This window comes from Brucella anthropi ATCC 49188 (genome assembly GCF_000017405.1).
In the GTDB taxonomy this organism is placed as follows: Bacteria; Pseudomonadota; Alphaproteobacteria; order Rhizobiales; family Rhizobiaceae; genus Brucella; species Brucella anthropi.
Map to the genome: position 1 here is coordinate 1,429,959 of NC_009668.1, position 115,343 is coordinate 1,545,301.

Below are 115,343 nucleotides of genomic sequence, written 5' to 3' on the forward strand. Positions count from 1 at the left end.
AAACTCGGTCAGTTTCTTGATGCCCGCAAAAAGCATCGGATGACATTCACCCGGGAATTCGCTGCGAATGCGCTTGATAAGCCCGTCAAGTGCCGGATGATCGGACCGTTCGGGCAGAGGGTCGAGCCGCTTTGCGGGCGTTGCCGCAAGCTTGTCATTCGCGCCGCCAAGCGTGCGCTGATAGGCAGCCTCAAAAGCTCTCAGACTTGCCTCGATGCCCTTGCCGCCAGACTTGATAGTCGTTTCAAAGGCGGCCTTGTCGAAAGGCAAAGCGCCGGAAGCCGCAAGCGCGCCGAACAAAGCCGAAGACACCACGCTGCCGCTTTTTGTCGCCAGCGCTTCCATGTCGAAAGCGATGGTCTTGCGCGCAGCAAAAGCTGTCGCGTCCTCGACGACCACCGGATTGCCGATGCCGTCACCCGGCTTTTCCTTTTCGCCCACCGCGAAGGAGCGATGGGTGGAAGTGATGAGCAATGTCTTGTCGGGCGTCACGAGGCCGCGCAGCACCGAGCGCCCCGCTTCCATCAATTCAGCCGCGATGACGATATCGACGTCGCCGGGCGTGGGCATCAGCGACAGGATCGGATGCGCCCCTTCGCGGGCCCGCAACAGTTCGAGATAATAGATCGTCGCGCCGGTTCTCTGCGCCACGCCGGGCACGGAGGTGGTCTGCGCAACCCAGCCATTGTTTTCCGCCAGTGCCACAACCCAGTCGGCCAGAACGCCACCGCCCTGCCCGCCCATGGCGAGGATGGCAATCGATAGCGGTTTGTCCTGCGAAAGAAGGGCGGACGGCGATGCATTCAATGTAGACATGGCCTGTTCCTCAATCCGCAAAGACAATGCGAGACGCGCGGCGGCGCTTTTGCAGCCAGCCGATGACGCCGGAGCGCAGGCGATGCACGAACTTGTCCCAACCCGTCGGGTTGTGGATGACATCGGCGCGATAGAAGGACGGGCACAGAACTGCAGCTTCCGAAACCTCACCGCAATTGCCGCAACCGACGCAGGAATTGTCGATGGCCGCAACCGGATCGTCCTTCAGCGGATCGTCGGTGTGCTTCACCGAAAGCGACGGACAACCCGACAGACGGATGCAGGCGTGATCACCGGTACACACATCCTCATCGACACCGAAACGCTGCTTGACCATCCGCTTGCCGTCCTTGACGGCCTTGGCGAATTGCGGCTTCACGCGGCGCTGCTTGTTGAGCATGCATTCCGACGACGCCACGATGATCTTTGGGCCTTTCTCTTCCGTCGTCAGCGCTTCCTTCAGCGTGTCGCGCATCTTTGCAACGTCATAGGTGTGGTCGATCTGGCGGACCCAGCCCGCACCAATTCCCTTGACCGCATCGACGATGGAATTGTTGGTCTTGCGGCGCGGATTGATCGCTCTGGAGGACATCACGTCCTGACCGCCCGTCGCCGACGAATAGTAATTGTCGACCACGAGGATGACGCCGTCCTGCTTGTTGAAGACGGCATTGCCGACCGAAGTGGCAAGACCGTTGTGCCAGAAACCGCCGTCACCCATCACGGAAATGGAGCGTTTGCCCGCAGGCACGTTGAAAGCGGAGGCCGAGGCCGGACCAAGGCCGTAACCCATGGTCGTGCCGCCGAGATTGAACGGCGGCAGAATGGAAAAGAGGTGGCAGCCGATATCCGCTGACACGTGATGCTCGCCGAGCTCCTTTTCCACCAGCTTCATGGCGGCGAAGATCGGGCGTTCCGGGCAACCGGTGCAGAAACCTGCGGGGCGCGGCGGCACCACTTCGGCCAGCGCCTTGACGCGCTCATCGGCCAGAACCGGCGACGGATCGGGCAGCGGCGGACGGTTGCCGAGCAATTGCGGCGCATGCGCATCGAAGAACGCCGTCAAGCCCTTCAAAAGCACAGGCGTTGTGTATTCGCCGCCGAGCGGCAGCACGTCCTTGCCGGACAGTTTTGTCTGGATATCGCGGCGGCGCAGCAGCGTATGCAGCGCCTGCTCGATATATTCGGGCGCACCTTCCTCCAGCATCACCACGGCTTTTTTGCCGGCAACGAAGTCGATGACCTCGTCGTCTATCATCGGATAGGCGACATTCATCACATAGAGCGGAACCCGGCTTTCGCCGTAAACATCGGCCAGCCCCATTTGCTGCAAGGCGCGCATGGCGCTGTTGTAAAGCCCGCCTTGCAGGATGATGCCGACATCGCCCTCTTTCGGGCCGAAATATTCGTTGAGACGATTGGCTTTGACGAACTCGACGGCTGCGGGCCAGCGCTTTTCGAGCTTTTCCTTCTCATGCAGGAAAGATGCAGGCGGCAGGACGATGCGGTTGACGTCGCGCCTTGGATTTTCCAGTGCTTCGGCCAGCGTGTGGGCAGGCCGCTTGTTATCCTTCGCCACAAACTGACCATGCACGTGGCAGCTGCGAATGCCGACCTGCAACATGACCGGCGTGTTGGAGGCTTCCGACAGTTCAAAGCCTTTTTCAACGGCTTCCACAATCGAAGGCAGGTTGGGCCGTGGCGTCAAAAGCCACATTTGCGATTTCATCGCATAGGCATGGCTGCGCTCCTGCATGATGGAGGAGCCTTCGCCATAATCTTCGCCGATGATGACAAGCGCGCCGCCAGTCACACCGCCAGAGGCAAGGTTGGACAGGGCATCGGAGGCGACATTGGTGCCAGCCGTCGATTTCCACGTTACCGCGCCGCGCACCGGATACATCACGGAGGCGGAAAGCATGGCTGCGGCTGCGGCTTCCGACGCGGACGATTCGAAATGGACGCCCAGGTCTTCCATCACGTCCTTCGCATCCGCGAGAACATCCATCAGATGCGAAATCGGCGAACCCTGATAGCCGCCGACATAGGACACGCCCGACTGCAACAGCGCCTTGGTGATGGCGAGAATGCCTTCACCACTGAAAATTTCGCCTGAGCCGAGTTTCAGATCCTCGACCTCGCGGGCGAATGACCGCTCCGCCATGATAGTTCCCCTTTTCCGTTTGCCGGAATATCAATTCATTTGCATCAGCATATTTTCCAATTCTAAACTGTGTCAATAGCGGTTTTTGGTGTGATTATAATTATTGCATTTGCATATTTTAGTTCACAGCCATTTCCCCTGTGTCGCAGGCGATATGAAAAAGATGGCGATTTTTTCACTTGACGCGTCGAAGTCGCCAATTATATTTTAAACTTAAAATAATTAACCGGCGCCGTTTGGCAGCATATCGGAAAGGGAACTCAACATGCGTATCGTGTGTATTGGAGGAGGTCCGGCCGGCCTTTATTTCGGCCTTCTGATGAAAAAACTTCATCCGGAACATGACATTACGGTCGTGGAGCGGAACCGCCCTTACGACACGTTCGGCTGGGGTGTGGTGTTTTCCGACGCGACCATGGAATCCATGAAGGTCTGGGACCCGGAAAGTGCGGCCGAAATTCAGGACGCCTTCAATCACTGGGATGATATCGAGGTGCTGTTCAAGGGCACGCGCCAGCGCACCAGCGGTCACGGCTTTGTCGGCATCGGGCGCAAGCGCCTGCTCAACATTCTTCAGCTGCGCTGCGAAGCGCTGGGCGTGAAGCTTCAGTTTGAAACCGACGTGGAAAGCGATCTCGATTTCCCGGACGCCGATCTCATCATCGCTTCGGACGGCCTGAACTCCCGCATTCGCAATCGCTATGAGGATGTGTTCGAGCCCGACCTGATCGTGCGGCCCAATCGCTATATCTGGCTCGGCACGGAAAAGCTGTTCGACGCCTTTACCTTCGACTTCCGCAAGACCGATCATGGCTGGTTCCAGGCGCATATCTACAAGTTCGACGACAAAACCTCGACCTTCATCATCGAAACCACCGAGGAAGCCTATCTGGCGCATGGCCTGGACCAGATGGACCAGACAGCATCCATCGATTTCTGCGAAAAGCTGTTTGCGGAAACGCTGGAAGGCGTGCCGCTGATGACCAATGCGCGCCATATGCGCGGCTCGGCCTGGCTGAACTTCAACCGTCTGATTTGCGGAAAATGGAGCCACTTCAACGGCAATTCCCATGTGGTGCTGATGGGTGACGCAGCCCATACCGCGCATTTCGCCATCGGATCGGGCACCAAACTTGCCATCGACGACGCGATTGAACTGGCCAACCAGTTCCAGAAACTCGGTCACGGCAAGGAAGGCATTCCTGAAGTCCTGCATGCCTATGAGGAAATCCGCCGCGTCGATGTCGCACGCATTCAAAACGCTGCGCGCAATGCCATGGAATGGTTCGAGGTCGTAGGCCAGCGTTATGCCGACACGCTGGAGCCGGAACAGTTCATGTATTCCATGCTGACGCGCTCGCAGCGCATCAGCCACGAAAATCTGCGCCTGCGCGACAAGAACTGGCTGGAAGGCTATGAGCGCTGGTTTGCCCGCAAACAGGGGTTGAACGTGACGGAAGACGAGCGTTGCCTGCCGCCGATGTTCACGCCCTATACGCTGCGTGGCGTGACGCTGCCAAACCGCATCGTCGTGTCGCCGATGGCGATGTATTCCGCGACCGATGGCCTGATCGACGATTTCCATATGGTGCATCTGGGCAGCCGCGCCATGGGCGGCGCGGGACTGGTCTTTGCCGAAATGACCTGCGTGTCTCCTGATGCGCGGATTACGCCCGGCTGTCTCGGCATCTGGAACGATGCACAGGCCGAAGGCTGGAAGCGCGTTGTGGATTTCGTGCACAACAACAGCAATGCCAAAGTTGCCATGCAGATCGGCCATGCCGGGCGCAAAGGTGCTACCAAGCTTGCATGGGAAGGGATCGACCAGCCGCTGGAAGAGGGTTCATGGCCGCTTCTGTCCGCTTCCGCCCTTCCCTATCTCAAGCACAGCCAGACGCCAAAGGCGATGGACCGCGCCGACATGGATCGGGTGAAAGCGGACTTTGTCGCCGCCACCAAGCGCGCCGCAGAAGCTGGCGTCGATTGGCTCGAACTGCACTGTGCGCATGGCTATCTTCTGTCGAGCTTCCTCTCGCCGCTCACCAACCGGCGCGAGGATGAATATGGCGGCGCTTACGAAAACCGTGCGCGCTATCCGCTGGAAGTCTTCCACGCAATCCGCGAAGTCTGGCCGCAGGACAAGCCGATCTCGGTTCGTCTTTCCTGCCACGACTGGTTCGAAGGCGGCAACACGCCGGAAGATGCAGCCATCTTCGCGGACATGTTCAAGGCCGCAGGTGCCGATCTGATCGACTGTTCGTCGGGTCAGGTCTGGAAGGAAGAAAAGCCGGTTTATGGCCGTCTGTTCCAGACCCCGTTCTCCGACAAGATCCGCAACGAAATCCACATTCCGACCATTGCCGTCGGTGCGATTTCGGAAGCCGATCATGCCAACTCGATCATTGCTGCCGGGCGCGCCGATCTGTGCGCCGTGGCACGCCCACATCTTGCCGATCCGTCATGGGCGCTGCATGAGGCGGCAAAAATCGGCATCAACTCCATCGCATGGCCGAAGCAATATCGCTCCGCCAAATATCAGTATGAAGCCAATCTCGCCCGCGCCGCCACAGCGCCGCAAGGCGCGAAGTAACGGGAGATTGCGATGAACGATGCCGCTGTTGGCCTTGCCCTTTCCGGCAAGCATGCGCTGGTCACCGGCGCCGGTAGCGGCATCGGCGCCGCGATCGCCGTTGGCCTTGCGCGCGCCGGGGCGAATGTGACCCTGGCGGGTCGCCGCCGCGAACCGCTGGAAGCAACCGCCGCCCTTCTGGACTGGCAGCGATGCTTCATTGCCGATGGTTTCGATGTGACCAACCGCGAAGCCATTGCAACCGGGCTGGACAGCGCGCGCGCCGCTTTCGGACCGGTCAGCATTCTTATTAATAATGCAGGGGAAGCGCCGAGCGCACCTTTCGAGAAAACCAGTCTCGATATGTGGAGCCGCGTTCTCGATGTCGATCTGACCGGCGTGTTCAATGTAACGCAGGCCACCCTTGACGACATCAAGGCGGGCGGCAAAGGCGGGCGCATCATCAATATCGCCTCCACGGCGGGCCTGAGCGGTTATTCCTATGTCTCGGCCTATTGCGCCGCAAAGCACGGGGTCGTCGGGTTGACCCGCGCGCTGGCGTTGGAACTCGCCCGCAAGGGCGTGACCGTCAACGCCGTTTGCCCCGGCTTCACCGATACGCCGATCATTTCCCGCTCGATTGCGGCCATTGTCGCCAAGACCGGGCGGTCGGAGGAAGATGTGCTGGCGGAATTTGTCAAGGCGAACCCGCAGGGACGCCTGATACAGCCGGAAGAAGTGGCTGAAACCGTGCTGTGGCTCACATCGCCCAGCGCGCAATCGATAACTGGACAGGCGATTGCAATCGCCGGTGGGGAGGTAATGGCAGGATGAACGACGGCACAATTTCGATGGCGAGCAATCTGAAGCCTTTCAAGGATTATCAGGCGACGCATTTTCTATGGCAGACGAGCGAAGACGGTCGCGTTGCCACGCTGACCCTGAACCGCCCGGACCGGAAAAATCCGCTGACGTTTGAAAGCTATGCCGAGCTGCGCGACCTGTTTCGCAATCTCGTCTATGCCTCCGACGTGCGCACCATCGTCCTGACCGGCGCTGGAGGAAACTTCTCGTCGGGCGGCGATGTTTTCGAGATCATCGAACCGCTGACCCATATGACGATGCCAGATCTTCTGGCTTTCACGCGCATGACCGGCGATGTCGTCAAGGCCATGCGCAAATGTCCGCAGCAGATCATTGCCGCCGTTGACGGCATTTGCGCCGGTGCTGGCGCTATTCTCGCCATGGCATCGGATTTGCGCATCGCCACGCCGGAAGCCAAGACGGCCTTCCTCTTCACCCGCGTCGGCCTTGCTGGCGCCGATATGGGCGCATGCGGCATTCTCCCGCGACTGATCGGTCAGGGCCGCGCGTCGGAACTTCTTTATACCGGACGTTTCATGAGTGCTGACGAAGGCGAGCGCTGGGGCTTCTTCAACGCGCTACATCCGCAAGGCGATCTTTCGGGTAAGGCCGAAGCGCTGGCGCGTAGTATTGCCGACGGTCCATGGTTCGCGCATGGCATGACCAAAACCATGCTCAATCAGGAATGGGCGATGGGCATTGAAGAGCTGGTGGAATCGGAAGCGCAAGCACAGGCGATCTGCATGGCAACGCAGGATTTCCGCCGTGCCTTCGAGGCTTTCGCAGCCAAGCAGAAGCCCGTTTTCGAGGGGAACTGACGATGGATAGTTCCGCAGCAAAACCGCTGACGCGGGAGCATCTCGACTGGCCGTTTTTTGGAAGCGCCCATGCCGACTGGGCCGCAAAACTGGATGCCTTCGCGGCAAGCCCGGCGCTGGCCGGTGTCGACCACAGCGACACGGACAATGCCTGCCGCGCGCTGGTGAAGGCACTCGGCCAAGCCGGGCTGCTGGAAGCAGCAGTCAGCCTGACGGGCGGCGAAGGTATAGATTCCCGCAAGCTTTGCATTGCCCGCGAGACACTGGCCTATCATGACGGTCTCGCTGATTTCGCTTTTGCCATGCAGGGCCTTGGCACCGGTGCGATCAGCCTCACGGCATCGGACGAACTCAAGCAGACCGTGCTGCCGAAAGTGGCAAGCGGCGAATGGATTTCGGCCTTTGCCCTGTCGGAAAAACTGGCGGGGTCCGACGTGGCGGCGATGAGCTGCGCCGCCAGAGCCGACGGCGATGATTATGTGCTCGACGGTGAAAAGACCTGGATTTCCAATGGCGGCATCGCCGATGTCTACACCGTCTTTGCCCGCACGGGCGAGGCACCGGGAACACGGGGCATTTCCGCCTTTGTGGTTTTCGCTACCGATCCCGGCTTTTCCATCGCAGAACGCATTGATGTGATCGCGCCGCATCCGCTCGCCACGATCCGCTTCGACAATTGCCGCATCCAGGCCTCGCGTCGCCTCGGTGCGCCGGGCGAAGGTTTCAAGATCGCCATGCGCACGCTCGATATTTTCCGCGCATCGGTTGCGGCGGCGGCACTTGGCTTTGCGCGCCGTGCAGCCAGCGAGGCGCTGTCCCATGCGCAGTCGCGCCCGATGTTCAGCGGCGCTTTGGCCGACTTGCAGCTGACACAAGCCACGCTCGGCGACATGGCGACCGATATCGACGCCGCAGCACTTCTGACCTATCGCGCCGCATGGCGGCGCGACGTTCAGAAGCTGAACACCACCAAGGAAGCCGCGATGGCCAAGATGGTTGCGACGGAAAACGCCCAGCAAACCATCGACAAGGCCGTGCAGATGTTTGGCGGTCGCGGCGTGAAAAGCGGCGAAATCGCCGAGCGGCTTTATCGCGAGATACGCGCACTTCGCATCTATGAGGGCGCAACGGAAGTGCAGAAACTCATTATCGCGCGCGAACTGCTGAAGGCCAACTAAGCCTTTCCCGCACGTATTTTCTGGAGACACAACATGCATAAGACACTTCAGCCGCAAGGCTGGGCCCGCCCCATCGGATATGCCAATGGCGTTGAAGCGCGTGGGCGCACCGTCTATATCGGCGGCCAGATCGGCTGGAACGAACAGCAACAGTTCGAGACCGACGATTTTGTCGAGCAGACCGAGCAGACATTGAAGAACATTGTCGCCATTCTGGCGGAAGCTGGCGGCAGGCCGGAGCATATCGCCTCCATGACGTGGTACTTCACCGACAAGGCGGAATATAACGCCAATCTGAAAGGCATCGGTCGCGCCTATCGCGATGTGATCGGCAAGCACTTCCCCGCCATGGCGGCGGTGCAGGTGGTCGCGCTGGTCGAAGATCGGGCCAAGATCGAAATACAGGCTTTTGCCGTAATACCGGACTGAGACCACCATGGCCGATAGACGCGAATTCTCCCCCGTTGTGACAGGCATGGTTGTCGATGGCATTCTTGTCGTCACGATCGACAACCCGCCGGTCAATGCCACCTCTGCCGAGGTGCGCAAAGGGCTTGCCGCAGCCATTCACCATGCTTCCGCAACAGCTGCGATCCGGGCGACCGTGCTGAGCGGCGCAGGCAAGATCTTCATCGGTGGGGCGGACATTCGCGAATTCGGCAAACCGCCGGTTGAACCGACATTGCCGGATGTCATCACGATCATCGAAAGCGCCGACAAACCCGTGGTGGCCGCAATCAACGGCCCCGCTTTGGGCGGCGGGCTTGAAGTAGCACTTGCGGCTCACGCCCGCATCGCATCGACCAGCGCCTCCTTTGCCTTGCCGGAAGTCAAGCTTGGGATCGTGCCCGGCGCTGGCGGCACGCAGCGCCTGCCCCGATTGATCGGGCCGCTCGCAGCACTGGACATGATCGCCACGGGACGCCAGATTGCCCCGGACGAAGCGCAGCAACTGGGCCTGATCGACCGGATATCGAGCGGCGATCTTGTGGCCGACGCCGTTGAGCTTGCCAAAGCGCTAGTCGGCACGTCCTTGCGCCGGACCGGCGATCTACCCGTTACCGCACCCGATGCCGCCACCTTTGAACAGGCCAAAGCCAAGATACTGAAGAAAGCGCGCGGCGCGACCGCGCCCATTGAAGCGGCAAGGCTCGTTCAACTCTCGACAACGACCGCGATTGCCGAAGGTCTGGCTGAAGAACGCACAACCTTCATCCGTCTGCGCGACAGCGAAGAGGCAGCCGCCTTGCGGCATCTTTTCTTTGCCGAACGCGCCGCTGGAAAAGTCGAAGGCATGGAGGCAAAACCTCTGGCGCTTTCGACCATCGGCATTGCCGGGACCGGCCTGATGGGATCAGGCATTGCCGTCGCCAGCCTTGCCGCTGGCTACACGGTTATCGGCTATGAAACGACCGCGGAAGCAGCTGCCAAAGGCCATGCGCGGATTACTGATATGATCCAGAAAGCCGTCGATACCGGCAGGCTTTCCACCGAAGCCGCAGACGCGCAACGCTCAAAGCTCTCCGTCAGTGCCGATATGGCTGCGCTTGCCGATGCCGATCTCGTCATCGAAGCCGTCTTCGATGATTTCACCGTCAAGGCATCGCTGTTCCGCGAGCTCGACGCTTTACTGCCTCCGGCAACCATACTGGCAACCAATACCAGCTATCTCAATCCGGATGAACTGGCCGCCGTTACGAACCGCACCGACCGGGTGCTGGGCCTGCATTTCTTCTCGCCAGCCAATATCATGCGGCTCCTGGAAGTGGTGCGGTGCGCGGAAACCTCCGACGAGACGCTTGCAACGGGTATCGCCTTTGCCCGCAAAATCAAGAAGCTGTCCATCGTCACCGGTGTCTGTGAAGGATTCATCGGCAACCGGATGTTTTCGGCCTATCGCACGGAAGCAGAGAAAATGCTGGCTGAAGGCGCCTATCCCGAAGATATTGATCGTGCCATGGAAGCCTATGGCTTTCCGATGGGACTCTTCGCGGTTTACGACATGGCCGGCCTGGAAATTGCCTGGGCGCGGCGCAAGAGAGCGGCGGCAAGCCGCGATCCGAACCTTCCCTATTTCGACGTTGCCGATAAATTATGCGAAGCCGGGCGTTTTGGCCGCAAAGCCGGTCTCGGCTGGTATCGCTATGCGGACGGTGTCCGCACAAACGACCCCGACGTCCACGCGCTGATCGACGATTACCGCGCGCGCAACGCCATTGTTCCTCGCAGTTTCAGCGATGAAGCGATCATGCAGCGCCTGCTCGCCGCCATGGCGCATGAAGGGCAAGCCCTGCTTGAAGAAGGCATTGTGCGCCATTCCGACGACATTGATCTCGTTCTGGTCAATGGCTACGGCTTTCCCTCGATCAAGGGCGGCCCCATGTTCGCGACACGCCAGACTGGAGAAACCCGATGACAGAAGCTTTCATCTGCGACTACATCCGCACCCCCATCGGACGTTTTGGCGGGGCGTTGTCCAGCATCCGCACGGACGATCTTGCCGCTATTCCGCTCAAAGCACTGGTCGAGCGCAATCCGGCACTGGATTGCGAGGCGATTGAGGACGTGATTTTCGGCTGCGCCAATCAGGCAGGGGAAGATAACCGCAATGTTGCGCGCATGGCGGCACTGCTTGCTGGTTATCCCGTTACCGCCACCGGTACGACGATCAACAGGCTTTGCGGTTCCGGGATGGACGCCGTGCTTGCCGCCGCGCGCGCCATTCGTGCAGGCGAAGCAGAACTTATGATTGCGGGTGGTGTGGAAAGCATGAGCCGCGCGCCCTTTGTTTTACCTAAGGCAGACAGCCCGTTCTCCCGCCGCGCAGAAATTCACGATACGACAATTGGCTGGCGTTTCGTCAATCCGGTGATGAAAGCTCAATACGGCATCGACTCCATGCCGGAGACCGGGGATCACGTGGCTGTCGATTACGCGGTCACACGCGCCGATCAGGATGAATTCGCCTCGCGAAGCCAGAAGAAGGCTGCTGCAGCACAAAGCAACGGCCGACTGGCGCAAGAAATAACGCCCGTTTCCATTCCTCAGCGCAAGGGTGATCCCGTGGTCGTCGGTGCTGACGAACATCCGCGCGAAACCACGCTGGACGCACTGGCCAAACTGAAACCAATCAACCGGCTGGAAGGTGCCACGGTTACAGCTGGGAATGCGTCGGGCGTCAACGATGGAGCGGCAGCGCTCATCATTGCTTCGGAAGCCGCTGCCCGCAAGTTCGGCCTCACGCCTGTTGCTCGAGTTCTGGGTGGTGCTACGGCAGGAGTTCCTCCACGCATCATGGGTATCGGCCCAGCGCCAGCCAGCCAGAAATTGATGGCACGGCTGGGAATGAAGCAGGAGCAGTTCGATATAATCGAACTGAATGAAGCCTTCGCCAGCCAGGGATTGGCCACGTTACGTCTTCTTGGAATTGCCGACGACGACATCCGCGTCAATCCGAATGGCGGTGCCATCGCTCTCGGACATCCGCTCGGCATGTCCGGAGCCCGTATCACCGGCACGGCAGCACTGGAATTGAAACTTGGCGGCGGTCGCTTTGCGCTCGCCACTATGTGCATCGGTGTGGGGCAAGGTATCGCCATCGCGCTTGAAAGGGTTTAACGTCCATCGCAACGATCAGCCCTTTAGAGCGCGTCAGTCTGCGATCAAGGCAAGCGTATCTCGATGCCTAACAAAGTTTCTGCAAAAGCCGTTGCGTTGCTTCAATGTCCTGGATCATCAGGCTGCCCGCTTTTTTTGCGTCGCCGGCACGAATGGCATCCAGCATTTCGTAATGATAGGCTGAATAAGGATGGATAATACCCTGGTCCACTTGCTGACGGACATGATTGGAAAGAAGGCGCATATAGGGTCCAAGTCGCAGCCACAGCGTTTCAATCATCTGGGGTAATGTTTCCGATCCCGATAGTTCGTAGATCGTGAAATGAAACTCCTGGTTCTTGCGCAGCATCTCATAGATCTTGCCTTCTTGACCGAGAGCTTCATGCTCCCGCGCGAGCGTCAGACAGCGGTCAATATCGGCAGCCGTCATCCGCGGCGTCGCAAGTTCGGTGGCAAGCCCCTCGAGAGCAACGCGGACCCGACAAATGTCATCCAGCCGTGTCCGCGAAATATCAGGCACACGTGCCGATCCATTGCGGGCGATTTCCAGTCCGTTCTCCGCCGCCAGCCGTCGCAGCGCCTCACGTACGGGCATATGGCTTGTGCCGAACTCCTCGGCAAGTGAAGCGATCGTCACCGCCTGCGACGGCTCGAATGAGCCCCACATCAAAGCCTGGCGAAGCTGTTGGTAGACACCGTCCTGCACAGTTACGCGCGAGGATACCTTCAACAGACGGGTTTCACCGATCATTTGCTTCAAATCCCTTGTCTCCGTGTTCCTCAGTTATAGCATTTTACCACCCGATAGGATCACCGGGTGTCGCATAAATACGGTGAAAACAACAGGTTCGAGCAGAAGTCAGCATGGAACCAAAAGGTTTAATCGAGCGCCAGCCTATCCAGCGCATCACACAAGGCTTCCGTTTCCATCAGGGAGGTCACCGACCCAGGTGAAAACCGCAGAATACGACTGCGACAATCACAGTAAAAATTTTCAACCTTCAATGCGGTTACGATCGCGGCCGCCCTTTCAGCCGAAACCGCTTGCACCATCACACTGCCGCCGCGCTCTTCAGGCCTTTCTGGAGAGACCAACGACAGTGCAGTGTTGGCAGCGACCCGTTCCACAATCTTGCCGGTCAACAGTTCGTTGTGCCGGGCCAGCACGTCGACACCTGTCGCGGAAACAAAATCAAGGCCGGGTTGCGAGGCTATAGCCGCCAGCACGGCAGGCGTGCCATGGTCGAAGCGCCGCGCATCGTCGGCATAGGCAAAAGTATCAAGATCCCAGGAAAACGGATTAGGTTGACTAAACCAGCCACGCAATTCCGGCTTGCAAGTCGTCAATAGTCCCGGACGCACATAGATTGCCCCTGCTCCCGAACTTCCACAAAGCCATTTGAGAGACGATCCCACCACGACATCTATCTCTCCGACGGAAAAGGGGCGGATGCCTACGCCCTGGGTGACATCTGCAACGATGATCGTGCCGTGCTGCCTGCCGTGTTGGGACATCAGGTCCAGGTCGGCGCGCTTCGATGTCGTGGACGACACCCATGTCACCAACGCAATCGCAACATCGCTGCCCCAAGCATCGATGAAATCCTCGTCGCGTACAAAACTCTCGCCCTGTCTCATGGGTACGGTTTCGAGCGTAAATCCGAACCGCGCCTGCAACCCGGCCAGCAAAAAATGCAGACTCGGGAAGCAATCGGCGGCGGCCAGAATTCGGCGGCCGCGCAATAATTCCTCAGGCAGTGCACCGATCAGACTGTAAAGGGCCAGTGTCACATTCTCTACGGTAGTCATGGAGCCTGCGGGGGCGCCAATCAGGTTCTCCCAGCTTCGGATGAAATGCCCGCGCTCCGCCAGCATTGCCGGCCATTGAGAGTCATTTTCTGCCGACCAGATATCCGAATAACGACTAAGTGCCGCTTTCACCTTTTCCGCTTTACCCGGAAAGGTACCGATCGAGTGATAGAGAAAATAACCGCTCATATTATGCCTGCCATTGCTGTTGCCGATATCCGTCGATGAAACCGAAATTGGAACTATCGGACTCTTTCCTTTTTGAACCGCGCCTCAAGAAGCGCGACCAAGCGCACAAGCGGCAGCAGGAGGATGAGATAGATAAGCGCTGCGCCGATCAACGGTGTCGGATTGGCATAAAGCGCCTGCGCGTCCTGCGCTTCCTTCAAAAGCTCGGGCAGAGCCACAGTAGACGCCAATGCGGTGTCCTTGAACATGGAAACACAATTGCTGGTAGTCGGCGGAATGATGATACGGATCGCCTGTGGCAAAACCACTTTCCACAGAGTAACCGGGAATGGAATTCCAAGCGCAGAAGCAGCTTCGAACTGGCCGCGTGGTACACTTTCGATGCCGGACCGGAACACTTCCGCCGAATATGCCGCCATAACCATGGAGAAAGACATGATGGCAGAGGTCCAGGCAGAAAAGCGTATCCCGATGAATGGCAGTGCATAATAGATCAGGATCAGCACGACCAAAACCGGCATGGCGCGGAATACATCGATATAGGCGATCGCGAGATAACGAAGAACCTTCGGTCCGTAGATACGGACAATACTGATCAGCAAGCCCGACAGAACACCAAAGAAAATGCTGGCGATACCGATGAGAAACGTATTGAGCAGGCCACGTCCAAGCGCTGGCAGGCTCGAAACGAGAACATCGGTGTTCAAGAAGGTTTCGACGAATGTCATATTGGCGTCCTTCGCAGGCAAATCCTGGGAGCGCACGACCGGTCAGTCTGAGAAGTAACGGTCGAAGATGGGCCGATCCTGCAAATGCGGCCCATCTGTCACCAACGTCAAAAGATTACGGCTGCGGGATCGGCACGACGGTGACTGTCGAGGAATTGGCGGCAGGGTCCGTACCGAACCACTTTTTGTGAATAGCCGCAGTGGTCCCATCCTGCTTCATGGCGGTAATCGCATCGTTGAGCTTGCCAAGCAACGGATGGTCCTTCGCCATCATCAGACCATATTGCTCCCCGGTCTGAATTCGGTCTTTCACGGCAAACCCCTTCATCTTCAGAAAGAGATGTTCCATGCCGGGTATGTCGGAAATGACGGCATCTATGCGGCCTGCACCGAGATCAAGAAACAGATCCTGTTGCGAGTTATAGCCTTTGATATCGGCGAAGCCTTTGGCCTCTTTGTTTTCCTTGACCCATTTTTCGCCGGTAGAGCCGGAAAGGGCACCAACGGTCTTGCCCTTCAAATCGGCCAGTCCGGTGACAGCGCTATCGGTCTTGGTCGCAACCCCGATATCTGAATCGTAGTAAGGCTGGGTGAAGGACTGTGATTTCAGGCGTTCCGGCGTGATTGTTATGGACGAAACCGCCACGTCGATACGCCGGGAAGTCGTTGCGGCAAACAGGGCCTGAAACCCGTAATCAGCGATTTCCGGCTCCAGTCCGGCCCGTTTGGCTGCCTCGGTCGCGATATCGATTTCGAAGCCTTCGAACGTCCCATCGGCATTTTTCAACTCGAAAGGAGGGTTGCTGGGATAGGCACCGATATTAAGTGCGTCGGCAGCCAGAGATGCAGATGTCATGGCAAAGGAGCTCGCAGCCAGAGCGCTTGCAAGGCCTGCCATAGCCAGAAAATTACGGCGACAGATCATCATGTTGTTATTCCCTCTATGGGTCGTTTCTTTTCGGCAGAAGTCCCTGCTCCTACCTGCGTCGACCTATTTGATTATTTGATCATATGGAATTTTAAGTTTCAACTAAAATCGCATTGGTCTGAGCAACCAGACCGCAGCGAAGATGCTCCAGTCATTCAAAGGGAACCAAAGAACCGCTGAAGGCGATCCATGGCTTCATTGACACGTGCAAGCGATTGCGAACCGAAACAGACACGCAAATGCCCTTCACCGCCCGCTCCGTAAAAACTCCCCGCTTCCAGCACAACGCCCGCCTCTGTCATGATGCGTTCGGCCATGTCCTGCGACTTAAGACCCAATGCAGCGATTTTGGGAAACGCGTAGATCGTGCCTTCCGGCCAGTCGCACGTGACACCAGACATTTGATTTAACCGCGACACGACAATGTCGCGCTTTACTTTGTCTTCCGTCACCAGTTCGGCCAATATCTCCTCCGGCCCTGAGATCGCCGCCAGCGCCCCCGCCTGAATGAATGTGTTCACGTGAGTGACGTCGTTGGTCGTGATCTTCAAGATACCTTCGATCATATGCTGCGGTGCTGTGAGATACCCAAGTCGCCAACCATCCATGGCAAAACTCTTGGTAAAAGCGAACATTGAAATCGTTCGCTCCTTCATGCCGGGCAACGAAGCGATCGAAACATGGCGCGCGCCATCGAACAGTATCTCTTCGTAAACCTCGTCAGAAACCACCACCAGATCGTGACGGCGAGCAATATCCGCCAGAACTTCCAGCTCCTCGCGACTGTAGACCCGTCCCGTCGGGTTACACGGATTGATCAGAACAATCATTTTTGTGCGGGCCGTGATCTTCGGTTCGATCAGTTCCGCCTTGATCGAGAAACGGTCGCTGGCATCCAGCGGCGCCAGAACAGGTTTGGCTCCGGCGAGTTCTATCTTGCCGATATGCTGAGGATAATAAGGTTCCAAGAGGATTGCCTCGTCGCCCGGGTCAAGCAGCGCCATGAAAGCGGCAAAGGACGCATGGGTCAGCCCGTTAGTGACAACGATATCGGAGGCTGAAACATCCATGTCATTCTTCTCACGCAGACGGGCGGCCAGGGCTTCGCGCAATTTTGGGATTCCCTGAAAATGCGAATAATGGACATCGCCTGCCATCAATGCATTGACCGTCGCCTGCTTGATATGCAGTGGCGTATCGGCATGGGGGCTGCCAAGCTCCATGTGGATGAGGTCACCGGCATCCGCTCCGAGTGCCGCTGCCCGGGCATACATGCCAAAAGATTTGCTGGAACTTTCGGTGATGCGTCTGGCAAGGCGGATCATGAATCTATCTCTCCTGTTGTTTTCCGTCTCAGCCCCGCCCCTCAGCGAGTGTAAAAGCCGGCCTTCCGGGAGCCTGGTCAGCTTGGCGTAATCAAACCAGCACCGTCCTGTCCCTTTGTTTTCACATCTTCGTCGTGAGCACACTGCATGAACGCAGCTTCAACCTGGATTGGCTTCCCAACATGCGCGCATCTAAAGATCATTTGATCAAATAAGCAAGTGAAATATTTCCTGATAATTTCTGCAAGTGCAGGAATTATATCATTCCTCATATCCAATTGTTATTGTTGTGTTTTTTATCGTATCTCAACGCGAAGGCAGAGAGTAGATCAGTCATCCATATCGAATGGCGGAGCTGGGAATGCTATTCCTCATTGTCATCCATGAGGTGATTGCCGGCCGATTTTTTGAGACGCTTCATATCTCTCAGCAACGAAGCGATGGTGTCGCGATCGACCTCGGCCATCAGATCACGTAACCAGCTTTCATGGACCCGCGCCATTTCTGCGAACACCGTCTGCCCAGAATCAGTCAATCGCGCGACGGTAACGCGTCTGTCGGCACCGGGTGTTTCACGACGCACAAGACCGTCGGCTTCCAATCGCTCAATCAAGCCGGTGATGTTGCCATTCGTCACCATGGTCCGGCGCGAGAGTTCCCCGAGCCGTAACCCGTTCGGTTCCCGGTAAAGTTGGGCAAGAATGTCGAATTGTGGCAGCGTGACACCAAATTCTTTGCGCAGACGGCGGCGGATTTCCTGTGAAACCAGTCTGGTTGTTGCAAGCATACGCAGCCAGAGGCGCAACTCCTGCTTTTCGCTCTCATCGACTTCGGTGACTATAAATTCGAGATCCATTATCCGCCCGGTGCATATCGTTGCGCTGCAATCAATGAGAATTGCGCCAGACAGCCGATATTTCAAGCCTAAATTAACCTGACCGCTACACCCCTGCCCTTTATTGGTCGGCAGATCACACAAAAACCTTCCCTTAAAGCAATCGAACTGTGAAGAATGCCGTCGACATGCGAGCCCAGTTTTTACAGATGACCGATATTATACTTGAATGCATATAACTGCATTACCTTGCACGAGGTTTCACTACCAGTCACGACAGGACGCACGGACAAAAAAGTCCAGAAAATTCGGTTTATTGGCGAACGCTCTTCTGCCGCGAGAAAATTCCTGGAAGATTCTGTAAAAGAGATACTTGCAAGAGCATATTCCCTGCCATAGGCTTCGAGTGAACGTCCGAAAGAGACCGGTTCATCAAGGACCGCACAATAATGCCGGCGCCGGCTCAGGGCGAAATGGGGATTTCATGAACGATACATCTGCTCTTTCCAGCCTTGCGTCCGGACTGCTGTCTGGCACCGTCAAGGTCGTTGACATCACCGCGCCACTCGGTCCGGATACGCCCGTCCTTTACCTTCCCCCACAATTCGGCAAAAACACACCGAACGTTAAAGTTCACACTATCAGCCAGTACGATCAGGACGGTCCGTTCTGGGCCTGGAACTGGATAGAGCTTGGCGAGCACACCGGCACCCATTTCGATGCCCCGTGTCACTGGATCACCGGCAAGGATCACTCCAACAACACCACCGATACGATCCCGCCACAGAACTTCGTTGCTCCCGTAAACGTAATCGACCGTTCCGCACAAGCCGCCGCCGACGCTGATTATCTGCTGACGGTTGATAGCATCAGGGAATGGGAAGCAGAGCATGGCGAAATTGAAGCCGGGTCATGGGTTTTGATGCGCACCGACTGGTACAAGCGCAATGGTTCAGCCGATACATTTCTGAATGCCGATGAAAACGGTCCACATTCTCCGGGACCAACGGTTGAAGCAATCGAGTATCTGCTTTCCAAAGGCATTATCGGTTGGGGTCAGGAAACAGTCGGTACGGATGCAGGATCCGCAGGAGCCATGACCCCTCCATTTCCGGCACACAACCTCATGCACAAGGCAAACCGATACGGACTGGCAAGCCTGAGCAACCTTGATCAGCTACCAGCCAAGGGGGCGATCCTGATCGCAGCACCCTTGAAATTCGTGAAAGGAACCGGCTCGCCGGTCCGTGCACTCGCACTCGTCGTCGGAGAAAAAACGACCGGACAGTAGCATCTGCGACAAGGAAGTCCTGCACCGAGCCAAGAAAGGCTACGTCACATACTATAAAGTATGTTGCGTTTCACTGTCTCCAGCGATTGGAGGCAGTGAAAGCGCGCTTTGATTGAACTGATTTCGAACGGTCGGTGATTGAACCACTTCTTCCGACCACAGTGCGCGGCAAACCTCATGTCGATGAACAGCACATTTCGAACGGTATTCTCTGGCATCTGAGAACAGGTGCACCCGCATTCCAGTTCGGTACGATCCTCTTCTTGGAGGCTTGCTTTAGGAGTTTTTGCCTCTTTCGTCATTGCGCAGGCGGTGCGGGCGGAAAATCGCCTTGCAACTGTGGCGACGGCGACGGCGACGGCGAAGATAGCTGCGGCTCCGGTTCAGGTGCCAGAGGCGACGGACTGTCGATCATATTGCCGCTGTCCGGCTCCGCATTGAGCAGAGACGTATCGGGTTTGTCACCGAAGATGCCGAGACGCGCTTCCACAGCCTTACGACCCGCTTCGTCATAGGCACCACCCGGAACAGCCTTCGCCCAGCCATTGGCAACCAGCCATGCGGCTGCATCTTCATTGCCCAGCATGCATTCGGTCGCGACCGCAGCACCGCTGTCATTTTGCGGCAGGCGGCACATAACGGCACGGGAACGCAACCATTGCCGGAAGGCAGTGCGCGCCTGCATGCCGCACGGCCAGCTTTCACCGGAAGCGGTCTGGCAGGTCTGTTCTAAGGGTACGATTTCGATGCCCTGCAATTCAATCATACGGCCCTGACTTTCAAGCCGTCCGGCCGCCACAGCGACAGGTCGCTGCAAAAGCTGCATCTGTTCGCCCGCATCGACAGGCGTGGCCGGTGCCGGTGGCTCTGGCGGTTTGGGCGTGGATGCAAGACCGAGATCGCTCAGCGGTGGACGCGGTGCCTCGCGTTCAATGCCGTTGTCATTCACCTGGTCGTTGACCTTGCCGTTCTCTTTCCACGCAGGCGGCTGCCCTTCAACGGGGGCGGCTTGGCCCGGTTGCGGCGACGTCTCCTCTGAGGCATTGCCCGTTTCAGGCGATGTCCCCGGCTCGTTATAGTCGAACTGTTCGACGACGATGCCGCTTCCCGTACCGGATTCTGTCTTCGTATCACCGGAGTTGATGACGACCACCGGGCGATCCAGTGCACCATAGAACGGCGCCACGAAGGCTGCGATCAGAACTGCGCCTGTTATGCCAGCCAGACCGCCGAAAACGGCGCGTGCATGGCTTCTATCCTGCGATTGCGCCATTACTGGCTCGCCCATAAAATGCGGGCGACCCATTCGATATCCTTGGACTCGAAAATGCGGTTCGGATGTTCGGGATTGAGCGAATGGAGCTCAATGGTTCGTGGCGTCTGGCGATGCAGGATCTTGGCCATCACTTCTCCGTCTTTCGTCCGCACCACCACGCGATCGCCCCGGCGAATGGCGGTATTGGGTGCTACGATCAGCGTATCGCCATCACGGTAAAGGGGCAACATTGAGTCGCCCGAAACCTCCAGCGCGTACACACCTTCTCCCGATCCGGCTGGGAATTCCACAATGTCCCAGCCTTGTCCAGCCGGAAACCCGGCATCATCGAAATAGCCGCCAGCGCCCGCTTCGGCCATGCCGAGCAATGGAATGGACTGCATGTCCTGCGTATATTCGCCGAATTGCGGCGTGCGGTTTCCGCCACGGATGAGCCGCGTGAATTCATCGAACGTCGAGCCGGTTGCTTCCATCACCTTGGCCAGCGATTCCGTCGAAGGCCAGCGCGCACGCCCATCGGAAGCATAGCGCTTGGATTTGTTAAAGGTCGTAGGGTCGAGCCCTGCACGACGCGCCAGCCCGGACGCGCTCAGGGAATGACGTTCAGCCAGGGCATCAATGGCCGCCCACACGCTCTCGTGAGAAAACATAGTAATGATCCGCCACCTAGGTTCCGACATATCTTCCTGAATAATCCCCATCAGGAAAGATATGTTTCAAAGGATTTTAAACCTATTATTCCGTCCCATCTTCGGCTTCAACCTACCGAAAAAGCAGTAGTTGCGCAAGACGGCTGAATTAGCAGGGAAAATTTTCTTACCCGGGAATGGTGCAGTTCAGCTATGGCAAGGAGCACAAACAAAAAGCGCGGCATGAAACATGCCGCGCCTGATAATCTTGCGAAGGATTAAGCTTACGCTGCCTTCTTTGCTTCCGTCTTGTACGGGTTGAAACGCTGGTAGAAGCTTTCACCGTTTTCGGCCATGTCGAGCAGAAGTTTCGGCGCCTTGAACTGCTGGCCGTACTTCTTCTGCAACTCCTTGGCAAGCTTGACGAATTTCTTCGCACCCATGCCATCGATATAGGACAGCGTACCGCCGGTATAAGGCGCGAAACCAAAGGCAAGAATGGAGCCGACATCGGCTTCACGCGGATCGGTGACAATGCCTTCTTCCATCACGCGGGCCGCTTCCAGAGCGATGGTGACGAGGAAGCGCTCTTTAAGCTCCTTCACATCGATCTTGTCCGGATTCTGCTGTGGATAGAGATCCTTGAGGCCCGGCCACAGATGCTTCTTGGCAGGCTTCGCCGGATAATCGTAGAAGCCCTTGCCGTTCTTGCGGCCCTTGCGGTCGAACTCGTTGACGAGACGATCCACCAGTTCTACATGGCGCGGATCGACCGCCTTTTCACCGAGATCGGCAAGGGTTGCCTTGAGGATCTTCTGTGACAGGTCGATAGCGGTTTCGTCGTTGAGCGCAAGCGGACCAACCGGCATACCGGCCATACGGGCGGCATTTTCGATCATGGCCGCCGGAACACCTTCAACCAGCATGTTGTAGGCTTCCGACATATAGCGCAGCACGCAACGATTGACGTAGAAGCCACGCGTGTCGTTGACGACAATCGGCGTCTTCTTGATCGCACGAACGTAATCAAGGGCTACGGCCAGTGCCTTGTCGGACGTCTTCTTGCCGAGGATCACTTCCACCAGCATCATCTTGTCGACAGGCGAGAAGAAGTGGATGCCGATGAAGTTCTTCGGACGCTTAGAGACTTTCGCAAGACCAGTGATCGGCAGGGTCGAGGTGTTGGAAGCAAAGACTGCGGAAGTCTTGAGCACTTCCTCGGCCTTCTCAGTCGCAACACGCTTGACTTCGCGGTCCTCGAACACGGCTTCGATCACCAGATCGGCACCTTCGAGAAGCGCATAATCAGGCGTTGCGGTGATGAGCGACAGGAGCTTTTCCTTGTCTGCTTCCGTCGCGCGGCCCTTCTGCATTTCCTTGGCGATGAGGTCAGCCGTATGCGCCTTGCCCTTGTCGGCAGACTCCTGATCGCGGTCGATCAGCACAACCGGGATGCCTGCCTTGGCCGTCACATAGGCGATGCCTGCACCCATGAAGCCAGCGCCGATAACGCCGATCTTCTTGAGCTTGGTCGGCTTTTCATCGACCGGACGGCGTGCGCCCTTGTTCAATTCCTGCAGCGACACGAAGAGCGAACGGATCATCATGCCCGCTTCGGTCGTCTGGAGAATTTCGGTGAAATAGCGCTGCTCGATCTTGAGGCCGGTATCGAACGGCACCAGCAGGCCTTCATAAACCGACTTCAGAATGGCAAGCGCTGCCGGATAATTGCCGGATGTTTCGCGACGCAGGATTGCCGTTGCGGCAGGCCAGAGATTCGCACCGGCAGCCGAATAGATCGCGCCACCCGGCAGTTTGAAGCCTTTTTCATCCCATGGCTGAACCGGCTTGAGACCGCCCTTGATGAGCTTCTTTGCGGTTTCGACCAGCTTCTTGGCCGGAGCAATCTCGGTGACGAGACCCATTGCCTTGGCGCGCTGCGCGGTCAGGCTGGAGCCGGTCGTCATCATCTGGAGCGCATCCTGCTGATTGGCAAGGCGCGGAACGCGCTGCGTGCCGCCAGCGCCCGGAAACAGACCGACTTTCACTTCCGGCAGAGCCATCTTCACGCCCGGTGCATCCGACACCACCCGTGCATGGCAAGCGAGCGACATTTCAAATGCGCCGCCCATGCAGGTGCCGTTGATAGCCGAAACCCAAGGCTTGCCGCAAGTTTCAAGCTTGCGGAAAAGACCGCTCATCTTGCCGACATTGTCGAACAGGGTCTGGACCGCGCCCTGCGGGTCTTTGGCCTTCTGCTTCTGGAATTCCTTGAACATGCCTTCCAGCATGGTCAGGTCCGCGCCGCCAGAGAAGCTGTCCTTACCTGACGTAATAACAACGCCCTTGATCTTATCATCGGCAGTCACCGCGTCGATGATGGAATTCAGTTCCTGCATCGCCTCGACGGTGAAGACATTCATCGACTTTTCAGGCATGTCCCAGGTGACGAGAGCAATGCCATCGGCGTCGGTTTCAACTTTGAAATTTACATAAGCCATTCGTAAAACCTCCCTCGCCTTAAACGCGCTCGATGATTGTCGCCGTGCCCATGCCGGCACCGATGCACAAGGTCACCAGTGCGGTGTTGAGATCGCGGCGTTCCAGTTCATCCAGCACCGTACCGAGGATCATAGCGCCGGTTGCACCGAGCGGATGGCCCATGGCAATGGCACCGCCATTGACGTTCATCTTGTCGTGCGGAATGTCGAAGGCCTGCATGTAGCGCAGAACAACGGCCGCGAAGGCTTCGTTCAGCTCAAACAGGTCGATGTCCGAGATTTTCATCTTCGCCTGCTTGAGAAGCTTCTCCGTCACATCGACCGGACCGGTCAGCATGAGCGCCGGTTCGGAACCGATGTTGGCAAAAGCACGAATGCGCGCACGCGGCTTGATGTCGAAGGCCTTGCCAGCCTTCCTGGAGCCAACCAGAACGCCAGCCGCACCATCGACGATGCCCGACGAGTTACCGGCATGGTGGACGTGATTGACGGTTTCGATTTCCGGGTGGGCCTGAATGCCGACCGCATTGAAGCCGCCCATTTCGCCCGGCATCACAAAGGACGGATTGAGCTGGCCCAGAGCCTGCATATCGGTCGTCGGGCGCATATGCTCGTCATGATCGAGAATGGTCAGGCCATTCTGGTCCTTGATCGAAATGACCGAGTTCTTGAAATAGCCCTTTTCCCACGACTTGGCGGCACGCTTCTGGCTTTCGACGGCATAGGCATCGACGTCATCGCGGCTGAAGCCATATTTCGTGGCGATCAAGTCGGCGGAAACACCCTGCGGCATGAAATAGCCGGGGAAGCCGACCGATGGGTCCATGTACCAGGCACCGCCCGACATGCCCATGCCGACACGCGACATGCTTTCCACGCCGCCTGCAATCACCAGATCGTCGGAACCGAAGGCGACCTTGGCTGCTGCCAGATTGACCGCATCGAGGCCCGAGGCGCAGAAACGCGAAATCTGGATGCCCGGCGCCTTGAAGTCGTAACCGGCTTCAAAAGCTGACGACCGCGGGATGACCGCACCAGCTTCACCGACCGGGTCGACGCAGCCGAAAATAATGTCATCGACCTTTGCCGTGTCGATACCGTTGCGGTCGCGCAGGGATTCCAGAACTTTCGCACCCAGACGAACGGCAGGCACTTCGTGCAGGCTGCCATCCTTCTTGCCACGTCCGCGCGGTGTGCGCACGTGATCGTAAATATAAGCCTCAGCCATGTTGACTCCTTCCCGCTAAATTCGAAATTTAGCTCAATCCCTAACTCAGAATGTGTCCGCGTTGAGCGCCATCATCGAATCCGCGCCCGACTGGATGCGTGCGAGATGTGCTGCGCTTTCCGGCATGATCCGCTCGAAATAATAGCGCGCGGTAACAAGCTTAGCTTCAAGGAACGCCTTGTTGCCTTCGCCACTGCCAAGCTTTTCTTCCGCGATCTTGGCCATGCGTGCCCACATGAAGCCGAGCGCCACCAGTCCGAAGAGATGCATATAGTCGTTGGAGGCAGCACCGGCATTATCAGGCTTGGCCATCGCATTCTGCATCAGCCACATGGTGGCGGCCTGAAGATCGTTGAGACCCTTCTTCAGATGCTTGGTGAAGAAGGAAAGCTTCTCGTTCTCGCGATTGGCTTCGCAGAAATCGCCCACTTCCTTGAAGAAGGCGGTGATTGCGCGGCCACCGTTAAGCGCCAGCTTGCGACCGACGAGATCAAGCGCCTGAATGCCGTTTGCACCTTCATAGATCATCGCGATGCGCGCATCGCGCACATACTGGCTCATGCCGTGTTCTTCGATATAGCCATGGCCACCGAAGACCTGCTGCGCCATGACGGCGTGTTCAAAACCCTTGTCGGTCAGAACGCCTTTCAGAACCGGCGTCAAAAGACCAACGAGATCATCTGCTGCCTGACGTTCCGCCTCATCGCCTGCACGATGGGCGATATCGGAGTTGAGCGCCGTCCATAGGATAAGCGCACGACCAGCTTCATTGAAAGCACGGATATTCATGAGGTTGCGGCGGATATCCGGATGCACGATGATCGGATCGGCCTTCTTGTCCGGTGCCGCGGCACCCGAAAGCGCACGACCCTGAATACGTTCGCGCGCATAGATGGCGGCATTCTGGTATGCGGTTTCGGCAATCGAAAGGCCCTGCAAAGCCACACCAAGACGCGCTTCATTCATCATGGTGAACATGGCGCGCAAGCCCTTATGGGCTTCGCCGATCAAAAAACCCTTTGCCTCGTCATAATTCATGACGCAGGTGGAATTGCCGTGGATACCCATCTTTTCTTCGATGGAACCGCAGGACACGCCATTACGCTCGCCGGGATTACCGTTTTCATCAAGAATGAACTTCGGCACGATGAACAGCGAAATGCCCTTCACGCCCTCCGGCGCGCCGTCGATACGAGCCAGCACCAGATGGATGATGTTTTCGGACATGTCGTGTTCGCCAGCCGAGATGAAAATCTTCTGGCCGGAAATCTTGTAGGAACCGTCTTTTTGCGGCGCGGCGCTGGTGCGCAGCAAGCCCAGATCCGTACCGCAATGCGGCTCGGTCAGGTTCATCGTGCCGGTCCAGGTGCCTTCCACCATCTTCGGCAGATAGGTGTCCTTCTGCTCATCGGTGCCGTGGGTCAGGATTGCGGCAATCGCACCCTGCGTCAGGCCCGGATACATGGTGAGCGCCATATTGGCTGACGACATATATTCGCCGACAGCCGTGTGCAGGAGATAAGGAAGCCCCTGCCCGCCATATTGCTCCGGCACGGCAAGGCCGAGCCAGCCGCCTTCGCGATAAAGGTCGTAAGCCTGCTTGTAGCCTTTCGGCGTCGTCACCGAACCATCCGAATGACGCTTGCAGCCTTCGCGATCAGCGGTCTGGTTGACCGGAAACAGGGTGCCCTCGGCGAGCTTCGCACCTTCAGACAGGATTGCCTCGACGACATCGGGCGACGCGTCGGCAAAGCCCGGCAGATTGTTGTAGCGCTGATAATTCAGAACGTCATTGAGAACGAAATTCGTATCCTCAACTGGCGCGCGATAGCTCGGCATAGAAATCCTCCAAATTCACCACCTGAGCCGTTCCGCGATGGCTGGAACGAGCCCGTAACCGCGTTTCATGCCTGCATGCCACATTATAGCAAAACGTTGTGACAGCGCGCATGTTGCAACAAAAAGGGATGATTTTCTGCGAAAACAGCCATTTTTGCCGCTTTTTTGACTGACCACATCACGGAATTCGCGCTCGTCCAGTCAATTTCGGCTCGAAGCTAACCTACTTTGACGTTTCCGTAAACGTCAAAAATTACACAAGTTCGTGCGGGACGGGGAAATGTTCATGTAAAGACGCTTTTCATCCTGATAGTGGTCGAAGGGAAAGTGTGATAAGCGCCCGCAAGCAACAACAGGAGTATAATGGTGAGCGAACCTACTGTAGCGGAAGCGACAGACCGAATTTATGAATCGCTTCAGGCGGATAATGTCGACATCGATTTACATATCGCCGCCCTGAAAGCAGCGCTTGAGCGCGCGGGCCTAAAAGAGGCTGTGTTCGATCCGGCCAAGCTGGTGCAGAACAATCGCTCCGGCAGGAAGCTCATGCAGGCATATTTTCGCCAGCATGGTGTTATGGTCAAGTTTGCGGCTTCGTGAACGGTCATTTTTGACCGGTAACGCGAGCTGAACGGTGAAAATCACGCCGATTGCGTAGACCGGATGACCACATGTGAGACATGAGAAAGGCGGCAATTCTGCCGCCCTTCTACTATTCATCGCCCCTTGAAGGCTTACTTGACCCATACAACGCGGCGGGTCTGCGTATCGATCAGAGCCGGACGATCTTCCACATAAACATAGGAATAAGTCGGCTGCTCCGGAACAGCCACCAGCGGCACATCCTCGGGGATGACCATGCCTTCGGCTATATCTCCTTCGATGATGACCGGATCAACCGGATTGGTTTCGATGTAGGTCACGACTTCATTCGGCACCAGCGGACCAGCATTCGGCCCTTCGGTATAATAGACGACCTGACGGTTCTGCATGGAAAGGATCACCGGTTCACCATTGACATAGATGTAACCGAAACCCGGATTGTCGGGGATCGGATGAACCGCGATTGCATCGGGGAGAACATAACCGTCACTGATTTCGCCCTCAATGACGACCGGGTCCGAAGGATTTTCGATGACATAATCGCGTGCTGTCTGAGGCACTTCGATAAGCACTCGATCCTGCGCCAGCGCAAAACCGGAGCTGGTGAGAAACGTCGCTACGGTCAGAACAAGAGCTTTTTTCATTGTCAGCCTCACTTTCGCATCAGAGCGAATTCGATCTGATTGGATCAGACCGGCGCTCCATCTGTTCGTTCTGGGCACATCTTGGATGCGCCATCAGTCGCAAGGCTGGAATAACCCCGTCGATGCGTCGAGGTTCCCACTCCACGGCACACTTCATGCAACAGGCTGAAACATTCGGACCTGCCAGGCGGAGTTCGCTCCGACTTCGATCTGGCCGAGGCCGCACATTCGTGGATGCACACATATACCCAAATTAAAAAGATGACGGCGAATAATTGTGAACCGTAGTTTCATCGTCCAAAGCCGCCCCAGAGCGCACTTGGCGAGACACAAGTCGATACAAGTTTTCAGGAATCCCAGAACGAAGCCTTCCGGAAGCTTCCTTGCGGATAATTCAGTTATCCGAAAATTACATTTCAATTTTTAGCGCTAGTTAAATTAGACAATGGAGATTGAGAAATCTTACCCAGCAAGTTGCTATTTTAAGATCGATCTAAATCCAGTTAAGATGGCTTTGTTTTCAACGAACAGGAGGTTTTAAAACTCTTTCTTATTGCTAAACGCGACCCGTTCTCGCTCTGCAAGCAACATCTGTGTTGGTGGATTAGACCAAACACAGCATGCGGAGCAAAAACGGAGGATGCAAAATGGCTTGTATATTACCGATACAGGATAGGCTATTCCGTCATTCCCCGTATGGCGTCAAGGTCTAGATTGCATTCTAAAGGCGTTGATTTTTATATATATTTTTTATTACGAGCAAATAGGCTGCCCTTATCTGTCCTGCCAATCAGATAGGGGCAGCCACATTTTCAAACTTCATACACCCGCAATCAAAACGACTGTCGCCCCATTCGTGCGAGGATGGTTCGCAGCTCTTCAACCGACCGATCCACCTCGTCCTTCTTCTTCTCAAGCTCGATCAGTTTTTTCTTGAAACGCTTGCGTAGCTTCTCCACTTCGACAGCGTCGCGGGTCTCATTTTCCCACACGCTGATCAACTGTCCCATCTCGCTCAGTGTGAAGCCGATGCGCCGCCCAAACAGGATAAGACGCAAGCGTGTATGGTCGTTGTAATCATAAAGCCGCGTCACGCCCGCGCGGCGTGGATTGAGCAATCCCTTGTCTTCGTAGAAGCGCAAGGCGCGCAACGTCAGGTCGAACTCCTCCGCTAGATCGCCGATCCGGTATAGTTGACCGCCTGACTGACCTTCCTTTCGCATATTCCCGCTTGCGCCGGTTAGCAAATCCGCAATTGCTAAATCTGCGACCAGCCCTGGTGCGTTAGCCTGTTTACTCATGTCCTACCCTGTTTCCGCCCCCGGAAACGCCCGGTCACCGCGCGATTGCGCGATGGAACCACTGTTGATGACAGCTCACATTGACATTGCTGTCAGTGCCGTAGCTTCGATTTACATTTTGCCGCCGCGGTTCACGCATCTTTCGTATTCGATAGATCCGCTTTTCATGCCGGGTCGCGTTTGACACGCTGAATTCAGCCCGCTCAACCATGGGATGCTATTCGGCATCCACGAAAGCACTCACTTAGCCGCATATATTAACGAGTTATTTACCACGTTTGTACAAATGTAAGCAGAGCAAATTCTTGCCTGTTGCGCTGGTGAAATTTGCTCCCGGCGGCCTCTATCATTAGAAAAAGTGAATTTATCATGGCAAATCCAGATATGGCGTCAGGTTCACGATCAATTATTGACGATTTGAATGCCCGCCGCGAGCGCCGAGCGTCATCACCTGCCATGGAAGAACTTAACCGCACGCTGGCGAGCCTTGAGAAACGCCTGATGGATCTGGAGCACGACAGCGCCCCGGACGTGCGTGATATTCTGCGTTCCGAACGTCACCCAGTTCGCCATCCGGACGAGACTGTAACCGGCCTCGCCGAGATTGCCGAAAATCTCCGTCGGATGCGCGGTAGCCATGAAGAGCCGCAGCCACATTATGCCTCAAGCGCCGAGGTCAGCCGTGCCAGCCGCGAGATGACCCGCCTTCAGCGCGCCGCAAGCGAAGAAGGCTTTTCACAGCAGATGAGCGATGATTTCGAGCGTATCAACGACAGTGTACGCCTTCTCGCCGAACGCAGCAGTGAGGCAAACGCGCAGGCGCTCCGCCGCCAGCTCGAAGAGCTCAATCGCACCGTCCAGAGCCTCGCGCGCGAAGAAACACTGCATCGTCTCAACAATCGTTGGGATCGCTTCGACGCGCGTTTCGAGGCCTTCGAACAGCGCCACAACGCCGTCGATCCGGCGTTGGATGCGATAGGCTCGCGACTTGAGCAGGTGCGCGACGCCATCGGTACGTTGCCCCAGTCGAACCGCCTGAGCGCAATCGAGGATCGCATCGGCCAGCTCGCGAATTCCATCGAGGAATCGCTCAGCCCACAACACGCGTCGTCGCTCGATCAGAGCCGTCTGCAGCAGATCGATGAGCGGCTGGACGAAATCAGCCGCGCTATCATCGCCACCAGCCGCGCCCAGCGCCCGGATCAGGACAGTGCGCGCCGACTGGAGCGTATCGAAAGCCGTTTGGCAGAGCTCGCAGAACAGCTCGCCACTTCGGCAACGCAGCAGAATTCCGACACGCTCTATCGCAAGCTCGGCGAACTTTCCTCTCGCATCGACGGTCTTTCAAGCGGCTCAGCGCTACCGGAAGGCGTCATCGACCAGCTCGCACACCAGATTAACCTGCTTGCCAATCAGGTTGGCAAGGTCATGGAGAATCTGAACCAGTCCGACTATCACGTTGTAGAGGCACGTCTTGAAGCCATCGGCGAGAAGCTCGAAGCTGCCGAGCGCCGGGTAGAGGAGCCGCATCCTTCCGTTCTGGACAAAATCGACCGCCGCTTTGCAGAACTGACCGAGCGTCTCGACGCGCAATATGCCACGCAGCATGTCGACAACAGCGCGATCCACACTCTGGAAGGCCGCCTCGACGATCTTTCGCAGCAGATTTCACTGGGTCTGCTTCAGGCGCCGACCTATGACGGCCCTGGACTGGATGTGAAGGCAATCCGCAGCCTCGAAGATCAGATTGCAAATATCGCCCATCATCTTGCGCAGCCCGTTGCCGAGATCGCAGAATTGAAGCCGCGTCTCGATTCCATCGAGCGCTCCATCGCCTCCAATCGCGAAACAGTGCTGGATGCAGCGCGCGAAGCTGCCGAAAGTGCTGTCGCGCGCGTTCTGCAGCATGGATCACATGGCGACAGCGTGATCGCCCGGCAACTCGCCGAAGACATGAAATCGCTCGAGGCCCTAGCGCGCAATTCCGACGAGCGCAACGGCAAGACATTCGAGACCGTCCACGACACATTGGTCAAGATCGTTGATCGTCTGGCCAGGCTTGAGCAGGACGTGGCAGGCAAATCAGACACGTCGGACACTGAAAAACCGGCCTTCACCAGCCCCAACGCTGGATCGCCGCGTCCGTCGGCACCGCGTTCCCCGGCTGCAGCGGCAGCGGAAGCAGCTTTTGCAACCGTCCAGAGCGAAGCCGGTCCCGCCGATATGCAGGCAGGTGACTTGACCGGGAAGTCATCGCTCTTCGGAGGTTTCGCGAAAGCTATACGCGGTCGCCGCGCCGACAAATCCGTCGGAAAGAACGACGAAACACTCGAAGCCAGCGCTTTTGACGCGACGCTTGATGCGCCAGCCTTCGAAAGCGATCTTGCGGCCATCGAGCCGATCACACGCGAAGAACCGGAGCTGGAAACGACTCCATCCCCTCGCCCTCAGGGCGAAGGCATGCCGGACCTCAATTCGATTATGAAGCGGGTGCGCGAAGAACGCCGTCAGCGCGAAGACGCTGCCGATCTGGCCCTTGCCGCCAACGGCAAGGTGGACTTCATCACGGCAGCGCGGCGCGCCGCCCAGCTTGCGGCCGCAGAATCCGAACAGCTTCAGAAGGGCGCGACCAAGCGCACCGGTAAGAAAAAGTCATCAGTCGGCGACATGATCCAGCGCCAGCGCAAGCCGATCCTGATGGCAATCGGTGCTGTGATGATCGCGATGGCTGGCCTGCAGATCGGCTCAGCTTTCCTCAACCGCGACGAGCCGGTGGAAACGGCAATCGATACAGTACCGCCGCAGATCGACACCACTGCCACCGACAACACGCCTGCGCCAGCCGACGAAATCGCTGCAAAAATCGCGTCGGAAACGGCACCTGCGCTCGAGCCGTCCGCCCCCGCAACAGTGCCTCCGGTTACGGAGCCGCGCTCGGAGAAAGTTGCGCAGGAAGAAATCCCGGAACCAGCAAACGAGCAGCAGGCAGCGGTGGAAATACCGACAGAGGTTGAACAGCCTGCCGCAACAATCGCCAATCCGGTGAAGCCTGTTGAAACGGCGGCATCGGCCGAACCTGCCGCAAAGCCTCAGGCGGCCATTCCGCCTGTACCGGAAGAAGCCGGTCCGGCAGCGCTTCGCGAGGCTGCGGCCAAGGGCGATGCTCGTGCGCTCTTCGAGGTCGGCAATCGCTATATGGAAGGTCGCGGCGTTGCCGCCGACTTTGCCAAGGCGGCGAAATGGTATGAGATTTCTGCAGGTCAAGGCTTTGCCCCGGCGCAATATCGTCTCGGCAACTTCAACGAGAAGGGCCTTGGCATGGCCCGCGATCTCGAAAAGGCCAAGACCTGGTACCAGCTTTCAGCGCAGCAGGGTAACGCCAGCGCGATGCACAACCTCGCCGTCCTTTTCGCAACCGGCGCCAATGGCAACCCTGACAATGCTTCCGCCGTGCGCTGGTTCACCGATGCCGCCGAACTCGGCGTGAAGGACAGCCAGTTCAATCTCGGAATCCTTGCGGCCAAGGGACTGGGCATGCCAGTCAATCTGGAAGAAAGCTACAAGTGGTTCTCGCTTGCCGCCAATGCTGGTGACAAGGATGCTGCCGACAAGCGCGACCAGATTGCCAAGGCATTGAAACCGGAACAGCTTGAACGCGCCAAGGATTTGGTCAAGCTCTGGAAGGCCAAGCCGCTCGATCAGGCAACCAACTCCATCGACGTCCCGGATGCTTGGACCGAGAGCAAACCGCTCACCACCGGCTCGGTGGATATGAAGAAGGCTGTTCGTAACATCCAGCTTATTCTCCAGAAGAACGGCTACGACGTCGGCACTGCCGATGGCTTGATGGGCGGCAAGACCCGCGCTGCAATTGCCGCCTTCCAGAAGGCGAATGGCCAGACGCCGACCGGCGACGTTGACCAGCAACTGGTCCAGCTTCTTCTCGAGAAGAACAAGTAACACATTGAAGTAAATCGGATTTTTCGAGGGCAGCAGAAGCTGCCCTTTCTCGTTTCAATCACAAGCGTCTGAAAGAAGTGACAGGTTGAATCGACTCGTTGAGCCTTATTATCTAAGCCCTATCAACGAGGGGATAGACGATGCTCTTGCACGTAAACAACGACATGGAAAACGGGATCATCGCGAAGATTCCCCTCGCGCTCGACAAGGACATCAAAAGCTTCCAGGGAGATGCGATCGACTTTGAGATTTCTTCCGGCGACAAGCAACTTATCCCTGCCGAGGATATTCATCCGTACAAATCCATTTTCAAAGTCCTATCCGGCAGTTTCGAGCTGAAGAACATCTTCATAGGCGTGTCGTTCAATGCGAATTTCACCACACCAGACGGCAAAAAGACCTGTCTCACACGGTCCAGCCCTATGGAAGAATGGAATGTCATGAATGGCAACTACTATGCCGAAAGCATGAACTGCTTTGGCTTCAAGTCCAGCAGCCGCTTTGCTGGAAACTTCAGCGTAAACCTGACCAATCCCTATCTTTATATCATAAAGAACGGCAGCCTGACCGACAGTAAAATGTCCGACAACATTTCGATCCGTGCACAGTTTTACCCATCGTCTGGTCATTCCGTCATCACGCCGAAAGAAGATATCAATATCGTCATCAGCAACCGACAGAACGCTACCGACTGATCGACAGTGCATCGTGGCCAGATTGCGCTCATGTATTTCCTATATATTCTATGGGATTATACCAACAATGACTGTTTTAAGCTCTCTTCAAGGCTCTTTTTGTTGTTCTTAAACAACACCTAGCATTTTTCCTCGAATAGAGTTTCGCGAGATAACTTTATCAGCAATCGGCGTTTGACTTCGCGATGGCGACAGAGCAAGACATTATGAGAAGTGGCCGGGCTGAAACTCACGTGTGGAGTTAAGCCTAACTACTTGTTTTCATGCATTTCCGCACGCAGAACAGTTTCATAATTTTGCCGGAGATGTTTTAGTAGAGTGAAACATCTTGCGGAGAAGCGCGACCGCAAGCAGCTGTGTGTCATGCGTTCGTGAAAGCCGGGTTCGGAATTGGGTATTTATCTTCCCATTGCGGAATTATCGGTCAACATGCTGGTTCTTCTCGGCATGGGCGCCGCCGTGGGTTTTCTCTCCGGACTGTTCGGCGTCGGCGGCGGCTTTCTGATCACGCCGCTTCTGATCTTTTATAACATTCCACCTGCAATCGCGGTCGCCACCGGTGCCAATCAGGTCATCGCCTCGTCGGTTTCCGGCGCACTGGCGCATTTCAAACGTCGCACGCTCGATATCAAGCTCGGCCTGTTTCTCGTGGCGGGTGGTGTATTGGGTTCCCTCGTCGGTATCTTCGTGTTCTCGTGGCTGCGCGATCTCGGCCAGTTGGACCTCATCGTTTCCATCCTCTACGTCTTTTTTCTCGGCACTGTCGGCGGTCTGATGCTGGTGGAAAGCCTGCGCGCCATGCGCCGCGTAAAAAAGGGACAAGCAGGTGCTGTGCGGCGGTCCGGCCAGCATACGTGGATACACCGCCTGCCATTCAAGATGCGGTTTCGCGCCTCCACCATCTATGTCAGCATCATTCCGGTTCTCGGCATCGGCTTCTTCATCGGCCTTCTGTCATCGGTGATGGGTGTCGGCGGCGGTTTCATTATGGTTCCGGCGCTCATCTATCTGCTGCATGTTCCGACCAATGTGGTTGTCGGAACCTCGCTGTTTCAGATCACCTTTGTGACCGCAGTCACGACCGTCCTGCAGGCAACGACCAACCAGTCCATCGATATCGTACTTGCTTTCCTGCTGATGGTTGGCGGCGTTATCGGCGCGCAATACGGCGCACGCGCGGGCCAAAAATTGCGCGGCGAACAGTTGCGCCTTTTGCTGGCGCTTCTCGTGCTTGCCGTTGGCCTGCGCCTCGCCTTTGGCCTGTTCGTGCGGCCCGACAATCTGTTTTCCATTTCGATTGCGGATATCTGACATGCGGAGCCTTACGCTTTCCTCCGCATTGATGTTCCTTCTAATGACGGGAAGCGCATTGGCGCAGGTCGATTCGAGCGGCAACGGCAACACGGTTCCGCAATTGCAAAACCCTGCGGATGAAACCATCGAAATCGGACTTTCAACCGAAACCATCGCCATCACATCGAATTTCGGCGGCACTGACCTCACCATATTCGGCGCGCTCGACAATGCCGATCCGATGATCCAACGACAAGGCCGTTACGATATCATCGTCGTGCTACAAGGCCCCTCGCGCGATCTCGTGGTGCGCAAGAAGGACCGTTATCTCGGTGTCTGGGTGAATTCGGATTCGGAAACCTTCATGGGCGTGCCGCTCTCCTACTCGCTGGCCTCTACCCGCAATCTGCAGGACATTACCGAAGAGAAAATCTACCGACAACTTTCGGTGGGCGTGCGCAACTTCTATCTCGTCCCGGAAGATCCGGGTAGCCTGTCGGGCAATATCCCGACATTCGGCAACGAACTGCGGGAAATGAAAATCCGCCAGGGCCTCTATACGCAGCGCATCGGGGGCGTGGAGTTCATTTCCCGCACCTTGTTTCGCGCCACATTGAACCTGCCCGCCAATGTGCCGGTCGGGCGCCACAAGGCTCGGGCGCTTCTGTTCCGCAACGGTGTTTTTTTGCGTGAAGCCAATGCCAGTCTCGAAATCGTCAAGGCTGGTTTTGAACAGAGCATCTACAACGCCGCCCACCAGAACAGCTTTCTCTACGGCCTTTTTGCCGTTTTCCTTGCCGTCTTCACCGGCTGGTTCGGACGCATTCTGTTCCGCAGGGATTAACCCCCATAAAGCGCACCGCGCGCAATAGGGTAAACCTTCCCCTGTCCCAGCATATAGGCGCGCAGGGTCTCGTCAGCGAACAGCCCTCGGAAAGCGCGATCCAGAATATTCAGCGCACCCGTATAGGCTCCAAAAGCAGGCATGATGAGCCTTTCGCCGTCGCTTACAAAACAAGGGCGACGCACCGACCGACCACGTCGCACAATGCGGGCCGCCGGATGAAGGTGACCTGCAATCTCGCCCTGCCCGGCCTTGCGCGATGGTTCATGCCGGAGAACAAGCGGCCCGACTGCCAGTTCCTCCACACAATCGCCCGGTAGGTCTACCGGGCGATCCGGATCGTGATTGCCGGTGATCCAGAACCAGTCCCGATGCTCCATAAGCGACTTCAGCCGGATGGCATAAAGCGACGGCAGGCGCTCGCTGGCCGTGGCATCATGAAAACTGTCGCCAAGGCTGATGACGGTTCGCGGCTGATAGCGTGCGATGGCCAGCGCCAGCATGTCGAGCGTCGCTGCTGTGTCATAAGGTGGGATGAGCTGGCCGCGCCGGGCAAAGGATGAACCTTTTTCCAGATGCAGATCGGAAACGATCAGCATATGCAGGTCGGGCAGGAACAGTGCACCGGATGGATCGCACACAGCTGCAACGCCACGCACTTCCGCATGGGCCAGACTGTAGGCCTCTCCATTGCCCCACACGGCAGTCTTCATTGCATCGCCTCTCTGACCAGATCGTCCGCAGCCTCTTCAAGCAGCATTTCATCGCCCTCACCTGCCACACGCTCACGCCCGATTTCGAGCATCACAGGCAGCGCCAGCGGTGAAATCCTGTCGAGCGGTTTGTGCAGCAGATTACCTTTCACGCGCGCCAGCATGTCGCCAAGGCGCTTGATATCAAGCAGCCCTGTCGCAGCATCCGCGCGCGTCGCCTGCAACAATATATGGTCAGGCTCATGGGTCCGCAGCACGTCATAGATCAGGTCGGTGGAAACCGTAACCTGACGGCCTGTTTTCTCCTGTCCCGGATGACGGCGCTCGATAAGCCCCGAAATCACGGCACAATTGCGGAAAGTGCGTTTCAAAAGATAGCTTTCATCAAGCCAGGCTTCGAGATCGTCCCCCAGCATATCCTCGTCAAACAGACGGGTGAGATTGAGCTTTCCCGTGCCGATCAGCGCGCCCATATCCTTGAGGCCCCAAAGCCCCAGCGAATAATCGGTAGCGACAAAGCCAAGCGGATGCGCGCCCATGCGTTCCAGACGGCGCGTCAGCAACATGCCGAGCGTTTGATGCGCCAGCCTGCCCTCGAACGGATAGGCGACCATGTAGAAGCGATTGCCGCGCGGAAAGGTTTCGATCAGCAGCTCATCCGTTGCAGGCAGCACGGATTTCCATTGCTGCACTTCAAGCCATTCCCGCACCTGTTCCGGCAAAAACTGCCAGCGCGTGCGGTCGGCAAGCATGGCGCGCACCTGCGCGGCAAGATAGGTGGAAAGCGGAAACTTGCCGCCTGCATAGACAGGAATTTTGGCATCCTGCCCGGCAGCATTGGAGGCGATGCACTCGTTTTCACGGATGCCTTCAAACCGCAGCACCTTTCCGGCAAACAGGAACGTGTCGCCAGCCGTCAACGTCTCAAGGAAGTATTCTTCGATGCGACCAAGAACACGTCCGCCACGCGCGTTTCCACCCTTGCCGCCACGAGTAAGCCGCACATTCAGCTCTGGCGCTTCGACAATCGTGCCAATATTGAGCCGATATTGCTGCGCGATGCGCGGATTGGACACCCGCCACGTGCCGTCCACGGTCTTGCGGATTTTCGCGAACCGCTCATAGGTCTTGAGCGCGTAGCCGCCAGTCGCCACGAAATCCAGAATACGGTCGAACGTGTCTCGCGGAAGGTTCGAATAAGGTGCAGCACTCTGCACTTCACGATAAAGCTGATCGGCGTTGAAAGGCTCGGCACAGGCCATGCCAAGCACGTGTTGCGCCAGCACATCCAGCGCCCCGTCGATCAGGGGTGGCGTATCCTGCGCGCCCAGATAATTGGCGTCGAGTGCGGCGCGGCACTCCATCACCTCGAAGCGATTGGCGGGCACAAGAATGGCACGGCTTGGCTCGTCCATGCGGTGATTGGCACGGCCAATGCGCTGCGCAAGGCGGCTCGCCCCTTTCGGTGCGCCGACATGAATGACCAGATCGACATCACCCCAGTCGATCCCCAGATCAAGCGTCGAGGTCGCGACCACAGCCCGCAATGTGTTGGCAGCCATGGCTTGCTCGACCTTGCGGCGCTGGCTGGCATCGAGCGAACCATGATGCAGCGCTATCGGCAGCGTGTCCTCATTGACCCGCCAGAGCTCCTGAAACAGCATTTCCGCCTGACTGCGCGTATTGACGAACAGAAGCGTCGTGCGATGCTGGCGGATCGCCTCATAAATATCGGGAATCGCATAGCGCGAGGAGTGGCCAGACCATGGCACCCGCTCATCGGAATCGAGAATCGTGATTTCCGGCTTGGCACCGCCATCCACCGTCACAAGACCGGCCATCGGCCCAGTGCCGTCCTGTTCCACCAACCAGCGGCGCAGTTCATCGGGCTCCGCCACCGTTGCGGAAAGGCCGATCGTCTGCAATTGCGGTTGCAGACGGCGCAGCCGCGCCAGCCCGAGCGCCAGCAAATGCCCGCGCTTGGAAATCACGAGCGAATGCAATTCGTCCAGCACCACGTAGCGCAAACCCTTGAAGAATTGTTCCGCGCCTTTGGAAGCGATCAACAGTGCAAGCTGCTCTGGCGTCGTCAGTAGAATATCCGGTGGCGCCAGCTTCTGCCGCTGGCGTTTGTGCGCAGGCGTATCGCCGGTCCGGGTCTCGATTGAGATGTCGAGACCCATTTCCTCGACCGGCACCGTCAGATTGCGATGAATATCGACGGCCAGAGCCTTCAAGGGTGAAATGTAAAGTGTATGAACACCTCTTTTGGATTTTGACGCAATTCCGGACTGAAAACCGGTTCCCACTTTTCCTGGAATTGCTTTGCTTTGTCGCTTTTCCAGATCCACCAATGCAGGCAGAAACCCGGCCAGCGTTTTACCTGCCCCGGTGGGCGCGATCAGAAGCGTAGACTGTCCCTGTTCGGCACGGGCCAGAAGCTCAAGCTGATGCGCGCGCGGCGACCAGCCCTTGGCCGCAAACCATTCGAGAAAACGGTCCGGCAAGGGAAAAGCGGTAGATGCGGCAGCGGGTTTCAGGTTCAGTGTCACGCCGTCAATCTAATGGCAGCGAGGCAAGCCGCCAAGGTGTTTGTTCACTTTTGTTCTCATTTTGTCAGCAGACGCAAGCTCCCTCTCTTTTCGGGGCGAACTTCGTGACCTATCTTGAAACCATGCGTTTCAACCAGCTTCTCTGCTCCTCTCCCAAAGGCCTTTATTGCCCGCCCGGCGATTTCTACATCGACCCCGTGCGTCCAGTGGAACGCGCGCTCATAACCCACGGGCATTCCGATCACGCTCGCTCGGGCCACACCCATGTGCTGGCAACGCCCGAAACGCTCGACATCATGGCGCTACGCTACGGCGCGAACTTCGCCGAAACCACACAACCGATTGGCCTCGGTGAAACCCTGACGATCAACGGTGTTCGGGTCCGTTTTCATGGCGCGGGCCATGTGCTCGGCTCGGCCCAGATCGCGGTGGAAAAAGATGGAACCCGCATTGTCGCTTCGGGCGATTACAAGCGCGCAGTCGATCCAACCTGCGCGCCTTTTGAGCCGGTCGCCTGTGATGTCTTCATCACCGAAGCAACCTTTGCGCTGCCGGTGTTCCGTCACCCTGATGCGTCACACGAGATCGCGACGCTTCTCAAATCAATCCGGCAATTTCCTGAACGCGCACATCTTGTCGGCGCCTATTCACTGGGAAAGGCACAGCGGGTTATCAAACTCATACGCAATGCAGGCTACTCGAAACCGATCTATATTCACGGTGCACTGGAAAAGATCTGCGATTATTACCAGGCACAAGGTATCGATCTCGGTCCGCTCGAACCGGCAACCGTGGAGCGTGACGAGGCGCAGCCGGATTTTACAGGCAAGATCATCGTCGGTCCTCCATCGGCTTTTTCCGACCGTTGGGCGCGGCGTTTTCCCGATCCCATTTCAGCCTTCGCCTCCGGCTGGATGCGCATCCGCCAGCGCGCCAAACAACAGGGCGTGGAACTGCCACTCATCATTTCCGACCATTGCGACTGGGATGAACTGACGGCGACAATTACGGAAATTGCACCCGCCGAAGTATGGGTCACACATGGGCGCGAGGAAGCGCTCGTTCGCTGGTGCGAACTGCAGAACATACCAGCCAAGCCGCTGCATCTCGTCGGCTATGAAGATGAGGGCGATTGATGCGCGCTTTCGCTGAACTTCTTGACCGGCTGGTTCTGACACCGCAGCGCAACGGCAAGCTTCGTCTGCTTATTGACTATTTCCGTGCTACTCCCGACCCGGATCGCGGTCTGGCATTGGCGGCAATCACGCGCGATCTCGAACTGCAAAGCGTGAAGCCCGCCATGCTGCGTGCACTGATAGCCGAACGCACAGATCCCGCACTCTTTGCCTATTCCTATGATTATGTGGGAGACCTCGCCGAAACGATTTCGCTCATCTGGCCCGGCCCTAGTGAAACCGCGCCCGGCGCAAATCTGCCACTTGGCATCGTTGTCCACGAATTGCAGAATGCTTCGCGCCGCGAAGGCCCGATGCTTGTGGCCGGATGGCTCGATCTGCTCGGCATTTCGGAACGTTATGCACTGTTGAAGCTGGTCACCGGCGGTTTACGCATCGGGGTTTCGGCCCGCCTCGCCAAACAGGCTCTTGCTGATTTCGGCGGCGTCAACGTTGTCGAAATCGAGGAACTCTGGCACGGCCAGTCACCGCCCTATGAGGTGCTTTTCGCCTGGCTGGAAGGCCGTGGCGAAAAACCTGCTGCCACCGCAGCCGCACCGTTTCGCCCCGTCATGCTGGCGACAGCGCTTAATGAAACTGAAATCCCCTCGCTCGACGCATCCGCCTACAGTGCCGAGTGGAAGTGGGACGGCATTCGGGTGCAGGCCGTTGCGGAAAACGGCGTGCGCCGCCTCTATTCACGCACCGGTGACGATATTTCCGGCGCATTCCCGGATATTCTGGAGGTGATGGATTTCGAAGGGGCAATCGATGGCGAATTGCTCGTCGGGCATCACGGCGAAACCGGCATAGAAACGGCTACGTTTTCCGACCTCCAGCAAAGACTGAACCGCAAGACCGTGAGTGCAAAACAGTTACACGACTATCCGGCTTTCGTGCGGGCCTATGATCTGTTGCAGGAAGGGAACCAGCAGACCGGCACCGATTTGCGCGCCCTGCCCTTTTCCGAACGCCGTGCCCGCCTGCAAAAATTCCTCGGCAAGCTCGACCCCCGCCGGTTCGATCTTTCGCCACTACTGCCTTTCGCTGACTTTCAGGAACTGGCGCAGTTTCGCGCCAATCCACCCCATCCCGTCATCGAAGGCGTGATGCTGAAGCGTCACGACAGCACCTATCTGCCCGGGCGCCCCAAGGGGCCATGGTTCAAATGGAAGCGCGATCCTTTCACCGTCGATGCCGTGATCGTCTATGCCCAGCGTGGGCACGGCAAGCGCTCCAGCTATTATTCAGATTTCACCTTTGCCGTCTGGACGGGACCGGAAGACGAGCCAGTGCTGGTGCCGGTCGGCAAGGCTTATTTCGGCTTTACGGACGAAGAATTGAAGCTGCTGGACAAGTTTGTGCGCGAGAACACCACCGAGCGCTTCGGCCCGGTGCGATCTGTCCGCGCCGAGCCCAATCATGGGTTGGTGGTGGAGGTGGCTTTCGAGGGTCTCAACCGCTCCACGCGCCATAAATCCGGCGTTGCCATGCGCTTTCCGCGTTTTTCGCGGCTTCGCTGGGACAAGCCGCCCCGCGAAGCGGACCGGCTTGAAACGCTGGAAAAGCTACTGAGCTGACTATTCAGCCGCCGTTGAAACGCGGATTTCGTAGATATTGACCGGCTTGCCGGAACCGCTCAAATCCGAGTTGACCGTGATCGTGCCGGCGCGACCTGCCTTCTGGCCGGACGAAATATCCATATCGAAAAGGAAGTCGCTCACGGAATCGCGAACGTCGTAGCGCCTGCGCCCGCAATCGCCAAGACCGCCGAAATCACAATTGACTGACATCTGGGTCGTCTTGCCATCATCCGCTCGCGCAACAATGTCGAAGGTCGCCTTCTTGCCTTCCAGCTGGTTCAAAATGCCTTCGCCCACATCGAATGTGACCGTATCTTCGGCACCGGAAGATTGTACACGTGCGAAACTGCGTGTGCCTTCCTGCCTGATTTCCGCCGTCGCACGTCCCTTGACGGACATTCGTGTTGCCTCAGACGGCTGGAAAATCGTGATCCATTTCAATCCGCCGGGCTCTTCGCCTTCTTTCAAAGGCGCAATACTGCCATCGCTATGCAGCGGATTGTTCGCCGGTCCACGGCTCAAATCGATAAAGCTGTTATAGAGCGAATAACCGATGAAAGCGGCAACAGCGAGCACAAGCGCCGGAATACCATAGCTATAGAAAGGTGAATGACGTTTCTTTTTCCTGCGGTCCTTACGCGAAACGCCGCCCTCATAACCGAGATCGGCATTGCTGCGCTTCTTCTGCCGCGAGGTCGCACGGATGTCGCTGGTATCGAGCGCAGGCGATGCCTCTTCCGCCTTACCGCCAAGGATCGGATCTTCCCTGTGCGGAGCATCAAGTGACGGGTCGTGACGCTCAGTCTTGTCACCACCGGTCTTGAATTCCTGTTCAATGTGCGAGATCGCGTCCTTTAGCTTTTGGCGGCGCTGTTCCTTCTGCACATCGCTGAGCGCGGTATTTGCCGCAAGAGCGCGCTCATGCGCACCCCAAGCGGATTCATAGATTCGCTGGCGGGTCGCCGGATTATGCGCATCCGCCTTGGCAAATGCATTCCTGATCGCGCGCTCAATACTTTCCAAAGGCTGCTCTTCCCTTGTTCGTTCTTCCCGCCGTTTCGTCACGCCCTCAACAGGAGCAAGCGGTCTCCGATGCAGACGATTTCATAAGCCTCAGCGAAATTAACGTCTGAATCAAGGCATTTAGCTGTTCATCACCCGCTTTGACTAGCCAATAAGCATGTCGGAGACACCAAATATTAACTCTGACTGCGGTTTTCCCCCATCCGTATGGTTTTACAGCGCCGAACTGCCCCATGCGAATGAACGAGACATCCCGAAGTAGGCTGGCGATTCCCTCCCCTCCGGGCAATTCTGCTAACCATGGAGTGTCCATGCATCAAGAATGTCCCAATCAGTTGGTTTCCGTCACTCCCTGTCAAGATTCTCGGAAAACCGCGGGCGACCTGTATTGATAGATCGGCTCGCGCGCTTTTGATATTGCCGTTGAGCGAGGAGATGCTAAAACTATTACGTTTACGGAAACGTCAATCATGGAGGACGATTGAAGATGGCCTTGCCGGATATCCTGAAAAGCAGACTGCGCATCCCGGTGGTTGGTGCTCCCCTATTCATCATTTCGCATCCGGCTCTGGTCATGGCGCAGTGCAAGGCAGGCGTCGTCGGTTCCTTTCCCGCACTCAATGCCCGTCCTGAAGCACAACTGGACGAGTGGCTGGCAGAGATCACAGAAGGACTTGCCGCTTACGACAAGGCCAATCCGGATCGGCCATCCGCGCCCTTCGCGGTCAACCAGATCGTGCACCGTTCCAACAACCGCCTTGAGCACGATCTCGGCCTTTGTGTGAAATACAAGGTGCCGATCGTCATTTCCTCGCTCGGCGCTGTGCCGGAAGTGAATGCGGCAATCCATTCCTATGGCGGTATCGTCCTTCATGACGTCATCAACAACCGCCATGCCAATTCAGCAATCCGCAAGGGCGCGGACGGCCTCATCGCGGTCGCTGCCGGTGCTGGCGGCCACGCCGGTGCGCTGTCGCCCTTCGCGCTTGTGCAGGAAATCCGTTCTTGGTTCGACGGCCCCTTGCTCCTTTCGGGCGCCATCGCCAATGGCGGATCGATCCTCGCCGCTCAGGCCATGGGCGCCGACCTCGCCTATATCGGCTCGCCCTTCATCGCCACGACCGAAGCGCGCGCGACAGATGCCTACAAGCAGATGATCGTAGACTCGAATTCATCCGACATCGTCTATTCCAACTACTTCACCGGCATCGGAGGCAATTATCTGAAGCCGTCGATCGCCAATTCAGGTCTCGATCCGGAAAACCTGCCGGAAGCCGATCCATCCAAGATGGATTTCGACAAGGCTCAGCAGGAAGGCGCCAAGGCCTGGAAGGATATATGGGGCTGCGGTCAGGGTATCGCCGCCATCCACGAAGTGGCACCTGCCGGGCAACTGGTCGACCGGCTGGAGCGTGAATATAACGACGCCCGCCAGCGTCTTTGCGCAGGCGTTTGATTCTTTGATGGTCACGGAACCGCGCCAGCTTAAAGGCTGGTGTGGTTCCAGCGTTTCACACTCAACGGGTCATTGTCGCATGCCTGCTGTAAAAACCGGTTGATTTCCGCCCTGCCTGACGCTGGCGGTATACATGTTGTGAAAGCTTTTGAACAAACAACGAGATTGTTTGATTTGGGCCTTGCTTTCCTTCATGCTTTTGGTTATCAGCGCACCGTTCAACCGGAAACGGTTGGCTTCCTTCGGGAAATTGGAATGTAATGTTCCGGGCCGCTTTAGCTCAGTTGGTAGAGCACATCATTCGTAATGATGGGGTCAGGTGTTCGAGTCACCTAAGCGGCACCATAAAATCAATGATTTAGCCAGTTTTCGTTTTCACCACATTGACGCTAGCAATCAAATAGCAATCATCGTCGTGTAGCGCGCAAAATCGAATGACAACAGTTTTACGATTTCAAAGAGCTGAGCGGAACGTTCATTGAAGCCCCACTGAAGGGGCCGTTAAGCCCTCCCGCTAATTATCAGTTCGTTAACCACGGTCCCCTTACCGTCAGCCGCTGCGCAGGTCAGGCCCACATCTTCGATGTCGAAGGCCGAAAAGATCGATCGGATCTCCGGCACGTCGTTGATGGACATGATAAAGCGACCCTTGATGCGACCGAGGCGCTCGGCCATCACCTCGTATTGGCCTCGGCTGAACAACTCCTTCCCATAACAGTCCTCGCTGCCCCAATACGGCGGATTGAGATAAAACAGCGTCTCCGGTCGGTCGTAGCGGTCGATGAAGGCGCTCCAGTCGAGGTTCTCAATGACGCCAGACGCAAGGCGTTCATGGGTTCTGTCGCAGTGGCGTCAGTCTCACTGCATGAAGCGGGCAATAGCACCACTACGCGGCTGAACCGAAAGGTCTTCATCATCCTGATCGGTTTCGAGCCGCTGCAGAATCGGGCAATGGGGGCGATGGTCGCCGTGACAGGCGTTGACCAAGGTCGTGAGTGTCTGGGTCATGTCTTGCAGATCGGCGATCTTCTTCCGGAGTTCGTCGATATGAACTTGTGCCAAACGTTTGACTACCGCGCTCTGTCGCGTCTCGTCACGCCATAACCCGAGAAGATCACCTATCTCCGCAACGGAAAAGCCGAGATCTCTGGCTCGCCGTATGAAACGGAGCATATGCACGTCTGTGTCCGAATAGTCGCGGTAGCCGGAAGCTGTTCGGTCGGCAGCAGGTATGAGGCCGGTCTGCTCATAGTAGCGGATCATCTTGGCTGATACGCCGGATGCTTTAGAGGCTTGTCCAATATTCATGTAATCACTCCCGCAATCTTCAGGCCAGCAAAGCCTTAAGAGCATTTTCGCGAGAGCCGATCTGGAACGTGCAAGTATCGCCTTTATTGGGTAGACAGATTGCTGCGTTCCTCGTCTCTGGAGTTCTAACAAGACCATTCATAGCTGACTCCTTTTTCGTTCCGAAATTCAGGTTCAGTCGAAGTATGGTTCTTCCAACCGTGGGAAGGTCAATGATATTTTCTTGTTTTTTCCGCTTGACCTTTCCACGGTTGGAAGAACCACCTTGCATGTCATGAGACCCAAACAAGGAGAAATCTCATGGAATTGAAAATCGAAGGCATGACCTGCGGCGGGTGCGCCAAATCTGTAACTATGGCGATCCAATCGGTAGATTCCGGCGCTAAGGTCGACACCAATCCGACAGAGCGCGCGGTCAAGGTCGAAACAACTGCGACACTGGCGTCTGTCTTGAAGGTTCTCGAGGAAGCAGGTTATCCCGCAACCGCTAACTGAATAGGAACAAGATCGCGCTGATATTCATCACGGATGTGCTTGCGATCAGCGCGGGCATGGCGATCGCACAAGGCTAGATGACAACGGATAATCCATGCACTGTCACGATATGTCTGCAATGTAGAAGCCCTTTGTCGAGCAGCCCTTCGACAAAGGGCTTCTACAGTCTCCATGGATACCATGATGAAGAAATGAATCGCCGATCACAGCGACTAGCTGCCTGGAACCGCCGCCGCGTATCATGACCATACGCAGCGGCGGCTTTTTATTTCAGTATTATTCTCCGCCGGATATCATCGGTATGGGGCTGTCCTGTCTGGAATGCATCTCGGAAAAAGTGAAAAGGTTTCGAACAGGTCGGCTTTCGGAGCAAAGTTAAAGGGCGCAAATCTGATCCAGACCTGCGCTCTATCATCACGTTGTCCACTTCGTCGACTTGCACAGCGATTTTAGTGGCGAGCAGCAATATTCTGAGTTTTCGCCGCCTGCTGCCGGCTCATCTGTTCAAGCAAGGCTCGCAACTGGTTTTCATCCACAGCATCTGCAGCCATGACAGCGCGGATTATGGGATCCGAGAGTAGTTCCTGAGCGGTTGGCTCCGGGTAACAGTCGAATCTATTGCACATATGAATTCTCTCCCTTCGCACTCTCTCAGGATTGATCCTTGATCCAGTTCACTGGGCTGGTGTTTGGTTGGGGCCGTCATCGGGCGTGAAAAACACATCGGCATGCATGTCCTCACCACGTAATCCGCGCGCCAAGGCGAGCTGAATGGCAGCGTCAACCATTCCCGGTGGGCCGGCGACATAGGCCTTCCACCCATCAAGGTCCATCAGGTCGTCGGCAACCGCCTTTGTCACAAAACCACAGCGGTACTGTGTCGCTTCTGCCTCGGATAACACCACCACAAAGGTAAGATTGGCATACTGTTCGGCCAAGGACTGAAAATGCTCGACGAGGTAGAGATCACACTCGCTGCGTGCTCCGAAATAAACATGGATCGGCTGCTTCATGCCGTGAGCAAGGGCGGTCTCAACGATCGACTTGATCGGCGCAAGGCCGGAACCGCCAGCGATGCACAGCATCGGGCCGGAATGATTTTGGCGCAGATAGGAGGAACCAAGGGGAAATTCGAGTTCAACTTTGTCACCGGACTTCAGCGCGCCGTGTATGTGTTCGGACGTAATACCTCCTGCGACGCGGCGAACGTGAAATTCCAGACTGCCCTCACCTACACGGTTGGCCATGGAATAGCTGCGCACCGGAGTTCCGGTAAATCTGATCTGGGCATATTGTCCGGCGGTAAACGGCAAAGACGAGCCATCTGCAGGCGCAATTCGTATCAGTTTGATGTCGTGCGTGAGGTCATATAGTCCGATCACGACCGCATCAAGACGCCGCGGAGCCTCCACGGCCTTTTCGTCGCTGACAAGCCACGCGACAGCGACATCCGTTTGCGGCAATGCACAGCACGCGAGGATCAAGCCGTCGGATTTCTCCTCCTCAGTCAGTGCAAAGCGCGAGTGCTGAAGCAATTGAACCTCACCCTCGATCAGGCGCGATTTGCATGAACCGCAGCGACCGGATCGGCAGCCATGAGGATAGGAAATACCGGCAGCGAGTGCGGCTTCGAGGATTGTTTGTCCGTTCGAGACTTCCAGTCGGGTCCGTGTCTGTCGTATATCAACGTTTCTTCTGGTCATCCGGTTTTCCTTACAGTCCATCATTCAATCCGAGGGCCTTGAGCAAACCTGGCTTCTGCCGCACGAATGTTCCGTAGAAAATTTCAGAACCGACAATCGTGATCGGAGCCACCCGAACCCCTGTGCGCGCTTTGGCTTCCTCGGCAATCTCCGGCTCACTGAGGTCGCGCTCCTCATAGGAAAGCCCCTGCTCGGAGAGCCAGCGCTTAAGGGCATGACAATCCGGACAAGTCGGGGTTGTGTAAATGAGAATGTGCGGCGTACTGGTGTGCGTCATATCTGGGCCTTTCACTCGGTGGACGTGCTTGCGTTCCCAGTCCGGCCGACAATCGACTGGCGTTCTGAGCGGAATTTTTGTCAACCTGCAGCTTCCAACACTTGTAAGGTCAAGACCGTTTTTTTGCGCAGGGACGTGACCCGATCACGAACAGTGCGAAGGCTCCGGCCCTCACATGCAAGAGCAGCATCGTTTGATCGATCGCTTCTTCCCTTTCCCGGAATATTGGCGAAACAACGCGCCAGATTGGCCGCCAAACGAGGTTGCAGCTGCCACCAATACTCTCCTTGGGAAAATAACTCTCAGGGCCTTGACCTTTCCACCGTTGGAAACAGCAAGGTCGTCAAATGACCGTCGTCATGTCCCGCTGGCAGACGCTGCGGCCCTATGAAGGAGAACGAGAATGAGTAATAGAGCCGCCGCCCTGTTCCTGGCCGGCGCCGTCATCGTTGGTGGTACCTTTTATGCGGTCTATCGAGACGATATCGAGCCATATACCCAAAGATTCCTCTCGCTTGTTTCATCCGCAGCCGCACAGCCCGCTCAAATGCCTGCTCCCCAAGTACCGATTGCCGAGGTCGTCACACGCAATGTTGCCCCATCCGTAGAGTTTACCGGTCATACCGAGGCAACAAGGACAGTTGACCTGCGTCCACGTGTAGGTGGGGCCATAGTTAGCGTCAGCGTTCCTGAAGGCCGCCTTGTTCGACCCGGCGATCTTCTGTTCCAGATTGATGCAAGGCCGTTCCAGGTCGCATTGGATGCAGCCAAAGCTCAATTGCAGCAGGCTATTGCTTTGCTTGATCAGGCTGAGATCGATTTCAAACGCGCTGAAGCGCTGGCTCCGAATGGGACTGTATCGCGTAAGACCTTTGATGATGCGAAGGCTGCACTTCGGCAACGCAAGGCTCAGGTGGAGATCGTCAAGGCTGCCATTGCAGCTGCAGAACTCGATCTGTCTTTCACGCGTGTCACAGCACCGATTGCCGGTCGCGTTGATCGCGTTCTTGTCACAGAAGGCAATCTCGTTACCGGCGGCAATGCGGGGGCTGCCACGCTTCTCACCACGATTGTTTCGACCGATCCACTCTATGTTTATTTCGATATCGATGAAGCAACCTATCTGGAATTCGCAGCTCGTGGACGCGCATCCGTGACGGAGGGCGAAGCGGACAGGCTTCCGGTTAAGGTCGGCTTGATGACCGATAATGGCCACCCGCTTGTCGGCGAACTCGATTTTCTCGGCAACCGCATCGACCGGGGCACAGGCACGATCAGAGCCCGTGCAATCGTTCAGAATTACGACGACAGACTGGCTCCTGGCCTTTTCGTGCGAGTGAAGCTCGTGACTGCCGAACCGACCCAAACCGTACTCATTGATGAGCAGGCGATTGCCGTCGACCAGGGGCGACGCTATGTGCTGGTACTCGGAGCGGAGAATAAGGCAGAGTACCGCCCGATTGAACTGGGGCCGATGATCGACGGAATGCGCGTTGTTTCTGCGGGGCTCAAGTCCGGTGAAAAAATCATCATCAAGGGGCTCGTTCGCCCCGGAATGGAAGTCGATCCGCAGATAGTGCCGATGCTCTCCAACCAGCAGGGCGAAGCTGCCCAGGCTGCAGCAGGTGTTCGGGAGGCGCATCGATGAACATCCCGCGCTTTTTCGTAGACCGCCCGATCTTTGCGGTTGTCCTCTCTGTCCTGATGTTGATTGGTGGAGGGCTCACACTCCTGAAGCTGCCCTTGAGTGAGTATCCGCAGGTAACTCCTCCAACGGTGCAGGTTACGGCGAACTATCCGGGTGCCAGCCCTGAAGTGATCACCGAAACGGTCGCCGCGCCGCTGGAGCAGGTCATTAATGGCGTGGAGAATATGCTCTATATGAGCTCGCAGGCTGCCACCGATGGACGTATGACGTTGACCGTGACGTTCCAGCAGGGCACGGATCCTGACATGGCGCAAATTCAGGTGCAGAATCGTGTCTCACGCGCGCTTCCGCGTCTGCCGCAGGAGGTTCAGCGCATCGGCGTGGTGACGCAAAAGACTTCGCCCGATATCCTGATGGTGGTTCATCTCGTATCACCCGATGATCGCTATGATCCGCTCTATCTGTCGAATTTCGCCACCTTGCAGGTACGCGACCAGCTTGCGCGTATCTCGGGTGTAGGCGATGTGCTTGTCTGGGGGGCTGGTGAATACTCCATGCGGGTCTGGCTTGATCCGGCGAAAGTGGCCGCCCGCGGTCTGACCGCTTCGGACGTCGTGGCAGCAATTCAGGAGCAGAATGCCCAGGTAGCCGCAGGCTCGGTAGGCCAACAACCAGATGCCTCGGCTGCACTTCAGGTTACGGTCAATACACTCGGCAGGTTATCCAATGAGGAACAGTTCGGCGATATCGTCGTCAAGACCGGCGCTGATGGTCAGGTTACCCGGTTGCGGGACGTTTCACGAATCGAACTAGGGGCTGACGGCTATGCTCTACGCAGTCTTCTCGATGGAAAACCGGCACTGGCGATGCAGATCGTCCAGAGCCCCGGCGCCAACGCACTTGATGTAGCCAGTGCCATTCGCGGCACCATGGAAGAACTGCAGAAGGGGTTTCCCGAAGGGATCGAATATCGCATTGCCTATGATCCCACAGTCTTCGTGAAAGCCTCCCTTGAGGCTGTCGTGATGACATTGCTTGAAGCCATTGTCCTGGTCGTAATCGTTGTCGTGCTCTTCCTTCAGACTTGGCGTGCTTCGATCATTCCTTTGGTCGCCGTGCCGATATCGTTGGTCGGCACATTCGCCCTCATGTATATGTTCGGTTTCTCGCTGAACACGCTATCTCTGTTCGGCTTGGTGCTATCCATCGGAATTGTGGTCGATGACGCTATCGTCGTCGTCGAAAATGTCGAGCGTCACATCGCGCTCGGCGAAACGCCCAAGCAAGCTGCTCGCAAGGCTATGGACGAAGTGACGGGACCAATCATTGCCATTACGTCTGTGCTCTCGGCGGTCTTTATCCCCTCCGCATTTCTGTCCGGCCTGCAAGGTGAGTTCTATCGCCAATTCGCCCTTACAATCGCAATTTCGACCATCCTGTCGGCAATCAACTCCCTCACACTTTCTCCTGCGCTTGCAGGTGTGCTCTTGAAGCCGCATCACGGCGACGTCAAACGTGATCTCCTGACACGGGTGATCGACGGTTTGTTCGGCTGGTTCTTCAGGCTCTTCAACCGGTTCTTCGACAGTGCATCGACTGCCTATGTCTGGTCGGTGCGACGGGCCTTGAGGTTGAGCGCGGTCGTCCTGTTCGTCTATGCTGGCCTGCTCGGCATGACATGGATGGGGTTCCAGACTGTACCTAGCGGATTTGTTCCGGCTCAGGACAAATATTATCTCGTTGGTATTGCGCAGCTGCCAACGGGAGCGTCGCTCGACAGAACCGAGGCGGTGGTTAAGAAAATGTCGGAGATCGCACTTGCCGAACCCGGCGTGGAAAGTGTGGTCGCTTTCCCGGGGCTTTCGGTCAATGGCATGGTCAATATCCCGAACGCTGCTGTCATGTTCACGATGCTCAAGCCCTTTGACGAACGCAACGATCCCTCCTTGTCCGCCTTTGCCATAGCAGGCCGCTTGATGGGCAAGTTCAGCCAGATACCTGATGGTTTTGCCGGTATATTTCCGCCACCGCCGGTTCCTGGCCTCGGTACGACTGGAGGTTTCAAAATCCAGATCGAAGACAGGGCCGGCCTGGGGCTTGAAGCGCTTGCCGGGGCGCAAGGGGCAATCATGGCCAAGGCGATGCAGGCACCGGAACTCGCGGGCATGCTTGCAAGCTTCCAGATGAATGCGCCACAGGTTCAGGTGGATATCGACCGGGTGAAAGCCAAATCGCAAGGTGTGCCCCTCAACACAATTTTTGAAACGCTGCAGGTGAACCTTGGTTCTCTCTATGTGAATGATTTCAATCGTTTTGGCAGGACTTATCGGGTGGTTGTCCAGGCAGATGCGCCTTTCCGGATGCACCCGGAAGATATTGGCCGACTGAAGGTGCGCAACATGGCGGGCGAAATGATTCCGTTGTCGGCGCTTTTGACGATCCAGCATAGTTCGGGACCGGATCGTGTCATGCATTACAACAGCTTTCCATCAGCTGATATCAGCGGCGGTCCGGCCCCCGGCTATTCGTTCGGACAGGCAACAGCCGCAATAGAACGCATCATGACAGAAACCCTGCCATCCGGCATGGCCTTCGAATGGACGGAGCTCGCCTATCAGGAGAAGCAGGCCGGAAACACGGCAATGTATATCTTCCCACTTTCCGTTCTACTCGCTTTTCTCATTCTGGCTGCCCAGTATAATAGCTGGTCATTACCGCTTGCTGTATTGCTGATCGCGCCGATGGCTCTCCTTTCGGCAATTGTCGGAGTCTGGCTTACCGGTGGCGACAACAACATTTTTACTCAGATCGGTTTCGTCGTTCTGGTTGGCCTTGCTGCCAAGAATGCGATCCTGATCGTCGAGTTCGCGCGAGCGAAGGAAAATGAGGGCGTCGATCCGTTAAATGCGGTGCAAGAGGCGGCACGGCTTCGACTTCGACCCATCCTGATGACTTCGCTCGCCTTCATTGCCGGTGTCGTGCCACTTGTGATCGCAACAGGAGCGGGTGCCGAAATGCGGCATGTCATGGGCATAGCCGTGTTTTCCGGCATGCTCGGTGTCACGTTGTTCGGGCTGCTCCTGACGCCGATATTCTACGTCGTGGTGCGAAAACTCGCATTGCGTCGAGATAAAAATGTTGCAGGATCGGCACAAGAACAGAAACCATGACAATAAGCCGAAGCAACCTGACATAAGGAATGCAGAAGAAAACCTGGACTATCAAGAAGATGGTTCATGTATTCATACGAAGACAATATCCGAGCAAAAACACATTAAACGGCCAATTCCAAGAATACGGCGTCGGCTTGATCTGCGTTCAGAGTTTGCTCCCCGAGCCCTGAATACTCAAATGTTCACAGGGGCCGTTGTTGAACAGTTTAAAAGAGAAGGCGGTGCCATAACGGCGAAAGGCACTAGCCGGAACTCCAACGGATTCCGGCTAGTGCTTCGTTCTCTCTTTGCCGTCCGGTTATCATGCCTTATGGAGCGATTGCCCGTAGCGATCGTGACGGCGCACCCAGTCCATGCCTCCGGCTTCGTTGCGACCTTTCGGAGCGAGATCGAGCATATTGTAAGTGCCCATCATTACCTCGACGCCGCGCCCATAAGTGGAGTAGGTCCGGAAGACCTCGCCCGCATCGTCTTTGTAAAAAGCGCTGACGCCCGGCCATTCCTCGCCAATTTCCCTCCATTCGCCGAAGTTGTAATCGATTTTTCCGCCAGCAACCTCATCAGGTGTGAAGCTTACTCGAAAATCGTAGTTGAAGTCGGTACCGAAGGATGACACCCACTTGAACTGCCAGCCCATACGCTCGCGGTAACGTTCAATGTCGGCAAGCGGCGCGCGGGAGACGGCGATCATGGTGACGTCGTGATGCGCAAGGTGCTTGTTCATACCATCGGTGTGGTCAGCCATGAAGGAGCAGCTGGGGCAGCCTTCCTTCCATCCCGGCGCGAACATGAAATGCTGCACCAGAAGTTGAGATCGGCCATCGAAGAGATCTGCCAGCGTGCTTGAGCCGTCCGGCGTGTCGAAGACATATTCCTTGTTGATGCGCACCCACGGCAAGGCGAGCCGCTGCTGGGCAACCTTGTCGCGAAGACGCGTCAACTCCTTCTCCGCTTTCAGGAAATCCCGGCGAGCGGTCAGCCAGTCATCATGTGAAACAACAGCGTGTTGCATTGTGAGTCTCCTATGGTTTGGTATTGGGGAGTTGGAAACGGGCGGCAAAAAGCTTCATCCACGGCGGTAGGTGAAAGAGGCTCATCAACACGTACATCACGGCCATACTGTTGACGGAGACGAAGGTCGATGCGCCAGAACACATCATTATGTCCTGCGAGCCGACTGCAGACATCCACGCCATCAGCGCGAATGTCGGGGTGGCGGCGAGCCCAATCCAACCGGACGCATCACTCGTCAGCTTGGACGACGAACCAACTTTTTCTGTTAAGGTGCGCCTTGGCATTTCTGCTTCTCCCATCGAATTGCCGTTTCCAGCCGTTGCGATACAATCAAGCTAGCTCGGATGGAGGGGATCATGAGAGTTACAAGTATGACGGGATTTCAATGGACCCGCTGATCGCCGCCGCTGCAAACGCTCTCTCGGCAGGCGACCCCCTCGCTGCCCTGAAAAGGGTTGCACTACGCGACGATCCGCCGGCACTGGCGTTGCGCGGCATCGCAATGGCGCAACTCGGCGACTTCGTGCGTGCCCGAGGACTGCTGCGAAGCGCGGCGCGCAGCTTCGGCTCGAAAGAAATTGTAGCGCGTGCGCGTTGCGCCGTTGCCGAAGCCGAAATCGCACTTGTTTCGCGTGATCTCGGCCGGTCATTGCAAAGGCTCAATGCAGCCCGGTCGGCACTTCAAGCGTTCGGTGACCGCAGCAACGCGGCCCACGCCGGCTATCTCGAAGCCCGGCACCTTCTCCTGATCGGCCGTCTTGATGAAGCCGAAGCATTGCTCAGTCAATTGGATGACAGCGCTCTGCCTCGCGCGTCGCTGGCCGGTCGGGAACTAGTGGCGGCTGGCATAGCCATCCGCCGCATCAGGACCGAACCGGCGAAAGCAGCTCTGGAACGGGCAAGACAGGCGGCGACAGACGCACGTATTCCGGCGCTCTCGACCGAGGTCGACCGGGCAGCACAAGCATTCGGCGCGCCAGCAGCTCGCTTGGTAACCTGTGGCAAAGAGCGTTTGCTCCATCTCGAAGACATCGAAAGGCTTTTGGCGTCCGATACACTCATAGTGGATACCTGCCGCAATGTGGTGCGTGGAGGGACAACAATAGTTCCACTCATCACTCGTCCGGTGCTGCTTAAACTCATGCGCGCTCTGGCGGAAGCTTGGCCGAAGGATGTAGCACGTGAGACGCTTCTCAAACGCGCTTTCAACGCGCGGCAAGCTGATGCGTCACACCGCGCGCGCCTGCGTGTTGAAGTTGCCCGGCTGCGTGAGGCCGTCAAACCGCTGGCGACACTGAATGCAACCAGGGACGGGTTTGTTCTGCAACCTCACACCACGCGCAATGTCGCCGTGCTGGTGCCGCACGTAGAAGGCGACCGTGCCCAAATCCTAGCTTTGCTCAGCGATGGGGAAGCCTGGTCGAGTTCGGCATTGGCGCTGGCCTTGAACGTGAGCCCACGTACGGTGCAGCGAGCACTCGAAGAGCTTGCCCGCGACAACAAGGTCGAGACGTTCGGGCGCGGAAGAGCATGCCGCTGGATCGCGGCGAGTGTGCCTGGATTCCCGACAAGCTTGTTGCTCCCCGCCACACAGATTTACAGTTAGGATGAAGACATGAAACACTCAACCGCTGAAATCATCCGTGAATATGGCCCCTTCCCCGATGCAGATGATGTGGCCGGGGTCAGCTTCGACGGCAATAAAGTTTGGTTTGCAACGGGCAAAAAACTGAATGCTCTTGACCCCGAAAGCGGGGAGATCCTGCGCTCGCTCGACGTCGCGGCCGATGCGGGAACCGCGTTCGACGGCGAGCACTTGTTCCAGATCGGTGATTCCGTCATCCGAAAGATCGACCCCAAGACCGGGGAGATAGTCGCCACAATACCGGCTCCCGGAAATGGCGGAAACTCCGGCCTGGCCTGGGCAGAAGGTTCGCTCTGGGTCGGACAGCATCGTGCTCGAAAGATACATCAGGTGAACCCCGAGACAGGAGAAGTACTGCGCACGATCGAATCCGATCGGTTCGTCACCGGCGTCACTTGGGTCGACGGCGAACTTTGGCACGGTACGTGGGAAGACACCGGGAGCGATATTCGCCGCATCGATCAGAAAACGGGTGCCGTGCTAGAACGTTTGGACATGCCGGACGGAACCGGAGTATCGGGACTTGAATCCGATGGCGGCGACCTCTTTTTCTGCGGAGGTGGAAGCAGCGGAAAGGTAAGAGCCATTCGTCGGTCCCGGCATGACATCAAATGAGCGCATCGTAGCGGAAGCGCCGGTATAGGCTGAGTGCTGTTCGGGGCACTACTACATCCGACAGCTGGACATAATGAGCGAAAGCCTTCGCCATATGCGTTCATTGTAAACAAAAGGGTCAATACGATCAGACTAATTGCAACAGGTTGGTGCATGACGAATGGGCATCCAGACAGGGAAGCCGATGGCCCACGACAAGCCTGACGCCTATCGTCTCATGTTGGGGCGATTTGAAAGCATCCCTCAGCTTCGTAGACCGGCTAACACTGGGAGGCGCATCGCCGCTTGTCATACCAGAAGCCGCCCTCGCCTTTTCGTAAGCTGACAATCCTGTCGAAGTCTGCCTGTCACCGATTTGATTTCATCTGCAGTTTCCTTAACTGCTGACCCACAAATTGAAGTGCGAACTCATAGATGCCTTCATAAGAGATTTTCTTTTTATGTTGTGTAACAATGCCTTATGGAAACTCTTCTTACTCTCAAATACAATTGGCACCATCATTTGACATTAGTCAAATCGTATGCTTGTCGTGTTGATTGAAAGACTTTTCTGTGCAACTCAGTCACAACAGAGACAGTAGGAAACGAGTATGACATCGGGCGCTCAAACACCGTCTGCGCATGCCATCCCGGCCGAGTTCGATGACGCCATCGTCTGGGCGGCATGGCTCTATTACGAGAACCAGCTGACCCAGAACGAAATTGCACAAATGATTGGCGTTTCACGCGCAACCATAGTTAACTATCTGCAGGAAGCGCGGCAAAGAGGCGTTGTACGCATCCTGATGAATCCTGAAATCGCGACACGCACGCATATCGCACGTAAATTGGCTGCGCGGTTTGGATTGTCGGAAGTGCTCGTCATTCCATCGGAAAAATCATTCACGACAGAAACGCGTCTGAAAACGCTGGGCGCAGGTGGTGCACGTTTGATGGAACGCATAGTCAAGCCAGGCCAAACCATCTGTGTTTCATGGGGACGCACAGTACTCGCCGTCGCGGACGCTATTTCATTGCCGCAAGCCATGGAAGGGGTGGTCGTAGTGCAGGTCACTGGTTCCTCCATCGGCAAAAGAGAGTTTTCCGCTGAGCTTTGCACATCGATCATGGCGCGAAACATGGGAGCAACCAGCGTCAATATGCTGGCTCCGGCAGTGCTGAGCACGGCCAAGCTACGGGATGCCCTTATGAGCGAACCCGTACTCCAACGACAGTTCGAACTGATCGGCCAGGCCAATATGATCGTGTTCGGTGTCGGCGGCCTGGCCGCCGACAGCACGATGCGCATAGCCGATGTGACCAGTAATGAAGAGATTGATGCTTATGCTCGTGAGGGGGCCGCAGCGGTCCTGATATGCCGCTTTCTTGATCGCGACGGTAACCAAATCGTCCGCGAATTCGACCAGCGCGTTATCGGCATCGAACTGGATGAACTGCGTGGTGTGCCAACGAGGCTCTGCGTTGCGGGTGGAGTCCAGAAGGTCGAAGCGATCCGCGCTGTTCTAAAGGGTCGTTACGCCACGCATCTGGTTACTGATATGGACGCCGCCGAACAGCTTCTTGCTGATTAGAGGGCGAGCCGATTTTCGACCGGCCCACCATCCGTCAGTTTATTGATGAACAGGCACGGTGTTCATGAACGTAAGCGTATCATCGAACGAACGGATACCCGCATCTGAACCGAGTCCCGTCGCGACCAGCGCTGCGGACGCCTGAGCGAAATTCAAAGCAGTTTTCAAGTCCATCTTGCGACGCAATGCTGTAATGAATCCGGCGTCAAAAGCATCACCGCATCCGGTCGTGTCAACAACCTCAATCCGGAAAGCAGGTTGACGCACGATTTCTCCCGATGCGTCCATGAAACAGACACCGTCGCCACCCAGCGTGAACACGCAATGCTTCACACCGCGTTCGAGGAAGAATGCTCCCGCGCCTTCGGCATCCGCTGCCCCCGAAATCTGCTTCGCTTCCTCGATGGACGGCATGAAGTAATCGATATGTGGGAAGAGTGGAGCGATAAGGTCAAGCGTGCCATCATTCGCGCCAAGCAGATCAAAGGTTGTCGTCCTTCCGCGCGCCTTTGCTTCGGCAAGCAACTTACGGCTCGGTTCGCCGTCGAGCTTTGCCAGCAGGCCGGTGCCTCCCAGGTGAATGATCGGTGGTTCCAGCACTGCATCCAGCGCATCGTCGGCGATCTCGAAATGATCGGATGCACCACGTGCATGCAAAGCCGGGCGCTCGCCGTTGCGGCGGATATTCAGAATCGTCGATGATGTTGGCACGCCTCTAAGACGCTGCATCTGTGCCGTATCGACCCCAAAACGTTGTAGCGTCGCGATAACAAAATCGGCCTTCTCATCGTCGCCAACTGCACCCACAGCCAGACAGTTGAGACCGAGTTTGGCTAGGTCCACCACCGTACCGCCGGCGGTGCCTGCAACGGTCAACCGAATTTCATCTATAAACTCAACATTTCCGCCTGGCGGAATTGCATCGACCGGCCGACCGAGCACATCAAGAATATAAAGCCCGACGACAGACACATCGTGTGACATGAAAAACCTCCCAGAAAATGCACAAGACCGCATCAAGAGCGCTTAAGCCAAAGCGCGATTATTTTGGTTTCAGCCGCGATCACGCAAAGCAAAGATTGTGCCAGCAAGCAGAATGAAAATACCTACGATAGCGAGCTGCAGCGTGCTTGGAATGCCAACAAAAATCAGCACATTACTGACAATCGTGATGAGAAGCACGCCGAGTAACGTCCCTATCACTGAGCCTGAACCGCCCGTGATACGCGCTCCGCCCAGCACAACGGCGGCGATAATTTCAAGCTCCATACCTGCAAGGTCAAAAGGATTTGCAAGACGATTGCTCGAAACGTGCACGACGCCCGCAATGCCCGCCAGAAGGCCCGCATAAGCAAAGACGAAAATACGCACACGGAAAAGGTTGACACCCAGTCTTTCGGCAATGCCCGGATTGCCGCCAACCGCAAAAATCGCGCGTCCCATCAGTGTCCGCTCAAGAATGAACCACGTCACGAGGGCAGCAGCCACAAGAACCAGAACCGTCGCCGGTAGAACGGAGACGACACCATTCGATGCATGATGGGTGAAGAGTGATGTCTTGCCAAATGCATCCATCGCCACCGGAATATTCATGAACAACGCGGTCCCGACAAAGGTCAGCAGAAAGCTGCGGATCACGTATTGCGTGCCGATGGTGACGATAAGCGAAGGCGCTTGCAGCTTCTGGACCAGCAGGCCGTTCAGCGCCCCGAAAGCAGCCCCCCCAATTGCCGCAAGGATCAGAATGATCGTCATCGGCATTTCGGGGAACCAGTTCGTAACCAGCATGGTAAGAGCGTACATCACAAAGGCCGCAATTGCGGTGAACGAGACGTCAATCCCGCCCGAAGCCAGCACGACCAGCACGCCCATCGCAAACAGTCCGCGCACGACGGAAGCGCGTAGAATATCCACGATATTGCTCATTTGCAGGAAATCAGGATTGGCTGCGATCACGACGACGCAGGTCACGATAATCAAAAGAAGCGTGAACATTTCAGGTCTGCGGCCCATCATATCCCAGAGCCGCGCACCAATACCGGGCTGACCTTTGTCCGTAACGTTGGCTGATACGATCTCGGTCATTGTGCCACTTCCTTCGACGTGCTGGCCATGGATTGGTAGATGGCATCTTCGGTCAGGCCTTCGGCAGCATGTGCTGCAACGATACGGCCCTGACGCATGATGAGAATGCGGTCACAGTTCTGCAGAAGCTCCGGCAGGTCGTCGCTGATGATGATGACGCCCATGCCATCATCGGCTAGGCGCTGGATGATGCGGAAGATCGTATCTTTCGAACCGACATCGACCCCGACTGTTGGCCCATGCAGAATTAACAGTTGCGGGTTAATGGTCAGCCAGCGACCGATCAAAACGCGCTGTTGATTGCCCCCCGATAAAGACAGTACCGGTATGGTGACATCCGGCGCTACAATCTGAAGATCCGCGACACTTTCCTCCGCAACACGGCGTGCGCGACGATCACTGATGATGCCTAGTGCATTGCGCAGGCGATCGAGGATCGGCAAGGTGATATTATCCTGTATGGGCTTTTCGAGGAAAAGGCCTTCCGTCAGCCGATCTTCCGGCACATAACCGATGCCATATTCAATGGCCTGTGCCGTCGATTGTGGTGCGATTTCGCGCCCGTTCAGGCGTACCTTACCATTCGTTGCCGGTTTGACGGCAGCAAGAGCAAGCGCAAGCTCGTTACGACCAGAATCCAGCAGTCCCGTGACACCGAGTATCTCGCCTTTTCTGAGACTGAATGAGACATCCTGAAAGGCTTCACCGTCGCCAAGCTTTTCAACTTCGAGCATGACTTCGCCCAGCTTGGGCTCGGTGCGATAGCGCGTTTGGCTAATTTCGCGACCCGTCATCCAATGACTGAATTCCGCTTTGCTATGCCCAGCGACGTCAAGTTCGGCCACTTTCAATCCGTCGCGCATGATAATTGCACGTCCGCCAAGCAATTTGCATTCATCAAGCTTGTGCGTGACGAACAACACCGCGACACCCTTGTTGCGAAGGCGCTCTACCACATGCAACAGATTTTCAACTTCCTGACGCGTCAGCGATGTCGTGGGCTCGTCCATGATAACGAGACGCGCTTCGGACGCAACGGCGCGTGCAATGGCAATCAGCTGGCGGGTCGCCAGCGGTAGCGTGTCGGTTCGGCGCGAAAGAAACGCCTTGTCGGTTGGTAGGTGCACTTCGGCAAGCGCCCGTCGCGCTGTTTCATTCAGAAGGGAAACGTTCAATCGGCGAGCAAGGCGCCCAGAGGCTTCAACAAGCTGTTCGGTAAAGGCCACGTTTTCCGAAACGGAAAGATTTGGAAGCAGCGACAGGTCCTGATAGACGGTTTCGATCCCGGCGCGAAGGGCTCCTATAGCGCCGAGATCGCCAGCACGCGAGCCTATAACCTCACCATCAATCAGTATTTGCCCTTCATCGGCAGGTTGCGCACCCGAGAGAATTTTGATCAGCGTACTCTTACCGCAACCGTTCTCTCCCATCAGATGGTAGATTTGTCCGGCTTCGATCGTCAGACTGACGTCTTTCAGTGCCTTCACGCCGCCAAAGGATTTCTTGACGTTTCTGACCTCAAGAAACGGTGGTACAGGATGTGTCGTGGCATTGACGGCGTGCATGGCGAATTCCTGAAATTATCGAATATTCTTTCCAGGACCGCCGTAGTGTGGTCGGCCCCGGAAGTCAGCTTTGGTGCGTTATTATTCGATCAGAACGGGAAGTCCTTGTAGTTGGATTTGTCCGCATCGACCCAGGCCTGCCCCTGGATGATGATGCCCTTGCCCGGTCCCTTGATAACAGTCATTTTCTCGTAACCCGGTACACCAAGGTCGATACCATCCTTGATCTCCTCGCCCTTCAGAACGAGATCGGAGACCTTGTTCATGACATAGCCAGCGTCTTTCGGATCCCAGAAGAAGATCTGGTCGACGGCGCCGCTTTCCAGATATGGGCCGGTATCTTTTGGCAGACCGAGACCGTACACACATGTCTTGTCTTGAAGACCGGCCTCCTCGACAGCGCGGCCAATCCCGATCACATCGATGGCAGAGGATCCCTGAAAGCCCTTGATATCCGGATATTTGCGGAGAATCTCCTTGGCTTTTTCATAGGCGCGGTTGGCATCGTTGAACGACTCGTTCTTTTCCGCCACCAGCTCCATGTCCGGATATTGCTTGGCGTTTTCTGCACCAGCATCAACCCACTGATTGTGAGTCAGGCTGCCCAGTGATCCAACGAAAGAAGTCCACTTACCGGACTTACCCATGCATTCAGCAAGCTTTTCGTTGATGCGTGCGCCGAAAGCCTTGTTGTCGAAGGCTTCGATATCGACGTCCGTATTGACCAGACTATCGCCTTCATGGGTGATGACCTTGATACCACGCTGCGAAGCGCGGCGCAGTACACCTTCAAGCGCTGATGGGTCCATAGGCACGATCGCAATCGCTGAGACGTTCTTGGCGACGAGATCTTCGATAATACGGGTCTGCTGGGCGGCATCCGCTTTTGCGGGTCCGACCTGGCTGGTGCTCACGTTGGGATTATCTTTGCCAAAAGCATCAACCCCTTCGTTCATACGGGTAAACCAGTTTTCGCCGGTAACCTTGACCACTGTCACGATGGTGGGCTTGTCTTGGGCAAATGCCGCCCCTGCCACGACTGTACTGGCAAGCATTGTGCCAGCTATTAGTTTGGAAAACATGCTCATATGACTCCTCCATGAATATAAGCAGATTGTTTCTTTAGGTGTTTGCCAGCATCCTTCATCTCGAAGTTGCCGGCTTTGTTTCTATTGTCGTTTTGGTCGTAACCAGTAACCCAAGTGCACGCGTGCCGATGCGAGCAACGCGAGAAGCAGAACACCCCAAGCGAGGTCGCGGAAGAAATTCGAAATGTTCATGAAGTTAAACAGGCTTGAGAGAATCTGCAGCGCGGTTGCAGCCAGCAACACACAGATGACCTTGCCATATCCACCTTCCGGCTTGACGCCGCCAAGAACGGCGATGAGGATAGCAATCAGCACATAAGACCCACCGTAATCCCACTTTACGGACGAGTTGCGTGCCGCGATGATAATTCCCGCAACGGACGCGAGCAGGCCGCACAGCGTATAGGTGATGAGGAGCATGCGTTTCTCATTGATGCCACCGTAGCGCGCTGCCTTGGCGTTGCTTCCGAGCAGCATGAGTTTCACGCCGAAAGGCGTATATTTCAGCAGAAATGAAAGCGCCGCAGCGATAACCAGAAATAGCGCGAAACACATGGGAATGCCGAGAATGGGCATGTTGCCGAAATTATCCAGCGGCTCGATGTAACCCATGCTGACGGCTGAACCGTTAGTGAGATAGACGGCTATGCCGGTAAAAAGAAGCTGTGTTCCAAGCGTAGCGATCAACGGAGTCAGGCGTGCATAGGCTATTACAACCCCATTGATAATGCCGCCAACCAGCCCGACAACGAGCGCTAGACCAGCGAATACCCATGAAAACAGCAAAGGCGCATCAGCAGCCGGAATGTAGTGGCGTGTCAGTAAGAACGCGATAATGCCAGCGAGATTTGCTAGCGCTATGCCGGACAGATCGATCCCGCCATTGCCGGAAATCATCGCCAGCATAACCCCCAGCGCAAGAAGTCCCAACTCCGGGACCTGTGAAGCCATCGACTGCAGATTATAACTGTCCATGAAATTGGAGCCGGCCAGAAAGCCGCCCGCTGCCAGAACAGCAACATTGATCAACGCCAGAAATAGCGTCTGTCGATCCAGGCTATTCGATGACACGTCCATCCTCCCGCTATCGAAGCACCTCTTTGATCATCAAACCCTGCCGCCTCCAGACAGTCTTATGACTTGAAGATCAAACTCACTTTTGACATTTGTCAGTCACTTTTGTCTCTTGTCAATATATTTCCCCCATTCAACGAGATCCTCTAAAAATGGAGCTGCAGGCTGAAACAGCCGAGCACATAGCAACACGCTCTGTCGAAGCCTAACAAGCGCGCAGAACTGCGCTAACAAATTGAATAGAAACGATCATTCATGCCTCCCAGTCCTTAGCCCGGTTATCAAAGGCCAGCGTTTCTCCCCTTTTTTTTACTTTCATACCGCATGGGTTGACATTTGTCGATCATTTATCGAATATTGTCAAAATGGCGACGGCGCTAACTGTTGCCAACGGAGGAACTGCATTGGAATTTCTGCTGGAAGTAGAAGGACTCAAGAAGTCCTTTGGTGGCGTTGCCGCCTTACGGGATGGACGGCTGAAGTTGCGAGCTGGTTCAGTTCACGCACTGTGCGGCGGAAACGGTGCAGGCAAATCCACTTTCCTGAAGATATTGATGGGGATTTATACCCGCGACGACGGTCACATCCGGCGACGTGGAAAAGACGTTGTTTATTCCAGTCCCGCTGAAGCGCTTCAGGCCGGAATCGCCATTATCGAGCAGGAATTAAGTCCGGTTCCGCATATGACTGTCGCTGAGAATATCTATCTCGGTCGCGAGCCGCTCCGTCGCTTCGGCGGAATCGACTTCAAGACGATGAACCGAAATGCTCAGAAACTTCTAGATCAGCTCGAATTCAAGATCCGTGCCAACCAGTTCATGATGAACCTGTCTGTTGCCCAGGTTCAACTCGTCGAGATCGCCAAGGCGCTCAGCCACGATGCGGAAGTCATTTTTATGGACGAGCCGACTTCGGCCATCGGCGAAAAAGAAGCGCAACATCTCTTTGCCGCGATAGAGCGCCTGAAAGCGAGCGGAAAAGGTATCGTCTATGTCTCGCATCGCCTGTCGGAAATTTTCCAGATCGCCGATACCTATACTGTGTTTCGCGACGGCAGCTATATAGATAGCGGCAATCTCGATGGCATTACCCGTGCCGAATTGATCCGGATGATCGTCGGACGGGAGCTGGGCGACGAATATATCAAGACCAATACACCAACTGAAATACCAGGCATTGAGGTCTCCGGCCTTAGCGCGCCCGGCAAGATAACCGACATCTCCTTTACAGCACATAAGGGCGAGATTTTCGGCATTTACGGATTGATGGGGTCTGGCCGATCAGAAATATTCAACTGTCTTTTCGGGCTGGATGAAGCCTCCCAGGGTGTAATCAGACTTGAGAGTAAACCCGTCACCATCCGGCGCCCCTCCGATGCCATGGCTTTGGGACTGGCCTTTGTGACAGAAGATCGCAAGCTGACCGGCCTTAACCTTGATGACAGCGTTCGCAACAATATCTGCCTTGCCAGTCTTCCCGAGATGAGCCCGCATTTTGCAATGAACCAGCGTGAGGAAACATCCGCCAGCAGAGACATGATCGAACGGTTCAGGATCAAGGTCGCGCGCGATACGATGCCCGTTTCCGGCCTTTCGGGAGGCAATCAGCAGAAGGTCGTTCTGGGAAAATGGTTCCTGAGAAAACCACGCGTTCTGCTGCTTGATGAACCCACACGCGGCGTCGATGTCGGCGCGAAACAGGAAATTTATCGCATCATCTGTGAATTTGCCGCTGAAGGCGGGACCGTCATCATGGTCTCTTCCGAGATTGATGAAGTTCTTGGCATGTCCGATCGCATCATGGTCATGCGCAGCGGACAGTCGGCAGGCATTTTTCGCAGGGAGGAAACGGACGCGCAGTCGCTGGTGCATCTTTCGACATGAAAGCCGCCCCAAAAGCACCGTGTTTCGTTCTAGAGAGGTAGAACAGTGTCCACCACAGAAAACAATTCATCGACGAGCTGGTTTGGCTCCGAACGTCGCAGACTGGTCATCCAGGAATATGGCATATTCATCGCCTTTCTGCTCCTGGTTACGATCCTCTCATTCTCCAACCAGTATTTCCTGACAGCAGGCAATATCTCCAACGTCCTGCTACAGACCTCGATCAACGGCATTCTCGCCATTGGCATGACCTTCGTCATTCTGACGCGTGGCATTGACCTCTCCGTTGGCTCGGTGGTGGCATTGGCCGGTATTGTCAGCGCCAGCTTTGCAACCACGTCGGCGACTGCGGGTGTTGCAGGCGCTCCCTATTCGCCATTTATAGCCATTCCCGTTGGTCTCTTGGTGGGCGTTGGCTGCGGCGCGCTCGTCGGCACGATTGTCTCGCGCTTCGCGGTTCCAGCCTTTGTCGCGACATTGGGCATGCTTTCCGCTGCGCGCGGCCTGACGCTCATCTATGGCGGTGGCAAGCCGGTGCCTGCTCTCATCCCGGATTTCCGCTGGATCGGAACCGGAAACATACTGGGTATTCCGGTTCCGGTTATTTTGCTCGCCGTCGTCTTTCTGGCATCGTGGTGGATCCTCAACCGTTCACGGTTCGGGCGCTATATCTATGCTGTCGGCGGCAATCCCCATGCTGCCAATACATCGGGCATCAATATTTCCCGGGTGCGTTTTTCGGTCTACGTCATCTCCGGCGGCCTTGCAGGTCTTGCAGGCATGATCCTGTCAGCTCGCACCGGCTCCGCCCTCCCGCAGGCCGGTATCAGCTATGAACTCGACGCCATCGCGGCGGTCGTCATTGGCGGCACCAGCTTGTCCGGCGGCGTCGGCCGCATCACCGGAACGCTCATCGGCGCACTCATCATTGGTGTCATGAACAATGGCCTCGATCTGATGGGCATCCAGTCCTACTACCAGCAGGTTCTGAAAGGCGCCTTGATCGTCGGCGCAGTCATGCTTGACCAGAAGCGCAACCAAAATGCGTGATCTACCCTGACTTGTAACAACAAACGTGCCGCCCGAACGGGGCCAATTATCAAAGGAGGAGAATGAAATGAAGAAACTTCTCATTGCGCTTGCCGCAGCATCTGCACTGATGGTGACACCATCTCTGGCGCAGGACAAGAAACTCAAGATCGGCGCAGCACCATACGGGCTCAATGCAGAATTCATGCAGGTCTGGTCTGAAGCGCTGAAAAAACACCCTGCCGTGGAGAGCGGAGAAGTCGACCTGACCATCTTCGACGGACGTTACGACGCTCTCGTGCAACAGGAACAATTCAACACGATGATCACGCAGAAATTCGATGCGATCATCTTCGTTCCTATTGACATCGAAGCGGGTGCTACGGCCGTTCAGGCAGCCAGTGATGCAGGCATTCCGGTTGTTGGCTCGAACACCCGCGTCAACTCCGAGCTGCTTGCCGCCTATGTCGGCTCTGACGATACGGTTTCGGGCTATATGGAAGCCAAGAACGTTCTCGACAAGATCGGCTGCAAAGGCAATGTCGTCATTCTGGAAGGCCCGATCGGGCAGTCCGCACAGATTTCCCGTCTGGAAGGTAACAAGAAGGCTCTTGCCGAATGCCCGGACGTGAAAGTTCTCGAAGACCAAACCGCAAACTGGTCTCGCGCTGAGGCCCAGACACTTATGGAGAACTGGCTGACGGCTCATCCCGGCCAGATCAACGGCGTGATCGGTCAAAACGATGAAATGGCACTGGGTGCAATCGAAGCGATCAAAGCCGCCAATCTCAAAGTGGGCGATTTTTCCATTGCCGGTATCGATGGCATTACCGATGCACTGCGTGCTGTCAAGGAAGGCACGATGACCTCCATCCTGCAGGACGCGAACGCTCAGGCGCAAGGCGCCCTCGACCTCGCGATCTTCCACGCCAAGAAGGGCGACTACAAACCTCAGTCCGATATCTGGGCCCAATATCCCGATATGCCTTTCAACGACGGCAAGGACAAGAACTACAATATTCCATGGACGCCGGTGACGGCTGAGAACGTCGACAAGCTCCTGGAAAGCCGCAAGTAAAATTGTCTGGGCGGCCCGGCACACCCTCTCATGAAAAGTGTCATGAACGCGCCGGGCCATCAGGCTCACAATCCAGAACTCCGAGGCAAAAATGTCCGATCAAGCTCCCCAAATTGACCTGAACTTTCCGCTCACCGGAAAAGTTGCCATCGTGACCGGAGGCGCTTCCGGCATTGGTGCTGCAATTTCCAAAGCTTTCATTGCCAAAGGAGCTAAAGTTGCTGTGCTGGACATTAGTGCTGACATAGCGAAAGCCAAAGCCGAGGAGCTTGGCGAAAACGCAAAGCCCTTCGTTTGCGATGTTTCCAACCAGCAATCGGTCAACGATGCGATCGCCAGCGTTATCGAACAACTCGGTGTTATCGATATTGCGGTCAACAGCGCAGGCGTGGTCTATCTGGCCCCGGCGGAAGATATATCGCTCGACTATTGGGACAAGACGATCAACATCAATCTCAAGGGAAGCTTTCTTGTCACTCAGGCCGTCGGTCGCACCATGATTGCGGCAGGCAAGGGTGGCAAGATTATCAATCTGGCTTCCCAGGCCGGAACCGTGGCCATTGAAGAGCATGTCGCCTATTGCGCGTCTAAGTTCGGCGTCATTGGCATGTCGAAGACATTTGCCGCCGAATGGGGCAAATATGGCATCTGCGTCAACACGCTTTCCCCGACCATCGTCCTCACTGAACTTGGCAAGAAAGCATGGGCTGGCGAAAAGGGTGAGGCCGCAAAGAAACGCATTCCGATTGGGCGCTTCGCATATCCGGAAGAAATCGCCGCCGCTGCAGTCTTCTTTGCCTCAGCTGGAGCAGACATGATTACGGGCGCCGATCTTCTTGTCGATGGCGGCTATACCATTCTTTGAGCCCGGCGCTCATTCACCTTATAGGAGATACCATGCAGCGCTTCATCAACAATCCGGACGAAGTCGTTGAGGATACTGTAAAGGGCTTTGTCAAAGCTCATTCCGACATCGTTCGACTTGCAGAAAACCCGCGTGTCATTGTCGCCAGAAACGCCCCTATCGCTGGCAAAGTCGGTGTCGTCACCGGCGGCGGTTCCGGTCACGAACCGGCATTCATCGGTTATACCGGCAAGAACATGCTGGACGCTGTAGCGGTCGGTGAACTGTTTTCCTCCCCCACTGCCAAGAGCTTCCATGACGCAATCCGCGAAGCTAATGGCGGCAAAGGTGTTGTCGTACTTTACGGTAATTATGCCGGTGACAACATGAACGTGAAGATGGCCACGAAACTTGCCGCCAAAGACGGTATAGAAGTTGCCACTGTTGTCGCTAACGACGATGTCTGCTCAGCCCCGGTCGATGAACGTGAAAAACGTCGCGGCGTCGCTGGCGAGATATTCATGTGGAAGGTTGGCGGTGCAAAAGCGGCAACCGGAGCCACGCTCGAAGAGGTTCGCGCAACAGCTCAGAAGGCCATCGACAACTGCCGCTCAATCGGTGTTGGTCTCGGCCCATGCACATTGCCCGCAGTCGGACATCCGAATTTCGAGATTGCGCCGGGTACAATGGAAGTCGGTATTGGTCATCATGGCGAACCGGGCGTGCGGGTTGAGCCGCTTAAGTCTGCTGCCGAGGTAGCAAAAGACATGTGCCAGATCGTGCTTGACGATCATGCACTGGCAGAAGGTACCGAAGTCGCCGTTCTCATTTCAGGTCTCGGTGCAACACCGCTCAACGAACTTTATATTCTGAATGATACGATTGAGTCGGAAATTACCAAACGCGGCCTGAAAATCCATCGCACCTATATCGGCAACTACTTCACGTCACTTGAAATGGTAGGAGCAACGCTGACAGTCATGGCGCTGGACAGCGAGCTGAAGGAATTGCTCGATGTCGAAGTGCAGTGCACCATCATTCTGTAAGGAAGAGACCTGTGCAAACACTTAATAACGCAACAGCCGGAGACATTGTACTCGCAATGGCCGACCGGATTGTCGAAAATCGCGCCTATCTCAGTGAAATTGATGGGAAAATCGGCGACGGGGATCACGGCGTCAACATGGCCAAGGGCTTCAACATGGCTGCTGAACGCCTGAAGGGAAAGAATGAAGCGCTGGCTGCTTCCCTCGATACGCTCGGCACGGTGCTCATGACCGAGATCGGCGGTTCGATGGGGCCACTTTATGGTGTTATGTTCACCGAATTTGCAGAAAAAATCGATGGGATCGACAATATCGATGCCGCTGCTTTCAGCCGTATGCTTCATGCCGGACTGGAGGGCATTCAGTCCATCGGTTCTGCCAAGGTTGGTGACAAAACCTTGCTGGATACGCTTGTGCCAGCGGTCGAAGCCTTCGATGAAGCCACTGCTACCGGAAAAACCTTTGCCGAGGCACTCGAAGCTCTGGTTGCTGCCGCTGAGAAAGGCCGCGACTCCACAATTGATCTGGTGGCGAAAATCGGTCGCGCCAGCCGTCTTGGCGAGCGATCACTGGGCGTACTGGATGCCGGAGCGACCTCATGTGCGATCATCCTTAAAGAGCTTTCCAATGGTGCGCGGGAACGATTGCAGTAATACGAGCATCTGCATTCAAATAGATTTGGCGCACTGTCGCGAAACCGGGCCGATCCGTTCTCCGACAGACTGAATCCGGTAGGAAACAAACAAAAACATTGTATTGCAGGGCAAGCCGGCAGATAGAAGGAAAAACCACGGGAATTAGTGCAAACAAGATGGCGTCAAACGGAAAAACAACCGCAAGCAAAATCGGACAGCTGGTCCCGACTGATGGCATTCCACTGCGATATGGCGACGATCCTTACGTCTGGGCTTGCTGGCTTTACTATGAAGATGGACGCACGCAAGGCGAAATCGCCGAAATCATGGGAATTTCGCGAGCCACGGTGAACAGCTATTTGGCAGATGCACGTAGCCGTGGCATCGTCAATATCTCGATCGAACCCGCACGCCTCAGTTCTCTTGCAATCGCGCAGGAACTCAAGCGTCATTTCGGTTTGAATGACTGTCTGGTGGTGCCCAATGACGACGGTGCACAGACTCTTATTGACCGGCTCGGGACAGCCGCAGCGCAGGCCATCGCCAAGCTTCTGAAATCGGGAGACACACTTGCTGTAGCCTGGGGACGAACAGTTCTCGCGATCGCCGAAAATACTCGCATATCCAACCTGCAGGACGTAACCGTCGTACAGGCGACAGGCGGAACGCGCGCCAGTTTTGCTTACACCCCCGAACTATGCGCGGCCGCCATGGCCCGGGCGACAAATGCACACCTCGTCAACATCACCGCGCCTGCCATCGTATCCAGTCCCGATGTAAAAGCGGCGATTATCGGAGAACCGATTATTGCGGAGCAATTTCAGGCGCTCAATCATGCGAACAAGGCACTGTTCGGCATTTCTTCGCTACGACCAAATTCGACAATTCACACCAGCGGCTTTTTTGAGAGCGTCTCTATACAGGATTATCTCACCAAGAATGCCGTCGGCGTCGTGGCTGGACGCTTCATCGATTCTTATGGGCAGCCCGTGTCCGGACCACTTGACGACAGGACCATCGGTATCACGCTCGACATGCTGCAAAACATCGACACGCGTATCGCCGTTGCGGGTGGCTTCGACAAGGTACCGGCAATTCTTGCAGCGTTGCGAGGCGGCTATGTCAATATTCTGATTACTGATGCTGCGACAGGGCGCGGCATTCTCAATGCGGACGGCGTGACAGAAATCGACAGCAAGCTTTCCCAGAAGCTGCGTGCAGAACCAACAGTCAATGTGTCCAGCCATTATCGTACGCATATCAAGAAATTTCTGAACAGCCCAGACGATGTCGTCGAGGAGATGCTTGACGGTGTTATCAAAGCGCACCGATCCTATCTTGCTCCGATCAAGGAATCGAAACGTGCACTCGTCGCACGTCAGGGTCCGCGCCAGGGAAAAGTTGGCCTGGTGATTGGCGGTGGGTCGGGACATGAACCCTGCTTTCTGGGTTATGTCGGCAAAGGTCTTGCCGATGCTGTAGCTATCGGCAATGTCTTTTCTTCCCCTCCGCCGGCCCCAATCCTTGAATGTGCCAAGGCGGCCTCCGGCGGAGAAGGCGTACTCTTCGTGTACGGTAATTATGTCGGAGACGTCATGAACTTCGAGATGGCTGCCGAAATGGCGCAAGAAGTTGCTATTCCGACGCGCACCGTTCTGACGACAGACGACATATCCTCTTCCCCCATAGAGGATCGCGATGGCCGTCGCGGTGTCGCGGGTAACTTCTTCATTTTCAAGGTGGCAGGTGCAGCCTGTGATCGGGGCATGTCGCTTGAGGCGTGCGAGGCGGTAACACGCAAGGCCAATCGGCGTACCTATACGATGGGTGTCGCGTTGGAGCCCTGCTCTTTGCCTCAGACGCGACGCCACAATTTTGAAATCGGTGCCGAGGAAATGGAAATCGGCATGGGTATTCATGGCGAACGGGGCGTTATCCGCGAAAAAATGATGCCAGCCGACGCTATTGTTGATCACATCATGGATCGGATTTTCAGTGAGATGAATGCGTCACCCGGAGACAGGGTGGCAGTGCTCGTAAATTCGTTCGGTTCAACGCCACTCATGGAACTGTACATCCTGTTCAGACGTGTCGAACAACGCTTAAGTGCTAAACAAATAACAATCGAAGCCAACTGGATCGGCCATTACTGTACATCGTTGGACATGAATGGAGCATCCATATCCATCATGCATCTCGATCAGGAATTGTCCGGCCTCCTATCACACCCTTGCGATACGGCTTTTCTTCGGATCAACTGACTAATGCCGCCGCCGGCGGATCATGAATTCCAGATCATCTGGGAGGTAAAAATGCAGGAAGCTGCAGCGCGTCGTCTTAGCCGAATGTTTCAGCTCATCGCCTTTTCCATGCAGGCGGAGAAAGAGCGACTTTCCGATCTCGACGGAGCTATCGGCGACGCGGATCACGGTATCACGATGGCTCTCGGCTTTTCAGCGGTGAATAGTGCGCTCGCAAAAATGGATCTCGAGAAAGCACTGCCCTCCGATATTTTCACTACTGCAGCATCCGCTTTTCTCGATGCCGTGGGTGCATCAACCGGACCACTTTATGCGACAGCATTCCGTCATGCATCAAAAGCGCTTAAATCACATGAAGCCCTCGATACTGAGGGACAAGCCATCATCGTAGAGGCGGTGACACGTGGCATTCAGGAACGCGGAAAGGGCCAACGCGGCGATAAAACCATGTTGGATGCATGGATACCCGCGATGGAGGTAGCCATCGACGCGCGAACACACAGTCTGGCCAGCCAGGAAATGTGGAGCAAAATTCTCGAAGTCGCCGAAAAAGGTACGGATTCAACCCGCTCAATGGTCGCTACGCGGGGTCGAGCTGCCCGGCTGGGCGAGCGCTCGCTTGGGCATGTCGATCCCGGTGCGGCTTCCGCAATCATCATCCTGCGTGCAATGCGCGATAGCTTCACGGAAGCCAACTGACATCTTACCTACACCGCTTTCTATCAGGGATCGGACGCTTTCGATTACAACGCAACCACGTCACGAACGGGATGCGGTCAAACGTCGAATTCGAAAAGCAGAAACACTAATCGCAGGTGTCTACAAAACCGGGGCTTTTCAGTCTGAGCTAATGTTATATGCCATGTTAAGGGCAATTATCATGGCATCAAGCACTACGTCTGAATCGCTGACTTTATTGATTGTCGGGTTGAACTTAGAGATAGCGACGCGGATTGGCTGCGAGATAGAACGTATTGATCAGCGTGTTGATATCGAACACCGGCAAACCGGATTCAGCAGCCACATAGGACGAAAACGGGCACATATTGGTGCATTCAAACAGAATAGCGCCCGGATTTTCACAGCTTGCCATGAACTCCCGCGTCATTTCCAACATCTCTTCCTTCAGCACTTCCGTGTCAAGATAATCGCGGCCTTCAATATAGGTCTGCGGAAATTCAGCATTCTGCTTCATCCCCTGCACCTGCACGGGGATTACATCGGACGACCAGCCAACGCCTTTGAAATGTGCATCATTCATATGATGCGCGCGCTCGGTAAAGACGCCGATGACTTTGCCAGGAGCCAGCATTGCATGGATGATCGGCGCCTGCATCAAGGATGAAGTGAAGACCGGAATGTTGACCGCTGCTGCGATATCCTTTTGAAACGGCCCAAGAAAGCCACAGCTCGTGGTGATGGCGCGCACGCCTTCCGCTTCCAGTTCGCGCGCGGCTTCGATAAAGGGCTCAATCAGCTTGGGATCAGGATTATTGCCCATAATGCGTGTGGCATGAGCACCTTTCACCGTCTTGTAGCGAACGGGAAAATCATAGGACAGCGCATTGCCGATATCGCCAGCAGGACGAGGAAAAATCGTGTCCAGCATCAGAACGCCGATCTGCTGGCCATAATTGGTGTAGCCACCTTTTAGCATCATAGTTTCAGTCCTTCGAGTTCGGGATAATTAACAGCCGAAGCGCGCTGGCGAGAAGGCGCGAACACTGTCTGACGGGGGTACGTTGTTGATCGCGTCGAGAACGATCTCGGCGGTTTTGGGGGCTGCAGCGATCCCGATATGACCGTGACCGAAGGCGGCAACGATCCCCTGATGGTGCGTGAGTTTGCCTATCACCGGAACGCCATCTGCAGGCGATGGCCGGTGCCCCATCCAGAGTTTGAGATTCTGCAGATCCTGCTTTGCCAGGTCGGGATAGCTCGCCAATGCGTGCTTGAGCAGCACCTCCGAGCGTCGCCAGTCCGGAGCTTTTTCCACCGTTGCCAGCTCTACCTGACCGGATAGACGCAAACCCATATTGGTCGGCGTATTACCCATCCGCCCAGTGCTCGGCATGATCGGGATATCAAAGGGAAGCTCGGCCATCGGCAAGGTTACATGATAGCCGCGCTCGCTTTGCATGGGCACATGCATGCCGAGATCGTGCATGATACGTCCAGAATGAATACCCGCTGCCAGCACGATGTGATCGGCGGCAATACTCTCATCATTATCGAGCACAACACGCGGCGAAACGCCGGTGAGGACTCTCACGACATTTCTTCGGATGAAGCGAACACCGGCTTTTTCAGCCTGCGCCGCGATACCCGCAACATAACCTCCTGTATCAAGACAATGCGCGCCTTCCGTCACATGAATGGCAAAACGATAGTTACTCCCAAGAGCAGGGATACGTTCGCGCAATTCTGCTTCCTGCCATTCGTCGAACAGAATGCCGTTATCACGGCGCAGCTGCCAGCTAAGCGCTTCAGCTTCAAAGGCTGCACGATCAGGATAGGCGTAAAGCAGGCCTTTCTGCACGATGAGATGTTCCTGCCCGGTCTTGCTGGCCAGCTCAAGGTGGCGTTTCGGTCCATCATGAAGCAACCAGTTGAGCTTAGCCGCAGTTTTTGTCACCCGCGAGTTTGTGGCGCCAGCAAGCAGGAAACGCAGAAGCCATGGTGTCAGCCTAGGCACCGATTTCCAGTCAAGGGTCAGTGGCCCGTTGCGATCAAGCAGAAATCCGGGGACCTGTCGCCACAGGCCCGGCATACTCATGGGGATGATCGAGGCGGGACTGATCCAGCCACCGTTGCCATAGCTTGCACTTTGCTCACCACCCGGTTCTGAGCCGTCGCACAGCGTTACTTTCAGACCGGCTTCAGCGAGCCGCAAGGCGGTGGTGGAGCCGATAATGCCAGCCCCAACGACAATAACATTGCCTGTCATGACATTTATCCGTTCTGCGCGCGCATTTATGCGAGACCGCCATGGAAATGGCTTAAGAACTCTCGGGTTGCAGCTTCGCGCGGCTCATTGATCACTTGACGAGCGTCGCCGGTTTCAACGACGTAACCGTCCTGCATGAAGATGACCTTGTCGGCGACATCACGAGCGAACGCCATTTCATGGGTCACAAGGATCATCGTCATGCCCTGCTCGGCCAGTTGCCGGATGACCGCCAGAACTTCACCGACCAGTGCCGGATCGAGAGCCGATGTTGCCTCGTCAAACAGCATCACATCGGGGCGCATTGCGAGCGCCCTTGCAATCGCAACACGCTGTTTCTGACCGCCTGAGAGCTGTTCTGGTCTGGCATCTGCACGGGCGGCAAGGCCAACCTTCTCCAGCAGTTCCATAGCCAGTTCGCGGGCAGCCTTTTTGTCCTGTTTGAGAACAGTGACCGGCCCGATCATAACGTTATCGAGAACGCTCATATGCGGAAACAGATTGAAGTTCTGGAACACCATGCCGGTATTGGCACGGAACGCCGCGAGATATTTGTCCTTGAGTGACACGTTCCCGGACGAGAAGTCTATTTTCTGCTCACCAATTGCGATGTAACCGGCATCAGGCAATGAAAGCAGATTGAGACTGCGCAGCAATGTCGATTTTCCGGAACCGCTTGGCCCGATCAGTGCTACCACCTGCCCGCGCTCAACAGTGAGGCTGATATTGCGCAGCACCTCGATTTCGCCGAATGACTTTTTCAGCCCGCGTACTTCGATCATCGGTTCAGCGCTCATGGCTTATCTCCACAATGACGGTTCGCTCGATACGGTTCATCATTTCAGCCTGCCTTCCAGTCCATGAGCGAGCCGTGTCAGAGGGAAGAGAACGGCGAGATAAAGCACTGCAATCAGGGTGTAGGTTTCAAGCGGGCGATAGGTTGCCGAGGTGACGAGCTGGCCCTGATAAAGAAGGTCAGGCACAGCAAGAACCGATAAAAGCGATGTGTTTTTGAGCTGAAGCACGGACTGGTTGACCAGCGGCGGCACCATGCGGCGCAGTGCCTGTGGCAGAATGATCTTGCCCATGAGCTGGCCGCGGCGCATGCCGATTGCACGCCCTGCATCCCACTGCCCCGCATCAATGGAAACGATGCCGCCACGGATGATTTCTGCATAAAAGGCCGCGCCATAGAAGGTAAGCGTAATGAAAGCCGCCATGGCCGGCGAAATTTCAAATCCGATCAGCATCGGGAGTGCGTAGTAGCACCAGACCAGCTGCACCAGCACCGGCGTACAACGAAATATCTCAACGACCGTCATGATGGGGACGGTGATAATCTTGTTGCCTGAAAGCCTGCCCAGAGCAAAAACCGTTCCAACGAATATGCCCGAGAGTACGGTTATAATCGTGAAACCAACGGTGTAGGCCAGACCTTGAAGGAATAAACCCCGATACTGCCAAAGGCCGGAAAAGTCCCATTGATAGTCCATTAATTCACTCTTTCTGACATCCCGGTAAAGGCGCGGGAACACGTTGAGCTGAACAGCCAATGTCCAAGTGACAGAACATCGAACACAGGCAAGCCGCATGTTTTTGCAACGGCTTGAGCAAATGGCGGCATGTTCGTGCATTCAAGAACAACAGCACCAAGGTCAGGTTCGCGCGACTTCAACTCTCGCGCCGCATGTATGATTTCCGCTTCAAGCGCAGCGTGGTCATAAGTTCCGCCGCCTTCAATCAGTTCACGAAACGCACCACCGTCTGACATGCCAATTCGTGGGGTTCTGATGTCAGCGCCACAGGCGGCGAAGATCGCATCATCAAGGCTCGCTTCGTCATAGGTGATTACTCCCACTTTGCGCCGCGAGCCAACCAATGTGCTGACCATCGGCAACTGAAGCAGGCTGGAAGTGGCAATTGGCACCGAAAGCTTTGCACTCAGCGCGCTTTGGTGGCGTGCCATGAAACCACAAGATGTCACCAACGCGCTGCAGCCTTCAGCGATCAAGGCTTCACCAGCAATGACGAAGTCTTCGATCAACCCGGCGCCACCCTGACGAATAATCTTATCCGGCGATGCTCCGCTGACCTTCTTGAACCTTACCGGCATCTTCCATGATGCCGGATTGCCGACATCTCCAGGCGGACGCGGAAAGCCGGTGTCAAGCATGATGACACCGAGTGATCCTTTCTGATGCTGCATGATGGTTGACGCGTCAGAACTTCAAAGTTGGCGGCAGGTCAGATGGCTGCACGCCAACAAGCGACAGGCTGCTGACAATCCATTCATTGACCTTGCCTTCCTCGCGGCGCTTTTTAAGCCAAACATCAACGTAGTCGCGGAATTCGCCCTTTTCGTCTTTGCGCACACCAATCGTCGTTGGCTGGCTATCCAGCGGCTCTGGAACAAAAACCTTAAATTTGTTGCCAAGCTTGTGCGCCGTCACCACGGACATCAGAGCAACCTGCACAATCACATCTGCCCGGCCAGACTGTAGTGCGATAACTGTTTCATCCGCTCCCTTGAGTGCAACAAGCGTACAATTGGGCAAGGTTTTGCGGGCGAAAAGATCCTGTGTGGAACCGAGATCAACCGTGACGCGGATTTCCGGCTTGTTCAATTCTTCCCAATTTTTGACCTCGCGGTCCTTGCCGGTGATGACGGTAAAGACGTTATCCATCATGGCTTCGGTGAAATCGACGGATTTCGCGCGCTCAGGATTGTTGCTGAGGGCAAACATGATGTCGATTTTGCCGCCCTGAAGGTCCATGACGGAATTACCCCAGGTGGTTTCGACCATTTCGAGCGGAACACCAATATATTCCGCCAAGTCCCTGCCCATGGAAACGCAGAAGCCGTCCCATTCGCCGGTAGCGAGATTTTTCTGATAATAAGGCGGTGTACCATTGAACACACCGATACGCAGGGCACCCCGGTCCTTGATGGATTTCAGTGTTGCGCCGTCTTCGACAGCCCACGAAAAGCCGGGAGCAAGCATGACCGCTGCGCTACCCAAAAGCGTTGTCTGGATAAACTTACGTCTATTCATTGTTGTTTCCCTCTTTTTGAATCGAGCATTCCGTCGAATATTATTGGGCGCTTGAATGCGCCAGACTGCTTTCTCTATTAAACTTATTGGAAAGTACCACCGAGTAACTGACGTTCTCGATTCCTTCGATTTGTGCCAGCTCCTCGATGAGTGCTTCCAGATCTTCGAGAAATCCGACATGAACCCGGCACAATATGTTGGCCGGGCCACTAATAGCATCAGCGGTCAGGATTTCCGGATAGGCATGCAACGTTGCAAATAGACGCTGCACAATGCGTTGCGAGGCTGTGATAAACAAATAGGCGGAAATGCTGTTGTTGTCCTTTGCCCGGCGAACGATAGCCCGATATCCCAATATGACGCCGCGACGCTCCAGACGGCCTATCCGCTCCTGAACACTTGATCGGGCAAGACCCACGCGACGCGCCAGTTCACTCGCCGGGAGACGTGCGTTTTCCTCCAGGATACTGACCAGATTTCGGTCGATACTATCACCGTAGTCCATCGTGTTCCCTTATGTTTATTTTTAATGAGAATGCGGCGCTTTCTCATCAAATAAAAGCATTGAAAATTGGATTAAGCATGACTTAAACTCATGATGAAATTCAGAGGTATCCAATGCGCCGCTTTCTTCCATCCCTTTCGGCTCTGCACGCTTTCGATGCTTCGGTACGCTATCTGAGCTTCACGCGCGCATCGGAAAATCTTGGGATGACGCAAAGTGGCGTCAGCCGCCAGATACAAAATCTTGAATCTTTTCTTGGGCTTAAACTGTTTGAACGCGCTGGACCGCGGCTGGTTCTGACCGAAGAGGGGCAGAGCTATTACGAGGAAGTTTCGCGCATTCTGGCAAAGCTTGAAGAAGTGTCGATGGATGCAGTCCGTGGATATAAAACGCAAAGCCTGCTCAAAGTGGGCTTGCCGCCGACACTGATGCGGAAATGGGCGCCGGGTATTATCAGCACCTTTGCGAGATCTCATCCGCAAATCTGGTTTGAGGTGTTTCCCTGCTCCCACGATCTCGACTGGGGGAAGTCCGATCTCGATCTTGCCGTACTGCGCGGCATCGGCAATTGGGCCAATGTGCGTAGCCATTTGCTTTTCGATGAAGAGCTCGTCGTGATCGGATCGCCTGACATTGTGCCCAAAAACGGACTGTCCGGAGATGTCGAATTGCTCGATTTCCCACTGATCCAGAACTCAAACAGACCCAGCCTGTGGCTGCATTGGCTGCGCGGCGCGGGTATCCATTACAACAAGCGTATCTTTGGTCCGCGTCTGCCAACGCATGACGTTATTATCGAATGTGCTGTTGCAGGTATGGGGCTCGCCATCGCGCCCAGAATTTTTGTACAGGAAGAATTGCGTTCCGGAAAACTCAAACTGGCACTTGAGCGCGTGCAGACATCTGGCGAGAGCTATTTTCTTTGCTCAGCGCAGGCGCGTCAGGGTTCGAAAAATGTCCGTCTGTTCCGCGATTGGTTTATCACTGAAGCAAAACGCCACAAGCATTCTCTGCCTGTGGCGCCGTAAATTACGGTGTTCAAAAACGGCTTAGATGTAGGAGCGTTCAACCGGTTTCAGATTGAGCGGGTCTTCACCGCGCTTTAAAAGCCATGAATAGACCGGCGGCACACGGTCAGCGATCGATTCAACATGAATATCGACAAAGCAAGGACCATCCTTCCACGCGAAAGCTTCCGCCAAGGCTATATCAACCTCATCGGCAGTTTTTGCCGTCCATGCTTTCAGGCCATAAGCTTCGGCGATTGCCTGACCTTTGGGGGCAAGAAAATCGACGCCAAAACATTGATTGTGCCCCTTCAACCTGTGCAAACCTTTGATCCAGCCAAATGTCGCGTTGTTGAACAGGATCAGAATGGCCGGCACCTGCAAACGAACAAGCGTTTCAAGCTCGCCTACCGTCATGCCGAAAGACCCATCGCCAAACAATCCAATGGGACGCTTGTCCGGATCGGCACGCCATGCACCCACTGTGGCTGGAAGTGCTGATCCAAGACCACCAAAAGCACGCGGAATAGCAAACCGTGTTTCCTGATCGTTGATCTTCAAGAAACGTGTCATATAGGGCGTTGGTGTACCTGCGTCAGAGTAAATCAGGGCTGGCTGTCCCGATTGACTCAATGCATCATTGAAGGAACGCACAACCCGTTCAGGACGCAAAGGCACACGCTCGTCATTCAAAGCTTCCTCAGCATGTTCCCAGAATATGCGCCTGCGAGCATTCAATTCCTCGATCCAGCCATCGTGCTTTTTCGGTTCAATCGTCAGCTCGATCTGCAGTAATTCTTCAAGAACCAGCAATGCATCGCCCTGAATGGAGAGCAAGTTCTCATAGTTGTTGGCCATGATTTCAGGCGAAATATCGATCTGTGCAAGGCGCCGATTAAGCGTGATCTTGGGGAAGGTCCAGCCAATCGTCACGACAGAGCCGATGCGTGAGCCGACAAAAAGGGTAAAATCAGAATGTTCCAAAGCCCAATTGGCATGGGGATGATAACCATTGTCGCCGATCACCCCGATGGCCAGACGATGATCATCATCAATCGCGCCCTGCCCCGTCATCGTTGTGCACATTGGAATGTTGTATTTCTCGGCCAGCCTCGAAATCTGATCGCCCGCTCTGGCACGATTGACGCCGCCACCGGCAACGATCAAAGGTCGTTCCGCCTTTGCAATCAGTTCGAGCAGTTCATGTAGCTTCTGTTTTGGCGGCAGTGTCGGGAAAGCCGGGAAGGTTTTGCACTCTTCCTCAATGTGCAGTGAAATGCGCGCGGGATCGACCTCAGCGAGAAGCATGTCCTCGGGGATCTGGAGATGCACCGCACCCGGTTTACCGGAACAAGCGACGCGAAACGCGCGACGGATGATTTCCGGCAATTTCTCCGCTGACTTCACCTGAACGGACAGCTTGGTCACGGGCTCAAACAGTTTGGCGCAATCAAGCTCGGTGAGAACACCACGCCCTTCTCCCGGCAAAGGAATATCGATGGTCAAAAGGATAACAGGTATCGATGATCCATTCGATTCAGCGACAGGTGGCAGCGAATACATAGCACCCGCACCTGACGGACACTCGAAAACACCGGGCTTATTGGAAAAACGGCCATAGGCATCCGCCATATAACCGGCAGAGCGTTCATCCCGCGCCATAACATGGCGGATTTCACCTTCACGTTGCTGGAGCGCTTCATAAAAAGGCACGTTGGTATCGCCCGGCACCCCGAAGATTGTCTCCACGCCATAGCCAATCAACATTTGGACCAAAATATCCGCGCCGCGCATTCCACAACTCCTTCAGAAACTGACGGCCGAGAATAGACGCTATCATTTTCGGGCTGAACCATCGGATCGACGGCCGTAGCATATCAATGCCGACGAAACGCAGGTGTGGGGCGGCATGATCGCAAAAAGCGCACTAATTTTGATGCGACCGGACCTGAATCATGAAACTTATGAGTGTTTTAGACGCCGGCTGTCGTAGAACACAGCTTCTGTAGTGATTTGTCTGTTGGCTGATTTACGTTGCTTCTCAACTAGAACTAAACACGTTTTTGTGGCAAGCAAGAATCCAGAGGAGATAAAGTCCACCCAATAGTCCGGTCGTAAGACCAATCGGCATTTTGATGCCGAATGGCACATGCTGGCTTAACAAGTCAGCGCCGACCAGAAGGGTAGCTCCCATGAGCGCGCCCGATATCAGTGGGACATTCGAACTCGCTGTCAGACGCCGGGCCAGTTGTGGCGCTGCCAGAGCGACGAAGGCAATCGGTCCGGCGGATGCGGTAGCAACAGATGTCAGGGTGACCGCGACCAACACCATTGTCAGACGCGTACGCTCCGGCTGGATGCCGAGCTGGCATGCTGCATCATCGCCCATTTCCAGCAGATTGACAGATTTGGCGTAGTAAAGTGCCAACGGCATGGTTACCGCGAATCCGGCCATCGCCGGGACAGCATGTGCCCAGCTTCTTGTATTGAGTGACCCCGATAGCCAGAGTTGGGCCGACGCGGCCTGGTCCAGATCGCCCGCGACCAGCAGTACAGTATTGATGCCCGAAAGAATGGCCCCCACGCCAATTCCGACAAGGATGAGCCGATAGCCACCGGTTCGTCGCCCTTTGACAGCCAACATAAACACAAGAACTGCCGCCGCCATTCCACTTGCAACGGCTGAAAGCGCTGTTTCAAGCGGACCGGCATTGAACAATATGATCTGTGCAATTGCGCCAGTTGCTGCGCCTGTCGTAAAGCCGATCACATCGGGTGATCCAAGGGCATTGCGCGAGATTGATTGGAAGATCGAGCCCGCCATGCCGAGTGAAGCCCCCACAAACAAGGCCGTGACAAGGCGAGGCAAACGTACGCGCTGGATTATGCGGTCGGCGGTCGCATTGTCGCTTCCACCAAGAAGACTCGAGACGACCTGGGAACAGCTGAATGACATTGTACCTGTTGTGATATGGAAAACCGCAAGCAGCAGGATGGCTGCAAGCAAGAGGCAGCAGATCATCAATGGGCGCGATTTCCAGCGAACAGAAACAGGACCTATTCGCAACATATTCATTGAACTGCTCATAGTTTCGTCAGCCGGAATTTGCGTACGACAAAGATGAAGAATGGCCCGCCGATCAACATGGAGACAATCCCGGCTGCAACTTCCGAAGGTGCTGCAATCAGCCTGCCGATAATGTCAGCGCCTAGCAGCAGGATGGACGCCAGCAAAGCGGAATATGGCAGTATCCAACGATAGTCCGGGCCAGTGATGGTCCGGGCCAAATGAGGAGCAACCAGTCCGACGAACGCGATGGGGCCAGCTCCAGCAGTGGCGGAACCTGCCAGAAGCATTACGGAAAGACAGGCCAAAAGCCAGGTTACATGCAGGTTGACGCCCAGCGCAGCACCAAAATCCCTGCCCAGCGCCATTGCATTCAGGTTACCGGCGATCGACATCGCCACTGCAAGCCCTGCGATGACTGCCGGAGCCAGAATGGCGACGACATCAAGGCCGCGCCCCTCAACTGAGCCTGCGGCCCAGTGACGAAACTGATCAAGGACAGCGAGCGGTGCATTGATGACAACAATGCCCGTGACCGATGCAAGCACAACCGACAATCCGGCTCCGGCCAGCACCAGTTGCACGGGATTGTTCGCTTTGCCGTGGGCGTCTCCGAGAATGAAGACGGCAATTCCTGCAAGACCAGCGCCCGCAAATCCGAACCAGACATATTGCGCCATTGTCGTCAGGTTAAAGGTCACGATCCCCAGAATGACAGCGACGGCTGCACCTGCATTGATCCCCAGCAGTCCCGGTTCGGCGAGCGGATTGCGCGTCACAGCCTGCATGATAGCGCCAGCGGTTCCAAGAGCCATCCCTGCAATGATTGCAACGATGGTGCGCGGGATACGCAGTTCGCGAATGACAAGATGTTCGTTGTTCGAAAAATCAGGCTGCCATAGCGCATGGATGGTCTCGCTAAGGGCGATTGACCGGGAGCCCAGAGCAAGGCTGCAAAGCGCCATTGCGATCAAAACGACGGCGGCAACAATAAGGCCCCGAACACGCCTCTTCTGCAATGGCATGACAAACTGCATCCCGTTTGACGTCATTTGCGAAAATTGGACGCGACAGCCTCGATCATCTGGAGACCGGAATAATAGTCGATACGGAAAGAAGATGGTCCGAGAGGATAGACGTTATGATCGCGGACCGCAGGAAGGTTCGCCAATACTGGATCTTCCAGCAATGCCTGGACGTCATTTTGTGAGCCGCGCAAAAGAAAAATGCTCTTGCCTGTGATCGCTGCCGAAAGGTTCTCGTGGGAAATGAAATCGAAATCGGACCGGCGGGTGACATCCTTGGCTACCGTGTCGGGCAAGCCATCGACCTTGAAACCCAATGCTTGCAGAAGCTGTGACTGCGGGCTCGAAATTCTGCCGACCGAGTAACTGTTGCCAATATTGTAGCCGACGATTGTGACCGGTTCGCTGGGCGGCGTAATCGTTGCAGCCACTTCTGCAACCTTGGCGTCGAAACGAGCGATCGTCGCGCCGGTCCCATCTTCCAACCCCAACGCCGTGCCGAGCTCAGTAGCAATCTCCTGCCAGCTCTGGTTGGAATAATTGACGACCAGCGTTGGAATACCTTGCGCTTTCAATTCACTGTAATGTTGGACGACACTATCCGCTCCGGTCGCCGATGCGATCAGCAGATCTGGTTCAAACCCGATAATGGCTTCCATGTCGAATTCGAGATTGGGATATAGCACTTCAACGCCGCGCTCATCGGCGACTTCTGCCCATTGAAGGAAGAAGCCCTTGTTATCTGTCAGCGGGCTTGGGGTCGTGGCGGCCGTCGCAACCAGAGGAGCGCCCATGGCCAGCAGAATGCCGGTTATACTGGGCGTGGTCGATACGATGCGAACGGGTTTGGCTTTCAGTGTGATTTCGCCCGCTTCATGCTCTACGGTGCGTGGCCAGACCTGCTCGGCGGCCATAACTGTCCGATATGGAGAAAACAGTATGACCATGGTGGCGAGAAGCAAGAAAATCGGACGTGCGGCTTGCATGGCTATTCTCCACCGACGCAAATTGGAAATCTTCAGACGGAAAGCTTTCCGAACGAATGCGCTACCAGCCAGCGTTTCGAATAGGAAAACACTGCGCCGTTATCGAACGAGGAGCGAGCGGTCTGCTTCAGCTTCGAAAACTGGAGCTGATTACTCCATATTGCAGAATGCGTTCTACAATGCAATACGAACAGCCTCGTGATTTCTCAAGGGACCAGCCATGATGCAACGCCTGCATGCGGACGCCGTTACATTGCGCTACAACGATCAGATTGTCGTCGAGAACTTGTCAGTCATTATTCCCGATACGTCTTTCACCGTCATTGTCGGCCCCAATGCGTGCGGGAAGTCCACATTGCTGCGTGCCTTGTCACGATTGCTTGCACCGGCCAGTGGAAAAGTCGTGCTGGATGGCAGGAATATAAGCCAATTTCCGGCAAAGGAAGCTGCGCGCAGGCTCGGTCTTCTTCCGCAAACCTCGGTTGCTCCCGATGGCATCACCGTTGCCGATCTGGTGTCACGCGGTCGTTATCCGCATCAGTCCTTTCTGCGACAATGGTCGGTGAAAGACGAAGAAGCGGTAGCACTCGCCATGGAAGCCACCCGCATTTCCGACCTCGCCAACCGTTCAGTCGACGAACTTTCCGGCGGACAGCGTCAGCGCGTCTGGATTGCGCTTGTGCTGGCCCAGGAAACACCGATCCTTCTGCTCGATGAACCGACAACCTATCTCGATATCGCGCATCAGATCGAACTTCTGGAATTGCTGGCGGAACTTAACCGCGAGGGCCGGACTGTCGTTGCCGTACTACACGATCTCAATCATGCCTGCCGATATGCTTCGCATTTGGTGGCCATGCGAAACGGGGCGATCATGGCGGAAGGCACTCCATCCGAGATCGTTACAGAAAAGCTGATGGAAGATGTGTTCGGCCTTGCATCGGTAATCATTACCGATCCGGTTTCGGGAACGCCGCTCGTCGTCCCCCGAGGAACGACCCCGCAATCTCCGTGACATTTCAATCGCTGGCGTCGCCCCCCTCCCCGTCTACGATCCTTCCGCCAGTTGCCTGATTGACCAGTGACGCTTCATGAAAGAGCGCTCTCCGCTCGTCCTCGCTTCGCAATTGTCCAAGATCAGCCACCGTCGTCATGACGCAGACGATTTCCCGCTGCGCGTCGAAGACCGGGGCGGCCTGCCCTGTCACATTTGAAAGAAGATGGCTGGTCATTTCTGACCATCGTTCGTTGCGCACCTGTTCCAGCAGTGACTTTGCCGGCGGGCTGCCCCGAAAGTGAGCTGGCTGTACCTTACGCGCCGCATCGACCGTAGCTTTGGGTAGAAAAGCCTGAAAAACCAGACCACAAGCCGTATTATCGATGGGCAATGTGTCTCCCAGCGCCAGCGGATTGACCGAGAAATACGCACTTCGATACCAGCGCACGAGCGTCGGACCACGATCTGTCCAGATAGCAACACCACCGCTGACGGCATGTCGTTGCGAAAGGGCCTTCATGTGTTGCGCCGCAATCTCCACAGCGTCCACACGTTTCAAAGCGCCTATGCCGATGCTCAGCGCAGTCGGCCCCAGATCGTAAAGACCGCTTGCAGCGTCCTGTTTTGCAAGGCCTTCCTTGACCAGGCTCTGCAGATAACGATGCGCTGTCGATCCGCCCGTCTTTGCCCGCCGGGCGACTTCGCCCAACGCAAGCTCGGTTTCAGCATTGGCCAGAATCCGGAGAAAGCGCGCGGCAATGGAAACCGACTGTATTGTACCCGAGCGTTTTTCACTCGTGGTGTCGCTCTCATCGGACAGGTCGTTCTCGTTCAAATGCTTTGCCTCCTCCTCGGTAATAGCAAATCGATGTTTAGCGACAAGCCGTTGGAAAGTCATGTCCTCTGCGTTGCGAATGCGATGGGCGGACCTCGAGGGTTTTGACCGGATTGAATTGCCCCTCCCTCACTGTTGCGGGCATGCAACACATATCGGAGGCTTGATATTATACTGTATTGCGGTATGCATTCCTTATTGCGGAATGATGCCCTTATGCTTTAACAGAACATGACTAATATACTCATGTTTGGGGCGACTTATGAATATCCGTTTGAATCGTGGCTTGATGTCCAGCGCCAGTGCACTCACGCTGGCGGTGTTTGTGGTAACGCCTGCGCTTGCCCAGGAGGCTGCGAAAGCCAGCTCCGACGCGATCGTGCTTGATACTGTGGTCGTGACGGGGGAAAAAGTCGCGCGCGACATCAAGAACACGGCGTCATCGGTCACCGTCATTTCGGCCAAGGAGATCGACAAGGAAAAGACAGGCGATTCATCCGTGGCTGAAGTGATCGCGAACGTCCCAAACGTGATCTATACTGATAATGTCGGCGCTCCCATCATTCGCGGGCAGGATACGCAGGGCCCAAACACAGGGCAGAACGTGTTCTGGGGCGGCACCGTGCCGCGCGCCACGATCAATCTCGATGGGCATTATCTGAATTATAACGAATACTATTTCGGCGCGACTTCGGTGTGGGATCTCGACAGCATCGAAGTGTTCCGTGGCCCGCAGACGACATCTCAGGGTGCCAATGCAATTGCAGGTGCGATCATCGTGAACACCAAGGACCCGGTATTCACGCGCGAAGGTGCTTATCAGGTCGAGATCGGCAATTACAACACCAAGCGCACCTCAATCATGCTGAACAGTCCCATCTACAAGGATGAGCTGGCAGCGCGCCTTGCAATCGACTATTCGGGCCGTGATACCTTCATCGACTATGTCAGCCCCAACTTCATTTCCGAGAAGACAAATCAGGATTTCGAGGCCCTGAATGCGCGGCTGAAACTGCTATGGGAACCGGCAGAGATTCCCGGCCTTACGGCAAAGCTGACCTATTCCCACAATCGATCCAACCGTCCAAGCCAGGAAGCAGCGTCCGCACCATTCGACGAGCTCGAACATCTAACCACGACCATGCCAAGCTGGAAGCAGGATACCAATACAGGCATCCTTGATGTTGGCTATGATTTTGGCAATGGCGTGAAATTCTACAACCAAGCACAATATTCGGCGTCGTCGGTGCATCGACATACCGGAATTGCGAATAACGGCAAGGCCGATATCAATCAGAAGAACATTTCCAATGAGTCTCGTATCACGTTTGGCGAGCAGGAAGACGTCATCAGCGGTGTCGCCGGTATTTTCTACGCCAATACCAAGTCGGACGAGTTCATGCTGCTTCAAGGCACGACGACATTTGACGATACGAAAGACAATCTGGGGCTTTTTGCCGAAGTAAGCTACCGGCTCGACGACCAGTGGACGTTGACCGGTGGGCTTCGTTACCAGCAGGATCGTGTACAGCGCATCGGAAAATCGGCGCTAGCGCCAACGCCACTCGATTACGACGAAACATTCTCCGCGCTCTTGCCAAAAGTATCGCTGGCATATGCTGTCACACCCGATCTGACGATCGGAGCACTGGTCAGCAAGGGTTACAATCCCGGCGGGGTTTCCCTCAATCTCAATTCAAGGCAGTGGAAGCCTTTTGAGGATGAGACGCTGTGGAACTACGAGTTGTTCACGCGCGCCAATCTGCTCGATGACAAGCTGACACTGACAGGCAATCTGTTCTACATGGACTTCAAGAATGCCCAGTACAACATTCCTGTCGTCGTCTCTCCCGGTGTGGCGCAATCCTATACGATCAATGCCGAAAAGGCTCATGCCTATGGTCTTGAAATGGGGCTCGACTATCAGCTTTTGTCTAATCTGACGATCAAGACAAGTGCTGGCATTCTCCGCACCGAAATCGACGAAATTTCGAGCAATGTGAGCTATGAGGGCAACGAGTTCGCCAAGTCTCCCGGTTATATGTTCAGCATCGGTGCAAGCTGGGATGCAACGGAAAAGCTCAATATCTCCGGACAGGTTCGCCACACTGACGGCTACTATTCCGACCTTGCCAATACACCGACCTATGTCGTGGACGCCTATACGATTGCCGATGCGCGTGTGAGCTATGATTTCCATGAATCACTGCAGCTTTACGGCTATGTGAAGAATATTTTCGACGAGCGTACCCCGACCTATCTGCAGCAGAACCGCGGCATTGGTGGCATCGAGGCAAGCATGACCATGCCGCGCACATTCGGCGTCGGCATCAAGGGCACGTTCTAAGTATTTAGTAAACCCGCCAATCCAGCCGGTCACATCCGTGGCCGGCACAGCCTTTTTATACATTAACGGGAGCCCGAAATGGGTGAGCAACGGAAACTTCACATTGGTATGTCGCTGGCACCGACCTGGCTGAGTGGCGACGGGTGGCGGCATCCGGACAGCAACATCGAGGGGACACTCGGATCAGATTTCTATATCGATATCGCCCGGCGAGCCGAGGCGGCGAAGCTTGATTTCGTATTCCGTCCCGATAGCCTTTTCATGAACCATCAGATCATGGAAACCACTCCGGGCTTCGGCAGCATGGATGCGACGCTCGTCATGGCAACGCTGGCGCGGGAGACTTCGCATATCGGTCTTCTGACCACGATATCGACAACTTTCATGCCGCCTTATGTCGTTGCCCGTCAGGTCCAGTCCCTGCACTGGCTCAGCAATGGCCGGGCCGGGTGGAATATTGTCACGGCACTCGATGGCAACGAGAATTTCGGTTTGACGGAAATGCCTTCATCCGACGAACGCTATGCAAAGGCAGCCGAATTTACCAGCGTCGTGCGTGATTTATGGAAGAGTTTTCCCGGATCGGCCTTGAAACGTGATCGTGAAAGCGGCCGCTTTGCAGATACGGCAGCCATAAATCCGATAGATCACGACGGTACCTATTACCGGGTTAAAGGTCCGCTCAATGTCCCTTCTGTTCAGGATGCTCCCATCCCGCTTATTCAGGCTGGCGCGTCACCGGCAGGGCGCGACTTCGCGGCATCCGTTGCCGACGCCGTCTTTTCCGCGACCCCGGATATGGAAGCGGCAATCGATCTTCGCCGCAATCTTCGTGACCGTGCGCAATTCCATGGCCGAAAGTCGGACGACGTTCGCCTGCTTCCCGGTCTCAGCCTCTATCTGGCATCAACGCGGAAAGAAGCGGAAGAACTTTTCGCCTACACGCATGCGCGAGGTGATCGCGCTCGCAAAATCGCATTCATCCGTGAGATGACCGGTCTCGACCTATCCGAATGGCCCGCAAATCGTCTCATTCGACCAGCCGACCTGCCACCCCCACCCGAAAAGGTCCGAAGCAAAACCCATGCGGGATTGCTTCGGCGTTTGCTGCAACGTGAGGAGCTTTCGCTTGATGAGCTCTTGCGCAGACCCGAGGTCATCAGCGCCGCACATTGGCAGGTGATCGGGACGGTTGAGGATGCAGCCAAAGAGATTCGCAAATGGTTTGAGGCAGGCGCAATCGACGGCTTCATAACCGCACCCGGTGGCTCAACCGGCTCCATGAGGCTCGCCCTTGACGAACTTATGCCGAGGCTCAGCGCAGAAGGGTTACTGCGTTCAGAATATTCAGGAAATACCTTCTTCGGACATCTCACGGAGTAAGGTGATTTTGGTACAAAAGGTGGATGGACTTTTAGAGGACAACTTCCAGCCGAGTTGTTACCGGTCTTTCAGACATTCAGCACCGCAGACTGAAGTCAGTCAAGATTATCGCCCCACTCGCTAACCATTATATCCCTGCTCTTGAACGAAATATGAACCGCCAACTGATCATCAATTTTGTGAATGGCCGGAATGGGGCCAGGAATGGACTATCAGCTTGTGGCTTCCAAGATGGCGATAGCGGACGTTCTGCCCTATTAAGAGCGACATGCGGTTTTTTGGGGCACCGGAGGGAGAAAACGGGCACACCAGCGCGAGCTTAGATTAGAAACGAAAACAACGTCTTATGAGATTCCAAGCATATTTTCGAGCTTTCTTCTGGGTACTAAGCGATCCGATTAATGTCAATATTTCGCCTGAGGAGCGACAACCTTCTTAGTGTTTAGTTGCCGGCTCTTGGTTGAGGGAGAACAGGCCGGCAAGCACGTCCTCTTCCGGCAAGTCGACCGCCAAACCGTATGCTGCAGCTACAACCTCATCCAGAGCCTCGTGTTCAAGGCCCCACCAAGTAGGATGTTCGTTACATAGGTTTGTCAGCGTCCGCTTTTTCAATATTTTCTGCTTCTTCGTCAACAGGAACGATCCGGCCTGGAAATCCAGGCACAACTTCTTGGGTTCAGCCCGCTTTCTCGTAGCTCGTTTAGCTGTTTTTCGACGTCTGCAATTTTGACGGCCCTGGAATCAATTGTCTCGGATGACGTACGAATACATACCTGTATTGACTGGTATGGTAGTATGGTATATCCGAAATTCGAGGAGTCAAAATCATGCGAAGCCCATTGTTGCAACCGAAACACGTCAGTGTGGTCGATCAGCTTTACGCAACGCTGCGGGCTGCCATCATTGATAATGCATTGTCGCCAGGCATCCGGATTTCCGAGGCCGATGTGGCTCAGCAATATGGGGTTAGCCGTCAGCCTGTGCGTGAAGCCTTCATCAAGCTTGCCAACGAAGGGCTGCTGGAGGTTCGGCCTCAGCGAGGCACCTTCGTCGCGAAAATTTCACTTCAGGCCGTAATGGATGCGCGCTTCGTGCGCGAAGCGGTTGAAGCGGACATCGTTAAGCTTCTGGCCCAATCTCCTGATCAGACGTTGGTTACCGAGTTGCGAGCCCAGCTCGTTTGTCAGGAAAAGCTCGTTGGCGGGTCTGCACGGGATTTCATGGAGGCGGATGAAATATTTCACCGCACTCTGGCCGAGGGAGCTGACAAGGGAAAAGCCTGGCGCGTCGTCGTCGAGATGAAGGCTCAGATGGACCGGGTACGGTTTCTTTCCAGCATGCATTTCCCGGTTGATCGCCTCATTGCACAACATCGCGCAGTGGTGGAAGCAATTGCGGGCGGCGATGCCCTGCAGGCCGAACAGTCGATGCGAGGACATCTGCGAGGAATTCTGAGCGATTTGCCTGTCATCGAACAGGAGCGGCCCGAATATTTTCTGTAGGGCACACAGCAACAGCAAAGACATTATCCAGAGGAGGAAACAATGAAATTTCGGATTCTTACGCGTCTGGCAGCAACCTGTGCTGTTCTCGCTATCATGGGAGGAACATCGCTGGCGCAGGAGGTAACACTCAAGCTCGGCCATCTGGCCAATGAAGAGAATATCTGGCACAAAGCGGCACTGAAATTCGCGGAAGAGGTCAAATCTCGTACCGAAGGGCGCGTTGCCGTCGAAGTCTATCCGAATGAATCGCTCGGTAAGGAAATCGACGTCATCAACGGCATGCAGCTTGGCACGGCCGATATGACCATCACCGGTGAAAGCCTGCAGAACTGGGCGCCAAAAGCAGCCCTGCTTGCTCTGCCATATGCATACAAATCGCTTGAACATATGGACAAGATTGCCTCCGGCGAGATCGGAAAGCAGATCGAGGCAGAGATCGTCGAAAAGGCGGGTATTCGCCCGCTGACCTATTTTGCACGCGGCCCGCGCAATCTTTCAGCCAATCGCGAGATAACAAAGCCGGAAGAGCTGAAAGGCTTCAAGGTTCGCGTGCCGAATGTGCCGATCTTTGTCGCCGCATGGCAATCGCTTGGTGCGAACCCAACCCCGATGGCCTTCTCGGAGGTTTTCACCTCACTCCAGAACGGCACTATCGAAGGTCAGGAAAACCCGCTCGCGCTTTTCAAGTCTGGCGGCTTCTATGAAGTCCAGAAAGTCGTCAACAAGACGGAACACGTTCGCTCGTGGATCTATCTGGCCATATCGGAACGAAGCTGGGGCAAGCTTTCGGAGATCGATCAGGCTGCATTGCAGGAAGCCGCCAAGGCCACGCAGGCTTACGAACGCGAATTGTTCATCGCTGACGAAAAGGCACTCGTCACCGATCTCGAAGGCCGGGGCGTGAAGTTTGTCGACGTGGATCAGGCTGCCTTTGCCGACAAGGCGCGCGACGCTGTCATCAACTCTGTTCCGCAGGAAATCCGTCCCCTGGTCGAACAGGTTTTCAACGACTGAGATAATGGGGCTGCCGGACCCAATCCGGCAGCTGCCACGTCGAGGATACCATGACAAAACTATTCAAAGGATTGGAAGGCATCTGTCGCCTTCTGATACTGGCAGCATTTCTCTTATTGATGGGGGCGGTGCTATTGCAGGTCTATGCGCGCACGTTTTTGAGCAGCGCCCCAGTCTGGACCGAGGAACTGACCAGGTTCTGCCTGCTCTATATTGGTGCGCTCGGCGCGGGCCTCGCGCTGCGTAGTGGCGATATGGTCAATGTCGACCTTCTTTGCGAAAGCCTTCCCGGACGTATGCCGTGGCTTTTGCGACTGGTCAGCGCCGCATTGACGGTGGCTTTTGCGGCTATTCTTCTGCCCGCTGCGTGGGATTACACCATGATCGGCAGCCGTCAGACCGCCCCGTCGCTTGGCTGGCGCATGGATTTCATCCACGCAACACAGTTCATTCTTCTCGTCGCTCTGGGTCTCTGGGCACTGATGCGCATCATTGAAATGCTCTCGGGCCGTCATGATGGGCGCCCTATCCCCAATTCGGAGGAAAATTGATGGGCCTGACCCTTCTTCTTGGCTCGTTCGTGCTGGGCCTTGCCATCGGCTTGCCCGTAGCTGTGACATTGGGCCTTTCCTCGATGGCCTATCTTCTGTTCGCGGACATCCCCTTGGTTGTCATCCCGCAGAAAATGTATGCCGGGATGGACAGCTTTGTTCTGCTCTGCATTCCAGGGTTCATTCTGGCTGGTAACCTTATGAATTCCGGCGGCATTACCGAACGGATTATTCGCTTTGCAAATGCCCTTGTGGGCTGGATGCGCGGCGGGCTGGCACAGGCCAATATCGCAGCCTCGATGCTTTTCGGCGGTATTTCAGGAACCGCAGTCGCAGATGTAGCTTCCGTTGGCGGCATGATGATCCCCGGCATGAAGAAGGTTGGTTATCCGGCCGATTTCTCCGCTGCAGTCACAGCCGCCTCATCGACTGTCGGCCCGATGATCCCGCCAAGCGTGCCGATGATTATCGTCGGATCGCTCTCCGGCCTTTCGGTCGGCAAGTTATTTCTAGCCGGTGCGGTACCCGGCCTTCTGATGGGTTTTGCCATGATGGTGACGACCTATTTCATCGCCAAGAAGAAAAACTTCCCTCGCGAGGACTGGAAGGGCGCCCGAGAGTTGCTGTCGTCATTCACCGGAGCGATCTGGGCTATAGCAATGACCGCACTGATCGTGGGTGGCCTGCTGATCGGCATCACGACACCGACCGAAACGGCAGTGGTTGCATGCCTTTATGCGGCGGTGGTGGGGCTGTTCGTCGATAGAGAACTGCCGGTAAGTCGGATTCCGAAAATCATCATTGATAGTGCAATCAGTTCGGCAGGCATTCTCGTACTGGTGGGCACAGCCAATGTGTTCGGCTGGATTCTCGTCGCCGAACGTATTCCGCAGACATTGGCCAATGCGGTTCTCTCCATCACCGATAACAAGTTTCTCGTTATCCTGCTGATCAACATTCTGCTTCTGTTCGTCGGCATGTTCATGGAAACGATTGCAGCCCTGATCATTCTATTCGTACCATTGCAGGCTCTAGCCTTGGCAGTCGGTATCGACCCCATTCATTTTGCGTGTTTTGCGGTCCTGAACCTTATGATCGGCCTGACTACACCACCGGTCGGCGTTTGCCTGTTTGTCGCGTCCAATATTGCGCGTCTCCCACTCTCGCCGGTGATCAGGGCGATCATTCCCTATATCATCACCAATCTGATTGTCCTTTTGATGGTCAGCTACATGCCGCCTCTGGCGACCTGGCTGCCCAACACGCTGATGCCGTGAGGTGGAAATGACTGAGTTGTCGAACACGCGCGTGATCTGCCTTCACGCGCAGGACGATCTGAGGATCGAAAGTCGGCCTGTCGGAACACCAGGGCCAGGAGAAGTGCTGATCGCGGTCGAAGCAGGCGGGATTTGTGGATCGGATCTGCATTACTGGTTGGAAGGCGGCATTGGTACTATCCGTGTTCGGGAACCGATCATCCTAGGTCACGAGGCCTCGGGACGCATCAAGGCTCTCGGCGAGGGAGTGACGGGGCTGGTGCCGGGTCAGCTCGTTGCTATGAACCCTTCGCAGCCTTGCGGCATCTGCAGTTTCTGTCAGCAGGGTCTGACGCGCCATTGCAGTGCGATGCGCTTCAAGGGATCGGCAATGTATCTCCCGCACCAACAAGGCATGTTCCGCGACAGGATAGTGATTGCGGCGGACCAGTGTTTCCCTGTCCCAAACGGCATTGATCCGGGAGCCGCAGCCTGCTCTGAACCACTGGCAGTTTGCCTTCATGCCGCCAATCGTGGGGAAGCGATTGCAGGCAGCTTGGTCGGTAAGGTCGTCATGGTGACGGGTGCAGGCCCGATCGGCGCCCTTTGCGTGGCGGTAGCGCGACAACGCGGCGCGTCGGAAATCATTGTGACTGATATTCAGGACGCCACTCTGGCTGTCGCCGCACGCATGGGCGCAGATCATACAGTCAATATTGCAACCGACCCGACAGGGCTCGCCCGCTGGCAGGAAGGCAAAGGCAAGGTCGATCTGGTATTTGAATGCTCTGCTGCAGCACCGGCCATCGGCGACGCAATTTCCTGCCTTCGACCGCTCGGCACCCTCGTACAGGTTGGCGTCGGCGGACCGACCGTCCTGCCTCTCAACGTCATGGTGGGTAAAGAAATCCAGTTTGTCGGCTCGCAGCGGTTCGATACAGAATTCGCCGAGGCCGTACGCCTTATCGGATCAAAAGCTATCGATCCTCGACCGATCATCACCGCAACCATTCCCCTGACAGAAGCCTTGTCTGCCTTTCAGGCGGCTACGGATCGTACGCGGTCCGTTAAGGTTCAGATTAGTTTCGCTGATGCGTCAGCCTAGTACTGAAAACAGAAAGACGAATAAATGAGACAGACCTGGCGCTGGTTTGGCCCCAAGGACCTCGTATCCATCGATGATATGCTACAAGCAGGTGTTGAAGGCGTTGTCACCGCCCTGCACCATGTGGCGACCGGATCCGTCTGGTCGCCCGCCGAAATCGAAAAACGGCAGGTCGAAATTGCCCGGATGAAGAACGGCGAACCTTCGGGACTGAAATGGGAAGTCGTGGAAAGCCTTCCGGTTTCAGAAGATATCAAACGCCAGACAGGTGACTGGAAAACTCATATCTCGAACTGGAAGACATCGATGCATAACCTGCGTGACGCAGGCATCGAGGTCATTTGCTACAATTTCATGCCCATCCTCGACTGGACACGCACCGACCTTGCCTATCGGCTGGCGAACGGGGCAACCTGCATGCGTTACGACGCCCTCGATTTCGCCGTCTTCGATCTGTTTCTGCTCGAACGCAAGGGCGCATCGGACAGTTACAAACCTGAACTCATCAAAGCTGCACGCAAGCGTTTTGCGGAGATGTCCGAGGAGCGGCGGCTTGAGCTTTCCGGCAACGTCGTCTTCGGTCTGCCTGGCGCTGCCGAACGCATGTCGATGGACGATGTGAAGGTTCATCTCGCCCATTACGACAATATTTCGCCAGAGCGCCTGCGAAACCACCTGATCGACTTTCTGGCAGAGGTGAGTCCGCTTGCGGAAGAGCTTGGCGTACGTCTGTGCTGCCATCCAGACGATCCGCCCTTCCCCCTTCTCGGACTACCGCGCATCATGTCCACCGAAGCTGATTATAAAGCGGTCATGGATGCAGTAAACATTCCGGCGAACGGTATCACACTTTGCACCGGCTCACTGGGCGCGCGCGCCGATAATGACCTGCCAGGTATGATGAAACGCCTGGGTGACCGTGTGCATTTCCTGCATTTGCGCAATGTCGCACTTGAAGAACCCCACCTTGGCGGATCGTTCCATGAGGCCGCTCATCTTGAAGGCCATACGGATATGGTGGCGATGATTGCGGCCATCCTGTCAGAGGAGAACCGCCGCAAGGCCGAAGGTCGTGCCGACTGGCGCATTCCTATGCGCCCCGATCACGGTCAGGATATTCTCGATGATCTGAACCGACGCGCTCAGCCGGGTTATCCATCCATTGGGCGCCTGAAAGGCCTGGCCGAATTGCGCGGAATCATGACCGCCCTGTCCCATCCAAATGTCAGGATAGACAAGTGACACGGCTTTCAGCACTGGTGAACGATGCCGCGGCGGCCAGCTGGCCCGCTTATACTCCCGAAAATCACGAGGTCGGTATTGTTCATCTCGGCCTCGGCAATTTTGCCCGCGCGCACTTGTTATCCTATACCGATACCGTGTTGGCGCAAAAAGGTGGCGATTGGCGGGTGACGGGAGTGTCGCTGCGCGGAACCGCCGTTGCTGATAGTCTGAATCCACAGGACGGCCGCTATACCCTGATCACACGCGGTCCGGTCACAGAAGCACATGTGATTGGCGCACTGGACCGGGTGCTATCCGGCCCGACGGTTGGCAATGATGCCCTGGATGCGATGACCTCGCCCGGATGTCGCATCGTCAGTTTAACCGTAACGGAAAAAGGATATGGCATCACCAGTGACGGTAGGCTGGATCGTGAGCATCCGGCAATCGTCGCCGACCTCGCTAATCCAGACGCGCCCACCAGCGTGATCGGGCTTATTGTGGCAGCGCTATCTCGCCGTATGACCGGTGGATTGCCACCCTTCACGGTGCTCAGTTGCGATAATCTCTCTCACAATGGTCAGAAGTTGCGGGACGCAGTATTGGCATTCGCCGATCAAACGGGTGGAAGACTGCTTTCGCGCTGGATAGCAGAAAAAGTCGCCTTCCCGTCCACTATGGTGGATCGGATCACGCCGGCGTCAAATGCCCAGACCGCCAAGCTCGCCGTGGAGCTGACGGGGCGAGAAGATCACGCTGCCGTTGAAACCGAACCTTTCAGCCAATGGGTGATTGAGGACAAATTCTGTGCCGGACGACCGGAATGGGAATGTGCTGGCGCTCTCTTTGTCGACAATGTCGCCCCATATGAAAACATGAAACTGCGAATGCTGAACGGGACACACTCGATGCTTGCCTATAGCGGGCAGCTCTCGGATAAAAGCTTTGTCCGAGACGTGATGGCCGACCCGGATCATGCTGTACTCGTCCGTCGTCACCTTGCTGCCGCTGCGGCAACTGTAGAAGGACTGTCCATTGATCTCGACGCCTATGCTGCGGTTCTTGTAGAGCGGTTCGCCAACCCGGCTATAGCCCATTCCACCGCACAGATTGCAATGGATGGGACACAGAAGCTTCCCCAACGCATCACAACCCCGGCCCTGGAAGCTCTGGCATCGGGCAAACCGTACGGACCCTTCGTATTTGCTCTCGCTGCGTGGCTCGCCTATCTGGCTCGAAAGGAGGACGACGGCCACCCGGTTCCATTGAATGACCCCAAAGCGACCGAGCTTCAGACCGGCTTGAAAGATATCAAGACGCCCGAGGAAATAATCCGTGCGGTTGCGTCTGTGTGTCCCGATATCCTTCCCAGTAAGCTAACAAATGGCGTATTCGGTTCAGCGCTGCGTGATACGCTTCACGCAATCCAGTCGGAAGGGATGCCAAAGGTCATCAAACGAGAAGCAGCAGAAGCTTCCTGAGCGTCGAAACAAGCAGAAGACTTTGCTGTCATTTCTCTGAACACAAGAACCTGAATCATAATGAACGTGACGATATCAGGCTCCAAGCGGCTAACCATGGCTTACTTTGTTTATAGTTCTCGGCGCATTTGGTAATTTTCCCTATCCTAAAATGAAATTCCGACAACGTTATTGCGATCTGATATAATAAGGAGTGCCTGACATTTTTCGGGCACATTTGTTGGTGAACAGCCGCGCTCTCTATCGCCACCATCCGGTGAAGCGTATGGGACGCCAACAAACAAAGGCTGGAGGCAACATGGTTCAATCAGCAGATGCCGTGCATAAAGCAGCGGCCGGACACATACCCGCATTTATAACACCCCCAGGTCAAACCGATGTACTTTTGAACATCGTCATTATTTTTCTTATCTGCGTAGTATTCTTAACTGGTATTCTCTACCTGAGACTCCATGCTCTCCCCGAACACATCGCTCATCAGACGAACAAGATTCAGATTCAGCTTGTTGCTGTATTGGGCTTGATAGCGCTCTTCACCCACAATCAGCTCTTCTGGATTGCAGCTCTTTTGCTGGCAATGACGGATCTTCCAGACTTCCTGTCGCCGGTAACATCAATGGCAAGGTCTCTGCGTACCATTGCACGGCGAGGACTTCACCTGACGATCCCGCCATCCGCCCCAACGACAGGCGATGATGTTTCGTCACAGGCTGCATCACCGGCGCCGCAAAATGTTGCCGCTTCGACAACCGCGCCCGACAGCGGATTATCCCTCGATCAGAACAAAGAGGAGCAGAAATAATGTTCGAATTCCTGCTTTGTTCGATGATCACTATACTTCCAGATTATCTTTACCGTCGATTTGGCCAAGGAAAGCGAATTGGACACGAGATCACGATCTATTCCATGTGGTTTGAGCTCAGATGGGGGATCACGGCGTGTCTCATCCTCACAATTTCCCTGATTACGATGATATTCTATTACCATCCGTCTACATCTAACGTAACGGCTGCATTTCGAACCGTTACCATCCTTCCGGAAATAGGCGGACGTGTCGATGAGGTATATGTCTCGCGAAACCAGAAGGTGAAAGCCGGCGAGGCGCTCTTCAAGCTCGATGACAGCAAGCAAAAAGCCGCACTGGAAACAGCCCGGAAACGCATTGCAGAAATCGATGCGGAGATGGTTGTCGCCAAAAGCGATCTTGTCGCTGCCGACGCCCGTATCAAGCAAGGTGAGATAGCATTTGTTCAGGCACAGAACGATGTAAACACGCAGCTTGAACTGCAACGCCGCAACCCAAACATCGTCGCCCGCAAGGATATTGAACGTCTCCAGTCGATAGCCGATGGTAAAGGCAGCGAACTGGCAGCCGCAACCGCCAGCAAGCAGACGCTCGAAACCAAAATCACCTCATTACTTCCGGCGCAGAGGGCCAGCACCGAGGCCGCAGCTGCGCAGGCGGAAGTTGAACTTAATAAAACGATCGTGAAGGCGGGCGTTTCGGGAACCGTTCAACAGTTCACCCTGCGTGCAGGTGAAGTCGTCAATCCGTTGCTTCGCCCTGCTGGCATACTGGTGCCGGAAACAGCAGGCCGAACGGCTCTTATCGCAGGATTCGGACAGATTGAGGCACAAGTCATGAAGCCCGGCATGATTGCTGAAGCTACATGTATCGGAAAGCCGTTCATGATTATACCCATGGTAGTAACCGAGGTGCAAGACGTTATCGCTGGTGGACAGGTACGCGCCAGCGATCAGTTGGTCGACATCCAGCAATTGGCGAAACCAGGAACAATCACAGTCACTCTGGAGCCTCTCTACGAAGGACAGCTTGCAGGCATACCCCCGGGTAGCAGTTGTGTGGCCAATGCCTACACGAGCAATCACGAGGAACTGCAATCTGGTGAAGCGGGTACGCTGCGGTCGATATTCCTGCATGCCGTCGACGCAACCGCGCTCGTTCATGCCATGATCCTGCGAATACAAGCCGTGATGATGCCTGTGCAGACCCTTGTCCTTTCCGGGCACTAATTCTCATCACGTCGCCTATGAAACGGGGGGCAATAATGGCTCCCCGTTTTTCCCAGCTCACAGGAAAATCACGTCGCAGCAAAACGCTATTTCGCAGGTTCCTTGTGCAAAGCCGTCGCACATCAAGGTGAGTAGAACGAGTGAACTACAGGTAAAAGAAACCTAACTACACGACTTGATATGGATCGGTGTTTCCTCCGTCTTTCCAAGTTCAACACATTTTTGTTCCGAACAGAAAGTCCAGCCTCCAGTCGTCTTGCCGGAGGCAGCCAGAACAATTTCATGACGCGGAGGGATGGTTGGGTGATAGATATACCAACCGTCCTTAAGAACGGCATCGGCAGGTGGATCCATGCCTGCGCCAGAGCCTTTGATGCGAGCTTCTGACAATACCAAGCCCTGGGACGTAACATTCCAGAACTCCTGCCATGGCACTTTCTCAACGCTGTGCGTCCATGAGAGAACAAAGCTCGTGGCGGCGATTTTCAGTACGCCGCCAGCCGTCGCAATGCAGACCGCCATCAACCGGATGACGCGACGACGGACGGTCGCGATCTCCAGAAATGCCATGCAAGGAAAGCTGCACAGGCAGCAAAACCGAGTTCATCGCTATAGGGATAGGTTGCGAGCATCAGCGCGATAGCGACGAAAGCCCATATGCGTTCCCACATGTTCAACGGCGTTCGAAGATGGCCGATAGCAGCTGCGCCCCAAAGTAAAATACTGAGTAGTGCCTTGACGAACATATAGGCGAATGCAGGCCAGAACCCGAGCGTTTCCGAAAGAGGCCCCCCTTCCTGAAGCATGATGACCGGCTCGTACACCGCCATGAAAGGCACGGCAAAACCCGCAACCGCAATACGGATCGCCTGCATGCCGATCTTCATGCCGGACTCGCGCGCGATTGGCGCTGCCGCAAAAGCCGCAAGCGCAACAGGCGGCGTGAGATCAGCCATGATACCGAAATAGAAGACGAACATGTGCGATACCAGAAGCGGCACTTCCAGGTGAAGGAGTGCTGGGCCAGCGATCGAGGATGTGATGATGTAGTTTGGGATAGTCGGAATACCCATGCCAAGCACAAGACAGGCCAGCATGGTCAGCACCAGCGAAAAGAACAGCGAGTTTTCTCCAACGCTGACAATCACACGAGCGAATGTCGAACCGGCTCCGGTAAGCGCCAGAATGCCAATGATGATGCCAACCAGCGCGCAGGCAACGCCCACGGGCAGCGCATTCTTGGCACCTTCCCCGAGGCTCTGAAGACACAGACCGAGCGTTTCCCGACCACCGCGCACCAGAAAATTTATCATGACCAGCAGCACAACGAGGGCGATGATCAGCGTAATACCGCGCAGGGCATAGCCGAAAATGTTGAAGGTCGTGCCGAAAGCTGCTGCTGACATGACGCCAAGCGCGACCCAGAACAGCACACGCAAAGGCATCGACATCGAGCCGGAAACCGGCACGCCGAGAATGATGAGCGCGGTCAGACTGAGGCCGACAGTGCCTGCAAAAAGTGGCGTATAGCCGGAGAAAAGGAGCCACACCAATGCGACGAGCGGCAGCACCAGAAACCAGCGTTTTCTGATTGCTTCGAGAGCGCTTGGCATTTCGCTTTTATTGAGGCCTTTCATCTTGAGGCGACGCGCCTCAAGGTCAACCATCACGAAGACAGTTATGAAGTAGAGAATAGCAGGCACGATTGCCGCTTTGACGATCTCAACATAAGGCAGACCCAGCGTTTCAGCCATGATGAAAGCAACCGCCCCCATGACCGGGGGCATGATCTGGCCACCCATAGACGCAACGGCTTCGACACCACCCGCGAATGCCGGGCGGAAACCGGAGCGCTTCATGAGCGGAATGGTGAAAGCGCCTGTGGTCACAACATTGGCGACACCGGAACCGTTGATCGTTCCCATCAAGGCCGACGAAATCACCGAAACTTTTGCAGGGCCGCCACGCGACGCGCCAACCGTTCCCATGGCAATGTCATTGAAGAGTTGGATCATGCCCGCGCGTTCGAGAAATGCGCCGAACAGGATGAAAAGAAAAATATAGCTCGATGAGACATAAATCGGCGTGCCGTAAATTCCTTCTGTTCCCAGAAAGAGAACTTCGACCACTTGCTCGAAATCATATCCGCGATGGTTGAACGGGTGCGGGAGATATTGTCCGAACAAGCCGTAAGCCAGAAAGATCGCGCAGATGAGAGGTAAGGTCCAACCCATCATCTTTTTTCCCGCCCAGAAGACGAGAGCGACCACGAGAATGCCGATTATGATATCCGGCGTGTTGGGTTCGCCAGCCCGGATCACCAGGTCTTCGTAGAAAACCCAATGATAAAGACTGAGCACGAAAGCAACGATGGCCGCCAGCCAGAAGGCCGCTCGCTTTGCAGCGACTGTGCTCGCATTGGCGTAAAGGCCGAAGAGAAGCAGAAGCAGAAATCCGACATGGACGGAGCGGACCACCTGACTTGGCAGTGGTGAATAAGCGGAAGTCCAAAGCTGGAAAACCGAAAAAGCCACGGCGATGGCAAACAGGACTTTTGCGCCTGTGCCTGTGCCCCAGGCGGGAATATGCTCGGCCGATTCTACGGCGCTGTTCTCGCTCTGCGTCATGAACGAACCTTCATCAGATTGTGCATTTAAAATGAACAGTTAAGGGAGCGATCCGATTAACAAGGATCGGACACCGTCTGTCAGAAAAAGGAAGGAACCCGGGAATGTCACCCGGGTACCAACCGCCGCGCAGGATTGCTGCCAGCCTATTCGATGCCTTTTTCCTTGTAGTAACGCAGAGCACCGGGATGAACCGGAACAGGTGACACGATGGTGCTTTTATCGAGCTTGATTGCCTTTGCGGAAGAATGGGCGGCAGTTAGCTGGTCGAGATTTTCGAATAGCCCCTTGGTCATCTGGTAAACCAGTTCTTCATCCATATCGGGGCGAACGATCAGATAGTTGATCACGGAAGCTGTCACGACATCCTTGTCCTGCCCGCTATAGGTATTCGCCGGGATCGTGTTGACCTGATACGGTGCGCCGATTTTCTCGATAACGTCTGCCGGAACCTCAACCACATTGATGTCCACGGAATTGGCAAGATCGCGCAGCGAGGCGACGCCAAGTCCGGAAGATTGCAAGGTTGCATCCAATTGGCGGTTCTTCATCAGCTCGACGGATTCCGCGAAGGGCAGATATTCGATCTTGCCGAGATCATCATAGGAAAGTCCGGCAGCCCCCAGAATGGTGCGCGCATTGAGTTCGGTTCCCGATTTCGGTGCACCGACGGACAAACGCTTTCCTTTGAGATCAGCCAATGTCTTGATGCCGGATTCCTTGGAGGCGACGATCTGCACATAATTCGGATAGATTGCCGCAAGCGTGCTCAGATTGGTGAGCTTCTTTTTAAAACCAGCTGCTTCATTGCCTTCATAGGCATCGCGCAGGGAATCGCCCAGCGTGAACGCCACTTCACCCCGACCGCTGTTGATGAGATTGATATTCTCAATGGATGCTTTCGTCGCCTGAACCGAGGGACGCACATCAGGAATGCTCGAATAGATTTTTTCCATAGCGACGCCGAGCGGGTAGTAGACTCCACTGGTGCCACCGGTCAGAATATTTACAAACTCCTCGGCTTTCGCTTGCGCAGCACCGAACACAAGCCCCAATGCGATAGCCAGAGAAACAGTCGTTTTCCGATTAAAGATTTGCATATTTCCTCCTCACTCCAATAGATTTTGCCATGGTGCAGACACCACGACTAAGCGGGAAGTTTTTGCAGATTACTTCCCCCACTGCATTTCATAAGGTCCTCCCACGGAACTGCGAAGACGCTAACGCATTCTGGGGAGAATCCAAAATGTTTTTGACCGTTATTGCCCAGTGAGTTTAATTCACCATGTTTGCTTTGAAGACGACGAGGTTCCGCCACCGTTATGCAGAGCGCACGGCAAAGCCGTGTTTCAACCAAGATCAAAGCCTACTCGTCCGGGGCTAGCAGTTAACTCGCCAGTGAGAGGTCTGTTACTGGTTCAAACCAGGATAGAAGCTGTGCGCTTTCAGGTCTTACCATTTGAGTAAAACGCGCCCGCCAATCATGCCCAAAAAACCCATGATTGCGATGCCGAGCGTATACCAGATTGCAATAAACGGCATCCCGGATTCCGGACAGTGTAGTGAATAGATGAGAACTCCTACTGCGCCAGCAACGATACCGGCGACAAGACCGGTCAGAGCAGGATCGGCCGGAGCAAGTCGCCGCATGGCAGTAAGCAGAAACCCGAGCATGGGAAGAGCTATGAGAACAATCAACCATGGACAGACCAACGCCGTCCGCCCCCATATCAACACCTCTGCTTGTCCGGGCTCGGCGTTCAGCAGCTGGATTGATGCAGCGCCTGCAAGACAAGCCAGAAGTATGGCCAGCGGCAACCAGTGCAATCCCGTGCGAACGGGCCGCGACAAGGTGAATAATGCGGGGATCAGTATCAATAAAAGCAGGACTGCGTAGCCGAATTTCATCCAATAGGCTGTCGTCGTCATCGCCAACAACAAATCGTGACGCACGCCAAGGAAAACCAGCATAATCGCAAGCCCGCCTACAATGCCTCCCGTCGCATAGCGCAAGAAAAGCTGGCGCATTGCGTGAGGGCCAACCGGTTTGACATCTGCTGTCAGCTTGTCGATCAGATCATCGGTCATGCCCTTTGCCTCCAAATCTTTTCGCTATTGTTGCAAGACCGCGGTGGATGGCGACTTTGACCGCGCTCTGACTCAAGCCGGTGTCACGTGCGGCTTCATCTATGGATTGTCCCTCGATTTTTACTTTGCGGATCAAACCTGCCGTGCGTTCGGAAACACTGCTCAACATCCGGTCCACATCCATGCGCGCATCGGCGGCTTCAGCATCATCGGACACAGGAACATCCTCTTCCAGAGGTGTAGCAGTCTCACGCCCGTGACGGCGTAGATGATCGACAAGCTTGTGATGTGCAATTCCATTCACCCAGGGTAGAAACGCCATGCCTCGATCATAGGTTATGCGTCGGGTATGGATCGCCAGCAAAGTCTCCTGAATAAGGTCCTCCGCTTGCGATTTATCGCCGAAAAGACGCCGTAGAAAATAAGGTTTCAGTCGGCGCGACAGATCCTCAAGCAAGGTCCGATAGGCTGCCTTGTCTCCGTCGAGCGCCAGTATCATCAGTTTTTTCAACCTCTCTTCGTTCGAATAGGTCAGGTTACAACTCCCAATCACCGGCATATTCGTGAAAGAAGCGGAAAAGGTTACATCTTCCAATGAGGTGATCACATCGCCGTGATCGGTGTAACCATTTGCCTCTGCCTGTCGAAACTCCTCCCGTTACGCGCCGCTGGCGCCCAGATGAACAGGAGTATCGTCATGACCATCAAACAGAACATCATCGTCCTTCCGGCGCTCGCCCTGCTTGCCGCTATATCTTTCACGCCGGTTTCTTTCGCGCAAGACGCGATGAAAACCGACACCATGAAGTCTGACACTATGAAGAAGGATTCCATGGGCAAGCATGACGCCATGAAAGGCGATGCCATGCATAGCGATACAAAAAAGAAAATGAAGAAACATGACGACAAAGCGATGAAGAACGATGCCATGAAACAGGACACGATGCAGTCCGACTCCATGAAGAAGCCACAGTAATTGTTCTGGCCCGCCAGTCTTCCCTCACGACTGGCGGGCAAATTACCGGAGCGCAACATCATGAAACAGCTCGTCTATCGCCAGCGTCTGCTGACGCGCCTCACACACTGGATTTGGGCTGCCAGCCTCTTCTTTCTGCTGCTGTCCGGGCTGCAGATATTCAATGCGCACCCCACGCTCTATCTCGGCAACGAATCCGGTTTCGACTATGATAATGCCATTCTGGCAATTTATGCCGTCGAGGGCGAAAGCGGCCCTGAAGGTCGTGTCGATATCTTGGGCAAAAGCTTCCAGACAACCGGTTTTCTCGGCGTATCAGGAACCACAAGCGCTCCCGACTATCAGGCATTTCCCCCAGCGTTGATCATTCCATCCTATCGCGATCTGGCAACCGGACGTGTGGTTCACTTCTTCTTCGCCTGGGTTCTGGTGGGCACGCTCATGCTATGGTTGGTCGGGAGTGTTCTGAACGGGCATCTGAAGAACGAGTTACTGCCATCTGCATTGGATATAAAGAGCCTGCCCGGCGATATTCTTAACCATCTCAAGTTTCGCTTCCAGCATGGGAAAACATACAATCCTATGCAGAAACTGACCTATTGTATGGTGTTTTTCGGGCTTTTCCCGATGGTTATAATTACGGGGCTGGCCATGTCTCCCGGCATGGATGCCGTACTGCCGCTGACGGAATGGCTCGGCGGACGCCAGACAGCCCGCACTCTTCATTTTGTAGCCGTTTTCCTGCTTTGCGCATTCGTCGTCATTCATATCGTGATGGTGCTTGCGGCAGGTCCGTTCAACGAAATGCGATCGATGATTTCTGGTTGGTATCGCGCCGATCTTCCGAAAAAAGACGAGGACAGGCACCCATGAGCAAGCTGAATCTTTCCAGACGAAAGTTCCTAACTTTTTCCGGAGCCGCAGCCTCTTCCATTATGTTGAGCGGTTGTGATGCTTTCGATTTTGTCGGCAACAACGAAAGCGCTACGCGGCAAGTCCTCGAAAAGGCGAACGATCTGACCTACCTCATTCAACGGCAACTGCAGGGACATAATGCACTTGCAAGGGAGTATGGGGAAAGCGAGCTGCGTCAGGGTCAAAAACCGAATGGTGAAACCAATCCTGCGACGGAAGAATATGACGCACTTCGCGCAGCCGATTTCTCAGACTATGTTTTGCAGGTAACAGGTCTCGTGGAAAAACCGACAAGTTTTTCGCTGGAGCAACTGCGCAACATGCCAGGGCGCACCCAGACCACCCGCCACGACTGCGTGGAAGGCTGGAGTACAATCGCCAAATGGACAGGCGTCCCCTTGAGCCAGATTCTCGATGTGACACGCCCCACGCCATCCGCGCGCTTTGTCGTCTTCCACTGCTTCGATAGGGTAGACGGCGCGAAAGGAGCAGCGTCATTTTACGGCAGCATAGATCTCATCGACGCCCGTCATCCGCAGACTATTTTGGCATATGGTCTCAATGATCGTGTCCTGCCGGTAGAAAACGGAGCTCCGCTTCGTCTGCGCGTAGAGAGACAACTCGGATACAAGATGAGCAAATACATCAAGTCGATTGAGCTTGTCTCAAGCTTTGCGGCCATTCAGGGTGGGAAAGGTGGTTACTGGGAGGACTATGGCTATGACTGGTATGGTGGAATATGAGCCTTTGAAATGCCCGGCTCCGGTGCTGGTTAAACGCAGATATTCCGAGTGGAATAAGCACTTTCCGCACTGGAACAAAGCGGCCACTAATTATTTTGGATCTTCGTGACCGGATTATCAGCCCCCAAAGCACGCTTCACCGCTGCACGCGCCGAAGCCAGATCCGGCATGACCCAGTTCGGCTCGCTACCAAGAAACTTATCGAGAAATGCAATCGCATAACCCGGCATTTCCGAGACGTTTTCCTTGTAAGACCACCATGTCCGCAGCTCATCAGCACACTGATCGATATCCGGAACAGTACCGAATTCCTGCTCCTGCACAGCAGCAATCGCGCAGATACAGTAGTTTGTGTAGAGAAAACCTTCTGGCCAGAAGCTGACGATTTCGTAAAGACGCGCGGCATCGTCTGCAGCGTGCTTTGGCGGCGAAACGACCTTCGCAGGCGACAAACGGATCAGCTCTCGCAACACAAGACCTGCGGCAAAGGTGATGAAATCTTTGCGGTCCACTTTGGCAAAACGCTTGTTCTGATCAACGAGCTCTACCCAGTTCAGGAAGGCTTCTGTGAGCTTCTTTTCATCAATCTCATATTCGACGCCATAAAGCTCATGCAGCAGACTGGCATGCTTGCGGAACGTCGCCCTGAACCAACGCAGCTGGCGCAACCGATGACGCAAATCAGGCATCGATGCCATTTGTTCTCTGAGTAGCAAATCCATGTTGCGAGCGGCCTCCCGTTTACAAACGACATTATGCGAAACCGATTGCAATGTCAGTCGTCATTCGTCTTCATTCGTTGACAAAATTATACATATTGACATTCAAGAAGACAAATGTTCTCTATTTGCTGAAGGACGAACTCGGAAAATATCCTATTTGTCCTTCGTGGGAGGAGAACAAAATGGCTATCTGGCAATGGGCTTTGCTGGCGCTCGCCTTGCTTTGGGGCTTTCAGTCTCTGGGCGTCTGGTTTCAGATGCGTCACTATTCCGATGTGATGAAAGGCATCACCTCGAAATATTCTGACGGCTTTGTCGGCGCGGGTCATGTGCGAGGTCGCTTTGGCAGAGGCGTCATTGTTTTGCTCGTCGTAGACCGCAATTTGGTGGTGCGACGCTTCCTGCAAATGAGCGGACGAACAGTTTTTGCAAAATTCAGCCGCCGCGAAGGCTTTGAGGGAATGCGCCTCAGCGAGTTGCAGGACAATCCTACAATTGGAGAAGGAACGCCTGAAGTGGTGGCTGCTGCCAAGCAGGCGATAGAGCAGATCGGTCGCATAAGAGATCAATCCGATGGGATCGAACTCGAAGGTCTGAAGGCAGTGGGAGCATAGGAGTTGCTTGCCTGAAACAAGCAATCGAGGAGGAGCAATGTCGATAGTGACGATGTTGGCACAACATGCTGACGTAACAATGCAATCTATACATATGGCTGGCAGCATGATTTCCGATGCGGCCCTGCATGGCAAACATGCCGCAGACCACGCGGGAAATGATCTTCTGCAGCTTGCACAAGCAACAACCACCGCGCCAGCCGATGCCGGCAGCGGCGGAATTACCGTTGATCAGTTCAAGGAACGCCTTCAGAACGTCCAGCAGGAAGAACAGCTGGGCTGGCTTGCTTCAATCGGCAAGCATTTCATTGGCGTCTTCCAGAAGGGCGGCGAAGTTTTTGCCGGGTTTGTAACAGGTATTATCCCGACGCTCGTCGTGCTGATGACCGCCTTCTATGCCGTAACCGAACTGGTCGGTGAAAAGCGCGTCCATGGCATTGCCCGCAGCGCCGGACGTATCGCGCTCACTCGCTATACCGTTCTGCCGGTTCTTTCGGTGTTCTTCCTGACCAACCCGATGGCCTACACATTCGGTTCGTTTCTGGACGAGAAATACAAGCCCGCCTTCTATGACGCGGCTGTCTCCTATGTTCATCCGCCACTGGGCCTCTTCCCGCATATCAATCCAGGCGAATACTTTGTCTGGGGCGGCGTGCTCGTCGCACTTCTCGAACTTGAGAAGAAGGGCGCAGTTCCAACGGGTTATCACATCAACGTCGCCATCTGGTACGCCATCGTTGGTCTCGTCGTGATCCTCCTTAAAGGCATGCTCACAGAACGCATCACCGCCATCATGGCGCGGCGTCAAGGCATTGAGCTTTAAGCGGGAATTGGGGAGGACGACATGGTAAAGACCTATAAGGCAGTTAAAATTTCCCGCGGCTCAAATGGCTGGGGCGGTCCGCTTGTCATTCAGCCGACAGAGCAACGCAACAAGGTGGTTTCGGTCACTGGCGGCGGCATTCATCCGCTTGCACGCCGGATCGCTGAACTGACCGGAGCAGAGGCCGTTGACGGCTTCCGCTCACCACCAATCGAAAGCGAAATGGCAGTTGTGGTTGTCGATTGTGGCGGCACTGCCCGTTGCGGCGTCTATCCGCGCAAGCGCATTCCAACGGTAAACATCACACCGGTTGGACAATCCGGGCCACTGGCACAGTTTATCACCGAGGACATTTACGTGTCAGGTGTGAAGCCGGAAGACATCGTTTCTGCTGATGGCTCGGCCACCGCTGCCCCTGCAGTTGCCGCAGTTGAAGAAGAGCCTGCTCCGGTAGAACAGCCGAGCGAAGGCGGCTTGGTCGGACTGATCAGCAGTATCGGTCGTGTCATGGGCCGTGTGGTTGGTATCTTCTTCCAGGCGGGTCGCCGCACAATCGATCAGGTTATCCGTAACGTTTTGCCATTCATGGCATTCGTGACCATGCTGATCGGTCTGATCCTCTATACAGGCATTGGCGATATTCTTGCCCAGCCGCTTGGACCCCTAGCCAATAATATTGTCGGCTTGCTCGTGCTTTCCGCCATCTGCGGCTTGCCGTTCCTGTCGCCGATTCTCGGACCAGGTGCAGTTATCGCGCAGGTCGTCGGCGTGGCGATCATAGGACCGCAGATCGCCAACGGCACCATCGCTCCGGCTATGGCCCTGCCTGCGCTCTTTGCCTACAACACGCAGGTCGGTTGTGACTTCGTGCCGGTTGGTCTGGCGCTCGGGGAAGCGAAACCCAAGACAATCGAAATTGGTGTTCCGGCAGTTCTGATCAGCCGTCAGATCATGGGGCCACTTTCGGTCCTAATCGCATGGGTTGTCAGCCTCGCAGTACTTTAAGACGTTCAGCCTGTCGCAGCAAAAGCGGCGGCAGGCAATCTCCCAAACATATGCAATAGCGATGCTCTTCGTCGATTTTCCCGAGTATCGAAGACCATACCAAGAAAGGACCGCCTCTATGTCGATACATCTGAAAACGCGGATCACCGCAATCGGCCCGGAAGTTGCGGATCTCGCTGAAGGCGGCGTTCTCATTCTTTTTGCGGATGGATCGCCACCCGAACTCGCTGAAGTTTCCGTAATGCATATCGTGGAAGAAGGACCTGAAGTGTCCGCACCTGCTGTCGGAGCCCGCATCACCATCGGCTCACTCAACGCAGAAATCACTGCTGTCGGTGATAGCGCCTGGCAAAAAGTACGCGAAATCGGCCACGTCGTTATTTCGTTTACGGGCGCACAATCGACAGATCGTCCAGGCGAAATTTGCGCTACTGAAATCGTCGGCGAAGAGCTTGTCGCTGCTCTCAAAGAAGGGCAGATTATCGCCATCGGCGGCTGAATCTGACCATCATTGGATTTAGAATTGCGTGTTAAAACAGATAATTGAAACAAGTTTCGACATTCAGGATGTTGGAATGTTTCAGATGTCGCTTTGAGGCTTATATAAATGGAACGCTCGACTATCGTCCGGGTGCATGAAGGGCTGCATGCGCGCCCCGCAACCCGCTTCGTTAAACTGGCCAAAGGTTTTGAAAGTGACATCGAAATCGCCAAGGCCGGAAAAAGCGTAAGTGCCAAAAGCTCCGTCAAGCTGATGCTGCTTGGTGTGAAAGAGCTTGATGAAGTGACCGTTCGTGCCGATGGTGCCGATGCCATTGAAGCCATCGAAGCGCTGATCGGCTATCTGGAAAACCCGCAGGCTGGCCTTGAAGAGGCTGCTGCACCCGCTGCTACCCCTCAAGCAGAAACCGCGCCGCCAGCCGCTACTCAGCCTGCGATTACGATAAAGCTGCCCACGGGTCAGATAAAAGGTATTGGTGCGAGCGAAGGCATCTCATTGGGCACTGCGTTTCCGTTTTTTCCTGAAGAAATCAAGCCGTTGGGCCGGAAGCTTGCTGCATCTGAAATAGACACCGAGATTGCCCATTTTAAGTCGGCTATCGCGACGGTACAGCAACGCATGGATGCTTCGCTCTCCAGCGGCAACCTCGCTGACGCTGACAGAGGCATCATTGCGGCATTAAAGGATATTGCTGCGGATGATAGCCTGACCGACGAAGCACTTGGGCTCATTCGAGATGGTTTAGATGCCATTTCGGCGATGCTTGCTGCAGCTTCCACGGTTGCCGGGCAGTTTGCGGCACTCGACGATCACTATCTTAATGCACGTGCAGATGATGTGCATGCCGTCAGTCGCCAGATCTGTCTTGCACTTCTCGGCAAGGAAGATATCAATCTGGAAGGCTTGCCGGAAGGATCGGTGCTTATTGCCGAAGACATCGGCGCCTGGGATCTGGCACGTGCACCGCTCAAGAAAATCAAAGGTGTTGTCTGCGGACATGGCGGCGCCACATCGCATGTTGCGATCATCGCCCGCACGCATGGCATTCCGGCTGTTCTTGGCCTGGGAAGTGCAATCCATGAGCTCGAGAATGCAAAGACCGTAGCAGTGGATGGAACGTTCGGCATCGTTCATTCCGATCCAGACCTGGCTATCCGCAACGAAATCGAAGCGCGTATTTCCAAAGCAATGCAGGAAAAGCAGGCGCTTGATGCTTACCGCTCGATAATTCCTCGACGCGCAGATGGAAATATTATCGAAGTTGCCGCCAATATGGGCGCACTTGAGGAGATCGACGTCGCGCTCGAAGCCGGCGCCATGGGGGTTGGTCTTTTCCGCACTGAGCTTCTCTTTATGAAGCATATTCATCTGCCGTCCGAAGATATGCAGACCGAAACCTATTCGGCGCTTCTCAAAGCATTTGCACCACATCCGGTTATTGTCCGCACCCTCGATATCGGTGGCGATAAGCCCATTGCAGGCATCGAGTTTCCCGAGGAAGAGAACCCTTTCCTTGGCTGGCGCGGCATTCGCATGTGTCTGGATCGTTTGGATGTGTTCAAGCCGCAGTTGCGCGCCTTGTTGCGCGCAGCGGTCAACGGCAACCTCAAGGTGATGCTGCCGATGGTCTCGGATGTCGAAGAAATTCGCGCAACCAAACGACTGATCGCAGAATGCATCAGCGAACTTAAAAGCGAAGGTAAAACTTTCGCCGAGTTCGACCTTGGCGTGATGATTGAGACACCAGCGGCGGTTTTTGCGGCCCGCGAGCTTGCAAAAGAAGCGGCTTTCTTCTCCATTGGCACCAATGATCTGACGCAATATGTGATGGCTGCGGACCGGCTCAATCCAACCGTTGCGAAGCTCAACGACGTAAGCCACCCGGCTGTCATGGCGGCAATCGAGATGACCGCAAAGGCGGGTACCGAAGCAGGCATCATGGTGGGCATGTGTGGAGAAGCCGCAGGTAAGCCGGAACTTATCGGAGAGTTTATGCGCATGGGGCTGACCGAGTTCAGCATGAGCCCCGCTTCAATCCCCCGTGCAAAAAAGCTGATCGCAGATATGTTTGGAAACTAAGCCTCATCTGCGATGCATCCATAAAACAAAGCCCGGATCATCGTATCCGGGCTTTGTTTTATGGCAGGTGTGCAATCAAGGTCTGGAACAGATTTTCGAGCTGTGGATGATCTCGATCTTCAGCGGCCTGCATCAGACGCTTATGTCTTGCGTCCAAAGCCAGAATGGCACTCTCAAGTGGATCAATTCCTTCCAGGTCGCCAGCTTTGGCTGTCGCCAGCCCACATGCCAGGCCAACAGCAGCGAAACACATCGTTTCGAATTTACGCAAAGCCTGCGGATCACAATGACCATCCAGTGAGATAAAACGAACCGGCTTTTCCGCAAGAAGCTCGAAAAACATGGCCGTGATGGCCTTGGCCGTTTCGGCTACTTTTTTGTCGCCCGCCTCGGCGGCAACCGCGCTCTTCAAGAGAGCTCCATGTTCGCGCATCACGTTTGCATGCACCGTGACAAACACAGCTTCCTGAATCAGCACATTCTGCAACTGATGGCGGCGGAGCACTTCCTTCGTGAGATAGTACATATCCTTGCGGAACGCGCGCACGCCCTCGGCTCCGGCGCCGAAATAAACCGACAAGCTTCTCACATGCGGCGCACTGTTATGAACATTCGGGTTCGATGAAATCAGCGAAATGGAGATTGTTTCAGCCGTCGTCAGTGCCTTGTCCATCATGCTCGCGGCATGTCCCAGCAGCAGTTCCGGTGACACGATTTCACCCGGACGCGAAGAGGCCTGTTCGCCCTGCAAACTTTCATGACGATTGCGGCGAATCATATATCGAACCTCACGCAGCCGGTCTTTCAGATTGACTGCAATTTCTTCCGAAAGAATGCGTAACATGTTCATTTTCCTTAACCGAAGCGCCACCGGAACAGCCTGGACAGAGCACATGAATTATTGTTTGCCTTCACGTGGAAAAGCAATAGGTTCGCTTTAAGAGTATCACTTCTATAAAGCAGTATTGCGCCAATAATTTGAGGGATTATTTTGAAAAAAGCTGGCAAGAAGACGCAAAAGAATCCGGAGACAGCTGACCTCATCATTGGATCGGAAGGCGTTGCCGCCGAAAACCGCACGAGCCGGTTGAGAACGCGTGCCGCGTGGATGTATTACGTCGAACAAATGACCCAGAATGACATCGCAGAAGCGCTTGGTGTTGGTCGTGTCACAATCGTTCGTCTTCTCGCTGATGCCCGTGCTCGCAATGAAGTAAAAATTACCATCGAAGGCAAGCTGGCAAGCTTGACCGCATTGGAAGTGGAGCTTGAAAAGACCTTTGGTCTGGAACGCGCGATTGTCGCGCCGCTCTCTTCATCCGACATTGATCCTATTCCACCGATCAGTGCTGCCACTGGCGCCTATCTGTCGGAAAAGGTGCAGCACGGCATGACGATTGGCGTCGGCTGGGGGCGTACTCTTTCCAGCACGCTTCAACATAT

General features: G+C 55.5%; 101 protein-coding genes, 1 tRNA gene and 1 pseudogene (2 of these 103 cut by a window edge). 54 read left to right on the forward strand and 49 right to left on the reverse strand.

Annotation, left to right across the window (positions count from 1 at the left end):
* Together OANT_RS20690 and OANT_RS20695 are read right to left on the reverse strand one after the other, a co-directional pair.
* A protein-coding gene (locus OANT_RS20690) for an indolepyruvate oxidoreductase subunit beta family protein (RefSeq protein ID WP_012093346.1) crosses the window boundary here: on the reverse strand, positions 1-816 show its 5' portion. It extends 735 nt beyond the left edge of the window; 816 of the gene's 1,551 nt are visible here — the first part of the coding sequence; the start codon lies at positions 814-816; its stop codon lies beyond the left edge, outside the window.
* Positions 817-826: 10 nt separating this feature from the next.
* The gene (locus OANT_RS20695) at positions 827-2,980 is read right to left on the reverse strand and encodes a ferredoxin family protein (protein ID WP_012093348.1); all 2,154 of its coding nucleotides are present in this window, start codon (positions 2,978-2,980) and stop codon (positions 827-829) included.
* Positions 2,981-3,245: 265 nt separating this feature from the next.
* On the opposite strand from OANT_RS20695, the gene OANT_RS20700 reads away from it, so the two are divergent.
* From OANT_RS20700 to pcaF, 7 genes are read left to right on the forward strand one after another with little or no spacing between them, the layout of a single operon-like run.
* Positions 3,246-5,570 carry a bifunctional salicylyl-CoA 5-hydroxylase/oxidoreductase gene (locus tag OANT_RS20700; RefSeq protein ID WP_012093350.1) on the forward strand — a complete coding sequence of 775 codons (2,325 nt, stop codon included), beginning with the start codon at positions 3,246-3,248 and terminating at the stop codon, positions 5,568-5,570.
* Between the two features lie 12 nt (positions 5,571-5,582).
* Positions 5,583-6,383, forward strand: a complete 801-nt coding sequence (locus OANT_RS20705) for an SDR family NAD(P)-dependent oxidoreductase (RefSeq protein WP_012093351.1) — start codon at positions 5,583-5,585, stop codon at positions 6,381-6,383.
* Positions 6,380-7,231, forward strand: a complete 852-nt coding sequence (locus OANT_RS20710) for an enoyl-CoA hydratase family protein (RefSeq protein WP_012093352.1) — start codon at positions 6,380-6,382, stop codon at positions 7,229-7,231. The genes OANT_RS20705 and OANT_RS20710 overlap by 4 nt, the downstream gene beginning before the upstream one ends.
* A gap of 2 nt (positions 7,232-7,233) precedes the next feature.
* Positions 7,234-8,409 (forward strand): acyl-CoA dehydrogenase family protein, encoded by a 1,176-nt coding sequence (locus tag OANT_RS20715; RefSeq protein ID WP_012093353.1) that lies wholly within the window; start codon positions 7,234-7,236, stop codon positions 8,407-8,409.
* Positions 8,410-8,442: 33 nt separating this feature from the next.
* The gene (locus OANT_RS20720) at positions 8,443-8,838 is read left to right on the forward strand and encodes a RidA family protein (RefSeq protein ID WP_012093354.1); all 396 of its coding nucleotides are present in this window, start codon (positions 8,443-8,445) and stop codon (positions 8,836-8,838) included.
* 7 nt (positions 8,839-8,845) lie between these two features.
* On the forward strand, positions 8,846-10,825 hold the full coding sequence (locus OANT_RS20725; RefSeq protein ID WP_012093355.1) for a 3-hydroxyacyl-CoA dehydrogenase NAD-binding domain-containing protein: 1,980 nt from the start codon (positions 8,846-8,848) through the stop codon (positions 10,823-10,825).
* The gene (gene pcaF / locus OANT_RS20730) at positions 10,822-12,027 is read left to right on the forward strand and encodes a 3-oxoadipyl-CoA thiolase (protein ID WP_012093356.1); all 1,206 of its coding nucleotides are present in this window, start codon (positions 10,822-10,824) and stop codon (positions 12,025-12,027) included. Before OANT_RS20725 ends, pcaF begins: the two co-directional genes overlap by 4 nt.
* A 67-nt stretch (positions 12,028-12,094) precedes the next feature.
* Here pcaF and OANT_RS20735 read toward each other — a convergent pair whose 3' ends face one another.
* From OANT_RS20735 to OANT_RS20765, 6 genes are all read right to left on the reverse strand, one after another.
* Complete coding sequence (locus OANT_RS20735) at positions 12,095-12,778, reverse strand: GntR family transcriptional regulator (RefSeq protein ID WP_010659202.1); 684 nt, start codon at positions 12,776-12,778, stop codon at positions 12,095-12,097.
* 128 nt (positions 12,779-12,906) lie between these two features.
* On the reverse strand, positions 12,907-14,025 hold the full coding sequence (locus tag OANT_RS20740; protein WP_012093357.1) for an aminotransferase class V-fold PLP-dependent enzyme: 1,119 nt from the start codon (positions 14,023-14,025) through the stop codon (positions 12,907-12,909).
* Positions 14,026-14,078: 53 nt separating this feature from the next.
* Entirely contained in the window at positions 14,079-14,753 is a 675-nt protein-coding gene (locus OANT_RS20745) for an amino acid ABC transporter permease (RefSeq protein ID WP_012093358.1), read from the reverse strand.
* Between the two features lie 115 nt (positions 14,754-14,868).
* Complete coding sequence (locus OANT_RS20750) at positions 14,869-15,681, reverse strand: ABC transporter substrate-binding protein (protein ID WP_012093360.1); 813 nt, start codon at positions 15,679-15,681, stop codon at positions 14,869-14,871.
* Positions 15,682-15,836: 155 nt separating this feature from the next.
* Complete coding sequence (locus tag OANT_RS20755; RefSeq protein ID WP_012093361.1) at positions 15,837-17,006, reverse strand: pyridoxal phosphate-dependent aminotransferase; 1,170 nt, start codon at positions 17,004-17,006, stop codon at positions 15,837-15,839.
* Between the two features lie 364 nt (positions 17,007-17,370).
* Positions 17,371-17,985 carry a MarR family winged helix-turn-helix transcriptional regulator gene (locus OANT_RS20765; RefSeq protein ID WP_012093362.1) on the reverse strand — a complete coding sequence of 205 codons (615 nt, stop codon included), beginning with the start codon at positions 17,983-17,985 and terminating at the stop codon, positions 17,371-17,373.
* 340 nt (positions 17,986-18,325) lie between these two features.
* Here OANT_RS20765 and OANT_RS20770 point away from each other — a divergent pair, with 340 nt between their 5' ends.
* Positions 18,326-19,132: a cyclase family protein gene (locus OANT_RS20770; RefSeq protein ID WP_012093363.1), complete on the forward strand. Its 807-nt coding sequence runs from the start codon at positions 18,326-18,328 to the stop codon at positions 19,130-19,132.
* Between the two features lie 134 nt (positions 19,133-19,266).
* A pseudogene (locus tag OANT_RS27205) lies at positions 19,267-19,368 on the forward strand (IS5/IS1182 family transposase); the annotation flags it as partial.
* Positions 19,369-19,430: 62 nt separating this feature from the next.
* Here OANT_RS27205 and OANT_RS20780 read toward each other — a convergent pair.
* The 5 genes from OANT_RS20780 to OANT_RS20800 form a co-directional block, all read right to left on the reverse strand.
* Entirely contained in the window at positions 19,431-20,405 is a 975-nt protein-coding gene (locus OANT_RS20780; protein WP_040128613.1) for a thermonuclease family protein, read from the reverse strand.
* Positions 20,405-21,058: a S24 family peptidase gene (locus tag OANT_RS20785; RefSeq protein ID WP_012093365.1), complete on the reverse strand. Its 654-nt coding sequence runs from the start codon at positions 21,056-21,058 to the stop codon at positions 20,405-20,407. Before OANT_RS20785 ends, OANT_RS20780 begins: the two co-directional genes overlap by 1 nt.
* A 263-nt stretch (positions 21,059-21,321) precedes the next feature.
* A complete protein-coding gene (locus OANT_RS20790; RefSeq protein ID WP_010659212.1) occupies positions 21,322-23,538 on the reverse strand; it encodes an FAD-dependent oxidoreductase in 2,217 nt (738 codons plus the stop codon).
* Between the two features lie 19 nt (positions 23,539-23,557).
* Positions 23,558-24,766 carry an acetyl-CoA C-acetyltransferase gene (locus tag OANT_RS20795; RefSeq protein ID WP_012093366.1) on the reverse strand — a complete coding sequence of 403 codons (1,209 nt, stop codon included), beginning with the start codon at positions 24,764-24,766 and terminating at the stop codon, positions 23,558-23,560.
* 45 nt (positions 24,767-24,811) lie between these two features.
* Positions 24,812-26,605 carry an acyl-CoA dehydrogenase C-terminal domain-containing protein gene (locus OANT_RS20800; RefSeq protein ID WP_012093367.1) on the reverse strand — a complete coding sequence of 598 codons (1,794 nt, stop codon included), beginning with the start codon at positions 26,603-26,605 and terminating at the stop codon, positions 24,812-24,814.
* 363 nt (positions 26,606-26,968) lie between these two features.
* On the opposite strand from OANT_RS20800, the gene OANT_RS20805 reads away from it, so the two are divergent.
* Positions 26,969-27,205 (forward strand): hypothetical protein, encoded by a 237-nt coding sequence (locus OANT_RS20805; protein ID WP_012093368.1) that lies wholly within the window; start codon positions 26,969-26,971, stop codon positions 27,203-27,205.
* Between the two features lie 134 nt (positions 27,206-27,339).
* On the opposite strand, the gene OANT_RS20810 is transcribed toward OANT_RS20805, so the two are convergent.
* Positions 27,340-27,852, reverse strand: coding sequence for a DUF1236 domain-containing protein (locus OANT_RS20810; RefSeq protein ID WP_012093369.1), 513 nt, complete (start codon positions 27,850-27,852; stop codon positions 27,340-27,342).
* An 833-nt stretch (positions 27,853-28,685) separates the two neighbouring features.
* Entirely contained in the window at positions 28,686-29,153 is a 468-nt protein-coding gene (locus OANT_RS20815; protein WP_012093370.1) for a MerR family transcriptional regulator, read from the reverse strand.
* A gap of 369 nt (positions 29,154-29,522) precedes the next feature.
* On the opposite strand from OANT_RS20815, the gene OANT_RS20820 reads away from it, so the two are divergent.
* The 4 genes from OANT_RS20820 to OANT_RS20835 all read left to right on the forward strand — a co-directional run bounded on the left by OANT_RS20820 (position 29,523) and on the right by OANT_RS20835 (position 35,945).
* Positions 29,523-33,113 carry a peptidoglycan-binding protein gene (locus tag OANT_RS20820; RefSeq protein ID WP_012093371.1) on the forward strand — a complete coding sequence of 1,197 codons (3,591 nt, stop codon included), beginning with the start codon at positions 29,523-29,525 and terminating at the stop codon, positions 33,111-33,113.
* A 140-nt stretch (positions 33,114-33,253) separates the two neighbouring features.
* Entirely contained in the window at positions 33,254-33,808 is a 555-nt protein-coding gene (locus OANT_RS20825; RefSeq protein WP_012093372.1) for a hypothetical protein, read from the forward strand.
* 429 nt (positions 33,809-34,237) lie between these two features.
* Positions 34,238-35,119, forward strand: coding sequence for a sulfite exporter TauE/SafE family protein (locus OANT_RS20830; protein WP_231771606.1), 882 nt, complete (start codon positions 34,238-34,240; stop codon positions 35,117-35,119).
* A gap of 1 nt (position 35,120) precedes the next feature.
* A complete protein-coding gene (locus OANT_RS20835) occupies positions 35,121-35,945 on the forward strand; it encodes a TIGR02186 family protein (RefSeq protein ID WP_010659221.1) in 825 nt (274 codons plus the stop codon).
* Here the strand turns inward: OANT_RS20835 and pdeM are convergent.
* On the reverse strand, positions 35,942-36,658 hold the full coding sequence (pdeM, locus tag OANT_RS20840; protein ID WP_012093374.1) for a ligase-associated DNA damage response endonuclease PdeM: 717 nt from the start codon (positions 36,656-36,658) through the stop codon (positions 35,942-35,944). The genes OANT_RS20835 and pdeM overlap by 4 nt on opposite strands.
* Positions 36,655-39,210, reverse strand: coding sequence for a ligase-associated DNA damage response DEXH box helicase (locus OANT_RS20845; protein WP_012093375.1), 2,556 nt, complete (start codon positions 39,208-39,210; stop codon positions 36,655-36,657). The genes pdeM and OANT_RS20845 overlap by 4 nt, the downstream gene beginning before the upstream one ends.
* A gap of 122 nt (positions 39,211-39,332) precedes the next feature.
* On the opposite strand from OANT_RS20845, the gene OANT_RS20850 reads away from it, so the two are divergent.
* Both OANT_RS20850 and OANT_RS20855 read left to right on the forward strand, forming a co-directional pair.
* A complete protein-coding gene (locus OANT_RS20850) occupies positions 39,333-40,346 on the forward strand; it encodes a ligase-associated DNA damage response exonuclease (RefSeq protein WP_012093376.1) in 1,014 nt (337 codons plus the stop codon).
* The gene (locus tag OANT_RS20855) at positions 40,346-41,965 is read left to right on the forward strand and encodes a cisplatin damage response ATP-dependent DNA ligase (RefSeq protein ID WP_012093377.1); all 1,620 of its coding nucleotides are present in this window, start codon (positions 40,346-40,348) and stop codon (positions 41,963-41,965) included. Before OANT_RS20850 ends, OANT_RS20855 begins: the two co-directional genes overlap by 1 nt.
* Here OANT_RS20855 and OANT_RS20860 read toward each other — a convergent pair whose 3' ends face one another.
* Positions 41,966-42,991 carry a hypothetical protein gene (locus tag OANT_RS20860; RefSeq protein WP_012093378.1) on the reverse strand — a complete coding sequence of 342 codons (1,026 nt, stop codon included), beginning with the start codon at positions 42,989-42,991 and terminating at the stop codon, positions 41,966-41,968.
* 487 nt (positions 42,992-43,478) lie between these two features.
* On the opposite strand from OANT_RS20860, the gene OANT_RS20865 reads away from it, so the two are divergent.
* Positions 43,479-44,447: an NAD(P)H-dependent flavin oxidoreductase gene (locus tag OANT_RS20865; RefSeq protein WP_012093379.1), complete on the forward strand. Its 969-nt coding sequence runs from the start codon at positions 43,479-43,481 to the stop codon at positions 44,445-44,447.
* A 269-nt stretch (positions 44,448-44,716) separates the two neighbouring features.
* Positions 44,717-44,792: transfer RNA gene (locus OANT_RS20870), tRNA-Thr, on the forward strand.
* A 156-nt stretch (positions 44,793-44,948) separates the two neighbouring features.
* Here OANT_RS20870 and OANT_RS27360 read toward each other — a convergent pair.
* Both OANT_RS27360 and cueR read right to left on the reverse strand, forming a co-directional pair.
* On the reverse strand, positions 44,949-45,122 hold the full coding sequence (locus OANT_RS27360) for a hypothetical protein (RefSeq protein WP_308448018.1): 174 nt from the start codon (positions 45,120-45,122) through the stop codon (positions 44,949-44,951).
* A 183-nt stretch (positions 45,123-45,305) separates the two neighbouring features.
* Positions 45,306-45,755, reverse strand: coding sequence for a Cu(I)-responsive transcriptional regulator (gene cueR, locus OANT_RS20880; protein ID WP_012093381.1), 450 nt, complete (start codon positions 45,753-45,755; stop codon positions 45,306-45,308).
* A 300-nt stretch (positions 45,756-46,055) separates the two neighbouring features.
* Here cueR and OANT_RS20890 point away from each other — a divergent pair, with 300 nt between their 5' ends.
* Entirely contained in the window at positions 46,056-46,250 is a 195-nt protein-coding gene (locus tag OANT_RS20890; protein ID WP_010659230.1) for a heavy-metal-associated domain-containing protein, read from the forward strand.
* 674 nt (positions 46,251-46,924) lie between these two features.
* Here the strand turns inward: OANT_RS20890 and OANT_RS20895 are convergent.
* Complete coding sequence (locus OANT_RS20895) at positions 46,925-47,953, reverse strand: 2Fe-2S iron-sulfur cluster-binding protein (protein ID WP_012093382.1); 1,029 nt, start codon at positions 47,951-47,953, stop codon at positions 46,925-46,927.
* A gap of 10 nt (positions 47,954-47,963) precedes the next feature.
* Positions 47,964-48,230 (reverse strand): glutaredoxin family protein, encoded by a 267-nt coding sequence (locus OANT_RS20900; RefSeq protein WP_010659232.1) that lies wholly within the window; start codon positions 48,228-48,230, stop codon positions 47,964-47,966.
* A 403-nt stretch (positions 48,231-48,633) separates the two neighbouring features.
* Here OANT_RS20900 and OANT_RS20905 point away from each other — a divergent pair, with 403 nt between their 5' ends.
* Positions 48,634-49,878, forward strand: coding sequence for an efflux RND transporter periplasmic adaptor subunit (locus OANT_RS20905; RefSeq protein WP_012093383.1), 1,245 nt, complete (start codon positions 48,634-48,636; stop codon positions 49,876-49,878).
* The gene (locus OANT_RS20910; RefSeq protein WP_012093384.1) at positions 49,875-53,048 is read left to right on the forward strand and encodes an efflux RND transporter permease subunit; all 3,174 of its coding nucleotides are present in this window, start codon (positions 49,875-49,877) and stop codon (positions 53,046-53,048) included. Before OANT_RS20905 ends, OANT_RS20910 begins: the two co-directional genes overlap by 4 nt.
* Before the next feature lie 304 nt (positions 53,049-53,352).
* Here OANT_RS20910 and OANT_RS20915 read toward each other — a convergent pair whose 3' ends face one another.
* A complete protein-coding gene (locus OANT_RS20915) occupies positions 53,353-54,063 on the reverse strand; it encodes a DUF899 domain-containing protein (protein ID WP_012093385.1) in 711 nt (236 codons plus the stop codon).
* Positions 54,064-54,073: 10 nt separating this feature from the next.
* Complete coding sequence (locus tag OANT_RS20920) at positions 54,074-54,364, reverse strand: hypothetical protein (protein ID WP_012093387.1); 291 nt, start codon at positions 54,362-54,364, stop codon at positions 54,074-54,076.
* 86 nt (positions 54,365-54,450) lie between these two features.
* On the opposite strand from OANT_RS20920, the gene OANT_RS20925 reads away from it, so the two are divergent.
* The 3 genes from OANT_RS20925 to OANT_RS20935 all read left to right on the forward strand — a co-directional run bounded on the left by OANT_RS20925 (position 54,451) and on the right by OANT_RS20935 (position 57,896).
* A complete protein-coding gene (locus tag OANT_RS20925) occupies positions 54,451-55,671 on the forward strand; it encodes an HTH domain-containing protein (protein WP_012093388.1) in 1,221 nt (406 codons plus the stop codon).
* Positions 55,672-55,680: 9 nt separating this feature from the next.
* Complete coding sequence (locus tag OANT_RS20930) at positions 55,681-56,325, forward strand: Vgb family protein (protein WP_012093389.1); 645 nt, start codon at positions 55,681-55,683, stop codon at positions 56,323-56,325.
* A gap of 590 nt (positions 56,326-56,915) precedes the next feature.
* The gene (locus OANT_RS20935) at positions 56,916-57,896 is read left to right on the forward strand and encodes a sugar-binding transcriptional regulator (RefSeq protein ID WP_012093391.1); all 981 of its coding nucleotides are present in this window, start codon (positions 56,916-56,918) and stop codon (positions 57,894-57,896) included.
* 39 nt (positions 57,897-57,935) lie between these two features.
* Here OANT_RS20935 and OANT_RS20940 read toward each other — a convergent pair whose 3' ends face one another.
* From OANT_RS20940 to OANT_RS20960, 5 genes are all read right to left on the reverse strand, one after another.
* Complete coding sequence (locus OANT_RS20940; protein ID WP_012093392.1) at positions 57,936-58,880, reverse strand: carbohydrate kinase family protein; 945 nt, start codon at positions 58,878-58,880, stop codon at positions 57,936-57,938.
* Positions 58,881-58,949: 69 nt separating this feature from the next.
* On the reverse strand, positions 58,950-59,981 hold the full coding sequence (locus OANT_RS20945; protein ID WP_012093393.1) for an ABC transporter permease: 1,032 nt from the start codon (positions 59,979-59,981) through the stop codon (positions 58,950-58,952).
* On the reverse strand, positions 59,978-61,546 hold the full coding sequence (locus OANT_RS20950; RefSeq protein WP_012093394.1) for a sugar ABC transporter ATP-binding protein: 1,569 nt from the start codon (positions 61,544-61,546) through the stop codon (positions 59,978-59,980). The genes OANT_RS20945 and OANT_RS20950 overlap by 4 nt, the downstream gene beginning before the upstream one ends.
* An 89-nt stretch (positions 61,547-61,635) precedes the next feature.
* Positions 61,636-62,634 (reverse strand): autoinducer 2 ABC transporter substrate-binding protein, encoded by a 999-nt coding sequence (locus OANT_RS20955; protein ID WP_012093395.1) that lies wholly within the window; start codon positions 62,632-62,634, stop codon positions 61,636-61,638.
* 81 nt (positions 62,635-62,715) lie between these two features.
* Positions 62,716-63,705, reverse strand: coding sequence for an ABC transporter permease (locus tag OANT_RS20960; RefSeq protein ID WP_010659244.1), 990 nt, complete (start codon positions 63,703-63,705; stop codon positions 62,716-62,718).
* Between the two features lie 407 nt (positions 63,706-64,112).
* Between OANT_RS20960 and OANT_RS20965 the strand changes: the two genes are divergently transcribed.
* From OANT_RS20965 to dhaL (OANT_RS21005), 8 genes are all read left to right on the forward strand, one after another.
* A complete protein-coding gene (locus OANT_RS20965; protein ID WP_040128604.1) occupies positions 64,113-65,591 on the forward strand; it encodes a sugar ABC transporter ATP-binding protein in 1,479 nt (492 codons plus the stop codon).
* 45 nt (positions 65,592-65,636) lie between these two features.
* Positions 65,637-66,641, forward strand: coding sequence for an ABC transporter permease (locus OANT_RS20970; RefSeq protein WP_010659246.1), 1,005 nt, complete (start codon positions 65,637-65,639; stop codon positions 66,639-66,641).
* Positions 66,642-66,708: 67 nt separating this feature from the next.
* Complete coding sequence (locus OANT_RS20975; protein ID WP_012093397.1) at positions 66,709-67,698, forward strand: substrate-binding domain-containing protein; 990 nt, start codon at positions 66,709-66,711, stop codon at positions 67,696-67,698.
* 91 nt (positions 67,699-67,789) lie between these two features.
* Positions 67,790-68,563: an SDR family oxidoreductase gene (locus OANT_RS20980; RefSeq protein WP_012093398.1), complete on the forward strand. Its 774-nt coding sequence runs from the start codon at positions 67,790-67,792 to the stop codon at positions 68,561-68,563.
* Positions 68,564-68,595: 32 nt separating this feature from the next.
* Complete coding sequence (locus OANT_RS20985) at positions 68,596-69,588, forward strand: dihydroxyacetone kinase subunit DhaK (RefSeq protein ID WP_012093399.1); 993 nt, start codon at positions 68,596-68,598, stop codon at positions 69,586-69,588.
* A gap of 11 nt (positions 69,589-69,599) precedes the next feature.
* Complete coding sequence (dhaL, locus tag OANT_RS20990) at positions 69,600-70,241, forward strand: dihydroxyacetone kinase subunit DhaL (protein ID WP_012093400.1); 642 nt, start codon at positions 69,600-69,602, stop codon at positions 70,239-70,241.
* Positions 70,242-70,399: 158 nt separating this feature from the next.
* Positions 70,400-72,484 (forward strand): bifunctional sugar-binding transcriptional regulator/dihydroxyacetone kinase subunit DhaK, encoded by a 2,085-nt coding sequence (locus tag OANT_RS25870; protein ID WP_012093401.1) that lies wholly within the window; start codon positions 70,400-70,402, stop codon positions 72,482-72,484.
* 51 nt (positions 72,485-72,535) lie between these two features.
* Positions 72,536-73,183, forward strand: a complete 648-nt coding sequence (gene dhaL, locus OANT_RS21005) for a dihydroxyacetone kinase subunit DhaL (RefSeq protein ID WP_012093402.1) — start codon at positions 72,536-72,538, stop codon at positions 73,181-73,183.
* 235 nt (positions 73,184-73,418) lie between these two features.
* Here the strand turns inward: dhaL (OANT_RS21005) and OANT_RS21010 are convergent, their stop codons facing one another.
* From OANT_RS21010 to OANT_RS21040, 7 genes are read right to left on the reverse strand one after another with little or no spacing between them, the layout of a single operon-like run.
* Positions 73,419-74,144 (reverse strand): aspartate/glutamate racemase family protein, encoded by a 726-nt coding sequence (locus OANT_RS21010; RefSeq protein ID WP_012093403.1) that lies wholly within the window; start codon positions 74,142-74,144, stop codon positions 73,419-73,421.
* 27 nt (positions 74,145-74,171) lie between these two features.
* Positions 74,172-75,431: an NAD(P)/FAD-dependent oxidoreductase gene (locus tag OANT_RS21015; protein ID WP_012093404.1), complete on the reverse strand. Its 1,260-nt coding sequence runs from the start codon at positions 75,429-75,431 to the stop codon at positions 74,172-74,174.
* A gap of 26 nt (positions 75,432-75,457) precedes the next feature.
* The gene (locus tag OANT_RS21020; RefSeq protein ID WP_012093405.1) at positions 75,458-76,228 is read right to left on the reverse strand and encodes an amino acid ABC transporter ATP-binding protein; all 771 of its coding nucleotides are present in this window, start codon (positions 76,226-76,228) and stop codon (positions 75,458-75,460) included.
* 39 nt (positions 76,229-76,267) lie between these two features.
* Positions 76,268-76,924, reverse strand: coding sequence for an amino acid ABC transporter permease (locus tag OANT_RS21025; protein ID WP_012093406.1), 657 nt, complete (start codon positions 76,922-76,924; stop codon positions 76,268-76,270).
* Positions 76,924-77,637: an aspartate/glutamate racemase family protein gene (locus OANT_RS21030; protein WP_012093407.1), complete on the reverse strand. Its 714-nt coding sequence runs from the start codon at positions 77,635-77,637 to the stop codon at positions 76,924-76,926. Before OANT_RS21030 ends, OANT_RS21025 begins: the two co-directional genes overlap by 1 nt.
* 13 nt (positions 77,638-77,650) lie before the next feature.
* On the reverse strand, positions 77,651-78,484 hold the full coding sequence (locus OANT_RS21035; protein WP_012093408.1) for a transporter substrate-binding domain-containing protein: 834 nt from the start codon (positions 78,482-78,484) through the stop codon (positions 77,651-77,653).
* A gap of 40 nt (positions 78,485-78,524) precedes the next feature.
* Positions 78,525-78,989: an Lrp/AsnC family transcriptional regulator gene (locus OANT_RS21040; RefSeq protein ID WP_012093409.1), complete on the reverse strand. Its 465-nt coding sequence runs from the start codon at positions 78,987-78,989 to the stop codon at positions 78,525-78,527.
* 113 nt (positions 78,990-79,102) lie between these two features.
* Here OANT_RS21040 and OANT_RS21045 point away from each other — a divergent pair, with 113 nt between their 5' ends.
* Positions 79,103-80,017, forward strand: coding sequence for a LysR substrate-binding domain-containing protein (locus OANT_RS21045; protein WP_012093410.1), 915 nt, complete (start codon positions 79,103-79,105; stop codon positions 80,015-80,017).
* 21 nt (positions 80,018-80,038) lie between these two features.
* On the opposite strand, the gene OANT_RS21050 is transcribed toward OANT_RS21045, so the two are convergent.
* The 4 genes from OANT_RS21050 to fepB all read right to left on the reverse strand — a co-directional run bounded on the left by OANT_RS21050 (position 80,039) and on the right by fepB (position 85,074).
* On the reverse strand, positions 80,039-81,790 hold the full coding sequence (locus OANT_RS21050; protein ID WP_012093411.1) for a thiamine pyrophosphate-binding protein: 1,752 nt from the start codon (positions 81,788-81,790) through the stop codon (positions 80,039-80,041).
* A 247-nt stretch (positions 81,791-82,037) separates the two neighbouring features.
* Complete coding sequence (locus OANT_RS21055; RefSeq protein ID WP_235823038.1) at positions 82,038-83,072, reverse strand: FecCD family ABC transporter permease; 1,035 nt, start codon at positions 83,070-83,072, stop codon at positions 82,038-82,040.
* Positions 83,073-83,080: 8 nt separating this feature from the next.
* Positions 83,081-84,088, reverse strand: a complete 1,008-nt coding sequence (locus OANT_RS21060) for a FecCD family ABC transporter permease (RefSeq protein WP_012093413.1) — start codon at positions 84,086-84,088, stop codon at positions 83,081-83,083.
* Positions 84,089-84,111: 23 nt separating this feature from the next.
* Positions 84,112-85,074, reverse strand: coding sequence for a Fe2+-enterobactin ABC transporter substrate-binding protein (fepB, locus tag OANT_RS21065; RefSeq protein ID WP_012093414.1), 963 nt, complete (start codon positions 85,072-85,074; stop codon positions 84,112-84,114).
* 220 nt (positions 85,075-85,294) lie between these two features.
* Here fepB and OANT_RS21070 point away from each other — a divergent pair, with 220 nt between their 5' ends.
* The gene (locus OANT_RS21070; RefSeq protein ID WP_012093415.1) at positions 85,295-86,089 is read left to right on the forward strand and encodes an ABC transporter ATP-binding protein; all 795 of its coding nucleotides are present in this window, start codon (positions 85,295-85,297) and stop codon (positions 86,087-86,089) included.
* 4 nt (positions 86,090-86,093) lie between these two features.
* On the opposite strand, the gene OANT_RS21075 is transcribed toward OANT_RS21070, so the two are convergent.
* Positions 86,094-86,906, reverse strand: coding sequence for an IclR family transcriptional regulator (locus OANT_RS21075; RefSeq protein WP_049768440.1), 813 nt, complete (start codon positions 86,904-86,906; stop codon positions 86,094-86,096).
* A 262-nt stretch (positions 86,907-87,168) separates the two neighbouring features.
* On the opposite strand from OANT_RS21075, the gene OANT_RS21080 reads away from it, so the two are divergent.
* On the forward strand, positions 87,169-89,253 hold the full coding sequence (locus tag OANT_RS21080; RefSeq protein ID WP_012093417.1) for a TonB-dependent receptor: 2,085 nt from the start codon (positions 87,169-87,171) through the stop codon (positions 89,251-89,253).
* Between the two features lie 78 nt (positions 89,254-89,331).
* A complete protein-coding gene (locus OANT_RS21085) occupies positions 89,332-90,636 on the forward strand; it encodes an NtaA/DmoA family FMN-dependent monooxygenase (RefSeq protein WP_012093418.1) in 1,305 nt (434 codons plus the stop codon).
* A 435-nt stretch (positions 90,637-91,071) separates the two neighbouring features.
* On the opposite strand, the gene OANT_RS21090 is transcribed toward OANT_RS21085, so the two are convergent.
* Complete coding sequence (locus OANT_RS21090; protein WP_125335686.1) at positions 91,072-91,269, reverse strand: hypothetical protein; 198 nt, start codon at positions 91,267-91,269, stop codon at positions 91,072-91,074.
* Positions 91,270-91,463: 194 nt separating this feature from the next.
* On the opposite strand from OANT_RS21090, the gene OANT_RS21095 reads away from it, so the two are divergent.
* The 9 genes from OANT_RS21095 to OANT_RS21135 all read left to right on the forward strand — a co-directional run bounded on the left by OANT_RS21095 (position 91,464) and on the right by OANT_RS21135 (position 100,806).
* On the forward strand, positions 91,464-92,138 hold the full coding sequence (locus OANT_RS21095; RefSeq protein ID WP_012093419.1) for a GntR family transcriptional regulator: 675 nt from the start codon (positions 91,464-91,466) through the stop codon (positions 92,136-92,138).
* Between the two features lie 42 nt (positions 92,139-92,180).
* Positions 92,181-93,155 (forward strand): TRAP transporter substrate-binding protein, encoded by a 975-nt coding sequence (locus OANT_RS21100; protein WP_012093420.1) that lies wholly within the window; start codon positions 92,181-92,183, stop codon positions 93,153-93,155.
* A gap of 50 nt (positions 93,156-93,205) precedes the next feature.
* The gene (locus OANT_RS21105; RefSeq protein ID WP_012093421.1) at positions 93,206-93,706 is read left to right on the forward strand and encodes a TRAP transporter small permease; all 501 of its coding nucleotides are present in this window, start codon (positions 93,206-93,208) and stop codon (positions 93,704-93,706) included.
* The gene (locus tag OANT_RS21110) at positions 93,706-94,983 is read left to right on the forward strand and encodes a TRAP transporter large permease (protein ID WP_012093422.1); all 1,278 of its coding nucleotides are present in this window, start codon (positions 93,706-93,708) and stop codon (positions 94,981-94,983) included. Before OANT_RS21105 ends, OANT_RS21110 begins: the two co-directional genes overlap by 1 nt.
* A 7-nt stretch (positions 94,984-94,990) precedes the next feature.
* A complete protein-coding gene (locus tag OANT_RS21115; RefSeq protein ID WP_012093423.1) occupies positions 94,991-96,067 on the forward strand; it encodes an L-idonate 5-dehydrogenase in 1,077 nt (358 codons plus the stop codon).
* A gap of 24 nt (positions 96,068-96,091) precedes the next feature.
* The gene (gene uxuA, locus OANT_RS21120) at positions 96,092-97,309 is read left to right on the forward strand and encodes a mannonate dehydratase (RefSeq protein WP_012093424.1); all 1,218 of its coding nucleotides are present in this window, start codon (positions 96,092-96,094) and stop codon (positions 97,307-97,309) included.
* On the forward strand, positions 97,306-98,772 hold the full coding sequence (locus tag OANT_RS21125; protein ID WP_012093425.1) for a mannitol dehydrogenase family protein: 1,467 nt from the start codon (positions 97,306-97,308) through the stop codon (positions 98,770-98,772). Before uxuA ends, OANT_RS21125 begins: the two co-directional genes overlap by 4 nt.
* A 298-nt stretch (positions 98,773-99,070) precedes the next feature.
* Positions 99,071-99,574, forward strand: coding sequence for a hypothetical protein (locus tag OANT_RS21130; protein ID WP_012093426.1), 504 nt, complete (start codon positions 99,071-99,073; stop codon positions 99,572-99,574).
* On the forward strand, positions 99,574-100,806 hold the full coding sequence (locus OANT_RS21135) for an HlyD family secretion protein (protein WP_012093427.1): 1,233 nt from the start codon (positions 99,574-99,576) through the stop codon (positions 100,804-100,806). The genes OANT_RS21130 and OANT_RS21135 overlap by 1 nt, the downstream gene beginning before the upstream one ends.
* A 162-nt stretch (positions 100,807-100,968) precedes the next feature.
* Here OANT_RS21135 and OANT_RS21140 read toward each other — a convergent pair whose 3' ends face one another.
* From OANT_RS21140 to OANT_RS21160, 5 genes are all read right to left on the reverse strand, one after another.
* Positions 100,969-101,328: a DUF1850 domain-containing protein gene (locus OANT_RS21140; RefSeq protein WP_012093428.1), complete on the reverse strand. Its 360-nt coding sequence runs from the start codon at positions 101,326-101,328 to the stop codon at positions 100,969-100,971.
* Positions 101,328-103,433 carry a TRAP transporter permease gene (locus OANT_RS21145; RefSeq protein ID WP_012093429.1) on the reverse strand — a complete coding sequence of 702 codons (2,106 nt, stop codon included), beginning with the start codon at positions 103,431-103,433 and terminating at the stop codon, positions 101,328-101,330. The genes OANT_RS21140 and OANT_RS21145 overlap by 1 nt, the downstream gene beginning before the upstream one ends.
* Positions 103,434-103,579: 146 nt before the next feature.
* Positions 103,580-104,533 carry a TAXI family TRAP transporter solute-binding subunit gene (locus OANT_RS21150; RefSeq protein ID WP_012093430.1) on the reverse strand — a complete coding sequence of 318 codons (954 nt, stop codon included), beginning with the start codon at positions 104,531-104,533 and terminating at the stop codon, positions 103,580-103,582.
* Between the two features lie 352 nt (positions 104,534-104,885).
* Complete coding sequence (locus OANT_RS21155) at positions 104,886-105,521, reverse strand: NrsF family protein (protein ID WP_010659282.1); 636 nt, start codon at positions 105,519-105,521, stop codon at positions 104,886-104,888.
* Positions 105,511-106,020: a sigma-70 family RNA polymerase sigma factor gene (locus OANT_RS21160; RefSeq protein ID WP_040128595.1), complete on the reverse strand. Its 510-nt coding sequence runs from the start codon at positions 106,018-106,020 to the stop codon at positions 105,511-105,513. The genes OANT_RS21155 and OANT_RS21160 overlap by 11 nt, the downstream gene beginning before the upstream one ends.
* A 198-nt stretch (positions 106,021-106,218) precedes the next feature.
* On the opposite strand from OANT_RS21160, the gene OANT_RS21165 reads away from it, so the two are divergent.
* Genes OANT_RS21165 through OANT_RS21175 form a run of 3 tightly spaced genes read left to right on the forward strand, consistent with a single transcriptional unit; the run spans position 106,219 to position 108,155 of the window.
* On the forward strand, positions 106,219-106,497 hold the full coding sequence (locus OANT_RS21165; RefSeq protein ID WP_012093432.1) for a pentapeptide MXKDX repeat protein: 279 nt from the start codon (positions 106,219-106,221) through the stop codon (positions 106,495-106,497).
* A gap of 60 nt (positions 106,498-106,557) precedes the next feature.
* Positions 106,558-107,370 (forward strand): cytochrome b/b6 domain-containing protein, encoded by an 813-nt coding sequence (locus tag OANT_RS21170; protein WP_012093433.1) that lies wholly within the window; start codon positions 106,558-106,560, stop codon positions 107,368-107,370.
* Entirely contained in the window at positions 107,367-108,155 is a 789-nt protein-coding gene (locus OANT_RS21175) for a molybdopterin-binding protein (protein ID WP_012093434.1), read from the forward strand. Before OANT_RS21170 ends, OANT_RS21175 begins: the two co-directional genes overlap by 4 nt.
* 86 nt (positions 108,156-108,241) lie before the next feature.
* Here the strand turns inward: OANT_RS21175 and OANT_RS21180 are convergent, their stop codons facing one another.
* Complete coding sequence (locus OANT_RS21180) at positions 108,242-108,877, reverse strand: hypothetical protein (protein ID WP_012093435.1); 636 nt, start codon at positions 108,875-108,877, stop codon at positions 108,242-108,244.
* Positions 108,878-109,059: 182 nt separating this feature from the next.
* On the opposite strand from OANT_RS21180, the gene OANT_RS21185 reads away from it, so the two are divergent.
* The 5 genes from OANT_RS21185 (at position 109,060) to ptsP (ending at position 113,900) form a co-directional block, all read left to right on the forward strand.
* On the forward strand, positions 109,060-109,491 hold the full coding sequence (locus tag OANT_RS21185; RefSeq protein WP_012093436.1) for a transcriptional regulator GutM: 432 nt from the start codon (positions 109,060-109,062) through the stop codon (positions 109,489-109,491).
* Positions 109,492-109,528: 37 nt separating this feature from the next.
* The gene (gene srlA / locus OANT_RS21190) at positions 109,529-110,314 is read left to right on the forward strand and encodes a PTS glucitol/sorbitol transporter subunit IIC (RefSeq protein WP_012093437.1); all 786 of its coding nucleotides are present in this window, start codon (positions 109,529-109,531) and stop codon (positions 110,312-110,314) included.
* A 21-nt stretch (positions 110,315-110,335) separates the two neighbouring features.
* Positions 110,336-111,319, forward strand: a complete 984-nt coding sequence (srlE, locus tag OANT_RS21195) for a PTS glucitol/sorbitol transporter subunit IIB (RefSeq protein ID WP_012093438.1) — start codon at positions 110,336-110,338, stop codon at positions 111,317-111,319.
* A gap of 118 nt (positions 111,320-111,437) precedes the next feature.
* Positions 111,438-111,818 (forward strand): PTS glucitol/sorbitol transporter subunit IIA, encoded by a 381-nt coding sequence (locus OANT_RS21200; protein WP_012093439.1) that lies wholly within the window; start codon positions 111,438-111,440, stop codon positions 111,816-111,818.
* A gap of 108 nt (positions 111,819-111,926) precedes the next feature.
* Positions 111,927-113,900, forward strand: coding sequence for a phosphoenolpyruvate--protein phosphotransferase (ptsP, locus tag OANT_RS21205; RefSeq protein WP_012093440.1), 1,974 nt, complete (start codon positions 111,927-111,929; stop codon positions 113,898-113,900).
* Between the two features lie 58 nt (positions 113,901-113,958).
* Here the strand turns inward: ptsP and OANT_RS21210 are convergent, their stop codons facing one another.
* Positions 113,959-114,744 (reverse strand): hypothetical protein, encoded by a 786-nt coding sequence (locus OANT_RS21210; RefSeq protein WP_012093441.1) that lies wholly within the window; start codon positions 114,742-114,744, stop codon positions 113,959-113,961.
* A 147-nt stretch (positions 114,745-114,891) separates the two neighbouring features.
* Between OANT_RS21210 and OANT_RS21215 the strand changes: the two genes are divergently transcribed.
* Positions 114,892-115,343 carry the 5' portion of a sugar-binding transcriptional regulator gene (locus OANT_RS21215; RefSeq protein WP_012093442.1) on the forward strand. 568 nt of this gene lie beyond the right edge of the window, so 452 of the gene's 1,020 nt are visible here — the first part of the coding sequence; it begins with the start codon at positions 114,892-114,894; the stop codon falls past the right edge of the window.

Coding starts and splice junctions, on each gene's coding strand:
- OANT_RS20820 (WP_012093371.1), top strand. CDS start 29,523: ATGGCAAATCCAGATATGGCGTCAGGTTCACGATCAATTATTGACGAT.
- cueR (WP_012093381.1), bottom strand. CDS start 45,755: ATGAATATTGGACAAGCCTCTAAAGCATCCGGCGTATCAGCCAAGATG.
- OANT_RS21145 (WP_012093429.1), bottom strand. CDS start 103,433: ATGACGCAGAGCGAGAACAGCGCCGTAGAATCGGCCGAGCATATTCCC.
- OANT_RS20830 (WP_231771606.1), top strand. CDS start 34,238: ATGCTGGTTCTTCTCGGCATGGGCGCCGCCGTGGGTTTTCTCTCCGGA.
- OANT_RS21085 (WP_012093418.1), top strand. CDS start 89,332: ATGGGTGAGCAACGGAAACTTCACATTGGTATGTCGCTGGCACCGACC.
- OANT_RS20940 (WP_012093392.1), bottom strand. CDS start 58,880: ATGTCACACGATGTGTCTGTCGTCGGGCTTTATATTCTTGATGTGCTC.
- OANT_RS20950 (WP_012093394.1), bottom strand. CDS start 61,546: ATGCACGCCGTCAATGCCACGACACATCCTGTACCACCGTTTCTTGAG.
- OANT_RS21160 (WP_040128595.1), bottom strand. CDS start 106,020: ATGATACTGGCGCTCGACGGAGACAAGGCAGCCTATCGGACCTTGCTT.
- OANT_RS20770 (WP_012093363.1), top strand. CDS start 18,326: ATGAACGATACATCTGCTCTTTCCAGCCTTGCGTCCGGACTGCTGTCT.
- OANT_RS20850 (WP_012093376.1), top strand. CDS start 39,333: ATGCGTTTCAACCAGCTTCTCTGCTCCTCTCCCAAAGGCCTTTATTGC.
- OANT_RS21020 (WP_012093405.1), bottom strand. CDS start 76,228: ATGAGCGCTGAACCGATGATCGAAGTACGCGGGCTGAAAAAGTCATTC.
- OANT_RS20780 (WP_040128613.1), bottom strand. CDS start 20,405: ATGGCGCAATCGCAGGATAGAAGCCATGCACGCGCCGTTTTCGGCGGT.
- OANT_RS20925 (WP_012093388.1), top strand. CDS start 54,451: ATGGACCCGCTGATCGCCGCCGCTGCAAACGCTCTCTCGGCAGGCGAC.
- OANT_RS20805 (WP_012093368.1), top strand. CDS start 26,969: ATGGTGAGCGAACCTACTGTAGCGGAAGCGACAGACCGAATTTATGAA.
- OANT_RS20725 (WP_012093355.1), top strand. CDS start 8,846: ATGGCCGATAGACGCGAATTCTCCCCCGTTGTGACAGGCATGGTTGTC.
- OANT_RS21070 (WP_012093415.1), top strand. CDS start 85,295: ATGATGCAACGCCTGCATGCGGACGCCGTTACATTGCGCTACAACGAT.
- OANT_RS21045 (WP_012093410.1), top strand. CDS start 79,103: ATGCGCCGCTTTCTTCCATCCCTTTCGGCTCTGCACGCTTTCGATGCT.
- OANT_RS21095 (WP_012093419.1), top strand. CDS start 91,464: ATGCGAAGCCCATTGTTGCAACCGAAACACGTCAGTGTGGTCGATCAG.
- OANT_RS21010 (WP_012093403.1), bottom strand. CDS start 74,144: ATGATGCTAAAAGGTGGCTACACCAATTATGGCCAGCAGATCGGCGTT.
- OANT_RS21130 (WP_012093426.1), top strand. CDS start 99,071: ATGGTTCAATCAGCAGATGCCGTGCATAAAGCAGCGGCCGGACACATA.
- OANT_RS20985 (WP_012093399.1), top strand. CDS start 68,596: ATGCAGCGCTTCATCAACAATCCGGACGAAGTCGTTGAGGATACTGTA.
- OANT_RS21060 (WP_012093413.1), bottom strand. CDS start 84,088: ATGCCATTGCAGAAGAGGCGTGTTCGGGGCCTTATTGTTGCCGCCGTC.
- OANT_RS25870 (WP_012093401.1), top strand. CDS start 70,400: ATGGCGTCAAACGGAAAAACAACCGCAAGCAAAATCGGACAGCTGGTC.
- OANT_RS27360 (WP_308448018.1), bottom strand. CDS start 45,122: ATGGCCGAGCGCCTCGGTCGCATCAAGGGTCGCTTTATCATGTCCATC.
- OANT_RS20695 (WP_012093348.1), bottom strand. CDS start 2,980: ATGGCGGAGCGGTCATTCGCCCGCGAGGTCGAGGATCTGAAACTCGGC.
- OANT_RS20800 (WP_012093367.1), bottom strand. CDS start 26,605: ATGCCGAGCTATCGCGCGCCAGTTGAGGATACGAATTTCGTTCTCAAT.
- OANT_RS21165 (WP_012093432.1), top strand. CDS start 106,219: ATGACCATCAAACAGAACATCATCGTCCTTCCGGCGCTCGCCCTGCTT.
- OANT_RS20810 (WP_012093369.1), bottom strand. CDS start 27,852: ATGAAAAAAGCTCTTGTTCTGACCGTAGCGACGTTTCTCACCAGCTCC.
- OANT_RS21115 (WP_012093423.1), top strand. CDS start 94,991: ATGACTGAGTTGTCGAACACGCGCGTGATCTGCCTTCACGCGCAGGAC.
- srlE (WP_012093438.1), top strand. CDS start 110,336: ATGGTAAAGACCTATAAGGCAGTTAAAATTTCCCGCGGCTCAAATGGC.
- OANT_RS20855 (WP_012093377.1), top strand. CDS start 40,346: ATGCGCGCTTTCGCTGAACTTCTTGACCGGCTGGTTCTGACACCGCAG.
- OANT_RS21050 (WP_012093411.1), bottom strand. CDS start 81,790: ATGCGCGGCGCGGATATTTTGGTCCAAATGTTGATTGGCTATGGCGTG.
- OANT_RS21180 (WP_012093435.1), bottom strand. CDS start 108,877: ATGGATTTGCTACTCAGAGAACAAATGGCATCGATGCCTGATTTGCGT.
- OANT_RS20755 (WP_012093361.1), bottom strand. CDS start 17,006: ATGATCCGCCTTGCCAGACGCATCACCGAAAGTTCCAGCAAATCTTTT.
- OANT_RS21150 (WP_012093430.1), bottom strand. CDS start 104,533: ATGCAAATCTTTAATCGGAAAACGACTGTTTCTCTGGCTATCGCATTG.
- OANT_RS21200 (WP_012093439.1), top strand. CDS start 111,438: ATGTCGATACATCTGAAAACGCGGATCACCGCAATCGGCCCGGAAGTT.
- OANT_RS20890 (WP_010659230.1), top strand. CDS start 46,056: ATGGAATTGAAAATCGAAGGCATGACCTGCGGCGGGTGCGCCAAATCT.
- OANT_RS21055 (WP_235823038.1), bottom strand. CDS start 83,072: ATGAATATGTTGCGAATAGGTCCTGTTTCTGTTCGCTGGAAATCGCGC.
- OANT_RS20715 (WP_012093353.1), top strand. CDS start 7,234: ATGGATAGTTCCGCAGCAAAACCGCTGACGCGGGAGCATCTCGACTGG.
- OANT_RS21170 (WP_012093433.1), top strand. CDS start 106,558: ATGAAACAGCTCGTCTATCGCCAGCGTCTGCTGACGCGCCTCACACAC.
- pdeM (WP_012093374.1), bottom strand. CDS start 36,658: ATGAAGACTGCCGTGTGGGGCAATGGAGAGGCCTACAGTCTGGCCCAT.
- dhaL (WP_012093402.1), top strand. CDS start 72,536: ATGCAGGAAGCTGCAGCGCGTCGTCTTAGCCGAATGTTTCAGCTCATC.
- OANT_RS21185 (WP_012093436.1), top strand. CDS start 109,060: ATGGCTATCTGGCAATGGGCTTTGCTGGCGCTCGCCTTGCTTTGGGGC.
- OANT_RS20910 (WP_012093384.1), top strand. CDS start 49,875: ATGAACATCCCGCGCTTTTTCGTAGACCGCCCGATCTTTGCGGTTGTC.
- OANT_RS20900 (WP_010659232.1), bottom strand. CDS start 48,230: ATGACGCACACCAGTACGCCGCACATTCTCATTTACACAACCCCGACT.
- OANT_RS20920 (WP_012093387.1), bottom strand. CDS start 54,364: ATGGGAGAAGCAGAAATGCCAAGGCGCACCTTAACAGAAAAAGTTGGT.
- OANT_RS20980 (WP_012093398.1), top strand. CDS start 67,790: ATGTCCGATCAAGCTCCCCAAATTGACCTGAACTTTCCGCTCACCGGA.
- OANT_RS20705 (WP_012093351.1), top strand. CDS start 5,583: ATGAACGATGCCGCTGTTGGCCTTGCCCTTTCCGGCAAGCATGCGCTG.
- OANT_RS21015 (WP_012093404.1), bottom strand. CDS start 75,431: ATGACAGGCAATGTTATTGTCGTTGGGGCTGGCATTATCGGCTCCACC.
- OANT_RS21135 (WP_012093427.1), top strand. CDS start 99,574: ATGTTCGAATTCCTGCTTTGTTCGATGATCACTATACTTCCAGATTAT.
- OANT_RS20735 (WP_010659202.1), bottom strand. CDS start 12,778: ATGATCGGTGAAACCCGTCTGTTGAAGGTATCCTCGCGCGTAACTGTG.
- OANT_RS21100 (WP_012093420.1), top strand. CDS start 92,181: ATGAAATTTCGGATTCTTACGCGTCTGGCAGCAACCTGTGCTGTTCTC.
- OANT_RS21040 (WP_012093409.1), bottom strand. CDS start 78,989: ATGGACTACGGTGATAGTATCGACCGAAATCTGGTCAGTATCCTGGAG.
- OANT_RS20815 (WP_012093370.1), bottom strand. CDS start 29,153: ATGAGTAAACAGGCTAACGCACCAGGGCTGGTCGCAGATTTAGCAATT.
- OANT_RS20825 (WP_012093372.1), top strand. CDS start 33,254: ATGCTCTTGCACGTAAACAACGACATGGAAAACGGGATCATCGCGAAG.
- OANT_RS20905 (WP_012093383.1), top strand. CDS start 48,634: ATGAGTAATAGAGCCGCCGCCCTGTTCCTGGCCGGCGCCGTCATCGTT.
- OANT_RS20745 (WP_012093358.1), bottom strand. CDS start 14,753: ATGACATTCGTCGAAACCTTCTTGAACACCGATGTTCTCGTTTCGAGC.
- OANT_RS20750 (WP_012093360.1), bottom strand. CDS start 15,681: ATGATGATCTGTCGCCGTAATTTTCTGGCTATGGCAGGCCTTGCAAGC.
- OANT_RS21105 (WP_012093421.1), top strand. CDS start 93,206: ATGACAAAACTATTCAAAGGATTGGAAGGCATCTGTCGCCTTCTGATA.
- ptsP (WP_012093440.1), top strand. CDS start 111,927: ATGGAACGCTCGACTATCGTCCGGGTGCATGAAGGGCTGCATGCGCGC.
- fepB (WP_012093414.1), bottom strand. CDS start 85,074: ATGCAAGCCGCACGTCCGATTTTCTTGCTTCTCGCCACCATGGTCATA.
- OANT_RS21155 (WP_010659282.1), bottom strand. CDS start 105,521: ATGACCGATGATCTGATCGACAAGCTGACAGCAGATGTCAAACCGGTT.
- srlA (WP_012093437.1), top strand. CDS start 109,529: ATGTCGATAGTGACGATGTTGGCACAACATGCTGACGTAACAATGCAA.
- OANT_RS20710 (WP_012093352.1), top strand. CDS start 6,380: ATGAACGACGGCACAATTTCGATGGCGAGCAATCTGAAGCCTTTCAAG.
- OANT_RS21140 (WP_012093428.1), bottom strand. CDS start 101,328: ATGGCGGTCTGCATTGCGACGGCTGGCGGCGTACTGAAAATCGCCGCC.
- OANT_RS21025 (WP_012093406.1), bottom strand. CDS start 76,924: ATGGACTATCAATGGGACTTTTCCGGCCTTTGGCAGTATCGGGGTTTA.
- OANT_RS20740 (WP_012093357.1), bottom strand. CDS start 14,025: ATGAGCGGTTATTTTCTCTATCACTCGATCGGTACCTTTCCGGGTAAA.
- OANT_RS20720 (WP_012093354.1), top strand. CDS start 8,443: ATGCATAAGACACTTCAGCCGCAAGGCTGGGCCCGCCCCATCGGATAT.
- OANT_RS20700 (WP_012093350.1), top strand. CDS start 3,246: ATGCGTATCGTGTGTATTGGAGGAGGTCCGGCCGGCCTTTATTTCGGC.
- OANT_RS20945 (WP_012093393.1), bottom strand. CDS start 59,981: ATGACCGAGATCGTATCAGCCAACGTTACGGACAAAGGTCAGCCCGGT.
- OANT_RS20865 (WP_012093379.1), top strand. CDS start 43,479: ATGGCCTTGCCGGATATCCTGAAAAGCAGACTGCGCATCCCGGTGGTT.
- OANT_RS21110 (WP_012093422.1), top strand. CDS start 93,706: ATGGGCCTGACCCTTCTTCTTGGCTCGTTCGTGCTGGGCCTTGCCATC.
- OANT_RS21175 (WP_012093434.1), top strand. CDS start 107,367: ATGAGCAAGCTGAATCTTTCCAGACGAAAGTTCCTAACTTTTTCCGGA.
- uxuA (WP_012093424.1), top strand. CDS start 96,092: ATGAGACAGACCTGGCGCTGGTTTGGCCCCAAGGACCTCGTATCCATC.
- OANT_RS20935 (WP_012093391.1), top strand. CDS start 56,916: ATGACATCGGGCGCTCAAACACCGTCTGCGCATGCCATCCCGGCCGAG.
- OANT_RS21030 (WP_012093407.1), bottom strand. CDS start 77,637: ATGCAGCATCAGAAAGGATCACTCGGTGTCATCATGCTTGACACCGGC.
- OANT_RS21080 (WP_012093417.1), top strand. CDS start 87,169: ATGAATATCCGTTTGAATCGTGGCTTGATGTCCAGCGCCAGTGCACTC.
- OANT_RS21035 (WP_012093408.1), bottom strand. CDS start 78,484: ATGAATAGACGTAAGTTTATCCAGACAACGCTTTTGGGTAGCGCAGCG.
- OANT_RS20930 (WP_012093389.1), top strand. CDS start 55,681: ATGAAACACTCAACCGCTGAAATCATCCGTGAATATGGCCCCTTCCCC.
- pcaF (WP_012093356.1), top strand. CDS start 10,822: ATGACAGAAGCTTTCATCTGCGACTACATCCGCACCCCCATCGGACGT.
- OANT_RS20895 (WP_012093382.1), bottom strand. CDS start 47,953: ATGACCAGAAGAAACGTTGATATACGACAGACACGGACCCGACTGGAA.
- OANT_RS21210 (WP_012093441.1), bottom strand. CDS start 114,744: ATGTTACGCATTCTTTCGGAAGAAATTGCAGTCAATCTGAAAGACCGG.
- OANT_RS20785 (WP_012093365.1), bottom strand. CDS start 21,058: ATGTTTTCTCACGAGAGCGTGTGGGCGGCCATTGATGCCCTGGCTGAA.
- OANT_RS20795 (WP_012093366.1), bottom strand. CDS start 24,766: ATGGCTGAGGCTTATATTTACGATCACGTGCGCACACCGCGCGGACGT.
- OANT_RS20835 (WP_010659221.1), top strand. CDS start 35,121: ATGCGGAGCCTTACGCTTTCCTCCGCATTGATGTTCCTTCTAATGACG.
- OANT_RS20915 (WP_012093385.1), bottom strand. CDS start 54,063: ATGCAACACGCTGTTGTTTCACATGATGACTGGCTGACCGCTCGCCGG.
- OANT_RS20955 (WP_012093395.1), bottom strand. CDS start 62,634: ATGAGCATGTTTTCCAAACTAATAGCTGGCACAATGCTTGCCAGTACA.
- OANT_RS20790 (WP_010659212.1), bottom strand. CDS start 23,538: ATGGCTTATGTAAATTTCAAAGTTGAAACCGACGCCGATGGCATTGCT.
- OANT_RS20975 (WP_012093397.1), top strand. CDS start 66,709: ATGAAGAAACTTCTCATTGCGCTTGCCGCAGCATCTGCACTGATGGTG.